This window comes from Bradyrhizobium sp. T-1, from assembly GCF_053592855.1.
The window spans coordinates 4,170,790-4,284,621 of record NZ_CM132115.1 but is presented as its reverse complement, the minus strand read 5'-3'; the positions used below and the strand labels follow the sequence as shown (position 1 = coordinate 4,284,621).

Below are 113,832 nucleotides of genomic sequence, written 5' to 3'. Positions count from 1 at the left end.
GCAGCAACGATCAGGACATTCATGGAGCCTGCTCCGATTGCCTGAGGAAGTGTGCGTAAAGCTCATCCAGCGACGGCGGGATCACGTCGACGTCCTCGACGGAGTTGCCCGAGGCCGTCGCGCGGTGCAAGAGCTCGATCTTCCGCTCCGGCGCGGCGTCGATCTCGACGATGTGGCCGTTCAAGCGGCGGCAGGTCGCGTCCTGTGGGGCCCAGCCCGGCAGCCCGCTCGGATCGAGGCCCGCAACCTTGAGGCGGATCCTGGTGGGCAGCTGGGCGAGCCGCCGCAGCTCCGCGATCGATCCGTCCGCGACCTTGATGCCCCGGTTCATGATGATGACCCGGCCGGCGCGCTCCTCGAGCTCGGTGAGCGCGTGAGATGACAACAGCACGGTTGCACCATCGGCCGCAAGCCGCTGGATGACGTCGTAGAAGGTCTGACGCAGCTCCGGATCAAGTCCGGTGGTCGGCTCGTCCAGCAGCAGCACCCGCGGACGTCCGATCAACGCCTGCGCAAGTCCCAGGCGCTGGCGCATGCCCTTCGAATAGGTGCCGACCCGGCGACGGCTGGCCGCTCCCAATCCCACGGCGTCGAGCAGATCGAGTGCCGTCGCCACCGGCTCGCGCTTCAGCCTCGCGTAGAAGGCCTGCGTCTCGCGGGCGGTCAGCGCGGCGTCGAAGGAGACGTTCTCGGGCAGGTACCCGAGCTGGCGGCGACCTGCGAATTCGCCGGCGGCAGGATTGTCTCCGAGGACCTCGATCGAGCCGCTGGTCGGCCGGATCAGCCCCAGCATCAGTTTCATGAGCGTTGTCTTGCCGGCGCCGTTGTGGCCGATCAGGGCCACCAGCTCGCCTTCGCCGAGCGCGAACGAAGCGCCGCGGACGGCTTTGACGCTGCCGTAGTCTTTCGTGACGTCCAAGATGCGCACTGTCTTCATCATCGCGCCTCATTGGCCGTGCGGCGCGGGGGCGGAGATATCAGAGGGTGGCTATCGACGACGCCGCCCGGCAGCAGCGCCGGGAATTGCGCCTGCGCCCAGCGGATCACCTGGACCGCGGGGCTGTTGATGAGGACCTTGGCGGCGGGCGCGGTCCACAACACGCGATCGATGAGATCGTTCGGCCGGTACGCGGTATCGGCGATTCCGTCCCCATTGAGGTCGAACGCCGGATTGTCGCTCCAGTAATTGCCGCGCCCGCCGGTCGACCAGTCCAGGTCCCGGGTGCCGACGTACTTCACCTGGTTGGCGTTGTCGACGAAGGCATTGCCCGTGATCTCGTTGCCTTCGGAACCGGCGGTGAAGTGCACGCCGATGGCGCAGCGCTCGAACCAGTTGTTGCGGAATTTGTTGTGATTGGCGTTGTAGATGAACACGCATTTTTCGGGGCCGCTCCGGAGAGGGCGCGTCCGCACCGGCTCCGGAAGCATCCCTCGCTCGTCGTCGGGACCGCTGTCCGTCCCATCCATCATCGAGCTCAATGGGCCGCCCGTGACGCGGTTGCCGTTGATCTCCGCGTAGTTCGCGTAGTTGAACAAGAATCCGTGGTCGCGATCGTGATCGGAGATGTTGCCACGGATCACCAGCCGGTTCGAATACATGATGGCATATCCGACGTGGTTACCGACCGATACGTTGCCGCTGACTTCGCTGTCATTGGTGTACATGTAATGGATCGCGAAACGGACTTGGTCGAAACGATTATTGATGAATCGGTCCTTGCTGCTGGAGATCGAGAAGATTCCGTCGCGGCCGTAGCGAAACGTATTGTCTGCGATCGTGACGTCGGGCGCATTCCAAAGCGAGACGCCGTTACCGGCCTCGCTGAGACGTCCGCCGCGCAGTCCCTCGACATCGTTGCGAACGACTCGGGATCCCCGGGCGCCGTGCACGTAGATGCCAAAGAGGTTTCCTGCCAGATGGTTGTCTTCGATCGTCGCCCGTTCGGCCGTCTTTTGCAGGAAGATTCCGGAATTCATGGCCTGCAGATCGCGGCCGGATCCCCGGATGGTCACGCCGCGGACCGTGACGTCTGGCGCGCTGACTGTAATGACGTTGTCGGTGGTGTCGCCGTCGAGTACCGCCCCTTGTTTGCCGATCAGCTGCAACGGGCGATCGATCCGGACCGAACCGTGATATTCGCCCGGCGCGAGCTCGATGATGTCGCCGGCGCGCGCGCCATCCAGCAGCGCCTGCAGCGGCCGGCCGGGCGAAGCCGTCAAGGTCTCTGCATCAGCGAAGCCAGACATTCCGGCGGCGATCAACGCCGCCGGAAACATGCGCAACAGAAGGTTCACGAGGTCGCTCCCGTCAGACCGACTTCGGCTCAACGAACATCCGGCCTTTCATCTCCATGTGCATGGCGTGGCAGAACCAGGAGCAGTAATACCAGTAAACTCCCGGCCTGTTGGCCGTAAACGTGACAGATGCGGTCGCCATCGGCGCGATTTCCATCTGGATGCCGTAATTCACGATGCAGAAACCGTGCGTCAGGTCCTCGACCGCATCGATGTTGGTGATGAAGACGGTCACCTCGTCACCCTGTTTGACGTCGAACGTCTCGAGGCCGAACGCAGGCGCGGTTGACGTCATGTAGACGCGTACCTTGTTGCCGTCGCGAATGACCTTTGAATCCGCCTCCAGATTGATGCCGTCCGCCTTGGCCTGCTTGACCGCATCCGCAAACATCGGATCTGCCCGGTCCCAGATCGAGATCGGATTGATCTTGGAACGGTGGACGATGGTGGCGTCATGCGGTTCGGCGAAGCTCGGGCCGTCATGGACCAGCTTCATCTGGTCGCCTGAGATGTCGATCAGCTGATCGTTCTCCGGCTTGAGCGGCCCGACGTTCAGGAAGCGGTCCTTCGAGAACTTGTTCAGGGAGATCAGCCATTTGCCATCCGCCTCCTTGGTCTGCCCCATGGAGCTGTGGTTGTGACCCGGCTGATAGTGCACATCGAGCTTCTGGATGATGGGGTTGACCTTTTCTCCCTTGAAGGCCCGCTTGGCCAGATCGATGTTCCATTTGACGACCTGGCTGTCGAGGAACAGGGTCGTATAGGCATTGCCTTTGCCGTCATACGCCGTGTGCAGCGGTCCGAGGCCGAGCTCGGGCTCGGCGACAACGACGTCGCGCGGCTTGATCTTATCGTCGAACAACTGATCGAACAGCCGCACGTCCATGACGGTGACCGTCGGGGAGAGCTTGCCGGCGGCAACGATGTGGATGCCATCTGGCGCCGTGTTCATGCCGTGCGGATTGTTCGAGACCGGAACGTAGCGCGTGTAGGCCGACCCCTTGCGGCCGTCGATCACGGGCACGCCGTTCATTTCCTTGAAGTCGCCTTTCTTGACGGCCTCCTCAATTCGCTTGATGTTGAAGATGACGACCCAGTCCTGCTCGTTGGCGGTCATCTCCGCCAGCGTAACGCCTTCCTCGCCGTTGTAGCAGGTCGAGAAGCAGTATTTGCCTTGATAGTCGGAATCGACGTTGTCGAGGTTGCCGCTGACGATCACCTGCCACGCAACCTTCATGGTGTCGCCATCGATGGCACTGAAAATCGATCGGTATTGCTTGGCGTCATCGAGAATCTTGCCGTCGTTCGGCAACGGCACGCCATCCTCGCCGTTGGCGAATACATAGCCGGTGCGCGGATATTTCTGCAATCGCAGGCCATGAACCGTGTGCTGATTAGGCAGCTCGATGATCTTGTCGCACTTCATGACATCAAGCCGCACCCGCGCAACGCGCGTGTTGGCCTTGTCGTTCATGAAAGCATAGCGGCCGTCATAAGTGCCGTCCGTGAAGGAGATATGCGGATGGTGAAGGTCGCCGTTCGTGAATGTGCCGCCGCGCGTCTTGAGGAATTCGCGGGTGGCGGGCTGCAGCCCCTCGGTCAGAACCTTGAGGCTTTCATTGGTCAGGCCCCAGCCGGTCGCGCTGCAGCGGTTGAACACCGGGACGCGCATCAGCTCGCGCATCGAGGGGAGGCCGACGATCCGCATCTCGCCGGACTGGCCGCTCGAGAAGAACACATAATATTCGTCGAGCTCGCCGGGCGCCACTTCCGTCTTCTGCACCGCCGGTCGTGCCGGCGGCGCCGCAGGTGCCTTCGTCTGAGCGTCGGCGGTCGAGACGAATCCGCGGCCGTCCTTCATCGCCGCTCCGCCCGCCAGGCCCACGCCCGCTGCAGCCGCTGTCGTACCCAGCACCGTTCGTCGACTGACGCCCTTTGTTTTGTCGTTCTCACTCATGATTGCCTCCTCGGCTTTCGGTTTCAGGTTTCGGGTGGAGAGGTGACGGGTGATACGCCGACAGGCTTGCCGCCGGCGGTGATGACGGTCGCGGGACCCTTGCCGCCCGTGCGCATCGAGGGCGAAGACAACGCCTGGCGTTTCTCGCGCTTCAGCCGCACCTGGATCATGTGCGGGCAGCGATGGTCGTCGTGGTAGAGCTCCTGGCAATGCATGCAGTAGATGCATTCGTTGACGTTGATATGTCCTTCCGGATGGATCGACTGCACCGGGCACTCCTTGGCGCAGCGCTGGCACGGCGAGCCGCATTCTTCCCAGCGGCGAAGCCATTCAAACGTTCTGATGCGTCCGGGAATCGCAAGCGCCGCACCGAGCGGACAAAGGTAACGACAAAAGAAGCGCTCGATGAACAGGCCGATCACGAGCAGCGCCACCGCGTAGAGTACGAACGGCCACTGCCGCGCGAACTTCAGGATGATTGCCGTCTTGAACGGTTCGATCTCGGCGAACCGTTCGGCCGTGTCGACAGAGTAGAGTGACAAGCCGAACAGCCCCAAGAAGATGATATATTTGATCGGCCAGAGCCGCTCGTGCAGCCCCCATGGCACGGTGATTTGCGGCACCTTCAACCATTTGGCGGCCTGGTTGGTCAGCTCCTGCAGCGCGCCGAAGGGACATAGCCAGCCGCAGAACGGGCCGCGCCCCCAGAACAGAAGCCCTCCGGCCGTCGCAGCCCACAGAATGAAGATCAGCGGAGCGGCGAGAAAAAACTCCCAGTGAAAGCCGGTCACCAGCGCGTTGGTGAAGGTGACGACGTTGACCACGGAGAGCTGGGCGTTTGCGTACCAGCCGAGCCAGACCAGAACGAAGGCGAGGTAGCCTCGCCGAACCCAGTTATAGAACACCGGGCGGCGCACCAGCAGATTCTGGAAGAAGAAAATGCCGGTGAGGGCGGCCAGCATCAACGCTGTAATGCCGACCGAGACCGTGTTCGACCGCCAGATCCGCATCCAGAGCGGCTCATCCGTCTCCGGCGGCGGGGTGGCCGCAGCCGTCGCCTGTGCTGCAGGGGGCGCGGCGTTCTCCGGCACGGTCACCGCGCGCTGCTCGCGACGCATATACTGGTCGGGTAGGGCGTAGTTGATGTCGAATGTCAGGAATGCCTTGTCGCGTCCACCGAGGCTTCGCTGCACCAGCAATTGCAGCTGCCAGGGCTGCGTCGGATCGAGCGTGAACTCGGGAGGCGTGACGAACAGCGCGATTTCCTTGAACTCGGGAGCGCCGGTCGCAGTCAGCGCACCAAGCCGGGTATGGTTGCGGTCGCGAAAACGAGTGCTGTTGCCGTCCTGCAAGATCTCGATACGATCGAAAATGCCGCCGCGAACATAGGCCGAACCCTTGAAAGAGTAAGAGCCATTGCCGGCAACGATGATGGCCTGCTGTCCCGGCTTCAGCCTGTCCTTCAGCCGTTGATAGCCGTCATCGCCCAGCAAGCTACGGCCGATCGTGGGCGCGGTCACGAGCGCCGCATAGAGGTCGACGAAGCTGTCGCTCGCGTCACCTGGCTCGGGATACTGGCTCGCCGCAGCATTGCCGGACTTCGCAAAGGCGTCATTGACGTCGCCGATCCCGAGATGAAGCCGGCGCACCGAGCCGTCGCCGACGAGACTCTCCCAATCGCGCACTTCGCTGCGTTCGAGATCGAGAGTCTTGATGACTGGGGGCAGGGCCGCCGCTGCCGCCGCGCCGTCTCCGCCACCGATGCGACCGCTCCGGATCAGCTTGGATGCCGCACGGACGATGCTGTCGCTCATCACCAGGACCGTGACGGTCGCGCCGCTGACGATGTCGACCTGCGGCGGGGTCTCGGCCCCACTCGCGACCGGCTTCATGTCCTTGCCGATCAGCGAGTTCATGGCTGCGACGATGCGCGCCTCGGGAATGCCGACCAGCACGATCGGCTCCTTGTGGTCGACGAGCTTTACACTGGTGATGACGCCTTTCGGATCAATCCCCGCCAGTATGTGAATCGGCTTGCCCGAGTAGCCAATGGCGTTCGCGAAATCGGAGTTGAGGAAGACGAATCCCTGCAGCTGGTCACCACGATAGACCGGCACAACGGGTGGATCGCCTTGCAGCGGACCGAAACGATCCGCGCCTTGGAAAAAGTCCGAGGGCACGGCCTTCGGTAGATATGCCTGCAGATCACCGGCGGCGTATGCGGGCAAGATGCATGTGAGACACAACAGCAACAGACTTGCCAGCGCTAGCGCTGCGCACCGTACGAAGGTGGTGACGTCGTTTGCCCGCTTCAACATGTCGCTGCAAATGCGTTAAGCTCGGCCGACCGGGCCGCGCGTGTCATTTGATCTTCGTCGATGATTTGTCGTCGCTGACGTGCAAAGCTCATCTCGCGCAATCGCGTCTGTCAAGTCGGCAAAATAATTCGCACTCGTGCGTAACTGGTTCAGAAATCTGCATATGGGAGTCATCGCCATGCCGTTGCTACGCACTTCGTTGCTACGCTCTGAGCCTGCCGGTGTATTGAAGTCGCTCGACGAGCTCTTTGCGCTTGCGCACGCAATGGAGCAGGAGGCCGCAAATCGGTATGATGATCTTGCCAAAGAAATGCATCGGCAGGGAAAGGACGCCCTTGCTGACGTATTCACGCGACTCGCGATCGCCGAGCGCGAGCACGTCGACAGCGTCACACGATGGTCGCAATCACGCAGCGGCAAGAATCCCGATCCCGCCCTGGTGCGCTGGGAGGCACCCGAAACGCTCGATGCAGACTCCGCGACCGAAGTGAAGAGTTCACGCTTGATGACGCCCTACCGCGCATTGGCGATGGCGGTCCGCAACGAAGAGCGCGCCTTCGCCTTCTGGTCCTATCTTGCGGCCTACTCCGACGATCCCGACATCAAGAAGGCCTCCGAGGCGATGGCGCGAGAAGAGCTCGGCCACGTCGCAACGCTGCGGAAGGAGAGGCGCCGCGCCTACCATCGCGAACACGGGCGGGACCCCGCCGATGGTCAGGGAGTGACCACATCGCAGATCGATGCGCGGCAACTCGAGCTTCGCCTGGCCGACCGCCTTGCCGATCTCGAGCAGCACCTGACCGGGCCAGCTGCCGTCCGGACACGAGAGATCCGCCACGAGACGGCTGGGATGGCCGAGGACGCCGCCGATGTAGGTCGCTTCCCTGCCTCCGTCGAAAAGAAGGATTCGCTGGAGATCGCCGAAGCCCTGGTCGACAGCTACCTCGACGGAGCCGAGCACTCGGATGACGCGGCGCGGACCGAAGCCTTGCAACGGATGGCGGAGAGGGCGATCACAAGACTGGCTTGGCTGCGGTCACTTTCGACGGACTAGCGCCGGTCCCGCCGCGCTCACCCAACGATGCCATCGCCGGGTTCCGGCGTACCAAACGCCTGAGCCGTCACCCGCTTTGGCATGTCCCAACCGGATGGCCAATCGGCTTCCTTTGCTTTGAGCTGACGCGACTCGATCGGCTTCGCTGCGATCACCCGAGCGGCCTCTGGTGGGGCAAGGGGCCGATCCGATCTCGAGCTGGTGGAGGACGCACACACACGCCATCCGAAGCACGCCCGCCCATATCCGTAATTCGCATAAGGTATATTATGGAATATCTTTATATGTAGTGCGATCAGCTGGTTAGGCTGAATTCCTGCCATCGCGGCTTCACTGGAGCGGCATTCCGGTCGCGGCATCCTGAGCATCGAGGCCAAGTTCGCACGCACCAGCGGCCTCGTCTGAAAGCCGATATTGCCGCGACCTTGTCCGGCTGCAATAAGCGAGCTTCGCGAGATCGCAGATGACCTTCAGGCCTGACCTCCGTATGGTTTGCGTCTCACAACAAAAACAATTCTTCCGAGGAAGCAGACCCATGAGTTTTTCCCGCCGCACGCTTCTCAAGGCCTCCGCCGCGACCGCCGTTTTTGGCAGCGTCAGCGCGCCCTATGTGGCCCGTGCCCAGGCTGCCGAGTTCACGTACAAATACGCCAACAACCTGCCTGACTCGCACCCGCTGAACGTCCGCGCCAAGGAGATGGCCGCTGCGATCAAGAGCGAGACCAACGGCAAGTTCGATCTCCAGATCTTCCCCAACAACCAGCTCGGCTCGGACACCGACATGCTGAGCCAGATCCGTTCCGGCGGCGTCGAGTTCTTCACGTTGTCGGGCCTGATTCTTTCGACCTTGGTGCCGGCGGCGTCCATTAACGGCATCGGCTTCGCGTTCCCGGACTACGATACGGTCTGGAAGGCCATGGACGGCGACCTCGGCGCCCACGTCCGCGGCGAGATCAAGAAGGCTGGTCTCGAGGTCATGGACAAGATCTGGGACAACGGCTTCCGCCAGACCACGTCGTCGACCAAGCCGATCACAAGCCCGGACGATTTCAAGGGCTTCAAGATCCGCGTGCCGGTGTCGCCGCTGTGGACTTCGATGTTCAAGGCGTTCGACGCCGCGCCCGCCTCGATCAATTTCGCCGAGGTCTATTCCGCGCTCCAGACCAAGATCGTCGAGGGCCAGGAGAACCCGCTGGCGATCATCTCGACGGCGAAGCTCTACGAGGTGCAGAAATTCTGCTCGCTGACCAACCACATGTGGGACGGCTTCTGGTTCCTGGCCAACCGCCGCGCCTGGGAAAAGCTCCCACAGGACGTGCGTACCGTCGTTGCCAAGAACATCAACGCCGCCGCCGTCAAGGAGCGCGAGGATACCGCCAAGCTGAACGCCAATCTCCAGCAGGAGCTTGCGGGCAAGGGCCTGACGTTCAACCAGCCCACGGTCGCGCCGTTCCGCGACAAGCTGAGGGCTGCCGGCTTCTATGCCGAATGGAAGGGCAAGTATGGCGACCAGGCCTGGGACCTCCTGGAAAAGGCCGTCGGCAAGCTGTCGTAACGCGTTGGGGCCGTCATGGCTCATGTCGAGGTTCAGGTGACCGAAGCGGCGGGCGAGGAGGCTGGTCAGTCCCCTCGCCGATCCTCACGGCTGGCCTCGTTGGAACGCATCCTCGGCCTCCTCGTCGAGATCCCGGCGGCCATTCTCGTGGTCGCCGAGATCGTGATCCTGTTCGCCGGCGTGATTGCGCGCTATGTCGTGCACCGGCCGCTGATCTGGTCGGACGAACTGGCCTCGATCCTGTTCCTGTGGCTGGCCATGCTCGGCGCCGCCGTGGCATTCCGCCGCTCCGAGCACATGCGCATGACCGCGATCGTCGCGAGCGCCCGACCCGCGATGCGGGCCTGGCTCGATCTCGTGGGTGTCTCTGCCGCGCTGGCGTTCCTCGCGATGATCGTCTGGCCGGCCTACGACTATGCCTACGAAGAGAGCTTCATCACCACGCCGGCGCTCCAGATCTCGAACATGTGGCGCGCCGTCGCGCTGCCGGTCGGCATCTGCCTGATGGCGGCCTTCGCGCTGCTGCGGCTGCTCCGCGCCGCTGATTATCGGGCGGTGCTGGCGGCCGTGGTGACCGTGGCCGTCGTCGTTGGTCTGTTTTGGCTGGCACAGCCCTATTTGCGGCCGCTCGGCAATCTCAACCTCGTCATCTTCTTCGTCGGCGTCGCCGGCTTCTGCGTCTTTGCCGGCGTCCCCATTGCGTTCGGCTTCGGCCTTGCCATCTTCGGCTATCTGGCGCTGACCACGCACACGCCGGTCATGGTGCTGGTCGGGCGGATGGATGAGGGCATGAGCCATCTCATCCTGCTCTCGGTGCCGCTGTTCGTGTTCCTGGGGCTGCTGATCGAAATGACCGGCATGGCGCAGGCCATGGTGGCGTTCCTGGCCAGCCTGCTCGGCCATGTCCGCGGCGGCCTGCATTACGTGCTGGTCGGCGCCATGTATCTGGTCTCCGGCATTTCCGGCGCCAAGGCCGCCGACATGGCCGCAGTCGCGCCCGTGCTGTTTCCGGAGATGAAGCAACGCGGTGCCAAGCCCGGCGATCTCGTCGCGCTGCTCGCCGCAACCGGCGCCCAGACCGAGACCATTCCGCCGAGCCTCGTGCTGATTACGATCGGCTCGGTGACCGGCGTCTCGATCGCGGCGCTGTTCACCGGCGGCCTGCTGCCTGGCGTCGTGCTCGCGATCACGCTCTGCATGCTGGTGTGGTGGCGTTACCGCCACGAGGACATGAGCCATGTCCGCCGCGCCACCGCGTCCGAGATCGGCAAGACCTTCGTCGTCGCCCTGCCCGCGCTCGCACTGCCCTTCGTGATCCGCTACGCCGTGGTCGAAGGCATTGCGACCGCCACCGAAGTCTCCACCATCGGTATCGTCTATGGCGCCCTCGTCGGTCTGATCATCTACCGCCGCTTCGACTGGCGGCGGCTGTTTCCGATGCTGGTCGAGACGGCGGCGCTGTCAGGCGCGATCCTGCTGATCATCGGTACGGCCACCGGCATGGCCTGGGGTCTGACCCAGTCCGGCTTCTCGCGTTCGCTGGCCTCCGCCATGACTGGATTGCCGGGCGGCGCGGCGACCTTCATCGCCGTGTCGATCCTGGCGTTCACCATTCTCGGCAGCGTGCTGGAAGGTATCCCCGCAATCGTGCTGTTCGGGCCGCTCTTGTTTCCAATCGCCCGTGCCGTCGGCGTGCACGAGGTGCACTACGCGATGGTGATCATTCTGGCGATGGGTATCGGGCTATTCGCCCCACCGTTCGGCGTCGGCTATTATACAGCCTGCGCCATCGGACGCGTCGACCCGGCCGCGGGCGTCAGGCCGATCTGGGGCTATCTGCTGGCGCTGATGATGGGGTTGATCGTCGTCGCGGTCTTCCCCTGGATCTCGATCGGATTCCTGTAACCCGCGCGGCGTCAAGGAGGGTGTCGATGAGCGACCGGCAGAACCAGTACAATATCGGCCTCGACAAGACCCCCGCCAATTACGTGCCGCTCAGTCCGCTGAGCTTTCTCGCGCGCAGCGCCGCGGTCTATCCCGATCACGTCAGCACGGTCTATGAGGGGCGGAGCTTCACCTGGGCCCAGACCTACGAGCGCTGCCGGCGCTTTGCATCGTATCTCGCCGGCAAGGGCATCGACGTCGGCGATACCGTCGCGGCGATGCTGCCGAACATCCCGGCCATGTACGAGGCGCACTTCGCGGTCCCCATGACCGGCGCCGTGCTCAACGCGCTCAACATCCGGCTCGATGCGCCCTCGATTGCGTTCCAGCTCGACCATGGCGGCGCCAAGATCATCCTGGTCGATCCCGAATTTTCCGGCGTGATCATTGATGCATTGGCGCAAATGACCGGGCCCAAGCCGTTCGTAATCGACGTCGATGATGTTGCGTTCAAGGGCGGCAAGCGCATCGGCGCGATCGAGTACGAAGCGGCCGTGGCGCAAGGCGATCCGAATTTTGCGGCGATCACGCCGAAGGACGAATGGGACGCGATCGCGCTGAGCTATACGTCTGGCACGACGGGCAATCCCAAGGGCGTCGTGACGCATCATCGCGGCGCCTATCTGAACGCCGTCAGCAACATCCTTGCCGGCAATCTCGGCCAGCATCCGGTCTATCTCTGGACGCTGCCGATGTTTCACTGCAACGGCTGGTGCTTCCCCTGGACGATCGCGGCAGCGGCCGGCATCAATGTCTGCCTGCGCAAGGTCGAGCCGACAAAGATCTTCGAGCTGATCAAGCAACACGGCGTCACCCATATGTGCGGCGCGCCGATCGTCTATAACGTGCTGATCAACGCACCTGATGCACCGAAGGGCGAGGCGGCGCGCCGCGTCGTCGGTCTGATCGCGGGCGCCGCACCGCCGGTCGCGGTGCTGGAAGGCGCGGAGAGCATCGGGATCAAGCTGACGCATGTCTACGGCCTGACCGAAGTCTATGGCCCTGCTTCCGTCTGCGCCGAACAGCCCGGCTGGGACGATCTCCCCGCCGCCGAGCGCGCGCGCATGAAACGCCGGCAGGGCGTACCCTACCCGCTCGAGGAATGCGTTACCGTCATCAATCCGCAGACGATGCAGGAGGTGCCGCGCGACGGCGAGACGATCGGCGAGGTCATGTTCCGCGGCAACATCGTGATGAAGGGCTACCTGAAGAACGAGAAAGCCACGAAGGAATCCTTCGAAGGCGGCTGGTTTCACACCGGCGATCTCGGCGTGCTCGACGCGCACGGCTACGTCACGATCAAGGATCGCTCCAAGGACATCATCATCTCCGGCGGTGAGAATGTTTCATCCGTGGAGGTCGAGGACATCCTCTACAAGCATCCTGCTGTGCTGTTCGCGGCCGTGGTCGCGAAACCCGATCCGAAATGGGGCGAAGTGCCCTGCGCCTTCGTCGAGTTGAAGGACGGCGCAAGCGCCACCGAGGCCGATATCATCGCCTTCTGCCGCGTGCATATGAGCGGCTTCAAGACGCCCAAGGCCGTCGTGTTCGGGCCGATCCCGAAGACGTCGACTGGCAAGATCCAGAAATTCCTGCTGCGCAACGAAGTCGGCTCGGCCAAGGCGATCTCGGCGTGAAGCGCGCAAGCGTCAGACACATTTAGAAACACGAGTTGTGCGCCGTTATCCTGAAACCGATCGTCCATGTTCGACGACATCAGGACATCACAGGAAAAGATTGGAAAACGTCAGAGACGCATTTACGTTTCCCTCCCGTCGGATTCGCTGTTGCCACCTGATTCGCCGCGCGGGCTGCGCGGCCGGCGACCGGCGCGGTTGGGGCGCTTCATGCGGTTCGTGTCGTGAGCACAGACGTGCGTGCGCGTCTGGCGCTGCTGCTGTTGACGGCCGGATTGCTGCTGCCGCGCGCGGCGGATGCCCAAGTCATGCGCGAGTTCGGCGCGTTCGCAGGTCCCGAAAATTTTGGCTATCCCGGTCCAAGCTGGCCCGGCGGCGGCACCGGCAATTTCAGCGCCGGCAATAACTTCGGCGGCATGGGAGGCCCGATGTTCGGTCCCCCGCCACAGGCATCGGCTTTTGGCGGTGCGCCGTCAGGCAACGGCAACAATGGCGGCCCGGGGATGCCGCCAAACGCTGGCTGGAACGGTGACCCACCGGGTCTCGCCGGCGCGGGCAGGTCCAGCATGCAACAGGCCTTTGGCGGCAGCTCCACAACTCCGTCGCAGACAGAAACGGCGCAGGCCACATTCCTGGCGATGAAGCAGTTCACCCAGACCCTGCTCGATCCCGCCATCGACGGGCGCGGGATCGGCCGGCCCGAATTCGACTCTGAACTCTCGGCCTATGCCGATCTCGGTAACGACCGCACCCATGGCGGCATCGGGCGCGACGCCTATGAGGCGATCTACGGCAAGCCGTCGCTTGCGGCCCCGCACTGGAGCATCTGGGCCACGGGCCTCGGCGGCTCCCAGACCACGACCGATGGCAGCGGCGCGGCGGCTCGCAGCTACGTCACCGCCGTTGGCGCCGACTATTCGCTTTCACCGCAGACGCGAATGGGCTTTGCGCTTGCCGGCGGCGGCACCGGTTTCGCCAATAATTTCTCCAGCGGCCGCTCCGACCTGTTTCAGGCCGGCAGCTTCGTCAGGCACGCGATCGGCGCGGCCTATGTTGCGACCGCCCTCGCCTATGGCTGGCAGGCCATCACCAGCGACCATCAGGTGACGCCGGCCGGTAGCGACCAGCTCAACACGGCCCTCAACGCCAACGCATATTCCGGCCGCATCGAAAGCGGCTACCGGATTGCGACGCCTTGGCTCGGCGTCACGCCCTACGCCGCCGGCCAGGTGACCATGTTCCGCCTCGCCGCCAGCACCGGCCAGCCGGCTTACGCAGCCGATCCATCCGCGGCGCCATCCAGCAGCAGTAACAGCTTTACCGACGGCCGCAGCGAGCTCGGCCTGCGCACGAGCACATCCTTCGTGCTGGCTGGTGGTCTCTTCGATTTGCGAGGACGTCTGGCCTGGGCGCATGATTTCAGCGCGACGCAGTCGATGCCTGCAGTGTTCCAGGCGGCATCGGGCCAGGGATTTGTAATCGGCAGCACAGCGCTTGCGCCGAACTCGGCCTTGACGGGCGTCGCCCTCGAGCTGCGCGGCGTGAACGGCTGGTCCGCGAGCGCGAACTTCGACAGCGAGCTGTCGAGCCTGGTGCGCGCCTACACCGGCAAGGCCGTGCTGCGCTACGCGTGGTGACGCTTCGTTCGAGAACGTTCTAGAGAGTCTCCATCCGCAGTCCGTCATAGGCCGGCACGACCCCCGCGGGCAACGTCTGGCGGATCACCTCGTAGTCGACGTCGGCCGTCATGTTGGTGATGACGGCGCGCTTCGGCCTGAAGCGTTCGATCCAGGACAGCGCGTCGTTGATGCTGAAATGGCTGGGATGGCCGGTGTAGCGCAGGCCGTCGACGATCCACAGATCGAGGTTTTCCAGGGCACCCCAGCTCTCCCGCGGGATGTCGTTGAGATCGGGCGTGTAGGCAGCGTTGCCGATGCGGTAGCCAAGCGCGGGAATGTTGCCGTGCTGAACCAGGAAAGCCGTCATCGTCACCGCGCCCCCCTTCCCCAGAACCGTCTGGCTTTCGCCCGCCTCGATCGAATGCCGCGTCAGGATCGGCGGATAGTCGCTTCCCTCCGGCGAGATGAAGCAATAGGAAAACCGCGCCATGATGTCCTTGGCGGTCGACTGGTTGAAATAGACCGGAATGCGCTTGCGCATGTGGATCACGACCGAGCGCAGATCGTCCATGCCGTGGGTCTGGTCGGCGTGCTCATGGGTCAAGAATACCGCGTCGATGTGGTCGACATCCGTCGAGATCAACTGCTCGCGCAGGTCCGGCGACGTGTCGATCACGATACGCGTGGTGCCGTGGTGTGACGTCTGTTCGACCAGCAGCGAGCAACGGCGGCGGCGGTTCTTGGGGTTCGTGGGATCGCAGGCGCCCCAGCCGAGCGCCGGACGCGGCACGCCGGCGGAGGAGCCGCAGCCCAGGATCGTCAGCGTCAGCGTCATGCGGTTCAGAACCTCAAGTTTTCACCTTCGAGAAAAGGCGGAAGAAGTTTTCGCTGGTCTGCCGTGAGATCTCCTCAAGCGACACGCCGCGCGTTTCGGCAAGCACTTTGGCGACCTCGACCACATAGGCCGGCTCGTTGCGCTTGCCCCGGAATTTGCCCGGCGCAAGGTAGGGCGAGTCTGTTTCGACCAGAATACGGTCGGACGGCAATTCGGCCGCCAGCGCGCGCAAGGTATCTGACTTCTTGAAGGTGAGGATTCCCGTGAAGCCGATGTACAGCCCGAGCGACACCGCCTTCAGCGCCAGCTCGCGCCCGCCGGTGTAACAATGCAGCACCGCGCGAAACGATCCCTTGGCAGCCTCCTCTTCCAGGATGCGGGCGCAGTCCTCATCGGCCTCGCGGGTGTGGATCACCAGCGGCAGGTCGGTCGCGCGCGCGGCGGCGATGTGGGCGCGAAAGCCCCTCGCCTGCGCCTCCGGCGAGCCGTTGTCGTAAAAATAGTCGAGCCCGGCCTCGCCGAGCGCGACCACCTTCGGATGCCGCGTCAGCGCGACCAACTCGTCCGCCGTGATGCCGTCTTCTTCATCCGCGTTGTGCGGGTGGGTGCCGACCGAGCAATAGACGTCGTCATAGCGCCCGGCGATGGCGAGAAGCTGATCGAGCTTTCGCACCCGCGTCGAGATCGTGACCATGCGGCCGATGCCGGCCGCACGGGCACGCGCTACGATCCCGTCGAGATCTTCCGCGAAGTCCGGAAAATCCAGATGGCAGTGACTGTCGACCAGCATCGCTAGGTACGCCTCAGGCTGCCGGCTCGATGTAGCGCGGGAACGCGGGCGTCGGCGCCGGCAGCATCGAGCCGGGCGCGATCCGCTTGGCGCCGCCGAGCATCGCGAAGTTGCGCTCTCCTTCGGGAATACCAAGGCTGTCGAGCAGCAGGCCCGAGGCGGTCGGCATCGCCGGCTGGGCCAGGATCGCGATCTGGCGCACGACTTCAGCGGTGACGTAGAGCACCGTCCTCTGTCGTGCGGGATCGGTCTTGGCCAGCGCCCACGGCGCCTCGCCCGCGAAATAGCGGTTGGCTTCCGCAACCACGGCCCACACGGCATTGAGCCAGTGATGGATCTGCTGGGTTGCCATCGCTTCGCGGCTGGCGGCGATCATACCGTCGGCCATAGCCAGGATCGCCTTGTCATTGTCACTGAACTCGCCGGGCTCCGGCAGCACGCCGCTGAGTTGCTTGGCGATCATCGACAGCGAGCGTTGCGCGAGGTTGCCGAGATCATTGGCGAGATCGGCATTGATGCGTGCGACGATAGCTTCATGGTTGTAGTTGCCGTCCTGGCCGAACGGCACCTCGCGCAGGAAGAAATAGCGCATCTGGTCGACGCCATACTGGTCGGCGAGATTGAAGGGATCGACGACGTTGCCGACCGATTTCGACATCTTCTCGCCCCTGTTGAACAGGAAGCCGTGGGCATAGACCCGCTTCTGCACGGGAATGCCGGCCGACATCAGGAATGCGGGCCAATACACCGCGTGGAAGCGGATGATGTCCTTGCCGATGATGTGCACGTCCGCTGGCCAGTAGCGCCAGTTCTCGTCGCTCTCGTCGGGGAAGCCGACGCCGGTGATGTAATTGGTCAGCGCGTCGACCCAGACGTACATCACGTGCTCTTCGTCGCCGGGCACCTTGACGCCCCAATCGAACGTGGTCCGCGAGATCGAGAGATCGCGCAGGCCGCCCTTGACGAAGCTCACCACCTCGTTCTTGCGGGAATCGGGCCCGATGAAATCAGGGCGATCCGAATAGAGCTTGAGCAGCTTGTCCTGATAGGCCGAGAGGCGGAAGAAATAGCTCTTCTCTTCGACCCACTCGACCGGCGTGCCCTGCGGTCCGAGCCGCACGCCGTCGTCGTTCAGGCGCGTCTCATCCTCGGCGTAGTACGCCTCATCGCGAACCGAGTACCAGCCGGCATAGGTGTCGGCATAGATGTCGCCGTTCGCTTCCATGCGACGCCAGATCTCCTGGGTCGAGCGATGGTGCTGCTCCTCGGTGGTACGGATGAACCGGTCGAACGACACGTTCAGCCGCTCGTCCATCTCCTTGAAGCGGCCGGCATTGCGGGTCGCGAGCGCGGCCGGCGTCAGGCCCTCGTTCTGCGCGGTCTGGACCATCTTCAGGCCGTGCTCGTCGGTACCGGTCAGGAAGAACACGTCCTTGCCGTCGAGCCGCGCAAAGCGCGCCAGCACGTCGGTCGCAATCGCCTCATAGGCGTGGCCGATATGCGGACTGCCGTTGGGATAGGCAATCGCGGTGGTGATGTAGAAGACGTTGTCGCGCGCGGACGCGGCAACAGGCGCTGACGCCTTCGGTGCAGCCGTCGGCTTCGGCGCAGGCGGCGCCTTGGGCTTCACGGCCTTCGGCGGCGTGACGATGGGGGCCGGCGCAGCGATCAGGGCGGGCGCGGTCACCCTCGCCTTCCTGGCTGCTTTCTTCGCCGGAGCCTTGGCGGGCTTCCTGGTGGCCGCCTTCTTCGAAGCCTTCTTGGCGACGATCTGCTTCTTCGCAGCGTTCTTGCCGGCCTTCTTTGCCGACTTCTTCACGCTCTTCTTGGTGGCGGCCTTCTTGGTCTTCTCGACCTTTTTGACCGCTTTGGACGCGCGCGCCTTCACGGCCTTTTTGGTAGCCTTCTTCGCGGCCTTCTTGCCGCTCTTGCCCTTGACCGTTTTCTTAGCTCGTGTCGCCACGATGAATTCCTTTGCCGGCTTCTCGAAATTTGGAAACGAATTTGCGTTAGGTTGTTGTCTTGCGCATGATCATTTCGGAAAACCGCTGCGCACTTTTCCGGATCATGCTCTAGCGCGTTGCGTCCGCCAGCCAGCCGAACACCGAGAAAACCAAGGGCTTTCGCTCCAGATTGTAGGTTTCGGTGTCGCGCGCGGCGCGGACGATCTTTTCCCATACCTCAGCTAGACGCGCAAGGCGCGGCAGGTTCTGGTTGGCATTGGCCTCATCGGCATGCAGGCGTTCCGCGATCCAGCGATCGATGCCGTCGACGAAGGCCGCGAGCGCGACGCGGTCGCTGGTGCCGAGGGATTCGCCGAGCGTGTGCAACTCGCGCGGATCGACCTCCGGGAGCCGTGCCAGCAGCGCCGCCGTGCGCTGCTGAAGCTTCAGCGCATCGCCCCCGAGCAGCGTCAGCGCACGCGCGACGCTGCCCTCGGAGGCCTCCGCGGCTTCGCGCAGCGCCAGATCGGTCGGAGCGAGATCGGCGGCCGCGGCGGCTGCACCGATGACCTCCTCGGTGGTGAGCGAGCGCAGGCGCAGCTTGCGGCAACGCGACTGAATCGTAGCGAGCACGCGCGCGGGCGCGTGGCTCACCAGCAGGAACAGCGATCGCTGCGGCGGTTCCTCCAAGATCTTCAGCAGGGCGTTCGCCGCATTGGGATTGAGCTCGTCGACGGTGTCGACGATGCAGACGCGCCAGCCTTCGGCCGCCGCGGTCGAGCCGAAGAACGCGATCGTCTCGCGCGTCTCGTCCACGGTAATGACGGTGCGCATCACGCCGCGGTCGTTGGCGGTGCGCTCCAGCGTCAGCAGACCACCATGCGAGCTCGCCGCAACCTGTCGCGCCACGGCGTCGTCGGGGTCGATCGCGAGGTCTTCCGCGCCCTGCACGGCAGGCGCCAGCGGCTGGCCGTGAGCGAGCACGAAGCGCGCCATGCGATAGGCCAGCGTCGCCTTGCCGATGCCCTGCGGCCCGCCGATCAGCCAGGCATGCGGAATACGCCCACTGCGATAGGCCGTGAGCAGCGCCGTCTCGGCCTCGCGATGGCCGAACAGCAGGTTCGTCTCGCGCGGATGCGGAATGGCGCTCTCGCGCTCGGCCTGACGCGGGCTCATGCTGAGACCACCGAGGCAGGCGTGCGAAGGAGGCGCTCGCGCAACGCCGTCCAGACCCGGTCCGCGACCGTATCAGGATCAGAATTGGCGTCGATCAGCACACATCGCTTGGGCTCGTCCTCGGCGATCTTCCGATAGGCCTCGCGGAGCCCCTGATGGAAGCTGAGCTTCTCGCTTTCGAAGCGGTCGGGCGTACCGCTGCCGCGACGCGCGGCGGCGCGCTGCAGGCCGATTTCGACCGGCAGGTCGAGAATGAGGGTGAGATCCGGCTTGAGATCGCCGATCGTGACCCGCTGCATGGCGTTGATCAGCCCCGCGGGCACCTGGCCGAGGCTGCCCTGATAGGCGCGTGTCGAATCGGCGAAACGGTCGCACAGCACCCAGGCTCCGTGGTTCAGCGCGGGTTGGATTACGGTGCGGACATGGTCATCGCGCGCGGCCGCGAACAGCAAGGTCTCGGCTTCGGGCCCGAGCAGCTTGCCCATGCCCGACAGCACCAGATGTCGCATGATCTCCGCGCCCGGCGACCCGCCCGGCTCACGTGTGACGAGCGTGCGCATCCGTGCCGCCTTGAGACGGTCGGCGAGCTTCTTGATCTGAGTCGACTTGCCCGTCCCCTCGCCGCCTTCAAAGGTGATGAAGCGTCCGCGTCCGGACGAGCGCTGTCCCGTGCTATCACTCATGGTCAGAGCTTCTCAGCACCTGCGCGGAACATGCCGATCACGAGCTCGCTGGCACCGTCGATCGCGCGGCGCACGGTCGAGCCGGTACTGATCGCCTCGGCGGCATAGACCGGCGTCTCCACCGCGATGGCGCCGCTTCGCCAGACCCTGACCACGCCGACCTGCTGGCCGGCCTGGACCGGTGCACGCACAGGGCCGCTATAAACGACACGTGCGATCAGCTTGTCGCCGCCGCTCTTGTGCACCATGACCTTCACCGGCTCTTTCGCAACGAGCTTCACCGAGCGGCTCTCGCCACCGAACACCTTGGCGTAGCCGACCTGCTGGTCGGCCGCTATCAACGTGCGGGTCTCGAAATTGCGAAAGCCCCATTCCAGCATTTTCTTGGCTTCCGTGGCGCGGTCCTCGATGTCCTCAAGTCCGTTGACGACGACGATCAGCCGTGTGCCGTTCTGCACGGCCGAACCGACCATGCCGTAGCCACCCTCCTTTGTGTAACCGGTCTTCAGGCCGTCAGCGCCTTCCATGGAATTGAGCAGCGGATTGCGGTTGGGCTGGCGGATCTTGTTCCAGGTGAACTCCTTCTCGCCGAACAGTTTATAGAATTCGGGGAAGTCCAGGATGATGTGCCGGGCAAGCATGCCGAGTTCGCGCACCGTCATCTTGTTGCCCGGGTCGGGCAAGCCGTTGGAATTGGCGAAGGTCGATTTGGTCATGCCGAGCTCGCGCGCGCGCTTGGTCATGAAATCGGCGGCAAAGATCTTCTCGTTGCCGGCAATGCCCTCGGCGAGAGCGATGCAGGCATCGTTACCGCTCTGGATGATCGCGCCATGCAGGAGGTCGTCGACCGAGACCTTGCTGTTGATGGCCGCGAACATGGTCGAGCCGCCGGACGGCGCGCCCCCCCTGCGCCAGGCGTTCTCGCTGATCCGGTATTCGTCGGTCAGCTTGATGTCGCCCTTCTTGATCGCGTTGAAAACGACTTCCGCAGTCACGAGCTTCATCATGCTGGAGGGGGCACGCAGCTCGTCGGCGTTCTTCTCGAACAGCACGCTGCCGCTGGAGGCCTCGATCAGGATCGCGGTGGGGGCGTCGCCGTCGAAGCCGATATCTTCGGTCTTCTTGGCGCCCTGGACGCTCTGGTTGGCAGCGTAGAGCACCCCGCCCCAGCCAAAGCTCACCGCGAGCGCCGCCCCGAGCAGCCCGCGCGCGAAGGCCCGGGCCGTGAACCCGTTATGGCGGAGCGAAATGAGACGAAATGCCATGGCGAAGCCCTGAGACCGGCGTTCTAACAGTTGGAACCGGGGCGAACAACACGCGGATCGGTGCCCGCCCCAGAGATTGCACGATTCTTGTCGCATCCCTATCGTGGCACCTGATGTTTTTGGACCAAACCCCTGAAACAAGGCGGAAAAGCGATGTCCACCACCCGCGTGATCAAGGCCAATGGGATCGACCTGTTTATCCGCGAGGCCGGCCAGGGGCCGCTGGTGGTGCTGTGCCATGGCTGGCCGGAATTATCCTATTCCTGGCGGCACCAGATCCCGGCGCTCGCGGCCGCCGGATTTCATGTCGTGGCCCCTGACATGCGCGGCTACGGCCAGAGCGCGGCGCCGCCTGACGCGGCCGCCTATTCCATCTTCGACCTGGTCGGCGACGTGGTCGGCCTGGTGCAGGCGCTCGGCGTGACCAAGGCGATGGTGGTCGGCCACGACTGGGGCGCGCCGGTCGCCTGGCATGCGGCGCTGTTCCGCCCCGATATGTTCACGGCCGTCGCAGGCCTCAGCGTGCCACCGCCGTTCCGCGGACGCGGCAGGCCGCTCGAACTGCTGCGTCAGGGCGGCATCACCAATTTCTACTGGCAGTACTTTCAGGCGCCCGGCGTTGCGGAGGCCGAGTTCGAGCATGACGTCGCCCGCACCATGCGCACGGTGCTCGGTGGCCGCGGCCTCGCTGATCCGAACGCCGCGATGTTCGTGCAGGAGGGCAAGGGGTTTCTTGGCCATGCCATCGACGCGGAGCCGCTGCCGGCGTGGCTGACTGAAACCGATCTCGCTCATTTCACGGAGAGCTTCAGCAAGTCTGGATTCCGCGGCGGGTTGAACTGGTATCGCAACCTCGACCGCAATTGGGAGCTGACCGCGCCCTGGCAGAATGCGCAGATTCACCAGCCCTCCCTCTTCATCGCCGGCGCGCAGGACGCCGTCATCACCGGCCTGATCGGCGCCAGGCGTGTCAACGAGCTGGAGCGCGTTCTGCCCAATCTCACGCGAAAGCTGATCATCGAAGGCGCCGGCCATTGGGTGCAGCAGGAGCGGCCCGAGGAGGTGAATGCTGCGCTGCTCAGATTCCTGCGCGAGGCGGCATCGGGCTAAAGCATGGTCCGGAAAGGTACTTTGTGGCTTTCCGAAAAGACCTTGCCCGAACAATCGCCTGAAGCGCGATGACGATTCATCCTGATCTCATCGCGCTCTCGGTGATATCCTTTCTCATTGCGATGTGGGCGGCGCCCGCCTGCCTGACCTCGGCAAATCCTTGCCGCTGGTAAAACCGGCGCGCGGCCGGATTGCTCGTGAGCACCACAAGCGTCAGCGCGCCGGCACCCTGCCGGCGCGCTGACGCTTCGAGTGCATCGAGGATATTGGTCCCGATACCGCGACCGCATTCGGACGGCAGCAGCGCGATATCGATGACGTGCCAGTACTCGTCTGTGCAATGAAGCAGCAGCCGGCCGATCGCCGCCCCGTCTCGTGCGACGATCAGCGAGATCGCATTCGGAAACTGCGCGGCGTAGCCGGCGGCCTGACTGCGGAATTGTTGTTCCAGAATTTGATCGAGGATTGGCCCGGACAAACCGGTCGCAGCGAATTGCCCGGTCCGCACCTGCTCGAAGAGATGCCGGATGAACGGCGCGTCGATCGGGCTTGCGGGCCGAAGCCGCAGGGTCGGATCAGCCGGGATGATGTCGAACGACGCAGGATCCATCATGCCGTCGCGTCGTGCCGCATTGCTCACCCGAAGGACGGAAAGATTCCCGCATAAGCGATACACCAGACGATCGCCAGGGTGGGCTGCGTGTTGTCGTGCGGCTGGTTCTGCCCCGTCATCGTGACGGCATTGGTCACCAAGGTCGAGTTGCCGGGCGGCGCGACGAAGCCGTTGAATTGGGGATCGATCGCCACCGTCGTCCCGGCCGTTCCGGGACCCGCGGTGCCGCCTTGTGTGGTCTTGGCGCCGAGCTGCAGGGTGTGCGTGTGGCGGGCCATGTTGTCGCCGATCAAGGTCACCGTCGGGCTGCCGACGGTCTCGCCGATGTCGTAGTTCTGCAAACCCGGACCTTGCCCCTGGCTGATCGCTATCGAGCCGTTCAGGTTCGGCAGGGCGAAATTGGTCGTGCCATTGCCGCCGTAATATGTGCCGATCAACGCAAATAGCGCAGTGAATTGCTGAATCGGCACCAGCTGGCCACCGCAGGGCAGCCAGGCATTGTTGAAGCCAGTGACAGCAAAGGGAAACGGAAACGCCTGGATTTCGCCGACGAACTGATCTGACATGATGTCTTTCCTCGAGAATACGGATGCACACGGCCTAACCGGACGAAGGGAAGATGCCGTCGTTGCAGATGCAGTAATTGGCGACGACGGTCGGCATCATGTTGTTATGCCCGAGGCTGTTACCTGCGGTGGTGACGCAGGGGGCCATTGTGTCGTACGTCCCGACGTTCGCGATCGGCGCGTAGAGTTCACCTGCTGACGCGGTGGCAAGATGGACGGTCTGTCCGGGTGTCGGCGTCGTGCCCGTCGCGGTGGAGGACATCAGCGCGTGACTGTGCGTCGGCATCTCGGCTTCGGTCAGCGTATGCGTCTCCTCACCGCCGAGCTGGCCCAGTGTATAGGGCGGAAGGCCTGGGCCCTGTCCCTGTCCGATCAGGGCACGGCCGCGCATATCGGGAAGATTGAACGTGGTGACGCCGTCGCCGCCATAGGTGGTGCCGATCACGGTGTAAAGCGTCGTATATTGAGAAATGGGCAGCGCTTGCCCATTGCAAGCGAACCAGCCGTTCGGCACCCGCGGAAAGCCAAACAGCCTGATCTCGCCGATAAAGGGATCTGCCATCGCGTATGATCCTTTGCCTGTGCGCCCCGTTCCCATCCGGCCGGTGAATGCGCAAATCCTCAGAATTGACTTGAACGAATTTCGTTCGCGACAACGCTCCTGCGCGACCGATCAGTTTCGCGACGGAAAAATCCCTTGCAGCGCGATCAGATAGCTGATGGTGAGATAGGGCTGCATGTTGTTGTGGGCCTGCCCCCTGCCCTCGTTCACCAGATTGGTGGCGGACGCCAATGGGACTTCACCGCTTCCGGCTGCCGCAAAAATTTTCGTCGGATTGGTCGCCGGCAGAGCGTTTGTCGCAAAGACATTGCCAGTCGGAGGCACGGCCCCGCGTCCGCCACCGACCGCCGAGGATACTTGAATGAGATGATTGTGAGCCGGCAGCTGAGGCCCGATCAGCGTGACCGTCGGGGCCCCGCCGGTTGTGCCTACGGGATACTGGCCGGCGTTGCCGGTCGAGCCAAGAATCGCGCGGCCGCGCAGATCCGGAAGTGCAAACACTGTCACGCCGTTGCCGCCATAGTAGGTGCCGAGCAACGAGAACAGCGCCTGATTTTGCTGGATCGACAACAGCTGGCCGTTGCAAGGCGCCCAGTTTTTCGGAACGACCGTGCCCGCAAAAGGCATGATCTGGCCAAGGACTGGCTGGTACGGCATGACCCCTCCCCGTTTTAAAAACCAAACGAACTGTCGTGTGATGATGCGAACCACGACAGCAGCACTTAAATTAAAGAATGAATATTGGACGATCTACTCGCCGAGATTGTTCAACAGCTGGCGTTGACAGTCAAGCGCATGCGCAACCTTAAATTGGCGCGCGGCAAGCGGCCCTGTCGACGGCCACCAAAGCACGCTTTTGTTGCCGCCATGCAACGGTTCGCTGGAAAGTAGCACTGTGGGACTGGGTGCGCTTGCGTTGTGCACCACGTCCCGGCCAAATGCACGCAAGAATATACGCGGACGATTTCACAATCAGGGATTTAAGTGCGGCCGCTCTTCCAAGAGCCGCCGCCGTCAAGGGGGGCCGGTGAGTCACGCAATTGCGGTGGCCGAGCCAGAGAAAACAGGGGAGTTGGCGATCCGGTCGCGCAATGGCGGAGCTATGCCTCGGCGAATCCTGCGCGCGCTATGGCTTGCGACTCAACGCATCTGCATCGCAGCGCTCTTGATGTTCGGCGCGATTGCCGCGGCGAACGCGGCTTGCGATCAAACGACAAATTCCACATCCGGCGTGACCGTTAACTTCACGTCGGTCGGCCAGGTCTACCGCCTGTGCTTCACTATCGGTTCGGGCTCGGCCCCTGCCGACGATTCCGTCGTGTGGGGCCTTTATTCGGTCCAGAACACGGATTCATTTTTCAACGCGCCGATCGCCAATTCGAGCGGCACCAATGCGGGCAACCAGCAGCTCACGGCTGCCGACTATAATCCGACGACGTCGAAGGCGACTTATACGTTTCATCCGACCAACCCGAACCAAAACGGTCAAAGCGCGAACGCCGGCCAGGCCGAGATCGATATCACGCTGAACAGCGCGACGAGCGGCGGGCAGGAGACGATCACCCTCTACTACGCGCCGGGCTGTAGCGATTTCACCGCCAGCTGCCCCGGAAGTTCCATCGCGAACACCTCCTTTGTGTTCACGATCAATCTGCCTAGCCCCACAGTCACGTCGGTCTCACCGACGTCGGGGCCGCTTGCCGGCGGCACATCGGTGGTCATCACAGGCACCAACTTCACCGGAACGACTGGCGCGGGTGGTGTCAAGTTCGGCGCCACGAATGCGACGGGCTATACTGTCAATTCCAACACCCAGATCACGGCGACTGCGCCGGCCGGATCGGCCGGCACCGTCGATATTACCGTCACGAACGGCTCAGCGACATCGCCGACATCGGCGGCTGACCAGTACACTTACGTCGCTGCGCCGACCGTGACCTCCATCTCGCCGACCGCCGGCCCTACGGGCGGGGGCACGACCGTGATCATCACCGGCACCAACTTCAGCGCGACGACCGGCGCCGGTGGCGTGAAGTTCGGCGCGACCAACGCGACCAGCTACACGGTCAATTCCAACACCCAGATCACGGCAACTGCGCCGGCTGGATCCGCTGGCACGGTCGATGTCACGGTCACAACGCCAGGCGGGACGTCAGCAGCGTCAGCGGCGGATCAATACACCTACACGGCCGCACCGACCGTCACCTCGATCTCGCCGACCTCGGGGCCAGGCGGAGGCGGCACCGTCGTGACGATCACCGGCACCAACTTCTCCGGCGCCTCCGCAGTGAGCTTCGGTGCATCGCCAGCGACCGGATTTACGGTCGTGTCGCCAACGACGATCACGGCGACCTCACCATCCGGAGCCGGCACGGTGGATATCCGGGTCACGACCGCAGGTGGCACGTCGGCAACGTCTGCCGCCGATCAATTCACCTATATCGCCGCCCCCACAGTCACGTCGATCTCGCCTACCAGCGGCCCGGCCGCCGGCAGCACGAGTGTGACAATCACCGGCACCAACTTCACAGGCGTCACGGCCGTAACATTCGGTGCGACGTCGGCCAGCTTCACCTTCAATTCGGCGACGTCGATTACCGCGACCGCGCCCGCCGGCACAGGCACCGTGGACGTCAGGGTGACCACCCCTGGCGGCACGTCTGCAACTTCGGCGGCTGACCAGTTCACCTATCTCGCAGTGCCTACGATCACTTCGGTCTCGCCCACAGCGGGCCCGGTGGGCGGCGGCACCTCGGTGACGGTCACTGGCACGGGCTTCGTCATTGGCGCAACGACGGTGAGCTTCGGCGGGACCGCCGGCACCGCTGTCAGCGTCAGTTCCTCGACGTCCCTGACTGTGACTTCGCCCGCGCATGCCGCGGGCACCATCGACGTCACCGTGACGACCGTGGGGGGCACCTCGGCGACTTCCGCGGCCGACCAATTCACCTACGTCGCTGCACCGACTGTCACCTCGATCTCGCCGACCTCGGGGCCGAGCCCAGGCGGCACCGTGGTGACGATCACCGGCACCAACTTCTCCGGCGCATCGGCTGTGGCCTTCGGCGCGGCGGCCGCGGCCGGATTTACGGTCGTTTCGCCCACCACGATCACGGCGACATCGCCATCCGGCGCAGGCACAGTCGATATCCGCGTGACGACCGCAGGCGGCACGTCGGCAACGTCGGCGGCGGATCAGTTCACCTACATTGCCGCACCCACCGTCACCTCGATCTCACCCACGCAGGGACCGGCGACCGGCGGCACGACGGTCACGATCACGGGCACCAATTTTACAGGCGCAACCGCCGTGACCTTCGGCGCAGTTTCGGCCGCCGGCTTCACCGTCAATTCCGCGACCTCGATCACGGCGACGTCCCCCGCCGGCACCGGCGTCGTCGACATCAAGGTAACGACAACTGGCGGCACCTCGGCCACCTCGGCGGCTGACCAATTCACCTATTTCGGCACGCCGACGGTGTCATCGATTTCGCCGACCGGCGGTCCGCTGGCCGGCGCAACGTCGGTGACCGTCACCGGCACCAATTTCACCGGCGCGACGGCCGTCAAATTCGGAGCGACCAACGCGACGGCCTTCACGGTCAACTCCGCGACCTCGATCACCGCGACTTCGCCCGCGGGCACCGGAACGGTGGACATCACGGTGACGACGCCGGGCGGCACCTCGCCGACCTCTGCTGCGGATCAGTTCACCTACGCGGCAGCGCCGGCGGTCACGTTGGTCTCGCCCAATGCGGGGGCGACAACTGGCGGGACATCGGTCACCATCACGGGCACCGCGTTCTCCAATGCGAGCGCCGTGAAATTCGGCGCAACCAATGCAACGAGCTTCACGGTCAATTCGGCGACGTCGATCACGGCGACATCGCCGGCCGGCGCTGGCATCGTCGATATCACCGTGACGACACCCGGCGGAACATCTGCCACGACGGCATCGGACCAATTCACCTACACACCTGCGCCGACCGTCACGTCGATCTCGCCGACATCAGGGACCGCGCTCGGCGGCACCTCGGTTGCCATCACCGGTAACGGCTTCACCGGTGCAACCGCCGTGAAATTCGGTGCCACCAATGCGGCGAGCTTTACGGTGAATTCGGCGACCTCGATCACGGCGACATCGCCGGCCGGGGCCGGCACCGTCGACGTCACCGTGACGACAGCCGGCGGTACGTCGCCGACGTCTGCAGCCGACCGGTTCAGCTATCTTTCGGCCTCGACCACCACGTCGCTCAATTCGTCGAAAAATCCGAGCAGCTCCGGCGATCCCGTGACGTTCTCGGCCACGGTGGGCAGCTCGGGCGGAACGCCAACGGGAACTGTGACCTTCAGCGATGGCGGCACCGCGATCGGCACGTCAACACTGTCGGGCGGAATCGCGACCATCACGACAGCGACGCTCGCCGTGGGCAACCACACGATCACTGCGACCTATAATGGCAGCCCCGCTTTCAGCGCCTCGACCTCGCCGGCCCTGACCCAGTCGGTCTCCATTCCAGCCGACAGCGCCAGGCTGCGTGCGCTCCAGGTCAACACGACCAAGATCGTGGCGCAAAACTCCGGACAGGCGATCTCCGGCGCGATCGACACCGCGATCTCCGAAGGTTTCAGCGACGGCGGACAATACATCACGCCGGGTGCGGGCGGATTTCGGGTGAACTTCGCGGCAACGCCCGAGGACGATGACGGAAAGCTCGCATCGGATCGCCAGTCCGCTCCACAAGGTGGCAACGCCTTTTCCGGCGACGGGTCCAACGGCCGTCCCATCCGCTCCGGCCGCGGCTCGCCGCGGATCGATGACGCCTTCGCCGCAATCGATCGCGCGCCACCAACCAAGGCGCTGCCGGCCCAATTCCGTCCGCAACAGGACTGGCTGTTCTGGGCGGATGTCCGCGGCACCGGCATCGACCGTTGGGGCTCGTCCGGCAATGTCGGCACAGGCGTGACCCAGGCGACACTCTACGGTCAGCAGATCAACCTGCTGTCGGGTCTGACTTACCGGGCGAGGTCCGACCTTCTGGTTGGCGTGGTCGGCGGCTATGAGAATTTCAGCTACACCGAGACCGACATCAACGGAAAGCTGAAGGGCGACGGCTGGACCGTCGGCGCCTATCTCGGCTGGAAGATCATTCCGACACTGCGCTACGACGTGGCCGTGACCTACTCAGGCATCGGCTATGACGGCACGGCCGGCACAGCGCAAGGCAACTTCAACGGCAATCGCTGGATGCTCGCGACCGGCTTCACCGGCAGCTACCGCTGGGCGAATTTCAACATCGAGCCGTCGGCGAAGGTCTATGCGCTGTGGGAGCGGGAAAACGCCTATGTCGATTCGCTCGGCACCCCGCAGGCCGTCCGTACCTTCTCGAGCGGCCGGGCTTCCGCCGGCAACAAGGTGTCCCTCCCCGTGCCGTGGCTCGATAGCCTGGTGTTGGCGCCCTATGCCGGCGTCTACGCCGACTACTATTTCACCCAGGACAATGCTGCCGCGATCATCGCAGCGGGCGCAGTGCCGCTGGCATCGACGCCGCTGCTCCAGGGCTGGTCGGCGCGAGTCACCGGCGGCATCGGTGCAAGACTTGCGGGTGGCGCCACGATCGGCTTCGGGGCCGAGCTCGGCGGCATTGGCGGCAACACGCAGATCTGGACGTTCACCGGGCGCGCTCGCGTCCCGTTCTGACCGTCGCGACAGTCAAACGGCGTCGGATCAGTACAGGCCGCGGCCGGTCAGGATGCTGCGGGCTTCGGCCGCGCCGTCATCCGAGGCGGCAGCTCCCCCGTCGGGGACGTAGCGGCCGCCCTCGTCATAGGACACCTGCCGGGCGTTCTGGAGCGCGCGGCCGCGGCCACGGCTCGAGGCCGACATCTCCGAGGTCGCGTTGATCGAGGCGACGTCGGCCGAGGAGTTGCCGAGGCTGTAGGGCCTGCCCTCCGGCATCGGGACTTCGCCGCGGATGGCCCCGCGGCCCGACGACGGCAGCTCCGGCACGAACGGCCTCGCCGAGGCAACCCGGACCATCGAGGGCGACGGCGCCGGAACGCCGGTGCGCAAGGTCGCTATCAGCTGGCGGTCGTCGGAGCCTTCGAGTGGCGCCCGGCCGACATATTCGACACGAACCCTGGCGACGCCATTGCCTTTGAATTCAAGCAGTTCGGCGGCTTTGTTCGAGACGTCGATGAGGCGGTTGCCGTGATAGGGCCCGCGGTCATTGACGCGGACGATCAGCGACTTGCCGTTGGATAGGTTGGTCACCCGCGCATAGGACGGCATCGGCAGGGTCGGATGCGCCGCCGTCAGCGAGCCCATGTCGAACACTTCGCCATTGGCAGTCTGGCGGCCGTGGAAATCGTCGCCGTACCAGGACGCCATGCCCTCGGCACGGTAGTTGACGTCCTCCTCCGGCACGTAGGTCCGGCCCGCCACCACATAGGGCTTGCCGACGCGATAGGTGCCGCCACCCTTGGGGACGGGATCGCCCCAGGCCACGACGCGCGGGCTCGAAGACACGCCGTATTTGGGATCGACCCGGCTGGCGAACTTGTTGGACGAAGCGCAATTGGCGAGCGCGAGGCAGCTGGCGACCACCGCAACACACCGCGCGGCCCGCACCACCGAATCTGACCGTCGGATCCCCATTCGCCCCAAATACCATTTCGCCGGAGACCGCCCCAACCCGCTTACCTACGGGGAGCGCCTTCCGGACCTCGAGCTCCGAGGCGGCCCACCACCGTCTCAGACGCGGTAAGGATAACGCAACCCGAACACGGCGGAAATGGGGAGCCTGCAGCGTTCACGCCGGGATGGTAAACAAGACGTTCGGCATTCTCCGTTGATCTACGGAGCACGGGGCCTCCAGCACCGCCTCGTCTGTGCCAGTCCCGCACAAGCTGTTGCGCCAAAAGCTCACTCCACCCCCGATATCGCTGGCTTCACCGGAATTCTTTTGACTGTGCAGGGCCGCCCGCGTCTTCTCGCGTGTAGGGGCGGGATTGGAATTTAACGATGATCGAGACGGTTTCGGCACTGATGGGTCTGGTAAGCGCGGGGATCTTCCTGGCCCATGCGTTTGAAGGCTACCGCACGAGGGCCTGAGGGCACTGGCGCGGGCGACATTGCATCACCTCTTCAGGACGGCACGTTCGGACAATTTTAATCGATCCGATCGAGCATCGAGGACGAGAGCAGCAGGTGTCACATGCGCAAACATGACCTCGTATCCGATGGCTTTCTGGCTTTGACCGCTGGCGGCCTGGTGCTGCTCTGCTCGAGCCTCGTGGCGTTGGCCTTCGGCTAATCCTCACTTGATATTTTCCTGGTTTCAGATCGCTGCGCCACTGCAACGCAGCATGTACGTTCGCAGCGGGATGACCCGCTCCCGTTTAGTTGATTGAATTTCCGCGTCCGGCGCCTCGACTCAGATTTCAAGAGGCCACACCAACGAAGGTGACGCATATGCTTGCCGAGAAATTCTTCCTCGTTCTGGAATCGCTGATCCGCGGCGGCCGGACCTATCCAGACGGAAGTCCCCGGGTCATCAGCACCTCCCCGCACGTTCCAGTGACGCTGCCGAAGCAGAAATAGCGACGCTCGGTGCTCGGGCCTGCAGCGTTCAGCGCAGGCCGAACGGCGAGCTGCGATAGAGGCTGTCGCGGGCTTCAGTCAGGCAGACGAAGCTGCCGTCGAACCCCTGGCCATAGAGCTTCTGCCCCTTGCGGTAGTAGACGCCCTTCCTGAAATCCAGCCACACCACCTTGTCGCCAGGGCAATGGCGCTGGGCCTGCGCCTCAAAGCGGAATGGCGTCAGCGGTGTCGCCGATGCCGGCGTGGCGCTGCCGGTGCCAAGAGCGATGACAAGGATCACCGCGCTCGCGTCGGCAAGCCTACTGTGCCTTTTGCCAGAGCCGATGCGCAGCACCGTCCGCCTCTCCTCGGCTTCCCGCCGTCCGATCTGCGGCACGATAGCACGAGACGATCGCGATCCACAGATGCTGAACGGACGCCCCGTCTTCCACCTGCCCACGTGACGGGGTACATGAGGACGAGATCTCTCGATGCGCGGGTGTTGAATGTCGGCAGAGCCTGAAACCACGACCGGTCCCCGCCCGCCCTCGCCGCGGCTCGGCCTGTTGCCGATGATCATCTTCGGTTCGCGCTGGCTGCAGCTGCCGCTCTATCTCGGGCTGATCGTGGCGCAGTGCGTTTATATCGTGCTGTTCCTCAAGGAGCTCTGGCACCTCGCTTCGCACGCGCTCGATCTGACCGAGCAGGAGATCATGATGAGCGTGCTGGCGCTGATCGACGTCGTGATGATCTCCAACCTGCTGGTGATGGTGATCGTCGGCGGCTACGAGACCTTCGTGTCCCGGCTCGATCTCCAGGGCCATCCCGACGAGCCGGAGTGGCTCGGCCACGTCAACGCCAGCGTGCTCAAGATCAAGCTCGCGATGGCGATCATCGGCATCTCCTCGATCGCGCTGCTGCGCACCTTCATCGAGGCCGGCAATCTCGGCTCGAACCGCGCCAGCCTCACCGAGAACGGCGTGATGTGGCAGGTGCTGATCCACATCACCTTCGTCGCGTCGGCGATCGGCATCGCTTTCGTCGACAGGTTCAGTGACGCGACCACGCGCAAGCATGCCGAGTGAAGCGCTTGCGCCAAGCTAACTGCCCTGGCGCGATGCGGCCTCGACCTGCGCCAGCGCCTCGTGCAGGCACTCCTGGAGCTTTTGCGCGACCTGCTCGCGCGAAATCCCCTTGGCGGCGAGGTCGCTCGACACCTTGCTCAGGGTCTCGTCCATCGTCTGGTTGCTCAGATTGTCCGTGACCAGCGCCGTCGCGTAGGCGGACGCGGCATCACCGCTGAGCCCGAGCTGGCTTGCGGCCCACATCCCGAGCAGCTTGTTCGACCGGGCCGCGGCCTTGAACATGAGCTCCTCGTCGTGGGCGAATTTGGCCTCAAAGCCCTGCTCGCGCTTGTCGAACGTGGTCATGGTCAGCTCCATTTGCCTTGCGCTGATGGGATCTGGATGGGAGGCGAACGTCTCCGTGGTTTCTCGTCAATTGAGGACTGTTTGAATCTTCCAACCGAAGGCGGACGCCGTCAAGCCACCGGTCGGGCCCGGAGCCGCCCAGACGCATAACAAGCGCGCCCCGGTCTTGGACCGGAGGCGCTTTGGTGAAGCAGGTTGGGGATGTCTGACCGATCCCGTCTTGTCAGCTCTTGTCTTGTCAGCTCTTGGCCGCTGCCGCCTCGCGGGCCAGCCGCTCGGCTCTCAGCCGTTCGCGGTTGGCATAAAAGGCCTTCTGCGCTTCCTCATGATCACGCATGGCCTTCTCGGCCTCGACCCGGCGTGCCGCATCGCGCGCCTGGCGCTGTTCAGGGGTCAGGGGTTTACGTCGGAAGGAAACATCTTCTGTCATGCGGTAATAACGCCGCGGTGAGGAAAAGGTTCCGCCGGAGGGCCCCCACGGAACCCAAAAACAACCCCATGCACAGTAGCCCGCGCGTGTCGGATCAAAGACTTACCCGCCCCATCCTGGACGTCCGCAACAAGCCATTTGACACGTCGAGGCTGGGCAAGAACGTTGTTTTCTGGGAGTTGATGTAGGATTCGTCTTATGGCGAATCGCACATTCAAGACCGGCGAGAGCCGGGAGCAACCCAGTCTTCTTCCTGCGCGGATTGAGGACTATGTCGGGCCGGACAATCCGGTCCGGGCGATCGAGAGCTTCGTTTGCGCGCTCGATCTTGCAAAGCTTGGCTTCGGGCACGCGGATCGTGGCTCCGAGGAAGTGGGGCAGCCGCCGTACGATCCTGCCGATCTGCTGAAGCTCTATCTTTACGGCTACATCAACCAGGTCAGGTCGTCGCGCCGGCTGGAGCGAGAAGTTGGCCGCAATCTGGAGCTGATCTGGCTGCTGAAGGGACTGAAGCCGGGTTATCGGACGATCGCCAACTTCCGCAAGGAGAACTGGAAGGCCCTGAAGGCAGCGAACCGGAGCTTCGTGCTGCTGGCTCGGAAGCTTGGGCTTGTCGGCGGCACGATCGTTGCGATCGATGGCTCCCTGTTCCATGGCGACGCTAGCAAGGCTTCCATCTTCACGCGCAAGCGGCTCGGCGACCAGATCGCAAGGCTGGACCAGGAGATCGAGGCTTACCGCAAGTCTCTCGAAGACAATGATGCAGCAGAAGCCAGGAAGCCTGGGAAGGATCGCGCGGGCGGGGATGGCCGAGGAGATGGCGGCGATATCGGCGCGAAGGTTGCGGCGCTGATGGCGAAGCGTTCGCGTGCCGAGGCCGATCTCGCTCGGCTGGAAGAGAATGGCGAGACACAAATGTCGCTGACAGATCCGGACGCCCGGCTTCTGGTCAAGAACGGTCAGGGCATTGCAGGCTACAATGTGCAGGCCGCGGTTGACGACAAGCACAAGCTCATTGTCGCGAGTGAGGTAGTCAACGACAGCAGTGATGTTCGACAGCTCTCTGCGATGGCCAAGGCGGCCAAAGAGGCTCTTGGAGCCGAGACGCTGCAGGCGCTGGCCGATGAGGGCTATTACAGCAGTGTCGAACTGAAGGCCTGCGAGGACGAGGGTATCATTGCCTATGTGCCGCTGCCCGAAGGTAACGCGCGGCTCGAGAAGCAAGGCCGCTTTGCGCTCAAGGAGTTCAATTATGACGGCGTAACCGACACCTATCGTTGTCCCGCGGGCCAATCGCTGCATCCGTTCAAGAGCAGGCAAAAGAACACCAGCGGCCGCATCGAGATCCGCTACGCAGCCCGTGCAGCAATCTGCAGGAGCTGCCCGCTCAAGGTCCGCTGTCTCTCACCGACCACCGCCTGTCGGACCATTGGTCGCTGGGAGCATGAAGATGTTCTCGAACGTCACCGCGCACGGATGCAGGGCGCGGGCGAGCTGATGCGCCGTCGTTCGGGGATTGTCGAGCATCCGTTTGGCACGCTCAAATGCCGTGCCGGCTATCGTCATTTCCTGGTCCGCGGCTTCGACAAGGTCCGCGGCGAATGGGGCCTGATGGCCCTCTGCTACAACTTCACTCGTGCGCTCAACATCCTTGGATTTGACGGATTTCTGGCTGCGCTCGCAAAGACGCTTGCCGCTTGCCGATGTATCCTCGCAGCCCTCCTGCAGCCCATCCAGCTTGCTCCAGAGATATTTTGGACAAATATCCCGCCGCGGCTCGCAATCGGCCGGTCCGTTCCGACCTGAGGCCGCCAATAACCAATTCTTGCCCAGCCTCGTCGGGCAAAACAGTGGCAAAATACGATTATTCCGAAATCAATCAGCCCCGTCCCGCCCGGCCTTCCCCTCGCCGACGGCGACCATGTCTGCCTCAGCCGTGCGGTTGATGCGCGCCTCGTCCGGACCAAGTTACACACGCCCCCTCAGATAGCGCCGAAGATGCGGCACCTATTTTCCTCATTGGGGGTCGAAAATGCGTTTTGCTCCTTTCGCCAATTTCACTGCTATCGCCTCAACACTCATCATCTGTTCGCAGGCCATGGCGGCGGACCCCGTCCGCTATGGCACCTCCTACGACCAACTTCAGCTCGGCACGACTTGTAGCGGAAACATCTCATGCCAGGTGAACTTCTCGCAACTGCCCTCAGATCGCCTGTTCATGCTTTCGAAAGTCAACTGCTCCGTGAACAGCACTCAACCTCTTGCAACGGCTCTGGTCAGCGCTTCAACGGCATCGGGTGGCTGGCCTATCGGACGAGGCGTCAATTTCAATCCGGGGCCAGCCCTTTTCGCCGCAAACCTTTACTTCTACTCGATTGAGGCGGATGCCCGCTTCCTGATCGGACAGGGACGCTTTCCGTACATTCAGGTGATGACCTCGAGCTTCGTCAACGCCAATATCCAGATGAACTGTGGCATCGTCGGGGATCTGGTCACCCCGATTCAATAAGGCACGGATTCCGGCTTCTGAAGCGACGTCCGCCAGTGAACCGGCGGGCATCGCTATCGTGTCGCCTCAGCTGTCGGGGGTGCATTATGAGCCGCTGGCGGTCGCTTGCTGTAGGACCTCATTGAGACAGGTCAATACAGCCAAACCCAGGCTCTGTGATCATGGCTCCGGCAAGTTAATGGAGACGGCCATGTCACAGCAGAGCAGCATGCATTTTTACCTCAATTGGGCCAAAGAGCGGATCGACGAAATGGACGCTGCATTGGCCTCGTTCGAGGTCAAAACCGGCCAGGCCAAGGCTGAGTCCAAGGTCAAGACGGATCAGCTCCTGTCCGATCTGACGAAGCACCGCGACGCGTTTCAAGCGCGGCTCAAGACGCAGGCGGAAGCAGGTGAAGCCGCGTGGGCGAGCGCCAGGACGGACCTTGAAAGGCAATGGGCTGCATTCGAGGCGCAAGTGAAGACCTACTTCGAAGGCGCCGGCAAACAGCTCGAGCTGCAGCAGTCCACGTTCAGGGATCTTGCTGCTGCACAGGGCAAGGCCTGGCGCGAAGCGGCTGACAAATTCCGTGAGGCCGCAGGCAAGGTGGCGGCGGCCCGCACCGTCGATCTCGATGCCGCGCTCGCGCAAATGAAATCTGACGCGTCCGAGGCCGAGGCGCGCTTGCAGAAGGTGAAACAGGCTGGCAGCGAATCCTGGTCGGTCCTGAGCGCCGCGCTCGCCGAATCCCGGAAATCGTTCGATCAGGCAAACAAAGCCGCGTGGGACGCACTGAAGGGCGCAGATCCAAAGAGCTGACGCTCACGCAGGCGCGCGGCTCGGTTGGAGCCAAGAGCACCCCAAACGGGTGGACATGAAAAGGCCGCCCGAAGGCGGCCTTTCTTACATTCGCAAAACTGGATTCAGGCCAAGGCCGGCCGCTTCCGACGCCGGGAGGCAAGTAGGCCAATTCCGAAAAAGCCCGCAATCATCATCGCCCAGGTCGATGCCTCCGGAACGGCGGCGATCTGCTCCGGCGTGAAGCTGGCGCCGTATTTGGCCAGATCGGCGTCGGTGAAGCCAAACACGTAGAACATGTTCGGGCCCGACGTCGCCGGAACGAAGTCGTTATCGTTGGCGACCCACAGCGTGTGCTCGACCTGGCCGTTGACCGTGACGTCCTGGCCGAAGGTGAGGCCTTCGATCTTCGACGGCACCTGGGTGTTCGGAATGCCGTGGGCTCCGAGCGCGGACACGATGTCCAGGAACGGACCCGACTTCGTCACGGCAGCGGCCGCCAGAGCCGAGCCGCTCAGGCTCGAGACTTCAGTGGCTCCCTTGATGTCGATGATGAAAAGCTGCTTCACCTTGGCCGCACTGCCATCGCCGAGGCCCTTGCCGTCCCGCTCGTCGACCAGGAATTGGTGGTCATTCAGCGCGACGATCTCGCTCACTCCGCTGCCGGTCGTCAGGTTGTAGGCGTATTCATGCGTTGCGTGGGTCGCGACGTCGATCGTGACGATGCGTACGGTGTTTTTTGAGGCACCCGTCGCGTCCTGAATCAGCGGCGCCTGCATGATGCCCACCAGCGTCTTTCCATCCGGCGTGAGCGCAAGCCCCTCCATGCCCTTGTTCGCCGTCCGGCCGGACGTGTTGCCGCTGATCTCGGTACTTCCCACTGGAGAGAGTTTCGATACGTCGAGGTTGCTCGGCAAGGTGAAGGTCTGGACCAGCTTGCCGGTGCTGTTGTCAAACTGACGAACGTAGGGGCCGTACTCGTCGGAGACATAGACACTCTTGCCGTCCGGCGACACGCGAATGGACTCCGGATCGAGCCGGGCATTGCTGGGATTTCCGGAATTCCCGGGGCCGAAATTGTCGGAACGACCCGTGAAATAATAGGTGCTGCTCGTATTCTGCGCCGGCGCACCGGACCCGAGCGGGGTGCCGTCTATCTTGTTGCCGAGACCCGCCCCCGTTCCGTAAGTTAGCGGCGCCGAGCTGGAGAGCAGCGTCGTCTTGGTCAGGGTCGGCGTCAGCGAATACGGCAAGCTTCCGCCCGGCGTTGCCGTCAGGCTCATGTTCACCGTCTGATATCGGCTGATATAGGAGACGGTGTCATCCACTTTCGAATTGTAGGGCGTTGCGTTCGGACCGCGGTCCGGCAGAGCGTAGAACGTATTGCCGCCCGCATAGGTGATGCCGGACCCGATTCCGCCAAGCACATTGGCGGGAAGCCCGTTTTCCAGCGTGCCGGTTAACCCCGAAAGGTCCGCATTTGCGCCGGCGCTGCTTCCGCTCAGCGACCCCATCGCCAGCAGCATGACATCGGCTTTCGCCGCCGGCGCGGCCAACATCGAAGCAAGCAAAACACTCGAAGAAACAATACGACGCATATCCCCCACCCCAATTTACAATTTGGTCAGGACGATATGCAGCGCTCTTGTTACAGATAGATGTCACAGAGCGCCCGGATGTTGCTGTTCGGTGGCGCAATGTGTCGGCCGACTGTGCGCGCTTGTGCGACCCGAGACGAGCCGCGGCAACTCGCGGCTTGATCGGCGGCTCCGCTCGCAATCGCCGGTTCAGATTTGCGCGGCCCGGCAACGTAGGCTGGTAGTTGTGCGTTTGGCTCCTCCGCGATCGGGCGAGCGGATATGTCGGAGCCGACAGATCCTGCCGTGCAGGAATTGCGTCTTGGCCTAAGCAAATGGCGCGGAGCAGCGCGGAGGCGCTGCCCCCGTTGGAGGGCAATCGCATATGGCGCTCGCACTGCCGGCAGCGCTCCTCCCAATATCGCCTTGCGCCCACCAATTCCCGTCATTCCGGGGCGATGCAAAGCATCGAACTATGGTGCGCAATTGCGCACCTGAGAATCTCGAGATTCCGGGTCCGCCCTTCGGGCGTCCCGGAATGACAGGTCTGCCGATGCGCGATAACCCTGCCCCCGTTTGGCGTACGGCCCGGATCGAGCCACGACCTACCCCTTTTTTGCCGTGGCCTTTTCGACCGTTTGAGATCAGGATTCGGTCCTGAAGGGAACTCTAGCCAAGCGCGTTCTCATGGCTGACTCTCCATCCATCGTCCCGCAGAGTGCGGCCAACCGCGATGTCTACATTGTGCTTGAGGACTTCGGCGGCCGTTTGGGGCGGGCCTGGTCCGAAACGGCAGAAGAGGACAGCAATCGAGCGACTCTGCTGCGGCACCTGATCGAAGGCCATTACATTCGTCCAGCTCGCATCATCGCCTTCAACACGACCGAGGGATGGTCGCGCGATGTGACTGCGGATATCGCGGATGAGCTGCGCCGTCGCTTCGTCGAATTCGAGGACGTGGCGCCCTCCATGCTGGAATTCCTAGAGAGAGCGGCGAAGCACTGAGCAACGGCTGAAACAGAACGGCCCCGGCATACCCCTATGCCGGGACCGCTCAAGGTGTCCCTGGCGCGAGCACCAGGGACCAACAAGCTTAGTCAGTCCTGGCGCGTCGCTCTGTCCACTTTTGAACATGCGATCACGGTTGAGCGGGTGGAGAGACGGCGGCGCGCAATGCGATGCACGGGCGCGCCACGGGGAAAGGCCGCAGGGTGGTTCCAGCCCCCACTGCGGCCATCCCGGGCAAATTACAAATCGGTACTCAAATCTCGCCGGTGTTCTTCTTGTAGAACACCCCGTTCCGAAAATGGATTCCGTAAGACTACCGGAATCCGATGTTCTACCCATTGCCACCCCAGGGCGAACATGGCACGGCTCGGCTTCCAGCCCCCCAATGCTCCCGGCAGCCGATCCAATTGCGGATTTGAGCGCCGGGAGTGCCAGGCCCCGCCACGTCAATGGTGCGCGGCGGCACCGCAATTCCGACCGCTCAAGATCACGTTCGGCCCCCTGCTCCGCAGGACACGGCTCGATGGCCCCGCCCGCCGTGAGCCGTCACGCAGTGGTTCTTGTGGTTTCGGCGCGTTGCCCACGAAACCCACTTACCGGTTGCACGAAGCATTCCCGAAACAAAGCCGGTCTAGCCTCCGTCAGATAGAGCCAATGGGGATTGGGTCATGTGGGCATTCATTGAAGATCTTTACCGGAATTATTGCCTGACGCGGCTGCAGGAAATTCGGGACTACGAGCGGGCACACTGAGCCGGCGCTGCTTTGGGTTCGGTATGCCGGCAGCCTGCCTTGTGGCCGTTCTCATGCTCTCGCAGCGATCGCGACTTTAAGGTCTCCGCGCCCACCTAGGCTGCCGTGTGTGGTGGCCGCCAGGGCTTGCGGATCGATGATTTGCGAGGGTCCTTGCCAACGTCGCCTTGATGGCGGTCGTGGAAACGGAAGGTTGCCATGCTCGTTCGGTCGGCACTGCGCGAATACAGGACGTGGGTCATCGACAGCCGCTACTGGAACGGCTACGTGCCCCGCCAAGATGACATCATCATTGCGACCGCCCCCAAGTGCGGCACGACATGGATGCAGCAGATCGTCAGTTCGCTGGTGTTCGGCGATGCGAATGTCCGATCTCTCCCTGCAGTCTCGCCGTGGGTAGAAGCTCGTTTCCGTCATACCCCCGAGGAAGTGCATCGAAAGCTTGCCACCCAGCAGCATCGTCGCTTCCTGAAGACGCATCTGCCGATCGACGGTCTCCCGCTCTATGACGACGTCAAATACATTCACGTCGGCCGGAACGGCCGCGACGTCGGCCTTTCCATGCACAATCACTACTCAGGCTTCAACGAAACGCAGATTGCGCTGTTCGACGGGATCGGCCGCGACGATCCCGTCGTTGGCCGGCCTTATCAAAGACCTCCGGCCGATCCGCTACAGTTCTTTCGGCAGTGGATCGCCACGAAGGTGACGCCCGGTCCTGTCAACGGACCGCCCAACCCGTTCTATTTCGACGTCGAGGCCAGCTATTGGGCCGAACGAAAGCGGCCGAACGTGCTGCTGGTTCACTACTCAGACCTCTCGGCTGATCTCGAAGGGGAAATGCGCCGGATTGCAGAATTTCTCGGCATTGTGCGCGAAGAAAATCTGTGGCGGGCGCTTGTCGAGGCCGCACGATTTGAAACCATGCAAAGCGCCGGCGATGAGTTGATGCCGCATACCAAAGCGATGTTCACCGGTGGCTCGCGCCGCTTCTTCAACAAGGGGATCGACAGCCGTTGGCGGGAGGTGCTGACGGACGACGACGTCGCGCTTTACGACGCACGCGTCAGAGAACTGCTCACGCCAGGCCTCGCGTCATGGCTCGAGGGCGGGCGCCGGCGAGCTGGCGATCCGCCATCGGTGCCGGACTAGACCGATCGCCGTCCCCGATGACCGATTGCGATTTGCGGTGACGGCGCCGAACCAAAATCATCACGATGTCGTCCGATTGCGGCATCGGGCAGAAATTAAATGTGCAACGTCACCGCACTTTGCGCGGACGCCCCTGCAACGCGGCACCTATTCACCCATGGAGGCGAAAATGCAGTCCGTTAGTGTTGTTAGAACTACCCTTGCCGCCGTTACGCTTGCTGTCACGACTCAAGTCGGTGCCGCGCCTATATCCTATGGTACTTATTACGAGGATCTCTTCATCAACGGCGCCTCTTGCATCAACGGATTTTGCAGGGTCAATTTCAGCCAACTGCCATCGAACAACTTATTCATGCTTTCCAAGATCAACTGCAATGCTGAGAGTGTGTCTCCACTCACGGAGGCCTACGTCAGTATTTCTCAAGCGTCTAATGGGCCTACGATCGGAAGGATCGTCTGGTTCAATGCCGGACCGGGAACGTTCGTTGGCAGCGCTTACAATTACTCATTCGAGGCCGATGTGCGTATGCTCATGGGTCAAGGACGATTTCCCTACGTCGTGTTGTTTGCCGGCGGAGGCGGCAGTATTACTGCGCGCTGCGGCATTGTGGGTGACCTCGTGCCCCCGACCCCATAGTGCGTTTATCGACGAGGCCGCTCAACTGAGACGGTCCCACCCCGGCCCGAGCGAATCCGCAACGGCTTTCCAAACGACATGCTTCTCCGTTCGATCAGCCACTTCCCCTTACGGTGATCTTCAGTGCATTAGATTTCTTACAATGACGTCCCACTGCGCATCGGTCACTGTTCGACCGGGGCGGCAGGAAACGTTCGCTCTTTTCAAGCAACATCAGACATTTTCGGGGACGGTGCACTAAATCATCGATAGCTTCCAACTGCGGCATCGATCATTGTTCGGCGGGCAGAAATTGAGTGCACTGTCACCACGACCGATTCCTGTGCGATCTGAGATGAGCCACGACAGCTTGCCACTCCGGATCGGCAACCCTGCTCGCGCGATCGCCAGTCCAAATTTGTGGCGACCGGTAACGTGGGCTGGTTTTCGTTTCTCTGCTACCTGGTCGAGCGGATCTTTCGGAGCCGACAGATCCTGGCTGCCGGATAGGCAAATGGCGCGGGTGTGATTTGACGTGCTCCGGCCGCTCGGGTGAGCTGCGGGCCACAGGAACCAAGGTTAGACCTGCTGTTTGGCTTCGGCCCCGCTAGGCTCTCTTTGAGAGTCATATCCGGAGAATTGAGATGCGCACCACAGTCCTGGCCCTGTTGATCCTCTTGGGATCCCTGCCTGCTGCGCACGCAGATCGCGATTATCCCTGGTGTGTCGTTGGCGACGATCTCGGCTGGCCCGGCGAGTGCATGTACGAGACCCGGGAGCAATGCATGGCTTCGGCATACGGCCGGTGGAACACGACGTGCAACATCAACCCGCGCGTGGGATTGCAGCAGCAGCCCCAGCCCGGGACCAAGAAGTTGCAGGAACGACGCCGCTAGGCGCGGCCGTTCCGGCGAAGTCAAATGCGGGCAGCGCGGCCTCAAGCCGCGCGCGAGCTTGAGCTCCTGAATGAGAGTGGCTAAGCTCGTTGGCGGAGAACGGCGAACGTATTTCAGTCGTCCTCCGTTGGTATAACTTAAGTCCTTTGCGGCCCCGCCTTCGGGTGCCTTCATAGTGCGTTGGGTGCGACGACGCTCCCTCCGTTCTTCCCAAAGACTCCGGGGGCGGGTCCTTTTCCCGCTGGCTTGTGCCGCCAGCTCCGATGACGAGAACGCGCCGGCCTGCGAGCCGGCGGGTTTCTCGATGCCATGCGTATCACGTTACGCGTTGCCGATCCGCGATGAAAGATCGCATCGCGCTGGTCGACGTCCGGTTACGTCAGGGCCGGCGGTGCTCCAAGCTGCCACTGAGTGCCGCAGCCGCATTTCGCGGCGGGATCGCCAAGGAACCCGCGACTCCATTATCCTCGCATACCGGCGGGTGTTCGTCGTATTCACGCTGCGCGGACGCCCACGCCGCTCTAAGGCCGATGCGAACGCAGCGTTGGCGCCGCACGAACGTCAATGGCAACTGGGGTCTTGTGACGGGAGTCGCTTGGCGTTGAAGCACTCCGCGCAAATTTCCCAGGTGACGTGCCGTTCGATCCTTCCGGCGGGCTCTTGAGCTTTGATCCATCAGCACGCAAGGCAGTGGCCTTTAAGGCAGCATCGATCGTCGTGACGTTCGTTCTAGGAAGAGGGTTTGCCTTTGGCGCGACTAATCTTGACGCTCTGGTAACGAGCCACATGCTGCTAGCGCAGCCGGCACATTCATATAGCTTTAGCTCGAATCCTTCAGCCATCGGAAAAAGTGCCTTAAGCACTCTAGGTTGGCAGCAAACTATGCATCCGGCTTCGCCGTGCACGCTAGTCCCCATAGAAGCAATTCCGGCTCCAATGAAGAAATCTGAGTCCAGAGCAGGAGGCAATGGCGCCGCGTAGAGTATTGGGATGCGTACTCAAACGGACACATCGAGGCCTGCCGAATTCCGATAATCGCCAGTATTAGAACGGAGGTGCACCCGCCATCCTCGAAACCTACTGTGCCGGCGATGAAGCGGGACAATCCACCCACGCTAATTTGCAAGGAATGCAGGCGGCCCATGGAGTACCTTGCGGCACTCCCAGAAATTGCAAATCTACCCGCCGTATATGCCTACAGATGCTCACCCTGCTTGAGGGTCGACACAATCGTGTTAGGTCAGCGACATCGTGATTGAACTGAGTCCGCACATGGAATCTACGGTTGCTTGTCATCTGAAATTAAAAGCGTAGCCTTCAAGTGATTTGCAAAGACGGAGGCACAGCATGACTGCAGTCCTCATTTTTAAAGTCGCTATCGTTGGATTGAGCGTTCTTTCGACGGCTCTCGCTTATTCGCTCATTCAGAGCTTCTAAAAAGGTCGCCTTGGTTGGGCGGCCTCTTTCATTTGCAAGCGGCGTAATCGCAGCTAGGTCCGAGCTCGGCTAGCTCCCAAGAGGCTTGCTCTCTTGGCCGCTACAGAGAAGGATCGCGGTCTTTCCGCACCAACACTCTCTCGCCCACGCTGCATGCTTCCTCGCCGTCCAATCAGGCTGATCCCGCCACGCATGGACGTCTTTCTTGCGATGAGCAGCAAATGAAAAGGCCGCCAACTGGGGCGGCCTCTCCTTAGTTTCCTATCCACTGCCGTCTCTGCATCTACGATAAGGTTCGGCTTTTGATGCGGGAACCGTGTATGCGTGCCACTCGGCCAAGGTGAAGCCGTACTTCTTCATGCAGGCCAAAGCATGTGGAGAGCTATCGCTACGTTGAGTGTCACGCCGCTTGGCCTCCCCAACCGAAATGCCGTCACGCTTCGCTTGGCAGACCGGGTCATGGTGGCAGGCATACGGTGGCGCTGCCAAGGCCGGGGACGCGACTAAACATATAGCCAAAGTAATAACGTGCTTCATGATTCCCCCAGAGACTGAACGGGAAGATCATTATCGAGCTACCGCAGGTTGGTAAAGGCGGGTCAAAATGTCTCCTCGCCTGTTCTGCGAAATAGGATACCTGTCAGAACAAACTAGGACACCAAAGGCCGCCTCTAGATGGGGATTTGGCGGAAGGGGTGTCCTGTCCAATTTGAAATTGCTGTCATTTTTCGTCTGCCTCAGCCGTTATCTACGGTCCTAGCCACGGTGGTTTTTGGCGAGTCCCCGTGATTCATTTTGAGGGTCACAAAGCACCGAGACCCGTCGCCTATGACGACCGCACTACTCGTTTCAGGGGCAGTCACTCTTGCCGCCCTCGCCCTCCTGGTGCTGGCCGGACTGACGCGGGGCACAGACGAAATTCACTGAGCCGGAGCTCGGCGACGTCGTGTTGATACCAGCCCGCAGCGGTGCATTGCTGGAGCCGGACATCGCAGGCAGGATCGGTCCGCCTGGATCACAGAGCCCCGCAAGGACACGCTCCCCAGGCTTGGAATGCCAGGCCTCCGGCAACGGGCACGGCCGACAGATGCCCCTGCCCCGCAGGACACGGCCCGACCTGACCGCCACCCGTGAGGCTTCACGCGGTGGATCTTGTGTTTTCAACTCCCACGACGCGCAGTAGCTCGCGCGCGATCTAAACCACCACTAATCGATAATTTGACTTTGGCCCGGCATCACATCGCCTTCGACGCCGATCGCTGGCCGGACGAGATGCGGCCTCCACCATGCCGGCGCCCTAGTCGTCCGTCAGGTTTCCGACGATCGTGCATTCTGAGGTTAACCCAACCGGTGTCTGCGCCGTATCTGTCGAGATTCGTATCGATGGATATCGTCCCGGACCCACTTTAAAGAAAACTGCATCGGTTATGATGGTGTAATAGGCAACTGCTTTGACGAATGCCTGATTGGTCGTGTTGAGCAAGTGCTGTTTGCGGCCTAAATCGTTCGCGCCAGATGTCGATCCAACGGTAAGAAAAACGTCTATCACGGGCTGAATCGTGGGACCGTTTGGGACGGAGATCAGGCAGGCGACATGAGTGATGTTCAGAAACTTATCCGTCGGCGATTGCGCGAGGGTAAGAGTTTGCGAACTGCCGCCGACCAAGCTAGCTTGATCCTCATACCAGGTTCCTGATCGGATCGGCTTATTGTTCTGCGCATAAGCTGGCGCAGCGAGACCGAGCATCAGCATGAACAGGGCAATGAATTTGGCGAAGCGAAAAAAATGCATTTAATAGCCTCCATATCTGAAATACAGGCGGCATAGTGCTGCGAAAAACCCCGCGCCCAATTGGTCAGCGTAGCCCGTGCTAAGGTTCATTGTGCCAGGATGTGATACTCGCGCAGCGGGAAAGAAAACCCGCCGACCTTGTGAGCCGACGGGAAGTTTTTTTGAATTGTAGATTGTGACCAGGGATTAGCTGGCCGCGGATTGGGAATCCGATTCGAGATCAAGCGGTCGCACAGGCCCATCTAAGTGGCAGACCCTGCTTCAGCCTCCGGCGGTGGCGACATCAGCCGCTGCCGGTCGCGCTGACTGTGCGATCGGCGCCGGCGCTTCATTGATCGCGCTCCTGCGCAATGATGCGCCCGATCTCGGCGGTCACGATCGCCTGCTCCTCGGGTGAGAGCTGCGCATATTTCGCCCCAAGCCTTTCGGCCTGGGTCAGCACACCCGAATTACAGCGACGCTGCATTTTATGAGCGCCGGCAGCATAGACGACTGATACCGCCATGCTCGCAGCTCCGGCTGGAGCCGCGCCCCTCCCCGAGGCATTCAGCTTCCCTTGGGAGTGGTCCGTGACTGTGCCTCGCCAAGGCCGGGATTGATGGCCAGCGACGCTCCGGCGGCGCCGCCCGCTTCATAGGCCGCCATCGACACCATGCGGCCACCGCTGCGCTGGGTCCGGAGCTTGAGGTCGAGCTTGTCGAATTCTGCATCGACCACCGAGGTCTTGAGGACGACCAGCCCGCGCCCCGTGCCTTCGTTGACCTGATCGCGACTGGCCTTGATCGCCACCAGCCTGTCCGCGATCGATGCCACCATCCCGAGCGCGAAGGAGGCATTGGCCAGATGCCGCTCCTGGTGACGGAACCGGGCGTAGTCGACCGAGGTCTTGAAGCGGCCAAGCTCGGCGCGCACGGCGCCGTCGATCAATTCGGCCAGATAGTGCGCGACCTCGACATCCGCGCCGAGACCGAAGAACACATAGCTGCTCTCGCCGGCCGCGTTCTTCTCGCGCCAGACCCGACAATCGCAGAAATGAGCGATCGCGCCGATGCAGTCGTCCAGGGGAATTCGCTTCTTGCGATGGGTCTCGTAGCCCCTCCGTTCGCACGGCGACGCGCGCAGCTCGACGTCCGAGAGCGACAAATCGTGGCGATCCAGCAGTTCGGCGACCTTGGCGGCGGCCGACAGCGCCTCGTCCTCGGTGCAGCCGTTGGCGATGGTTTTGGCGCGTAACGCCTGAATGCGGAGCTTCAGCTTGTCGAGCACGGCCGGATTGAACGTCTGATTCACCGATCACCTGCCGGGAAAGCCCGACAGACATACCCCGGTCGGATAGATTGGCGGAAGGGGTGGGATTCGAACCCACGGTACCCTTGCGGGCACGCCGGTTTTCAAGACCGGTGCCTTAAACCACTCGGCCACCCTTCCAAACCCGGATCGGCTGTCGCTTAACGCAGTCGGCGGCGCAAGGCAACGCGAAGTTGGCCAGCGCGCGCCGCCTGCGCTCCATTTTCGAAGGAACAGGACCTGTCAGGCGCGCGTCAGTTTGATCCTCTAGCCTTGGTCAGGACCGGCGACACCGCCCAGGGCATTGCCGGTCGCGAGGCCCGGTGGGAGACGCCTCCCTGTCCGGGCCTCGTTTGGCTTCGCCCGCAAAAGAAAACGCGGCGCCCTTTTGGGGCACCGCGCGAAGCCTGTTTGTTGCGCTGGTCTTTTGTTGCGTCGGCTCAGTAGCCGCAGGACGCGCAGCCCATCTGCACCGGCGCGTAATAGGAATAGCCCGGCGAGACCATCTCGACGCGCTGGCGCGTGGCGTATTGCGGCGGGATGCGCTCGTACTGGACGCTCGGGGGCGCCACCATCACGGTCTGCGGCACCATCACGGTGCGATACTGCGCGGGCGTGCGATGCGCGACGGTTGCGCCCGGCGAAACCATCACGGTCTCATCGACGGTGCGGTATTGCGGCGCGACGTATTGCTGCTGATAGCAGGTCGTGCACGGCTGCGGCGGTGCGTAGCAATTGTAGCAGCCGGCAGAAGCCGCGCCAGTCATCGAAATCGCGGCGACGACTGTTGAGAAAACGACAGCAAGAGTACGAGACATTATTGTGGTGCCCCAGTTGCCCGAAATGGATTTGCGAAGGTCGCGCGCAGTATACGCCGCAAAATTCATGTCTGCCGAAGTTCGTCGGGGCATCCTTAATGCGAACGGCCGGCTTTCGCCGGCCGTTCAGAACTTGTTGACCATGCGCGCTGGGCGCGAACGCCGCAGCGCTCAGTTCGAGCGACGCTTCACCTCGCGCACTGCGCCGCGCGCGGCGCTGGTGGTGAGCGCGGCATAGGCCTGCAGTGCGGTCGAGACGTTGCGCTTGCGCGCGGCGGGCTGCCAGGCGGCATCGCCTTTCGCCTCCTCCGCGGCGCGACGGCTCGCAAGCTCCTCGTCGGAGATCTCGAGGTTAATGCTGCGGTTGGGAATGTCGATGGCGATGCGGTCGCCGGTGCGCACGAGACCGATGTTGCCGCCTTCTGCCGCTTCCGGCGACAGATGGCCGATCGAGAGACCCGAGGAACCGCCGGAGAAGCGTCCGTCAGTGACGAGCGCGCAGGCTTTGCCGAGGCCCATCGATTTCAGATAGCTGGTCGGATACAGCATCTCCTGCATGCCGGGGCCGCCGCGCGGACCTTCATAGATGATGACCACGATCTCGCCGGCGACGACCTTGCCGCCGAGAATGCCGTCGACGGCGGCGTCCTGGCTTTCGAACACGCGCGCGGGGCCGGAGAATTTCAGGATCGAGGCGTCGACGCCGGCGGTCTTCACGATGCAACCGTCCTGCGCGAGGTTGCCGTAGAGCACGGCAAGTCCGCCGTCCTTGCTGAAGGCGTGCGCGAGATCGCGCACGACGCCCTTCTCGCGATCGGCATCGAGCTCGTCGTAGCGGCGCTCCTGGCTGAAGGCGACCTGGGTCGGAATGCCGCCGGGCGAGGCGCGATAGAATGTGCGCACCGCCTCGCTCTTGGAGCGTTTGATGTCCCAGCGCTCCAGCGCCTCGCTCATGGTCGGCGCGTGCACGGTCGAGACGGAGGTATCGATCAGGCCGGCACGATCGAGCTCGCCCAGAATGCCCAAAATGCCGCCGGCGCGATGCACGTCCTCGACATGTACGTCGGCGACTGACGGCGCGACCTTGCAGAGCACGGGCACACGGCGCGACAGGCGGTCGATGTCCTGCATCGTGAACTTGACCTCGCCCTCATGGGCCGCGGCAAGCAGATGCAGCACGGTGTTGGTCGAGCCACCCATGGCGATGTCGAGCGTCATCGCATTCTCGAACGCCTTGAAGTTCGCGACGTTGCGCGGCAGCACGGAGGCATCGTCCTGCTCGTAATAGCGGCGGACGAGATCGACGATGGTGTGGCCGGCCTCGACGAACAGGCGCTTGCGGTCGGCATGGGTGGCGACCACGGTACCGTTGCCGGGCAGCGCGAGGCCGAGCGCCTCGGTCAGGCAGTTCATGGAGTTGGCGGTGAACATGCCCGAGCAGGAGCCGCAAGTCGGGCACGCCGAGCGCTCGATCACCTTGACGTCGTCGTCGCTGACCTTGGAGTCGGCCGCGGCCACCATGGCGTCGATCAGGTCGACGGCCTTGGTCTTGCCCTGCAGCTTGACCTTGCCGGCTTCCATCGGGCCGCCCGAGACGAACACCGCGGGGATGTTGAGCCGCAGCGCGGCCATCAGCATGCCGGGCGTGATCTTGTCGCAATTGGAGATGCAGACGAGACCGTCGGCGCAGTGCGCATTGGCCATGTACTCGACGCTGTCGGCGATCAGCTCGCGCGACGGCAGGCTGTAGAGCATGCCGTCATGGCCCATGGCAATGCCGTCATCGACCGCGATGGTGTTGAACTCCTTGGCGACGCCGCCGGCCTGCTCGATCTCGCGGGCGACGAGTTGGCCGAGGTCCTTCAGATGGACGTGGCCGGGCACGAACTGGGTGAAGGAGTTGACGACCGCGATGATCGGCTTGCCGAAATCGCCGTCCTTCATACCCGTCGCGCGCCAGAGGCCGCGGGCGCCCGCCATGTTGCGGCCGTGGGTGGTGGTGCGGGAGCGATAGGCTGGCATGGCGATTTCCGTCCTCGGGTTGGCCGGCCCGGCGGGCGGGAAAATAGGAGCCGCCTCAGGCCTTTCCGGCCGGATAGCGCACGAGATGGGCGCGCGCAACGGGAACTTGCCCTGAAACCGCCCGGATTGGCCTCGTGCAGGCCTCCCCTGCTGCCGGCGCGGCCTATTGCAGGGTCGGATCCAATCGGTCGCGCAGCCAGTCGCCGATCACGGACACTGCCAGCGTGGTGACGACGATGGTGGTCGCCGGCGCCAGCATGATCCAGGGTGCCCGGGTCAGGTACTCCCGGCCATAGCCGACCATGTTGCCGAGGCTGGTCATCGGCGGCTGCACGCCGAGGCCGAGGAAGGACAGGCCTGACTCCATCAGGATCACCTCGGGGAAAACCAGCGTGGTCGAGACGATCAGGGTGGAAGCGATATTGGGCAGGATGTGCCGCAGGTAAATCCGCGAAGGCCGTGCCCCTAACTGGCGGACCGCGGCCGCGTAGCCTTGCGCATTGGCGGAGATGGCAAGGCCTCGGGCGATACGGGCATAGCGCTCCCAGCCGAACAGCCCCATCAGGCCGATCAGCAGCGGCAGCGAATTGCCGAAAAAGGCGAGCACCGCGAGCGCCATGATCAGGAACGGCATGCTGGCCTGGAAATCGGTCAGCATCAGCACGAGCTGCTCGATGCTCCCTCGGAAATGCGCGGCGAGGAAGCCGAGCGTGGTGCCGACCACCGCTGAGATCGCCGTCGCGCCGAACGCGATCAGCAGCGAGATGCGGATCGAAACGAGCAGCCGCGACAGCACGTCGCGGCCGAGTTCGTCGGTGCCGAGCCAGTGCGCGACGTTGCCGGGTGCCGCGAGGCGGTTGCGCAGGTCGAGCTGGGTGAAGCCGTACGGCGCGATCTTCTCGGCGAAGGCTGCGATCACCAGCATCGCGACGATCCAGCTGACCGCGAGCGCAACCGAGACCGGAATTGCCGGCAGGCTGATACGGCGGCGGACAGCCGATTCCTTCAACGTCGCGTCGGTCATGCATGCGCTCCCTTGGCCCGGAGACGCGGATCGAGGAAGCCGTAGAGGAAGTCGACGATCAGGTTCGAACTGACCATGGTCAGCGCCACCAGCAACAGGATGCATTGCACGACGGCGAGGTCGCGGTTGGCAACCGCGACGACGAGCAGGCGCCCGACCCCTGGCCACGAGAACACGCTCTCGACCACGACCGCGCCCGCTATCAGCGTGCCCACCATGAAGCCCAGAATCGTGACGGTCGGGATCGCCGCGTTCGGCAGTGCATGCGACGTCACCACCTTACGCCACGGCACGCCCTTGGAGGAGGCGGTGCGGATATAGGGCTGGCCGAGCACCTCCAGCATGGCGCTGCGCGTAAAGCGCGCCAGCACCGCGGCGCCGCCGAGGCTGAGCGTCGCGATCGGCAGGATCGCATGACGCCAGCTGTCCTGCCCGCCCGATGGCAGCCAGCCGAGTTGCACGGCGAAGACCAGCACCAGCAGCAGCGCGAGCACAAAGCTCGGCACGGTGAAGCCGGCGACCGCCGTCATCATCACGGCGCGATCGATCGCCGAGCCGCGATGAAGGGCCGCGTAGATGCCGGCGGGAATGCCGAGCGCGACCTTGAACACAAAGGCCGGCAAAGTCAGCGCCAGCGTCGCCGGAATCCGCTCCAGCACGAGGTCAATCGCGGGCCGACCATCGCGCATGGAGCGGCCCAGCTCGCCCTTGACGATGGCGCCGAAGTAATCGAGATATTGGAACCAGATGGGATCATCGAGGCCCCAGGCCTTGCGGAAGGCGGCGAGGACTTCCGGCGGCGCCTCCGGTCCCAAAATCATCAGCGCGGGATCGCCCGACAAACGCAGCACGACGAAAGCGAAGGTGACGACGAGCACGATCGTCAGTGCCGCGCGTCCAATGCGAATGGCGAAATAGCGTCCCATCATGCCGCGTCCCGGGTCTCGGCCCGCGGCCCCGTCACGAGATGGCAGGCGACCTGCCGGCCACCGCCCACGCTGGACAAGACCGGCACCTCGCTCGCGCAGCGCGCGATGGCGCGCGGGCAACGCGGATGGAAGGCGCAGCCTTGCGGCCGCGCCGCCGGGTTCGGCGGATCGCCCGCGAGCACGATTCGGCCCGCACTACGGCGGCCGGGCGCCGGCGAGGCCGACACCAGCGCCTGCGTGTAGGGATGCTCGGGGCGCGCAAAGAGATCGTCGGCACTGCCGACCTCGACGATGCGGCCGAGATACATCACGGCGACGACGTTGCTGATCTGCCTGACGACGCGAAGATCGTGGCTGATGAACAGCAGCGTGAGCCCAAGCTGCGCCTGGAGATCGCACAGCAAATTCACCACCTGCGCCTGGATCGAGACGTCAAGCGCGCTGACCGGCTCGTCGCAGACGAGGAAATCGGGTTTTGTCGCGAGCGCGCGCGCCAGCACGATGCGCTGACGCTGGCCTCCGGAGAGCGCGCCCGGATAACGCCCGCCATGCGCCGGCGTCAGTTCGACGGCGCGCAGCAACTCGCGCACCCGGTCCTCGCGCTCGGCCGACGCACCGAGACCGTGAATGTCGAGCGGCTCGCGGATCTGGGTCGCCACCGGCAAACGTCGGTCCAATGCGCCCAGCGGGTCTTGGAAGATCATCTGCATGCGCGCGCGCTGCGCACGCCACGCCGGCGTCCCCAGCATGGCCATCGGCTTGCCATCGAACCGCACCTCGCCGCGATCGGGCGGCTCGAGGCCGAGCACGATGCGCCCCGTCGTCGACTTGCCCGAGCCGGATTCGCCAACGAGGCCCAGCGTCTCCCCCTTGGGGATCGTCAGCGACACGCCGTCGACCGCATGTACAGCCGTGCTGCGGCCGAACATTCCGGAGCGCATGGAATAGCTGCGCGAGATCGAGGACACCTCGACGAGCAGCGCACTCATTCGGCGGCGATCCCGAGCAGCGCGCGGCGCGAGGCTTCGGCGCGGATGCAGGCAACGGCGCGATCGTCCGCAATGGGCGCCAGGCTTGGCGCCGCAAGACCACACGGTTCAGCCGCGAACACACAGCGCGGCGCGAATGCGCAGCCGCGAGGCATGTGCGCGGGATCGGGCACGGTGCCGGGAATGGCGGTGAGACGGCGGCGCGGTCCGTCGAGCGGCGGCAGCGCGCCGATCAGGCCTTGCGCATAGGGGTGCACGGGATCGGCGAACAGCTGGTTGGCGGGGGCCTGCTCGACGATACGGCCGGCATACATCACCGCGACGCGGTCGCAATTCTCGGCGACGACGCCGAGATCGTGGCTGATCAGGACCATTGCCATGCCCATCTCGCGGCGAACGGTGGAGAGCAGCTCCAAAATCTGCGCCTGGATGGTGGCGTCCAGCGCAGTCGTCGGCTCGTCCGCGATCAGCAGATCGGGATTTCCGGCGAGCGCCATCGCGATCATGATGCGCTGGACCTGACCGCCGGAGAATTCATGCGGATAGGCGGCGAGCCGCCGCGCCGCATCGGGAATGCCGACGAGATTGAGCAGGCGCAGTGCCTCTGCCTTCATCGTCTCGCCCGAGAGATCGCGATGCAGGGCGAGCGCCTCGCAGAGCTGCTTGCGGATGGTCAGCACCGGATTAAGCGCGCTCGCCGGATCCTGGAAGATCATGGCGACCCGCCCGCCCCTGATCTGGTCGAGCACGGAGGCCGGCGCGCCGAGGATCTCGCGCCCGTCAAGGCTGACCGAGCCCGAAACCTTCGCATGCCGCGGAAGCAGGCCGAGCGCGGCGAGCCAGGTCACCGACTTGCCCGAGCCCGACTCGCCGACGAGGCCCAAGGCCTCGCCCTTGCCAAGAGTGAGATCAACGCCGCGCAGGACCGGCACGCCGCCAAAGGCGACGCGGAGGCCCTCAATGTTGACCAGCGGCGCCACGCCTCAAGCCTCGAAATTGCCGGCGCGGAAATCCATCGCGAACGCCGGCGATGCCTTCCACTTGATCGACTTCGGCTTGGCTGTGAAGGTCGCGTTCTGGTGCAGCACCGTGTAAGCAGGGTCCTCGCGCTCAGCGATCTCCAGCATGCGGTGGAACGCCTTCTTGCGGGCGGCGCGGTCGGTCGAGGTCTCCAAAAATTCCGAGAGCTTGTTCAGCTCGGCATTGGTCCATTCGCCGATCTGCTGCTGCTGGCCGTTCGGGCCGTGCTGGGCGACCAGCGAGGACACGGGATCGTTGAAGGCGGCCGAATTCGACCAATCGCGCACGGCGCGGGACGGCGCGCGCTCCATGATCTGCGACCAGTTTTCCTTGGTCTCGATCTCAACGTTGAGGCCGACCGACTTCCACATCTCGACCAGCACCTGCGCGGTCGCGACCTGGTTGGTGTAGTAGTTGTTGAGCAGGCGATACGGGATCGGATCGCCCTTGTAGTTGGCCTGCTTCAACAGCTCCTGCGCGAGCTTCGGATCGTAGGCCGGCACGCCCCAGTCGGCGTTGAACATGTCGCCGTAAAATTCCCACTGCAGGCCCTTCGGCACGCGGGTACGGCCGGCCCACAAACTGTCGACGATGGCCTGGCGGTCAATAGCATGGGTGAAGGCGCGCCGCACCAGCGGATTGGCGAGCTGTGCATGGTTCTTGTCGAACACCGTCAGGCGGTGATTGAGGATGGTGCCGCCCTGCACTTCGAACGCGGCATTCTTCTCGATGCCCGCGATCTGGTCCGGCGGGATGTCGCAGGCGAACTGGTATTCGCCCGAGAGCAGTCCGTTGATGCGGCTTGCGACCTCGGGGACTTCGAGGAAGCGGATGCGCTTGAGCGGCGGACGGCCTCCCCAATATTCGTCGTGAGCTTCCAGCGTCAGCGACACGTCGGGCTTGAGCTCGACGACCTTGTACGGGCCGGTGGTGATCGGCTTGCGCGCCCAGTCGAGATAGCTCGCGGCTTCGTCCCAAGCGCGGCGGTTGGCGATGTCGGAGCCATAGCGCGACAGCCGGCCCTCAATGGTGACGTCGGGCGTCGCGTTGTAGAAGCGCACCGTATATTTGTCGACGGCGTCGACACGTACCAAATCCGGCCAGATGCGGCGGGCGACGGCGGGCACATCCGGCGGCAGCTCCTTGCCAGGACGCGGCGTCGGGATCTTCTCGAAAGCCTGGATGGTCGAGCGGCTCTTGGCCTCGGTCTCGCCGAACATGCGCTCGCGGCTGAAGGTGAAGACGACGTCTTCGGCCGTGAGCTCGTCGCCATTGTGGAATTTGACGCCCTGGCGCAGCTTCACTTCCACGGTCTGGTCGTCGATGCGCCGCCACTCGGTGGCAAGGCCCGGCACGGCCTCGAGGCTGCCGCGCCAGTTCTTGGAGATCAGGCCTTCCCAGATCGAGGAGAAGAACACACGCTCGCCGACATTGGACTGCTCGCGCAGCACGTCGAGCACGTTGGCGTTCGTCACCTTCTGCACGGCGATCGTCACCGACGGACGGTTGTCGGTCTGTCCGATGGCGAAACGCGGCAGCAGCAGCGTGCCGGCGGCAGCGCCGCCTGATTTCAAGATGGCGCGACGTGTGAGCTTGCTCATGGCGATGACCCCTGCCCTCTGTGATGTCGTTTATTCGGCGAGACCGAGCGCGGTGAGATGGGCGGCGCCCGCGCGGACGTCGTCGTGATTGCGCAGCTCGAGGATCAGCCGCGGATTGGAATTCAGCCGGCCAAGGGCGCGGAACACGGCAACCCAGGGGATGTTGCCCTCGCCCGGCGCCCAGTGCCGATCGGCGAAACCATCGGTGTCCTGGAGGTGCACATGCGTCAGCATGTCGCCGGCGGTTTCGACGTAATAGTCAACCGGCGGCGCACCGGTGGAGATATGGGCGTAATTGGCGTGGCCGGTGTCGAGCGAGACGCGGACCTTGCTGCTCTCGAGCGCCTTGGCGAGACGCACGCGATCGCGCGGATCCTTGTCTTCGATGTTCTCGATGACGATCTCGCAGCCGATGGTTTCGGCGCGCGCGATCACCTCGGCGAGCGTCGCCTTGACGCGCTCGACGATATTGGCGCGGTTGTCCGGATAGAGATCGAGATTGTTGTGGTCCCAGGTCGTGAACGGCGAATGCACCACCATCTGAGTCGCGCCGAGGAATTCCGCGGCATCGAGGCCCTGAAGCAGCCGCTTGATCACCGCCTGGCGGATCATCGGATCATGGCTGTCGATCTTGAAGCCCCAGAACGGGCCGTGAATGCCGAGGCGCCCGGTATGGCCAGCCAGCATCTGCTTGATGTCGGTGGCCGCACTTCGCCAGTCGCCATCGAGCAGATCGGCGCGGAAGAAGTCCTGAATTTCGAGATCGCGCTGCCGTTCGAGAAGCCAATCGCGGTGAGCGGGGATCGATTTGATGGACAGTGCGGCGCCCAACACCGGCTTCGACATGGCTTGCTCCCTTGATCGTCAGCGATGACGGGGAGCAGCGCTAGACCAGTTCAATGACAGGGCCGTGAAATGCAGGTTGCGTAGCACTGGTGAGATGTGGACATCCTGTCGCGCGCCTGCATCGATCTCGGGGCAGAAGCGAAGCACGGGCAGACGCACGCATCCGCGCGCGGATCAAGTGTGTTTGGGTCCGTAGTGACCCGGAATGGAATCCTAGCCACATCTCGCGTACATCGCGGGACATCGATCGGCGGCCACTTCCACGGGCATCACCCTCTGATCGCGCACCACGGGGTTGGGGGACCACATGGGGCGGGGGATTGAAGGCTGGGGCAAGGTGACGAGGTCCGGACTCCTAGGCACTCCGGACCTCGGAACTTTCTAAATCGAATGCAACTTCGCGCCGCCGGCTGTATGAGCCGCGCGGCGCGAAGTCGTTTTGGTGCTGTCTTGCCAACCCAGGCCCTCAGCGCGTTTGCGGCTCGATCGTCACCGTGCAGTCGCCCTGCCCTTGCGTCGCGACCACGATATCGCCAGTGGCCGCCCCAAGCGCGATCGGCGCGGACGCGCTGCCGTCCGGCATCTGAACCGTCACGCTCAAGGAGTCCGTACGTGCGGTTGACCCGACGGTCGACGGCTCGGCTTCGGCGACGTTGCCGGAGGCGTCGCGCCGCATGATCCGGCAATTCACATTGCTGCTGCCGCCGGCGGCCGCCATGCTCGATGAAGAACCGCCGCCCATTTGCGCGCGCGCCCGAGACGGGTCGCGGGGCACCTGGCTGACGATGCGATGCGTTCGCGGCTCGACGATGACGACGTCATCATCCGTCGCGAAATACTCGTAGTCCCGATATTCGGGCTCGATCGAAACGATCTCGGGCGGCAGCCGGTAGAGATGCACGCGCGAGGGGATCGTCTCGCCGACCCGGATCGAAATGTTCAAGTTATGCTCCGGTTGCGCCAGGCGCTCGCGGCTGAATCTTTCCGAGATTTGTACCTGCTTCTCGGAGTTCACGCGGGTCTGCTGGCTGACTTGCGTGTTGGTCTGCGTTGTTTGATTGGCTTGATTGGTCTGGGTTCCGGTTTGAGACGGCGCGCCCTGTGCGCTGTTGGTCGGCGGCGTCCGGCTGGTGTCGGTTGCAGTGGCAGGCCGGTTGCTCTGTTGCGCAGGCTGCTGCTCTGCCGCGTTGCGCGGAGGCTGGCTCTGATTATGCTCGCCCTGGTTGGCTGCCGCTCCCGCGCGCTCGTTCTGCTGGCCGGTGGGACCGCTCTTTGACTTCTCGGACTCTGCCGTTGATTTCTGCGGCGCAGACTTGTCCTGCTTCGTCTCAGCGCGGCCCTTATCGGCGTCGCGTCCCGGTTTCGCGCTGTCGGCTTCCCGGTCGCGGTCTTTCGATGGTCCGCGGGACTCTTGTGCCTGCTCCTTCGCATTCGGTGAGTTGCGCTCGGCAGCCGTGGCGGGCTGGCGTTTGTCCTCGTTGGCCTCGTGCTTGACCGCGCCGCCTTTCTCCTCGCGGCCTGCACCCTGCAGCCGCTCCTGGGCGCCCTGCGCGCGCTCTTGAACGCGTTCCGGGGCGCGCTCTTGGGCTGCTCCACCGTGTTGGGACGCTGCGCCCTTCGCTGGTTCCTCAGTCCGCCTCGGCTCGTCTTTGCGTTCACCGGGTGCCTGGGCATAGGCGACGCCGGATGCGAGCATAAGTCCAAAGGCGGCGGTCGATAACATCAAGTGCTTACGCATGGTCCCTCTCCTCGACAATTCGCAACAACAGACGCGAACGTCCTGTCGGTCCGAATGTTCCTGAGCAGGAACGTCGCTATTCCACCAAGGAGAGCAGATCAGGTCGCGCTTACATCGCGTCCATGAGCGTCAGCCGCGCCGTGAAGGTCACGCTGGTCTTGCCAACCAGCGCCATGCCTTCGACCACGGCACCGCCGGCGGAATAGTCACCCGAGAAGCCGCAAGTAACTTCCCTGCCTCCGAACGCAAGCGTCCGGCCGACGGCTTCGGTATGCTGATTGACGATCATGTCGCCGCGCCACTTGCCGTTCCGGAACGTGTAGCGGCCGGTGTAATAGAAATAGCTGTCTCCGCCCATGATGCGTCCGTCGCAGAGCACGACCACGCCCCTCGCCTGCCCGCGCTTTCCATCGCGCATTTCGATGTCGAAGATGTAGAGGCCGTTGACGACCCTGGTTTCGTCACCCGCTTCTGATCCGCCCCCGCCGGACATCAGATCATCTCCCCACCATCGGAAACGCGCACATCGATCACTTCGGCACGTGACGCTCGAGATCTTCCAGCCACGCCGCCGCGCTGGAATCCGAGGGCGCACGCCAATCGCCACGCGGCGACAGCGAACCGCCGGCCGAGACCTTTGGTCCGTTCGGCATCGCCGAGCGCTTGAACTGGCTGAACGCGAAGAAGCGACGCAGGAAGACCTCTAACCAGCGGCGGATCTCGGCAAGATCGTAGGCCCTGCGCTTGTCGCTCGGGAACGCCGGCGGCCACTCGCCCTTGGCGACGTCCTTCCAGGCGTGCAACGCCATGAAGGCGATCTTGGACGGCCGCAGGCCGAAGCGCAGCGTGTAGAACAGGTTGAAATCCTGCAGCTCATAGGGCCCGACGGAGGCTTCGGTGCTCTGCGGCTTCTCGCCCGGCTTGACCGGAACCAGCTCCGGCGAGATCTCGGCCGACAGGATCGAGGCCAACGTCCCGTTCACGTCGCCGCTGAACTGCTTCGAGGCGATCACCCAGCGGATCAGATGCTGGATCAGCGTCTTCGGCACGCCGGCGTTGACATTGTAGTGCGCCATCTGGTCGCCGACGCCATAGGTGCACCAGCCGAGTGCGAGCTCGGAGAGATCACCGGTGCCGATGACGATGCCGCCATGATGATTGGCGAGCCGGAACAGATAGTCGGTGCGCAGGCCTGCCTGAACGTTCTCGAAAGTGACGTCGTAGACCTTCTCGCCCGTACCGAAGGGATGACCGATGTCTTTCAGCATCTGCGTCGCCGTGGGGCGGATGTCGAGCTCCTGCCAAGTCGTCTTGAGCGCTTTCATCAGTGCCAGTGCATTGGTCTTGCTCTCGCTGCCGGTGGCAAAGCCGGGCATGGTATAGGCAAGAATGTTTTCGCGCGGCAGACCGAGCAGGTCGACGGCCTTGGCGGCGACGATCAGCGCATGGGTGGAGTCGAGGCCGCCCGAGACGCCGATGACGACGCGCCTGGTGCCCGTGGCGCGCATGCGCTGCACGAGGCCGGCGACCTGGATGTTATAGGCCTCGTAGCAATCCTGCTCGAGCAGGCTTTCGTCGCTCGGCACGAATGGAAAGCGCTCGATCTTGCGAAGGAAACCGATGTCGGCGGCCGGCGGCTTCAGGGCGAAGCTGACCTTGCGGAAGCTGCCCTCGCGCTGCCGGCGATTGTCGTCGAACGTGCCCATCAGGGCGCGCTCCTGCCTGAGCAGGTCGAGATCGACGTCCGCGGTGGTGATCTGGCCGCCCTGGCGGAACCGCTCGCCCTCGGCGAGCAGCGCGCCATTCTCGTAGATCGACGTCTGGCCGTCCCAGGCAAGATCGGTGGTGGATTCCCCTGCTCCGGCGGCGGAATACACATAGGCCGCAAGGCAGCGCGCCGAGGTCGACTGGCACAGCAAGGCGCGCGAGCGCGCCCGGCCGATCGTGATCGGGCTGCCCGAGAGATTGATCAGCACCGTGGCACCAGCAAGCGCGAGTTCTGACGCCGGCGTCACCGGGATCCACATGTCCTCGCAAATCTCGACGCCGATGGTCAGGCCCGGAACGTCGTCGGCCGCAAACAGCAGGTCGGTCCCGAACGGGACGCGAAACGTGCCGACCGCGATGGCCTCACCGGCGATGCCGGTGCCGGAGGCGAAATGCCGCCCCTCGTAGAATTCGCGATAGGTCGGCAAATAGCTCTTGGGCACGACGCCAAGCACGTTGCCGCGATGAATGACGACGGCACAATTGTAGATGCGATGACCGAAGCGCAGCGGCGCACCGACGATCAGGACGGTCATGAGCGCGGAGGAGGCTTCGGCGATCGCGACGAGGCCGCGGTCGACCGCGTCAAGCAGCGGGTCCTGCTTCACCAGATCTTCGATCGCATAGCCGGACAGGCACAGCTCAGGAAACACGGCAACCGCCACCGACTGGTCATGGCAGGCCCCCGCAGCTGTCAGGATCGCCTTCGCATTGGCCGTGGGATCGGCCACATGAGAGGTGGTGACGCAGGCCGCCACGCGCGCAAATCCGTGGGCGTAGATCGAGTGGAAGCTCATCGCGCAAAGAACCCTTAAATCTTTAATCTTGTCGCAAGCCGACTGGAGCCGGCTCCGGACTCTTATCTAGCCCATCGACCGGGGCCCGTGCAGGCCATCCGCCATCATGCATAACGGATTTGCAGCTTCGCCGGCCTGTTCGGCAGCGTCAGGCGCTTCGTGCCAGCACGCTGGAAAGGTCGTCCCGCAGCCATTCAGCGATCCGGGGCCAGGCATGGGCGTGAGTCCGCGCGCCCATGAACAGGCCGAGATGGGTGCTGGGCTCGGACGCCGCAGCGACGAAAGCCGGCTGCGTGCCGATGAGGCTGGCCGTCGCAAGCGCCTGCACGGCCGGAACGACATCGTCGTCGAGCCCGGCCAGCAGAAACAGCGGCGCCTTGATGTCCTTCAGCTCAATGGCGCGGCCGAGCGCTGTGAAATTGCCTGCGGCGATGCGGTTCTCCCGAAAGATCCAGTTGACGATCTGGAGATAGTAGGCGCCCGGCAGGTTGAGCGTCTCGGTGTTCCAGCGATCGAAGCGTTCGAGCAGGGCCGTCCCCTCCTCGTCCGAGAGATCTCTCTGCAACGCCGCCGCGATGTCGTTGTGGTCAGGCGCTTTCGACCAGACATGCAGCATCTCTTCGCCACTGACGTTGCCGCCGCCGCGCGCAACGAGCTGGTCGTAGACCATCTCGGGCGCGTTGCGGGCGAGTTGCGCGAGCCTCGACTCGACCGAGAGATCGACCGGCGCGCCGACCAGGACGAGCCGCCGCACCTTGGCCGGATAGCGCGCCGCATAGAGCAACGACAGCCAGCCGCCCTGGCACAGGCCGACCAGATCGACCGGTGCGCCGATTTCGTCGACGGCGACATTGAGATCGGACAGATAGCTGTCGATCGAGAGATAGCGCATGTCCGGCGAGGCCGAGCGCCAGTCGGTGAGATAGATCCGATCGATGCCGCCATCTTGCAGCGACTGCACCACGCTGTGGCCGGGCGCAAAATCGGCGATCAGCGCCCGATGCAGCGCATAGGGCGCGCAGACCAGCGCCGGCTGGCCGGATCGCGTCCGCGAGCAATCGCGCAGGCGCATGGTGGCAAGCTCCAGCGCCACGGTGGCTGGCGTGGTCCAGGGGAGCTCGTCCTCGGCCTGCTCCACCGGCCTGCGCTCCAGCCACCAGAGGCAGGCGTCCATCGCGAGCCGTGCCGCCGCAAACGGCCACAACATCGGATCGTCGGGATCGCGGCCCGTTCCGCCGGGCTGCTGGCTGCTCTTCTCCACCGCCATTATCGGGTCTTCCTCACAGGAACGCCTCCAGGCCGACGACCGAAATGCCGAGTTGCCGAAAGCTGTGATGGGTCGCAGCGACCGAGCCGTCGAGATCGATGCCGCGGCAGGCGTCCTCGATCACGGCAACCTCGAAGCCCGCCTTGCGCGCATCCTCCGCGGAAAAGCGGACGCAAAAATCGAGCGCGAGGCCAACGACGAAGATGGTCTTCAGCTCGCGTTCGCGCAAATAGCCGAGCAGGCCGGTCGGCGTCCTCTTGTCGTTTTCAAACAGCGCTGAGTAAGAATCGATCCCGCGGCGAAAGCCCTTGCGCACCACCAGGCTTGCGCGCCTGACGTCGAGATCGCGGTGGAATTCGGCGCCGGCCGTGCCCTGGACGCAATGCGTCGGCCAGAGCACCTGGGTGCCGTAGTCGAGCTCGATGGTCTGGAACGGCTGGCGGCCGGCATGATTCGGCGCGAAGGAGACGTGGTCGCCGGGATGCCAGTCCTGCGTCAGCACCACATTGGCGAATTTTTGGGCGATCCGGTTGATGGCGGGGACCACCTTCTCGCCACCGGGAACGGCAAGCGCCCCGCCCGTGCAAAAATCGTTCTGCACGTCGATCACCAGCAGCACGTCGCGGTCGGATATCTTCATTGCGGGTCCCATGTCATCCGCCCCGGCGCAACGGACGCCGGCCGTTCTCGCCAGTGTCGATCTTCCCGGCTTGCTTCGCAACCACCGGCACCTTGCGCCGATGTCGCGCGAATGGCGGGCCGATCTTCCCTGGATGCAACGCTTTGGGGCCGTACGTGTTGACTAGCCGCACCCAAGGACGGATTCTCCGGTGCCCGCGACATGGGGATCGGGGCGAAGGAGTGGAGGAGAAGGGTTCCCGCGGCCCGCAAGGCCCGGCAGCCAAATGGTCATGAGTATCGGCAAGACAGGAAACATTCTTCTCGCCGATATCGGCGGTACCAATGCGCGCTTCGCCCTGAGCAATGGCGAGCAGATCGGTGCGATCGACTATGTGAAGGTCGCCGATCATCCCACCGTGCGCGAGGCCATCGCCGACGTGCTTCGGCGCGCCGACAGCGAGAAGCCGGTCAGGGCCGTCCTGGCCGTCGCCGGTCCCGTCACCAATAACCGCTGTGTCATGACCAACAGCCCCTGGGTCATCGACGGTAACGAGCTCCAGCCGGCGCTCGGCTTCGACAGTGTCCACGTGCTCAATGATTTCGAGGTGATGGCCTGGTCGCTGCCGGCCTTGCAGCCGGCCGACCTGATTCCGCTCGGCGGACAGGACGGCATGTCCGGGGAGCCGCTGCTGGTGGTCGGGCCCGGGACCGGTTTTGGCGTCTCCTGCCTGGTCGAGCGCCACGGCTCCCGGCTCGCCGTCGTCACAGAGGCCGGTCACGCCACCCTGCCGGCGGAGAATGAGCGCGAGGAGCGGGTGATCGCCGCGATGCGCCGGCGCTTCGGCCATGTCTCCATCGAGCGCGGCGCCCTCTCCGGCTCCGGACTGCAATCCCTCTATGAGGCGATGGCCGAGGTCGATGAAGCCCAGGTGCCGCAACGCGACGCCGCCGGTATCACCAAGGCGGCGCTGGAAGGAACTTGCGAGCTCAGCCGCGCGACCCTGGAGATGTTTTGCGCCATCCTCGGCTCCGTGGCCGGCAATCTCGCGGTGACCTTCGGTGCCAGGGGCGGCGTCTACATTGCCGGCGGAATCGTGCCGCGCTTTCCGGAATTCCTCGCGGCCTCCGCGTTTCGCGCCCGCTTCGAGGCCAAGGGGCGCTTCCAGGACTATCTGCGCAACATCCCGACGCGCCTCGTCACCAAGCCCGACGCGAGCTTCGTCGGCCTGAAGATGTTCGCCGACCACACTGCAGGGTGAGGCGCACCCGCCTTCGCATCGGCGGGTCCGCGAATTCACAGCTGATTGCGGCGCAGGCGTGGCCCCATGCAGAATTGCACTTGCCCGTTTGTTTCCGATGGGAAACAATTCGCGCGTGTGTAGCGTAGGTACGGGGGCGTGACATGCGTAAGCAGGATGTTGGCTTCGACTATCACCGCTATCATCGGCTGTTGACCGAAGCGGACGATGACGACAAGCGCATGGCGCTGATCGAGCTGTTGATCGAGGAAAAGGCCCGGGACCGGCTGGCCGCCCAGCGCGCCTCCGACCGCGCCGCGATGACGGCCCACACCATTGCGACGGTACTGAGGGCCGGCCGCAACTAAGGCTTGCAGGACCTGCTGTCACGCCGCGAGGAGTCCGCGATCGATTGCGATTCCGTTAAGGATCCCTGGCAATCCCGCATCAAACTTTTTGCTCTAAGAGTTCCCTCACCTGATCCAATTCAGGATCAATACACAGGGGGGAATGAACATGAGCATGATTTCGCTCGCCGAAATGCCGGCTGCCGTCCAGACCCGGTCGAACGATTTTTCTCTCAAAGCCATTATCATCTTCTGCTGCATGGGCCTTGTCGCCTCGTTCAGCCTGATGGCGCATGGCATCGATCTCAGCATCGGCCTGATGTGAAATATCGACGGATCTTCCGTCACCGAATGGCCGCCCTCTCGGGCGGCCATCTTCGTTCACGGCGGCTTATCGCTGACACCGTCAGCGTGGCGCCCTTCAGTGCGGCGCCTTGGCGACCGCGTCCGGAAACAGCGAGTCGATCATGGTCTTGAGCTGGTCGAGCGCAATCGGCTTGCGCAGGATCGGCCGGCGCCGGAGCAAGGACGGCAGCAACTCCGGCCCGTAGCCGGTCGCGAACAGGAATGGCTTGCCGCGCCGCTCGATCAGGTCGGCGACGGGGTCGACGTAGACGCCCATCAGATTGATGTCGAGGATGGCGAAGTCGTACTGCGCCGTCATCGCAAAGGCGCTCGCATCGCGCACATTGTCCGCTTCCGCGACGACATGGTGGCCAAGCTCCTCCACCATGTCGGCGATCATCATTCGGATCAACGCCTCGTCTTCGACCAGGAAAACGGAGAGTCCGTCCGCCATATCAACCCCGCAAGCCTCTTTGCGAAGCTAACCATACCCGATTTGCGAAAAGGATTCACGAATTCGTGGCCTGCCAAATTGCCCTACGCACGCAAATCCGATTCAAGTTCGATCAATCCAGGCCGCGCTCGTGGCTGAGGCGGACCATCTCCTGGATGAACACCTCCTTCTGCTTGTCGTCGAGGCTCGAGAACAACGGTTCGGCGGCATCGGCGACATTGCGCTGATCGGCGGCGCGATCGATCAGGAACTGCGACTCGTTGCGCATCTGCTCGATGATGTCATCGGGCGGATCGCGCTTGGCCCGCGCAATGCGCAGATTCAGGCGCTCCGCGCCATTGTGCCCGAGGTAGTGCATGGCGCTGGAGAAGCCGAACCAGTGCTTCTCCTGATCGGGCGTGAGGTTCAGCTCGGTCTTGATGCGCTCGATATAGGAATCGCTGTTGGCGACGATCTGGTCGGCGGTCAGTTGTGGCGTGCCGGGCTGGGTCAGGACCGTGACGTCCTTGTCCTTGGCGTCCGGCGGAGTGTTCCTGGCCTCCTTGCTGGCCTTGGCACCCTTGGCGCCTTTCGCCGTCTTGCCGTCCTTGTCCTTGGCGCCCGGCTGCTTCGAGTCTTTGCTGGCATCCTTGGATGCATCCTTGCTCGAATCCTTGGCGGCGGGCGCCTGATTGCCATTATTGTTGTTGACGCCGAGCACACCGGTGAAGACACCGACCACGCCGCCAATGGCCCCGCCCAGGACGCCACCGACGGGACCTGCCGCCTTGTTGCCGGCTGCGGCACCGTCCTGGACGCCCTTGACCAAACCTTGAGCGTTCGCAACTGCGGCCGCGCCAACCAGCACAGTCAGCACGGACCCGAGCGCGAGCCATCGTCGCAGGCCAAGCCGCGCAGGCGGCGCCGGGGTGATCATCTTGGTCTCCATCTCGATCTGCTTGCCCTCTTGGGAAACGGCAGGCCTCCTGCCGGTTGCAACATTACCGTTCTCGCCACGCGGAGGTCTAGGCGCGGACCATCGCTGTCCCCGCTTGAAAATTGAGTGGCGCAAAGCGGTTATGCAGGCTCAATCGGAACTGCGGCGTAATTGCGCATGGATCGTCTTGCACCGGCGCAGCTCGGCGTGTGCGTCGCAAAAGAAACAGCGTCGGCGGACGGCCGACGCACGCCTCGGCCTTCCCGTACACAACGTTAGTTCTAGAGCGCGGGGCATTCGGCTTTCTCGACAGATGCAATCAATCATGATCTGATCGCGCTATCAATTTTGCCGCGTTACAGCGTGATTTGCGGCTGGCAACGACGGCGCCAATAAGAAACGTCCCACGACAATATCATAAACAAACTCGGAAAATTCAGAGGAAACGACAGAACAACAAAACACACCAAGGCGAGGAAACGAGATGTCACGCAAGACACTGACGCGACGTCAATTTGTAGCTGCCACTGCAATGTCCTCCACGGCACTGATCGCAGCGCCCTATATCCGAGGCGCTTATGCCGCCGGCAAACTCTCGATCGGATTCTGGGACCACTGGGTGCCCGACGCCAACAAGGCGTCCACCGCTCTCGTCAATGAATGGGCCGAGAAGGAGAAGGTCGAGGTTTCCATCGACTACATCACCAGCCAGGGCAACAAGCTCCTCCTGACGATGGCGTCCGAAGCCCAGGCAAAGTCCGGTCACGATATCCTGTCGTCCCAAATCGGCTGGCAACCGCACGCCTATGACGATTTGCTTGAACCGGTCAATGACGTCATGGAGCCGGTCATCAAGCAGAACGGCGAGGTCAACGGCACGGTCAAGTATCTCGGTCAGTCCGGTGGCAAATGGCTCGCCGTGCCCGGGACCGCTGGCAGTCAGATCAAAGGTCCCTGCTCGCGTATCGATCTGATGAAGAAATACGCGAACATCGATGTACAGGAAATGTATCCGGCCGGTTCACCGCCCAAAGCGGACAACTGGACGATGGATACGTTCCTCAAGGCGGCTGAAGCCTGTCAGAAGGGCGGCTTCCCCTTCGGCATCGGCCTCGGCCAGACTCCGGACAGTATCGATACCGCAGGTGCGATCTTCCAGTCCTTCGGCGCCGAACTCGTCAACGCCAAGGGCGACATAACCGTGAAGACGGACGCAGTCCGCCAGGCGCTCGAATACTACAAGAAGCTGATCGCCTTCCTGCCGCCGGACGCTCCCTCGTGGGACGACGCCTCGAACAATAAATGGCTGATTTCCGGCCGGGGCGCGCTGATCATGAACCCCCCGAGCGCCTGGGCGGTTGCCAAGCGCGATGCGCCGCAAGTTGCCGAGCAATGCTGGACCCACGGTTTTCCGTCCGGACCGAAGGGCCGATTTGCGCCTTTCCAGCCGTTCTTCTGGAGCATCTGGAAGTTTTCCAAGAACAAGGAAGCAGCCAAGAGCCTGCTGAGCCACCTGTCGCAGCCATCCGCGATCGAAAGATTTGTTCAGGCGAGCGGCGGCTACGATCTGCCTGCGTACGCAAATATGACAACACTGAAGACCTGGGCCGAAGAAGCGCCTCCCAAGGGCACGCTCTATCACTATCCGAACCCCTACAATCATCAGACGTTGTCGATTGCGGCCGCACCAGCGCCGCCAAAGATTGCGGAGCAGATCTATAATCAGGGAACGCTGACCAAGATGGTGCTGCGCTACGCTCAAGGCGAGAAGATGGAAGATACGCTCGCCTGGGCCGAGAGCGAGTGCGAAGGATTCATGCGAAGCTGATGCCGGGGTGTGCCAGGGCGGTTCACGCTAACCGCGCGTGAGCCGCCCAGGGCTCCGATCCGCCCGCATGAGAAGCCGACCAATGCGGCCGGCTTGCCATTGTACACCCAGCAAGGACGCTGCCCCATGGCCGATGTCGTCGTAGAACAAGGTCGCGTCGGCCGCACGAGCCGGCGCAAGGGCGCAAGCCTGCACAACGTGTTGGGGCGAAAATCAACGGTGGCGTTTTTCCTGACGCTGCCCCTAATCCTGGTGATCGCCCTCCTCGTGCTCTATCCTGCCATCTATTCGGTGCACCTGGCGACCCTGAACAAGTCGATGCAGAAGTTCGTCGGGCTCGGCAACTTCACCTTCCTGTTCAAGCGCGAGACGTTCTGGATGGTGGTGAAGCAGTCCTGCATCTTTGCGGTCACCGCCGTGATCTTCAAGGCGCTGATCGGCTTCATCGTCGCGCATTTCGTCCACAACATTCCCGGCAAGAAGCAGCGCAAATGGCGCGGCATGCTGCTGGTGCCCTGGGTGATTCCGCCCGCGATGAGCACGTTGGCCTGGCTCTGGCTGTTCGATCCCTCCTACAGCGCCTTCAACTACACGCTCTCCTTCTTCGGTATCGGTCCGATCCCCTGGCTCGGCGAAACCTTCTGGGCGCGCTTCTCCGTCATCCTCGTCAACGTCTGGTACGGAGCGCCGTTCTTTCTGATCATGTATCTGGCCGCGCTCAAGTCGGTTCCCGACCAGCTCTATGAGGCAGCCGCGATCGACGGAGCCAATTGGTGGCAGAAGATCTGGTACGTCACGTTGCCGATGATGCGCAACATCATCGCCATCACGACACTGTTCTCCCTGATCGTGACCTTCGCCAATTTCGACATCGTGCGCATCCTGACCGCGGGCGGCCCGCTGGATACGACGCAACTGTTCGCGACCTGGGCGTTCCAGGTCGGCATCCAGAGCAGCGACATCCCGCTCGGCGCCTGCGTCTCGCTGTTCATGGTGCCGATCCTTGCCGTCGCAGCGATCTTCATCCTGCGCGATGTCACCAAACGCGGGAATGAATCCTGATGAGCACGATGGCAATCGACAAAGCCGGACCGAGCCGCAAGGTCAAATACGGAAGTATGAGTCGGGATCGCACCTGGGCGCTGCGCTGGTCCTATTTCTTCCTGGTGCTATTTGCGATCTTCTTCCTGACGCCACCGGTCTACATGCTGATCACCTCGCTCAAGAGCAGCGCGGAGATTTCGGCGGCGACCAACCCGTGGTGGGTGTTTCACCCGACGCTCTCGAACTATGTCGAGCTTCTGACGTCGAACCAGTTTCTGCGCTTCTTCTGGAATTCGTCGATTGTGTCGATCGTGGTGGTGATCATCACCATGCTGATCAGCATCCCGGCGGCGTTCGCGCTGGCGCGGATGAAGTTCTGGGGCTCGGCTACGCTCGCGACCGGCGTGTTTCTGACTTATTTGGTCCCCGACAGCCTGCTGTTCATCCCTCTGTTCAAGATGCTGGCGCTTGTTCAGGACCTGACCGGCATCACGCTGCTCAACCGGTGGTACGTGCTGCTGTTCGTCTATCCGACCCTGACCGTGCCGTTCTGCACCTGGATCATGATCGGCTATTTTGCCTCGATCCCGAAGGAGCTCGACGAGGCAGCGATCATCGATGGCGCCTCCTGGCTGCAGACCCTGCTGCGGATCTTCATTCCGGTGGCTCTGCCCGGACTGATCGCGGCCACAATCTTCGCCTTCACGGTGTCCTGGGCCCAGTTCCTCTATCCCCTCGTGTTCACGACATCCGTGGACCAGCTCGTGCTGCCGGTCGGCATCATCACCACGCTGATCAAGGGCGACGTCTTCAACTGGGGTCAGATCATGACCGGCGCGCTTCTCGGCGCGGCGCCGCCGTTGATCATCTACGCCTTCCTGATGGACTACTACATTGCCGGCCTGACCGCCGGCGCGACGAAGGGTTGAAATCGAGAGGTTCAAGTTCAATGGCCGACGTTTCCCTGCGTAAGGTGATCAAGCGTTATGACGATGTCGAAGCGGTACGCGGCATCGATCTTGATATCTCCGATCATGAGTTCATCGTGCTGGTTGGCCCCTCCGGCTGCGGCAAGTCGACCACGCTGCGCATGATCGCCGGCCTCGAGGACATCAGCGACGGCGACATCATGATCGGCGGCGACGTCGTCAACGACGTGCCCCCGAAGGACCGCGACATCGCCATGGTGTTCCAGAACTACGCGCTCTACCCGCATATGACGGTCGCCGAGAACATGTCGTTCGGGCTGCGCTTGAAGCACTATCCCAAGGCCGAGATCAAGGCGCGGGTGACGGAGGCAGCCCGCCTGCTCGATATCACCGATCTGATCGACCGCAAGCCGAAGCAGCTCTCCGGCGGCCAGCGCCAGCGCGTCGCCATGGGGCGCGCCATCGTGCGCAATCCGAAAGTCTTCCTGTTCGACGAGCCGCTGTCCAATCTCGACGCCAAGCTGCGCGTGCAGATGCGGATCGAGATCAAGAAGGTCCACCAGAAGGTTCGCACCACCACCGTCTACGTCACTCACGACCAGGTCGAAGCGATGACGCTGGCCGACCGCGTGGTGGTCATGAACAAGGGACGGATCGAGCAGATCGGCACGCCGAACGAGCTCTACCACAAGCCGGCGACGCGTTTCGTCGCCGGCTTCATCGGCTCACCGGCGATGAATTTCATTCCGTGCCGGCTCGAAGATGCCGGCGGCACGCTCCAGATCCGCCTGACCGACCGCATCGCCTTTGCTCTGCCGCCGGCCCGCGCCGCGCGCTACAATGCGCTGCCTCGCACTGACAGACTGCTGCTCGGCATCCGCCCTGAGCATCTCACCGAGGCGCACGCACATCTGGATCCCGGCGTCGAGACCTTCGACACCGTGCTCGACGTCACCGAGCCAATGGGAATGGAGACGTTGGTCTATTTCGGCCTCGACGGCACGCCGGTGTGCGGCCGCGTCAATCCCAATGCCGGCGCCAAGGACGGAGCCCCCATGCGTTTGGCGATGGACCTCAACAATATGCACCTGCTAAACGAGGAGAGCGGCGTCGTGCTGTGATGCCGACCGAAGAAACGCGAGCAGGCAGGGAACGATGGCGACCAACAAGAAGAAGATTTTCGTTACACAAACTTTGTCGCAGGGGGCACGAGCCCTCCTCACCCAGCGGGACGATATCGAGCTCGTCGAGTTTCCAAACCTTATCTCCGCCAAGGACTTTGAAGCGCTGCTGAAGAGCCATGCGCCGGTTCACGGCGTCGCGCTCGGCGCCACCGCCTTTGGCGAGACCGAGCTCAAAGCCTCCAGGGACATGAAAGTGGTGACACGCATCGGCGTCGGCTACGACGCCGTCGACGTGCCCGCCCTCTCCCGCCGCAAGGTGCCGCTGATGGTCGCGGGCAGCGCGAACTCGCCCTCAGTCGCCGAGCAAGCGCTGTTCATGATGCTGACGCTGGCCAAGCGCGCCAATGAGATGCACGCCTGCGTCAAGGACGGCCAATGGGCCAACCGACTCGGCATGCTGCCGTTCGACCTCTACGGCAAGACCGTGCTGATCATCGGCTTCGGCCGCATCGGAAGCCGCACCGCCAAACGGTGCCTCGCGATGGAAATGAACGTGCAGGTCTACGATCCCTACAAGGGAGCGGCCGACATCAAGGCCGCCGGCTGCGAGCCGGTCACTGACCTCGACGCCGCGCTGCCCAACGCCGATTTCGTCACCATCCATTGCCCGAAGACGCCGGAAACCATCGGCCTATTCGACGCGGCGCGGATCGGCCGGATGAAGCCGAGATCTTATCTCATCAACACCGCGCGCGGCGGCATCGTGAAGGAAGCGGCGCTGTACGACGCGCTCGTCTCCGGCAAGCTCGCCGGTGCCGGCATCGACGTGTTCGAGGTCGAGCCGCCGCCGGTCAGCAATGCGCTGTTCGCGCTGCCCAACGTCATCATGGCCCCGCATGTCGCCGGCGTCACCGTCGAGGCGGTGAGCCGCATGAGCGAGCAGACCGCGCGCAACATCCTGAGCGTGCTGGACGGCGATCCGATCCGGCAGAACATCATCAATCAGGACGTGCTTGGTTGAGGTAAATCCGAAGGCGGGCGGCTAAAGCGCGATGAATCCTCATCGCGCTTTAGCTTATTGTTTGTGCGCGATCTTTCCGGAAAACGCTGCGCACTTTTCCGGATCATGGTTGGTCTGGTGGCCTTCGGAAGGCCAGAATGCGTCCCATTTTGGTGCAGATCAGGCCCCAACTCAGCCTTAATCAAACCCGCGTAATGTATCCGGCCGCGGCGGCAGTGGGACAGACTTTGCCGGCCGCGTCGAGCTGGAGGATGGACCCTTGTCAGAGATCGACCCGACCGACCACGCGCTGGCGACCATCGCCAGCATTTTGGAGCACCCCGAGCCGGCCCTGGTTGTCCGCGAAACCGAGATCATCCGCGAGACCGAGATCGTCGTCGTTGGTGAGCAGCCGGTCGTCGAAGAACATCATGCGGTTGACGAGCAACCGGTCGCTGACGAGCATCCGATGATCGAGGAGCAGCCGCTGGTGCCGGACCACACCGACGCTGACGGCTACAGCAAGGTCGGCCCCGGACCGATGGTCGCGATCCGCCTGAAATGGACGGTGCATCGGGGCGACGACCGCCAGTACTACGTTCACGAGACCATCGGCGAGCAGTCGGCCCCCGTGGTCAGCGGCCCGATGACGAGCGAGGCCGCCGTACGCTTCGTCGACGAGCACGAGGATGAGGCCCGTCGGCGCTTCGAGCTGCTCCGCAGCGAGATCGCCGGCCGCAGCTCGCTCGCCGATTACGAGCGCAAGGGCGAAGCGTAACACTGGCAGGAGGTCTCCGTGCACCTCTCCCGACGGGAGAGGTGTACATCGGGCCCGCCAATTACTTGCGGCCCAAAAAATCCTTCTTCACGAGCTCGACGCCGGCGTGCCGTAGCAAGTCGTACGCGGTCGTGACGTGAAAGAAGAATTGCGGGACGCTGTTGGTGAGCAGCAGCGTCCGCCCGGTAAAGGGCAGCTCGGTCCCGTTCTTGAGCCTGAAGAACACCTTCAGCTCGGCAGCCGCATCGATCTCGGCGCGCGGCAGGCTTTCAATGAATTCGATCGAGGTGGCGATCCGCGCCTGAAGCCCGGCCATGTCGTGCTCCAGCGGCGGCAGCGCGACCGGTTCGCACTGGGCCAGCAAGGCCGGAGCGACAGTGGCATGGCGGCAGGCTTCGCCGACCTGCTGGGCTAGATCGTACATGTTCGGCGCCATGCGCATGCCGAGCAGGACCGCAGGATTGAACTTGCGGGTCTCGGCATAGGCAACGCCCTTGTCGAGCAGGACGGACAGATTGCGCAGGTAAGGCACGAAGAGGCCCACCGAGGCCTCGTACATCGAGATCGTCACGCCAAGATTCCTTTCAATTCCGCCTCGCCAGAAACTGGCATCTGGTCTAAATCCACGTCTTACGGCTGCACAATGACAGCTTGGGCATGAGTGGAAAAGACTTGGGTGGAAAAGAGATGATCGTTCGAGTGACTGTTCGGATCTTGGCGGCTTTGGCCGTGATGTTGCTGGCAAACCTCTCGGCTTACGCACAGCAGGCGGCCCCTTCGCGCCTCGACGAGATCATCAAGCGCGGCACATTGCGCGTCGGCATGACCGGCGACTACAAGCCCTTCACCTATCTGGACAAGGCCACGCAGCAGTTCTCCGGTTTCGACGTCGACATGGCCGAGGCGTTGGGCAAGGCGCTCGGCGTCAAGGTCGAGTTCGTGCCGACGGCCTGGCCGAAGCTGATGAAGGATTTTGAGGCTGACCAGTTCGACATCGCCATGGGCGGCGTCTCGGTCACGCTCGACCGCCAGAAGAAGGGATTCTTCTCGATCCCGATCATGCGCGAGGGCAAGACGCCGATCGCGCGCTGCGCCGACGTCGGCAAGTATCAGACGCTTCCCGACATCGACAAGAAGGGCACCCGGGTCATCGTCAATCCCGGCGGGACCAACGAGCGTTTCGCGCGCGCCAACGTCAAGGATGCCGACATCACCGTCTTCCCCGACAACACCGCGATCTTTGACGAGATCGCCAAGGGCAATGCCGATCTGATGATGACGGACGCCTCCGAGACCCGCTACCAGCAAAAGCAGCACTCAGGCGTGCTCTGCGCGGTGCACCCGGACAAACCGTTCGACTTCTCGGAGAAGGCCTACTGGCTCCAGCGCGACACGGCGCTGAAAGCCTTCGTCGATCAATGGCTGCACCTCTCCATGGAGGACGGCAGCTACAAGAAGATCTACGCCGCCTGGTTCGACTAGCATGCGGCTGATGATCGCGTTGGCGATCGCGCTCGCGGTGGCCGGGGCTGGTAACGCATCCGGACAGGCGCCCTTCACGCCGGCGACCGGCCCCGCCTGCAGGGATCAATCCAAGGAAGGGTTCGGGCTGTGGACCTGCCCCGGCCCGGCCGGCTACGTGGTGCGCTTCGCCGACGAGGGCAATATCGTGTCACTCACGATCGCCCCCAGGCGATCGATCGAAAAGCTGCAGGGACCGACGGCGCAATGGCGCGGCGCCGGCAAGGCCTTTGGCGACAAGGTGCAGTGGATCATGCGCGCCGGTGCGCCCAGGGCCGCGATCATACGCGCCTGGAGCCGGGTCGGTGACGACGAGCGCGAGGTCCAGGAGCTCAAGGTGTTCGCGATCAATGGCGAGAAGGCCTGTCTTGTTGGCGCGGTCGAGATCCACACCGACAAGGCCAACGCGGCGGCCCTCTCCCGCGCCGAGCAGGCCGCGGATTCAGGCTGCGCGGAGAAGTAGCTGGACGAAGCGCGGCGGCTGGTCGCAACCGCGCGTCCAACTCTGGACCGAGTTTCGCGTTATTGAACCCTGAACCGCCGGCAGACGACTCATACCGTGACAGTGATCTAGATCACTTTTCGCGATCGGACCGGAGCGTAAGCGTCGGTGCGGGGACCACCTGTTCGGGAGATGGAAATGAGGAAGCTGTTGGCCACGGCCGCATTCCTTTTGGCGAGCACCGCAGCACAAGCGCAGTACACTTTCGAATATGGCGGGCGCACCATCCGCATCGATCCGGACCGCGGCACGGTGCAGATTCCCGGCGTTTACGACAACACCGGTCAGGGCAAGGCCAAGAAGGCCAAGAAGAACGATACCAAGCCGGACCAGCAGGCCCCACAACAGGCCAAGTCCGATCCGCAAGCACCGGCCGCGCCAGCGCCGGCCCCCGCGCCTGTGGCAGCCCCGTCCGCGGCAGAACAAGCGCCTGCTGCTCCCGCCCCCGCAGCCGCGGCACCGCCTCCTGCTCCGCTGCCCCCGCCAGCGCCGCCTCCGGCCACAACCGCCAACAACGCGCCGGCCGAAGACGCGATGGTGCCGCCGCCTCAACCGGCGCCGAGCGCTGCCCCGACGGTGGCCGCGGTGCCGCCCGCACCGCCTCCCCCGCCAGCTCCGACCGTTGCAGCCGCGCCGCCGGCTCCGCTTCCGCCACCTGCGCCGGCGGCCGCTCCCGCTCCCGTTCAGTCCGCCGCCGTCGCACCGCCGCCGCCTGCCGCCGGGCCTGCGCGCGATCTCACCTCGCCGCTCGGCGTCTGGCTCACCGAGGAGAAGGAAGGCAAGGTTCGCATCGAGCAGTGCGGCAATAACCTCTGCGGCTATTCGGTCGACAGCAAATCGAACCAGAACGGCGAACAGGTCTTGATCAACATGAAGCCCGGCAAGGACCAGAAATGGTCCGGGCGCATCCTCGATCCCAACTCCGGCTCGACCTACGATTCGACCATTACCCTGAAGGGCACGGACCGCCTGCGCGTGCAGGGCTGCGCCTTCGGCGGCATGTTCTGCGGCGGCCAGACCTGGACGCGCGTGAACTAGGATCGAACGCAACGTAGCGAGACGGACAAGGGGCCCGTGATCCGGGCCCTTTGCGTTTGCTCCGCGCTATCCCTGCGACGTGCGTCACCTCACAGAGCATCTCGCACGCGTGATAGTCCTCACATCGCTCCTTCCGCGCCCATGACACGATCCCCGCATGGTCAACCCCAAGGGGCGTGTCATGAACGGATTTTGCAAAGGACTCTTCGCCGCCATTGTCGCGATCGCCTTCCCGCTCACGCAGGCGGATGCCGCGGGCTCGACTTTCGACGGCACATGGAACGTCCGCATCTCGTCATCGAGCGAGACCTGCGGCAACGGCGCGACCGTCGCGATCGGCATCAGCAACGGTCAGATCGCCTCGAGCAGCGCCGCGGTAACCGCGTCGGGCCGCGTCGCGGACGCCGGCGCGATCAATGTCAGCCTGAGCACGGGCATCAAGCACGCCGTCGGCTTCGGGCGCCTCAGCGGCACCTCGGGCTCCGGCACCTGGCGCGGCGCCCTGTGCTCGGGCACGTGGACGGCGGAGCGGTTGTAGCTCCAAGCCGAGAATGAGAGACGCACCGCCCAAGGGCGATGCGTCTTGTCAGAGAGGCCGCTGGCTAGCCGAGCGGCGCGTTATATTCGGCGTCCGTCACCGGCTCCAGCCAGGTCGAGAACACGCCGTCCAACGCTTCCTGCATCGCGATATGGCACATGCTGTTGCCCGGCGAGGCGCCATGCCAGTGCAGTTCGCCCGGCGGGATCCAGACGGTGTCGCCGGGACGGATCTCCTGGACCGGACCGCCCTTGGTCTGGACGCGGCCGACGCCCGAAATCACGTAGAGCGTCTGCCCGAGCGGATGATGGTGCCAGTTGGTGCGGGCGCCCGGCTCGAACGAGACGCGCGAGACATTCAACCGCGCCGGCGCGGGCGCCATGTTGATGGGATCCTGCAGCACCGTGCCGGTGAAGTGTTCCTTGGGCGCGCGGCGGGTCGGCCGCGCACCGGCGAGCGTGATATCCATGGAGTACCTCGTTTCCTGTTACTTCTTGCTGGCGGCGTAGCGCGCCTTGGTTTCGGCGTTCATGGGATAGAGGCCCGGCAGCACGGCACCGTTGTTCACCTCGTTGACGATCCAGGCTTCCATGCGCTCCTGCTCGACGCCTTCATTGAGGACGTGCTCGAGCATCGCCTGCGGGATCAGCACGCAGCCGTCCTGATCGGCGACGACGATGTCGTTCGGGAACACGGCGACGCCGCCGCAACCGATCGGCTCGCCCCAGCCGACGAAAGTCAGGCCGGCCACGGAAGGCGGCGCGGCATAGCCGTCGCACCACACCGGCAGATTGGTGCCGAGCACGCCCTCGACGTCACGCACCACACCGTCGGTGACGAGCGCGGTGACACCGCGCTTCACCATGCGGGCGCAGAGAATGTCGCCGAAGATGCCGGCGTCGGTGATGCCCATGGCGTCGACTACCGCGATGCAACCATCAGGCATCGCCTCGATCGCGGTGCGCGTCGAGATCGGCGACGACCAGGATTCCGGCGTCGCCAGGTCCTCGCGCGCGGGCACGAAGCGCAGCGTGAAGGCGGGTCCGACCAGCCGCGGCAGGCCCGGGCGCAGCGGACGCGCGCCGCGCATCCACACATTGCGCAGGCCCTTCTTCAGCAGGACCGTGGTGATGGTGGCAGTGGTGATGCCGGCGAGGGTCTTGCGGGCTTCGGGGGACAGCGACATGGACGAGAACGAGCTCCGAGGTGCGGGAAAGAACGCGCGCATCTTGCGAGCCGGACGCTTGCCGTCAAGGCCCAAAGCCCTGACGAGAACGCGGCCCTGCCGGGCTGTTATGCACCACGATAACAAGGCTTTATCGCCACCCCCGGGATTAATTTATTGGACTTGCGGGCGCATTTACGCGAAGCAGGGACAAGGCGGAACTCAAGGTCGAGCCCGCGCATTTCCAAAGGCCCGAATTCGACATCTCATGGCCGCGACGCTCCCCCCGCCCCGCCTTCTGCCCAGTGGCGACAGCGCCGTCACGGTCGAGTTCAGCCGCACCATCGACGACGCCGCCAATGAGCGCGTGCTCGCGCTCGACAAGGCGCTCGCCGCCGCGCCCATCGACGGCATCTCCGAGACCATCCCGACCTATCGTTCGTTGCTGGTGCATTACGATCCCGGCAAGATCGGCTTCGACGCACTCGGCGAAAAATTGCTCGCGATCGCCGGCCAGCCGCTGCCTGCGAGCACCAAAGCGCGGCGGTGGCGCATTCCCGTCGCCTATGGCGGCGAGCACGGCATCGACCTCGAGGATGTCGCGAAAGCGCTGAACACCACGCCCGACGACATCGTCGCCCGCCACGCCGGCGGCGACTATCGCGTCGCCATGATCGGCTTCACGCCCGGCTGGTCCTATCTCAGCGGCCTCGACAAATCCCTGCACATGTCGCGACGGCAGAGCCCGCGGCTGTTCACGCCCGCTGGCACGATCTCGATCGGCGGCATCCAGGCCGGCATCCAGTGCCTTGCCGCGCCCAGCGGCTGGCACCTGCTCGGCCGCACGCCGGTGCGCACCTATCAGCTCCACCGTAACCCGACCTTCCTCACCGACCCCGGTGATCGCGTGACGTTTTTCCCCATCGACCACAAGACGTTCGAGGAGCAGGACCGCGCCGCCGAAGCCGGCGAGATCATTGCCGAGCGGGTCGACGCATGAGCCGGCTCATCGTCGCCAGCATCGGGCCTGCGAGCTCCGTCCAGGACGGCGGACGGCACGGTGCGCAGCGCTATGGCCTGACGGTGAGCGGCGCCATGGACCGGCTGGCGCTGGCCGCAGCGAACACGCTGGTCGGTAACGAGCCGTTCGCAGCCGCTGTCGAGGTCGGCCCGTTCGGCGCCACGTTCACGGCCAAGGACGGCGCGGTGCGCGTCGCAATCGCCGGCGCGCCGCGCAATGCCGACATCGCCGGGAAACCCGTGGCGATGGACACATCCATCACGCTGAAGGACGGCGAGACGCTCACGCTCGGTTTCGCGCGAGGCGGTGCGTTCACGTATCTCGCGATCGAAGGCGCCATCAAGGGCGAGCTGGTGTTCGGCAGCCTCGCGGTGAATGCGCGCGCCGGTCTCGGCAGCCCCTACCCGCGCCCGCTTCAGGCCGGCGATGAATTCACCGTCGATGCCGCGAGCGGCGCGCCCGAGCTGCGCATCGAGCTGCCGAAGCCGGTGAGCGGGCCGATCCGCGTCGTGCTGGGCCCGCAAGACGACGAGTTCGACGACGCCAACAAGGCATTGTTCCTCGACAGCGACTGGAAGATCTCGGCGACCTCCGACCGCATGGGCTACCGGCTCGAAGGCCCCGCGATCAAGCACCTGCACGGCCACAACATCGTCTCCGACGGCACCGTCAACGGCAGCATCCAGGTGCCCGGCAATGGTGCGCCGATCGCACTAATGATGGACCGCGGCACCAGCGGCGGCTATCCCAAGATCGCAACCGTGATCACGGCCGATGTCGGTCGCCTCGCCCAGACCTCGGCCGGAACGTCATTCCGCTTCAAGGCCGTCACCATGGCCGAGGCGCAGGACGAGGCGCGCAAATTCCAGCAAATGATCCGTACGTTGCCCGATCGTCTGCGCTCCTCCGACACCGTCGAGCTCAACATCGACGCACTGAGCGATGCCAATGTCGCGGGCTATGCGGTGAGCGCCATGGATGCCGGGACGTGGCAGGTCACGGCCGAGCCGTAGACAACAAGACCAAAGGCGGAGAGCAACCATGAAGACGATCGATCTCAATTGCGACCTCGGCGAAGGTTTTGGCGCGTGGGAGATGGGCAACGATGCCGCGATGATCGAACTCGCAAGCTCGGTCAACGTCGCCTGCGGCTTCCATGCCGGCGATCCCGACATCATGCGGCGGACGGTTGAGCTCGCAAAGGCGCGTGGCGTCTCGGTCGGCGCGCATCCGGGCTACCGGGACCTGCACGGCTTCGGCCGGCACCCGATCGCCGGCCTGAAATCCTCCGAGATCGAGAACCTCGTCGCCTATCAGATCGGCGCGCTGCAGGCGATCGCAACGGCAGCCGGCCACAAGGTCACGCATGTGAAGGCGCATGGCGCACTCTCCAACGTGGCCTGCGAGGACGACATGACGGCGAAGGCGATCGCCGCCGGCATCAGGGCGGTGGACCCCAGCCTGATCTTCGTCGTGCTCGCCAATTCGAAGCTGGTGAAGGCCGGCGAAGAGGCGAACCTGCCGATGGTGCACGAGGTATTCGCCGACCGCGCCTACGAGGACAACGGCAATCTGGTCTCGCGCAAGAAGCCCGGTGCCGTGCTGCACGATGCCAAGGCGATCGCCGATCGCGTGGTGCGGATGGTGCAGGATGGCGCGGTGGTGTCGGTGACCGGCAAGGTCATCAAGATGCGCACGGACACGGTGTGCATCCATGGCGACACGCACGGCGCGGTCGAGATCGCGCGGACCTTGCGTCAGGCGTTGAAGGATGCAGGCATCGAGGTCGCGCCGTTCAAGCGCGGGTGAGGTCTATCGTCATTCCGGGGTGATGCGAAAGCATCGGACTATGGTGCGAAATTGCGCACCCGAGAATCTCGAGGTTCCGGGTTCGGCTCCGCCGCCCCGGAACGACAACCTAGAACGGGTGCACCGACAGCGTGCCGAACACGATCGCGGCGATGACGGCGAAAGCGCTGTAGAGCCCGATGTGATGGGCGTTCGCGACCGTCCGCCGCGAGAGCGAGCGCGCGTAGAAGTGCAGCCTGGCTTCCGCCGATAGTTCGCGCATGGTCGATCTCCAACGCCCCATGTGCGGGATTATGAGGGATCGACCGGGGTGGCGGACAAGACGGCCGCGGAAATAGCGATGCGCTTCTCTCAAGACCGCGCCTCGCAGGCACAAATTCTTCCGAGGCCCGGGTTCAGAGAATCTTATTCGTTAAATTCCGAGCCAGATGGAACCGGCTCGGATGACACTGGAATGACAGCCCGAGCAAGGGTCAGTACACGTCCGCCTGGAATCGTCCCTTCTTCTTGAGATCGGCGACAAAGCTGACGGCCTCGTCGGTCGAGCGCGCACCGAACTGGGCGACGATGTCGACCAGCGCGCGCTCGACGTCCTTGGCCATGCGCTTGGCATCGCCGCAGATGTAGAGATGCGCGCCCTCGGCGAGCCACGTCCAGACCTCGCGGCCGAGCTCGCGCATGCGGTCCTGCACGTAGAACTTCTTCTCGCCGTCACGCGACCAGGCGAGCGACAGACGCGTCAGAAGCCCCGAGGTCTTCATCGCGTTGAGCTCGTCGCGATAGAAGAAGTCGCAATCGCTGCGCTGGTGGCCGAAGAACAGCCAGTTCTTGCCTTGCGCGCCGGTCGCCTTGCGGTCGAGCAGGAAGGCGCGGAACGGCGCGACGCCGGTGCCGGGGCCGATCATGATCACGGGCGTCTTCGGATCCTGCGGCAGGCCGAAGCCGTGTGCCTTCTGCACGTAAACCTTGAGCTTGTCGCCCTCGTTGATGCGCTCGCCGAGGAAGGTCGAGGCGACCCCGAGCCGCTTGCGCTTGCCGATGACGTAGCGCACGGAGTCGACCGTCAGCGACAGCTTGCCGGGCGTCGCATTGTGCGACGAGGAGATCGAGTAAAGCCGCGGCTGCAGCGGCTCCAGCGCTTCGACGAAGGCCTCGGGATGCGGCCGCGTGCCCGAAAACTTCTGTAGCGCGGCCATCACATCGAGCGTTGCGGCATCGCCATCGGGATCCTCGCCCTGCGCCAGCGCCCTCGCCTTTTCGCGCTGGGCGCCGCCGGTGATGAAGGAGAGCAGCTCGAACAGCTTGTCGGGCGCCGGCGACAGCGAGACGTCCTCGACCAGCGCCTCGCGCAGCGTCTTGCTGTTGATCTTGGTGGTATGGGAGGCGCCGAGCAGCGCGATGATCTGGTCGACGAGGCCGAGGTCGTTGCGTGCGAACACGCCAAAGCTGTCGCCGACGACGTAGTCGAGCTTGCTGTCGGAGAGATCGAACTCGACGTGATAGGTCTCTTTCTCCGACCCGCCCTTGTTGAGCAGGCGTCGCGACAGGAAGGTCGCCTCAGCCGGATTTTCGCGGGCACGGCCGAGCTCGGCCTTCACTTCCGGCACAGCCGGCGCACTTGCAGCGGGCGTGGCGGCGGCGCCGGCCGGCTTCGCAGCCGGCGCCTTGTCGATCTCCTCGAAGAGCTGCTTGAGCATCCGCGCCGTCTCCTTGCCGCCGGGGGCGCAGAGGTTGAGGCGCGCTTCGCTCTTGTTCGCGATCGAGTCGGAATAGTCGGCGCAATTGTAGCCGCACTGGCCGCAATCCTGCTGCGCCATCGCCGCCATCATGCGGCGGCGGAGCGGACGCCCTTCCGCTAGCTTCATGCGATCGGCGATCGGCATCGCCGGATCGTGCCAAGGGGCCTCTCCGTCGTCGCTGTCCCCCTGCGGCGCCAGCACCGCACCGTTCTCAGCCGGCGACAGCGCCGTCGAGCCGTCGAGACCGAACATGCCGACGAGAAACCCGTTCAGCCAGAGACGCTGGCCTTCGGTGAACGGAGCATTGGCCGGAATGATCTCGATCTTGGGAGGCACGGTCATCTGGGTCATGCTGCTACTTCCGCTTCGGCGAGTTTGCGCAGGGCTTCACCGTCATGGCGACGAGAGAAGGTCAGGAACGTCTCTTCGGGCGAGGTGCGGTTGGCGAGATAGGCCTTGAGCAGGCCCTCGACCGTCTTCGGCACATCCTCTGCCTTCACGTCGTGGAACACCTCCTGCCCGATATCGGCATCGGGACCGAAGCCGCCGCCGGTGAAGAGATGATAGCCCTCCACCTGGTCGTCCTCGCTCGCACCCGGCACCTTGGCCGCGATCAGCCCGATGTCGGAGATGTAGTGCTGGGCGCAGGAGTGATGGCAGCCGGTCAGATGGATGTTGAGCGGCGTATCGAGATTGACGCGCTCGTCGCACCAGCCGCCGATCGCGGCAGCGTGGCGCTTGGTGTCGGAGGCCGCGAACTTGCACCCGGCGTTGCCGGTGCAGGCGATCAGGCCGGCGCGGACGTTCGAAACCTGCGTTGCCAGGCCAAGCTTCTCGACCGCAGCGGTGGCGAGCGCGACGTTCTCGTCACGCACACCAGAGATCAGCAGGTTCTGCCAGACCGTCAGGCGGATATCGCCGTCGCCCAGATCCTGCGCGATCTTGGCGACACCGCGCATCTGCTCGCAAGTGAGCTTGCCGACCGGCAGCGCCACGCCGACCCAGTTGAGGCCGGCCTGTTTCTGCTTGTGCACGCCGACATGAGCCATGCGATCGGACAAGGGACGCGGCAGCAGCGCTTCGGCCGGCACGCGCGAGAACGGCTTCTTGAGGCGCTCCTCGACCAGCTTGAGGAAGCCGTCGTGCCCCATGTTGTCGAGCACGTATTTCAGCCGCGCCTTGGTGCGGTTGGTACGGTCGCCGTGCTCGATGAAGACGCGCACGATGGCATCGGCGACGGCGGTCGCGTCCTCCGGGCGAACGACGATGCCGGAGTATTTCGCAAAATCCTTGTGACCGGTGATGCCGCCGAGGCCGAGCTTGAACCAGACCCCGGGCTCGACGCCATGGCCGTCCTTCACCTCGACCGCGGTGAAGGCGATGTCGTTGGTCTCCTCCAGCGCCGCGATCTTGCCGGCGCCGTCGAAGGCGACGTTGAACTTGCGCGGCAGGCCGAACAACGAGCGGTCGTTGAGGATGTGGTAGTGCCATTCACGCGCATAGGGGCGCGTGTCGAGCAGCTCCTGCGGATCGATGCCCGCGGTCGGCGTGCCCGTGACGTTGCGGATGTTGTCGGCGCCGGCGCCGCGCGAGCACAGGCCGATGTCCTGGACGCCCTCGATCAGCGCCACGGCGTTCTTCGGCTCGATCTCGCGGATCTGGAAGTTGGCGCGTGTGGTCACATGGGTGTAGCCGCCGCCACAGCTTTCGGCGATGTCCGCGAGGCCCGACATCTGCCAATGCTTCAGGATGCCGTTGGGAATGCGCAAACGCGCCATGTAGGAGGTCTGCGCCGGCGCCACCCAGAAGATGCCGTAATAGCGCCAGCGGAAATTGTCCGCCGGCGTCGGATTGGCGTTGTTGCGCGCCTGGTCCTTCAACCGTTCATAGGAATCGAACGGATGCATCTCACGCTTGAACTTCTCCTGGTCGGTGAGCTTCTTGCCCGCCGCCGTAAGCTTGTCCTGCGCCTTGATCGCCGCAGCGTCGGGACCGGTCGGCTCGGACGGCGCGCCGCCTCCGCCGGCAGGCGTGCCACCTGCTGCGAAAGCGCGCCCGACACGTCCGACCTGCATGCCGGACATGAAACCTTCGAGATAGCGCTTCTGCTCGTCGGAGAAGTCGGCCGTGGGTGCTGTATCGAGTTTCATGGACTGAATGGACCTACTCTGCTGGCTGGACCGCAACCTGCGCCATGTCGGCCGAGGGCTTGGCGGGCTTGTACGTCGTGTAGAGTGCGAGGCCGGTGAAGACGAAGCCACCGACGAGATTGCCGAGCGTCACGGGGATCTGATTCCACAGCCACCAATCGGAGACGCTGACCTTGGCGCCGAGCATCATGCCGGTCGGGATCACGAACATATTGACGACGGCATGCTCGTAACCGAGCGCGAAGAACAGGAAGATCGGCAGCCAGGTCGCCGTGATCTTGCCGACCGTGGAGGTCGAGGTCATCGCCATGACGACGCCGAGGCAGACCAGCCAGTTGCAGAGCATCGCCTTGACGAAGACGGAGACCATGCCGGCCGTACCGATCGCGGCGTTGCCAATCGTCTTGGCCTCGGCAACCGCGACGATGCGCGCGGCGACGCCGGCGACTTCGAGCTTGCCCATGTTGGTGAGCGAGATCGCGATCAGTGCACCGACAGCGATGCTGCCGACCAGGTTGGCGACGAAGACCCAGGACCAGTTGGCGATGACCGCATTCCAGCTCGCCTTGCCCTCGAGGCGGGCCAGCGGCACGATGGCGAAGCTTCCGGTGACGAGCTCGAGACCGAGGAGCACGATCATCACGAGGCTGACCGGAAAGATCAGCGCGCCGACGATGGGCTGCCCCGTCGTCACCGCGCCGGTCAGGGCGAGCGTCGTGGCCGCACCCAGAAGCGCGCCGGAAATTGCGCCGCGGATCATGATGTCGCGCGGGGCGAGCGCCAGCTTCTTCAGGCTGGCATCGACCATCGAGGCCACAACATCAGAGGGTTTCGCGTAATCCATATCGAAGCTCCAGCTTGCCGCGCGAGAGGCGGCGTCAACGGGTTGAACGGACGTTGATCGCTGGGAGCCGGCGGCAGGCATGCGCCTTGGCCGGAACCCTGGGCGATCCGATCAGCCTCGTTGCTGCGGAAATCCACCATGGACTTGGAGCCGCCAGCGCCCACGCCGGGCGGCCTGGGTTCTCCCTATTCAAGGAGTGTGCCAACGCAGCAAAAACTGCAAAATCACCTGAAATCAGCGACTTAGATTTAGGTGCGGCGCATGAAGTGGATTCAGGTTCATGCTGCTTCGGGCAGCAACGGCCCAAAACTTGAGCTTCGAATCAGAATGGCTATTTTTTAGGCAGACACTAAAGAGCGCCCCGTCCCACCTCGAACGAGGCGAGATAGCCACCGAGATCCCGGGGATCAAAAGCCGGTCCCGCAAAGGCGCCGAATGGGGCGCTGGTCTGGTCGTCTCCACTGCGCCCGAGGGCGGCATCGTAAAGGTCCGCCCGGAATACGGCCATGGCGGTCTTGAGTGCTTCAGCGCTCAGTGCGGTCTGCCCCCAGCGCACCATCTGCGCATAGAGCCAGGCAGCCTGGACCGGGTCCGGACGCCCTGCCCCTTCGCGTCCGACCAGGAGATAACGGCCGCTCTCGCGCACCGCGCCCTCGGGCGAGATCTTCAGGTGCCCGGTCAGCGAGCGCTGGATCACCTCGGCATCGACACCAATCCGCTCGGGCCGTGCCAGGATCTGCGCCGCCTCGGTCAGGTTCTCCGGGCTCTCGATGAACTGGGCGCCCTTCACGGCCGCACGCACCAGCGCCGCGACAACGTCGGGGTGCTTGTCGGCCCAGACCTGCCGAACCGCCAGCACCTTCTCCGCCGCGCGCACCAGGATGTCGGAGACGAAGTGCAGGATGTGGCCGATGCCGAGATCGACCGCGACCGAATTCCAGGGCGCTCCGACGCAGAAGGCGTCGACATGGCCATTGGCGAGGCTGTCCACCATGTAGGGCGGCGGCAGCACCACCAGACGCACGTCCTCATCGGGATCGACACCGGCCGCCGCCATCCAGAATCGCAATTGGTAATTGTGGGTCGAGAATGGGAACGTCATGCCGAAGGTCAGCGGATCGGCGCCCGCCTTGCGCCGCTTGGCCACGACCTTCGCGAGTGCCCTTGCCGTGACCAGCGGATCGAAGCGGTCTCCGTCGATCTCCTCCATCAGCGCGGCATGCAGCGCCGGCGAGACCGTGATTGCGTTGCCGTTGATGCCGAGATTGAAGGGGGCTGCGATCGGCACCTTGACGTGGCCGAGCCCGAGCGAGGATGCGATCGCAACCGGCGCGAGCAGATGCGCGGCATCGAACAGCCCGATGTTCAGCTTGTCGCGGACGTTGGACCACGAGACTTCGCGCACCAGCTCGACCTCGAGCCCTTCGGCCGCGGCAAATCCCTTGTCGACGGCGACGATCAGGGCGGCGGCATCGACCAGCGGGATGAACCCGATGCGGAGGGTCGCGTTCATTTCAGCATCTCCGACGCGGTGATGATCGATTGAGCGATCTCGCCGATTTTCTTCTTCTCGCGCATGGCTGTGGAGCGCAGCAGCACATAGGCCTCGTCCTCTGTAAGGCCCTTGACCTTCATCAGGATACCCTTGGCCTTCTCGATGATCTTGCGATCCTCGAGCTGCGACTTGGTTCGCTCCAGCTCCTCCTGGAGCTTGGCGAAGGCGTTGAAGCGGGACACGCAGAGGTCGAGGATCGGCTTGATGCGCTCCTTTTTCAGCCCGTCAACGATGTACGCGGACACCCCCGCTTCGACCGAGGCCTGGATCGAGGCTGAATCGCTCTGATCGACGAACATGGCAATCGGTCGCTTCACGGCGCGGCTGACCTGGAACATCGCCTCCAGCACGTCGCGGCTGGGGTTTTCCAGATCGATCAGGATGATGTCGGGGTCCACCGCATAAATACGGGCCAGCAGGCTTTGCATCTCGCGGATATGGACGACCTGCGTAAATCCGGCCTCCCGCAACCCCTCCTCGAGGATCGCGGCCCGGATCGGGCTTTCGTCAACGATCACGATTTTGGGCGACTGTTCGGCGCTCATAGCTCACTCATGGCAGGTGATTCATCCATAGCACGCCGGAACGTCCTGCAAAGGGTTGTAATTGTGGGCAATTGGGACTAGCCGAGGCCAGTCAATCAGGCAGATCAGATATGGATCAAACGGCTGCGCCTACGGTCAGCTTCGTGTCGGTCGGCTGCGCCTGAGCCAACAAATCTTTGAGCCATCCATCCCCAGCAAACATGCCGCCCGAGGCGGCCGTCGTCAGGGCGCGTCGCATCAAGACAAGATGTCGGCTTTCGGATGCGAAGAGATACCGAACAGCAGCACGGAGCGGATCATGTAGCTCTGCCGGGCACAGGTTGAGGTCCATTCGCCGTGAAGCAAAATGATGCGGCGAAGCCTCACTCGGGCTGATGGCTAATGGCCCAGACATAGGCTGCTACTGCATCAACATCCTCGGGCTTCAGGTCGCCATCCATTCCCGGGGCCACGGCCATGTTATGCAATATCGTACGCTTCAGCTCTCTGACACTGCCGTCGCTCCAAACGAACATCCCGGCAGTCAGGTCGTTGCCATTTGGCGTTCCCTTGCCATCCACGCCGTGACAGACGCTGCACTGCCCGTTCGCGGCCTCTCCGTGAAACACACGGTCGCCGTGCAGAATGTCATCCCTCGTATATCCCGCCGGCACCGGCAGGTTGGCCGCAGGAGGCCGTATACTCTCCCTGAATATGCTGAGCGGCGGGGTCACAAGCTTGAACTCGTCCGATTGCGCCGCGACGACGTCAGGCTCCACGAGGAAGATCACGTACGCCGCCAAAATAACCATGGAACGCGCTGCCACAGACCGCCTCCCAAAATTGTTCACGTCCGATCCCGGCGCGCTGGGCTCAAGAACAGCGCGGACGGTCGGAAACGACGGGTTCGCATTCAGAGCAGGAATTGGAACCCGGTAAATGGGACCAAGGTAGGAGCTGCGACGAGCCCCACTTTATCGTCGCCGGAACATGGGTAGTGGTTGAATTTTTCTATCGGATCAATTAGTTGGATCGCCATCCAGACAATTCAGATGCAGGCTCCAGGCGATTACATGGAAAGAGCGCCGCGTATTTCATTCACATCACTCGGGTGCCCCAAGGCATTGGTGGATTCCGAGCGCATTATCACGCGCCTGCGGGCGGAGGGCTATGAGCTCGCCCGCAAGCATGACGGGGCCGACATCGTCATCGTCAACACCTGCGGCTTCCTCGACAGCGCCAAGCAGGAATCGCTGTCGGCGATCGGCGAGGCCATGGCCGAGAACGGCAAGGTGATCGTGACCGGCTGCATGGGCGCGGAGCCGGAAGCGATCGAACAGGCCTATCCCAGCGTGCTCTCGATCACCGGCCCGCAGCAATACGAGAGCGTGCTCGATGCCGTGCATCGCGCGCTGCCGCCGGCGCATAATCCGCATCTCGACCTGGTGCCGCCGCAGGGCATCAAGCTGACGCCGCGGCACTACGCGTACTTGAAGATCTCCGAAGGCTGCAACAACCGCTGCACCTTCTGCATCATCCCGAAGCTGCGCGGCGATCTTGTCTCGCGTCCGGCCGACGACGTGCTGCGCGAGGCCGAGCGACTGGTCGGCGCCGGCGTCAAGGAATTGCTGGTGATCTCGCAGGACACCTCGGCCTATGGCGTCGATCTCAAATATGCCGAGAGCCCGTGGAAGGATCGCCAGGTCCGCGCCAAATTCCTCGATCTCGCGCGCGAGCTCGGCGAACTCGGCGCCTGGGTCCGGTTGCAGTATGTCTACCCCTACCCGCACGTCGACGAAGTCATCGCGCTGATGAACGAGGGCAAGGTGCTGCCCTATCTCGACATCCCGTTCCAGCATGCAAGTCCCGAGGTGCTGAAGGCGATGAAGCGCCCGGCGGCGCAGGACAAGACGCTGGCGCGGATCAAGCGCTGGCGTGAGGAATGCCCCGACCTCGCGTTGCGCTCGACCTTCATCGTCGGCTTCCCCGGCGAGACCGATTCCGACTTCGCCTATCTGCTCGACTGGCTCGATGAGGCCGAGATCGATCGGCTCGGCTGCTTCAAATACGAGCCGGTTGCGGGCGCAACGTCCAACGCGATCGCAAATCCGGTCCCGGAAGAGGTCAAGCAGGAGCGCTACAACGCGCTGATGGCCCGCCAGCAGAAGATCTCGGCGCGCCGGTTGAAGCGCAAGGTCGGCACGCGCCAGCAGATCATCATCGACGAGGTCGGCCCCACGGTCGCAAAGGGCCGCTCCAAGGCCGATGCGCCGGAGATCGACGGCGCGGTGTACCTGTCGAGCCGCCGTCCGCTCCGCGTCGGCGAGATCGTCACCGCGAAGATCGAGCGCGCGGACCAGTACGATCTGCACGGCAGCGTCGCGGGATTCTGACAATGTCAGCTGGAGCCACTCGGTTCACCTCTCCCGTAGGGAGAGGTGGGCACCGAAACGCACGACCAAACCTCGACTTGCCTTCAGTTTAAACCAGCCATTTCGGCACCCAGCGCTCCGGGCGCGGTGCGCGGGCGAGATCGGCCTGAGCCTCGGACAATTTTGCCGGCGCGCCCTCGATGGTCGGGCGCATATCGTATTCGAAATTCGGCATGACGCGGCCATCCGCATAGAGGCCGAATTTCATCGCGTACCACAGTCCGAGCTCGGGCTGCGCGCGGCGCATCTCCTCGCGCAAGTCGCGCAGCAGGGATTCGATCGAGGCGGCTTCCTCGAACGGCTGCGGCCCGCGCGACAGGACACGCGCCTCGTAGAGCTTGCCGACGATCGCGACCTCGAAATGCGTCTTGTCCCAGGCGTTCCTGCCCTTTGGCAGATGCGCGGCCAGCCGCCAGCCGAGCTCAGCCATCAGGCGATGATTGGCCCAGTATTCCTCGCGATCCCGGCTCCATTTCTCGACGATGCCGCGGAAGTCGGGCAGCTCGGAGGCGCCGTCCTCGCACGCAACAGGCTCGCCAGCGGGCCGTCGCGCAAGCCATTGGGCAAGCTCGACCGTCTGAGGCTCGACCTCGTCGTGCGGCCGCAGATCATGCCAAGCTTTGTCGAATTGTTGGGATGTCAGTTTCGTCAGCAGCGCATCCAGGGACGGCGCGAGCAGCTCATAATCGCCCTCCGAGCCCAGCCCCACGATCGGCGGATCGTCGCGGTCGAGACCGGCGCCGTACCAGCCGCCGACGGCCGAGCCGTCCGGCAGGCGCATGAACAGCGCGAAACGGTCGCGCAAGGGACTGCCGTCGAAGATGGGAGCCTGGTCGGAGAATTGGCCCTGCAGCGAGAAGCAGCCGACGCTGCCCCAGGGGCGTCCGTTCAGCCAGCCGGCAAAATCCACCAACAAAGGCGGCGCTTCGATGCCCGGCGGAAACGCGCCGCGAATGCTGTCGAGATCGATCGGGTATGGTGTATCGGACAAGGCTGAAAACTATCTGGTTGGTCCCGCCCTTTTGGTCTGAACCGACAAGCATCCGGTTCGAACCAATTCGCGTCCTGCGATCACAAACGCGCTAGGGGCCTGTTGGTTTCTGCGCAGCAATCAAATGACGTGCCATCACAAGATCAAAATCCCATTAGGACGGTGCGCCCTGGCTGTCGCATTGACCCTGCTCGCGTTTCCGGCCGCCGCGCAATCGCCGTCGGCGGCACAGGCACGGCAGTGGTGCTTCGGTTCCGAACGGGTCAGTGACGACCGACGGCTCATCGGTTGCTCGGCCGTGCTCCAGGCCAATCCGTCGAACGAGCTTGCGCTCGCCAACCGCGGCGAGATCTTTCGGCGCAAGGGCGAGACCGAGCGGGCCTTGGCCGACCTCAACCGCGCGATCGATCTCGACGAGAGCGATGCCATCGCGTGGTATAATCGTGGCATCGTCCATGACGATCTCGGCGACCTCGACCACGCCATCATGGACTACACGCGCGCGATCCGGCTCAAGCCCGACGAGGCGCAGTACTACAACAACCGCGGAAATTCCTACATCGGCAAGAACGACCATGAGCGCGCGCTCGCCGACTATGATCGCGCGATCAAGCTCGATCCGAAATTCGCGCTCGCCTTTTTCAACCGGGGCACGGCCTATCGCAATCATGGCGAGGCCAACCGTGCGCTTTCCGATTTCGACATGTCGATCAAGCTCGATCCAAACTATGGTCCAGCCTACGGCAATCGCGCACGCATCTTTCGCGACAAGGGCGAGCGGGATCGCGCGCTGGCCGATTTTGCCAAATCGCTTCAGCTCAGCCCGAACAACGACCGCGACTATTATGCGCGCGCGAACATGTATTTCGACGCGCATGACTACGCGCAGGCGCTCGCGGACTATGACCGCGCGATCAAGGCCAATGCGAGCTATGCCGGCGTATTCAACTCGCGCTGCATGACGCATGCGATCCTCGGGCAATTGCAGGAGGCACTGACCGACTGCGAGCAATCGCTGCGGATGCGTCCGAACGATCCCTACACGCTGGACAGCCGCGGCCTCGTCCAACTCAAGCTCGGCAATCTCGACGCGGCGATCGCCGACTACGATGCGGCATTAAGCGCAAAGCCGGGGCTCGACAGCGCGCTCTACGGGCGCGGGCTTGCGAAGCGGAAGAAAGGCGACGACGAGGGCGCCGCGCGCGACATCGCTGCGGCGAAAGCGATCAACGGCGGTATCGCGGAGGTGTTCGGGCATTACGGCGTCGAGTAACCGTCGCCCGCAGCGTCACGCGCACAATGTGACACTATAATGCATTCACGCAGAGGTCACGAACTCATCCTAACTCTCGCGCGCTTTCAACGCGAGCGAGGAATGAGGAATGAGCCGCCTCTCGGACATGCTGCGCACGCAGCGCTTCGACGATTACCGCTTCTACCACCAGAGCACTGTCAATCAGACGCTGCACCTCGTCAGCGCCGTGATCTTCCTCGGCTGCTACGCACTGCTGTTCAGGGATCCGGCACTTGCCGGACTTGTCGGCTGGCTCGCGATGCTGGCGCGGCAGACCGGCCATTTCTTCTTCGAACCGAATGGCTACGACGCGGTCAACGACGTCAGCAACGAATACAAGGAAGCGGTCAAGGTCGGCTACAACCAGACCCGCAAGATCATCTTGCTGCTGGTCTGGGGCAGCGCGCCAATTGCACTGTACGTTGATCCGACGCTATTCGGCCTGTTTGCTCCGCCAGCCGATCGTGCCGACTTCATCCGCCACATCGGCGCACTCTGGCTCGCAATCGGCATTAGTGGCGGACTGGCACGCATGCTCCAGCTCTTCGCCACGCGCGGCGTCGTGACCGGATTGGTGTGGGTGTTCAAGGTGCTGACCGATCCCTTCCACAATATCGCGCTGTACTGGAATTCGCCGCTTAAGCTGATGCGCGGCGAACTGATCGACAGCGCGATTGCGAGTGCCGACTGGGGCGGTGACGAGGCCGAGGAAGCCGCGCATCCGACCTGAGCGATGCGTGCTCAGCGCGCCATCTCGCAAGACACCCACTTGACAACCACTGCCCTTCGGCTGTAGGGACGCGCCCCATGATCAACTCTCGGACCAACCGCCGCGCAGCTTTCCGTCGTCGCACCAGCGACGATGATGGGTTGCGCCATGTCCGACGACGCCGCTGATCTCCTGACATCAGCACAGTTTTCGAGAAGGCCGCACCCGCAAAGTGCGGCCTTCTTGCTTTTCGCGTCCCTTTTCCACCCGCCCCCAAAGATCTTCGCTACCTCAAGAGGAGTTCGACATGACCACCGCCACCCATCCGTATGATGCACTGATGGACATCACAGCACGGCCCAAGGCCGTGTTCGTCCGCGGCGCCGGCTCCTACCTCTGGGACGACACCCGCAAGCGCTATCTTGATTTCGTGCAGGGCTGGGCCGTGAACTGCCTTGGCCACTCCCCGCCGGCGGTTGCCGATGCGCTCGCTTCGCAAGCCAAGCGGCTGCTGACGCCCAGCCCGGCCTTCTACAACGAGCCGAGTCTCAAGCTCGCCCAGGCGCTGGTCGAGACCAGCGCGTTCGACCAGGTATTCTTTGCCAATTCCGGCGCGGAAGCCAACGAGGGCGCGATCAAGCTCGCGCGCAAATATGGCACCCTGCACAGGAACGGCGCGTTCGAGATCATCAGCTTCGAGGGCGGCTTTCACGGAAGAACCCTGGCGACGATGTCCGCTTCGGGCAAGAAGGCATTCGAGCCGCTGTTCGAGCCGAAAGTCGCCGGCTTCAAGAAGGCGAAGCTCAACGACATCGCCTCGGTTGAGAAGCGGATCAACGACAACACCGTCGCCGTGATGCTCGAGCCGATCCAGGGTGAATCGGGCGTGCGGCCCGCGACCGATCAGTTCCTGCAAGACCTGCGCACACTCACCGAGGCGCATGGCTTGCTGCTCATTTTCGACGAGATCCAGACCGGTATGGGCCGGACCGGAAAGCTCTTCCACTATGAACACACCGGCATCGCGCCCGACATCATGACGCTCGGCAAGGGCATCGGCGGCGGCGTGCCGCTCGCAGCCCTGCTTGCGACCGACCGCGCCTCCTGCTTCGAGCACGGCGACCAGGGTGGCACGTTCAACGGCAATCCGCTCATGTGCGCGGCCGGTCTTGCGGTGCTCGACGAGGTCGGCAAGCCGGAGTTCCTGAAGTCGGCCACCGAGACCGGCCTGCTGCTCGAAAGCGAGTTGCAGAAGGTCTCGGCCCGGCACGGCCTCGGCGGCGTGCGCGGACGCGGGCTGCTGCTCGCCCTCGACCTCAAGCTGCCGATCGCGCCGGGAATCGTCGCGCAAGCCTTCGAGGCCGGCGTGCTGCTGAACGCGCCGCAGGTGGACACGCTGCGCTTCATGCCGGCGCTGAACGTCACCAAGGGAGAGATCGCCGAGATGATCGACTGTCTCGACGGGATATTGACCAAGGCCGGTGCGGCGAGACGGGTGGCGTAGGACCCGTCATTGCGAGGAGCCCGCGACAAAATTGCGAAGCAATTTTGCGCTGGCGACGAAGCAATCCAGACTGCTTCCGTGGAGGGATTTCTGGATTGCTTCGCTTCGCTGGCAATGACGAGGAGTTACGGCTTCAAGATCGACGCCCCCGTCGTCTTGCGGCTTTCCAGGTCGATATGCGCCTTCGCTGCATCCTTCAGCGCATAGGCGTGGTTGATCGGCACGTGCAGCTTGCCGTTGATGACGGCAGAGAACAGCGTGTCGGCGCCTTCCAGGAGCTCCTTGCGGGTGCCGACATAGTCGTTGAGCTTCGGCCGCGTCGCAAACAGCGAGCCGTGGTTGTTCAGCTCGGCGATCGAGAACGGCGGCACGGGACCTGAGGCGTTGCCGAAGGACACGAACATGCCGCGCGGCTTCAGGCATGACAGCGAGCCCGGGAAGGTCGCCTTGCCGACGCCGTCATAGACGACGTCGCAGCCCTCGTTGCGGCTGATCTGCTTCACGCGGGCGACGAAGTCTTCTTCGTTGTAGAGGATGACGTGGTCACAGCCGTTGGCCTCGGCGAGCTCGGCCTTCTCGCGCGAGCCGACCGTGCCGATGACATGCGCGCCGAGCGCCCTCGCCCATTGGCAGGCCAACAGTCCGATACCGCCGGCCGCGGCATGGATCAGCACGCGATGATGCGGCTCGACCTTGAAGGTCTTGTGCAGGAGATACCAGACCGTCAGCCCCTTGAGCATCAGCACGGCGCCCTGCTCGTGAGTGATGTGGTCGGGCAGCTTGACCAGCTTCTCCCAGGGAATGTTGCGCTCGCTCGTGTAGGCGCCGAGATTGTGATAGTAGGCGACGCGATCGCCGGGGTGGAAATTCGTCACGCCCGGCCCGACGGCCACAACCTCGCCCGAGGCTTCGTTGCCGGCAATGAAGGGAAGCCCCGGCGCCTTGTAGAGGCCGGTGCGATAGTAGACGTCGATGAAGTTCAGGCCGACCGCATGCTGCCGGATGCGCACCTCGCCCGGGCCAGGCGCCGGGACCTCGACGCTCTCATAGACCAGGGCGTCGGGGCCTCCGACCTTGTGCACACGAACGGCTTTGGTCATCACCTGACCTCCTCTTCTCCAAGGCCAGCGAAAGCCATCGCGACTGCCTTGTCAACTTGACGCCAGCCGAAGCGGCTAGGCGGACGGCTTGCTCGCTCTCTTGCGATTGCGCTTCGCCAGCACGTTGAAGAACTCGACCGCCGCCGAGAACGCAATTGCAAAATAGATGTAGCCGCGCGGGATGTGGAATTTGAATCCGTCCGCGACCAGCGCCACGCCGATCAACACCAGAAAGGCCAGAGCCAGCATCTTGGTGGTCGGATGCTCGGCGACGAATCGCGCCACCGGCCCCGACGAAATGTACATGATCAGGCAGGCAATCACGACGGCTGCAATCATGATCTCGATGTCCTGCGCCATGCCGATCGCGGTGATGATCGAATCCAGCGAGAACACGATGTCGATGATCACGATCTGGACGATCACCCAGAAGAAGGCGCGGCCGCCGGAGTCCTGCGTCCCCTCGCCGTCGTCGGCCTCGACCTCGGCGTGGATCTCGTGCGTCGCCTTGGCGATCAGGAACAGGCCGCCGCCAATCAGGATGAGATCGCGCCAGGAGAAATCGTAGCCGGAGAACGAGAACACCGGCGCAGTCAGGCCGATCAGCCAGACCAGCACGCTGAGCAGGATGATGCGGAAGACCAGCGCCAGCGCCAGCCCGATCTGGCGTGCGCGATGGGCCTGCTTCTCGGGGATGCGCGAGACGATCACCGACAGGAAGATGACGTTGTCGATGCCGAGCACGATCTCGAGCGAGGTCAAAGTGAGCAGCGCGGCCCAGGCCTCGGGGCTGGTCAGAAGATGCGTCATGCGAACGATCTCACCAGCCGGATCAATGCATCGCTAAAGGCGATCCAGAGCGCGATCGCGCAGAGCACGACGGTCACGCCGGTGCCGACACGAAAATCCATCTCCAGCGCGTAGAACCCGAGCAGCCCCCACAGCACGATCAACGACATGGTCAGCCAGCGCAGCCGCACGACGCGAACCGGATGCAGCACGTGAAACGGCACGAAGGTCAATACCACCAGCGCCGCAACCAGCAGCGTCGAGGACAGCGGCGGCCAGTGCAGCAGGAACAGATAGAACGCCGCCGCATTCCACAACGCCGGGAAACCGCGGAAATGATTGTCATCCGCCTTCATGCGCAGATCGGCGAAGTATAATGCGCTGGTGACGATGATGGCGATGCCGAGCAAGGGTGCGGCGACTGGCAGCAGCAGGCCGCTCGCCACGATCGCATAGGCCGGCACGAAGACATAGGTGAGGAAATCGACCACGAGATCGAGCACGTCGCCCGACCAGTTCGGCTGCACGTTCTTGACGTCGAGCAGGCGCGCGATCGGTCCGTCGATGGCATCGATGATGAGCGCGACGCCCAGCCATCCGAACATTGCCGCCCAGTGCTCGCGCACGGCCTCCAGCATCGCCAATAGCGCGATCGCCGCGCCGAAGGCGGTGAAGATGTGCACCGAGAACGCCGCGGCACGGATCGCGGGTTTCGGCTTCAGGGAGTCCTCTTGGCTGTCCATCTGAGCTTCCATGGCTCCTGCTACCAGAACGGGACCGGTTTGCACATCCGCCCTCGCGGCATTGCGCCGCGCATTTCGTCACAAAAATCGGGCAAAATAGGTGGCTTGAATTTGCCGCGGGCCGTGTCAAATGTCGTTCCATGACAGACGCATCGACACTCTTTGACGTAAGCGTTATCGGCGGCGGACCGGCGGGTCTTGCGGCCGGAATTGCCTTGGCGCAGGCCGGCGCGCGAACCGCGCTGGTAGCGCGGCGCCTGCCCTACGCCGACAATCGGACCACTGCGCTGCTGGGCGCCTCCGTCGATCTCCTGGAAGACCTCGACGTCTGGCCGCGCTGCAAGGACAAGGCGGCCGGCCTCGAGGTGATGCGCCTCGTCGACGACACCGGCCGGCTGTTCCGCGCGCCCGAGGTCAGGTTCTCCTGCCACGAGATCGGGCTCGACGCATTCGGCTACAACATCGACAACCGGTCGCTGATGCTGGCGCTCGAGGCGCGCGCCGCCGAGTTGCAAAACCTCGTCCGTTTCGATGACGAGGCCGAGAGCATCGTCATCGAAGCCGGTGATGTCGCAATCCGCACGGCCTCCGGCCAATTCCTCTCGGCCCGGCTCGTCGTCGGCGCCGACGGCCGCCACTCGCTGTGCCGGGAGGCCGCCGGCATCGCGGTCACGCGGCGCGACCTGACGCAGACGGCACTGACCTTCAACGTCAGCCATACCAGGCCGCACCGAAACGTCTCGACCGAGTTCCACACGCCGCATGGCCCTTGCGTGTTCGTGCCCCTGCCCGGCAATCGTTCCAGCATCGTCTGGGTTTCGGCCCCAGCCGACGCCGAACGGCTCCGTGGCTTGAGCGACGAGGAGCTCTCCGCTGCGATCGAAAAGCAGTCGCATTCGATCCTCGGCCGCATGGCGGTCGAGCCCGGCCGCAACCTGTTTCCGCTCGCGATCGAGCGCCCAAAATCCTTCGCCCGCGATCGCATCGCGCTGGTCGGCGAAGCCGCCCATGTGGTTCCCCCGATCGGTGCCCAGGGCCTCAATCTCGGTCTGCGGGATGCTGCGGATATCGCGCGGCTCGCGGCCGAGGCCGTCGCAGCGGGCCAGGATCCAGGCGCGGATGAGGTGCTCAAGCGCTACGACCGGGCACGGCGGCCCGACATTTTGAGCCGGACGTTTGCGATCGATATCGCCAATCGCTCACTGCTCAACGACTTCCTGCCGCTCCAGCCTGTCCGCGCCGTCGGCATGCACCTGCTCGGCGCCATCGGCCCGCTCAGGCGCTTTGCCATGCGCGAGGGGCTGACGCCGACCTGGCGGAAGTAGCCGCGAATTAACGATCAACCGGAGCGCCGCTCGGACACCTCTCCCGTAGGGAGAGGTGAACATCCCGTCGCGCAAGCTGTCTCTTACGGAAACGCCAGCCGCCCGGTTTGAAGCAACCACATCACGCTGGTCAGCGTGACCACGGATGCAAACGTGCCGAGCAGCACGGCGACGGAGGCGGACTCGATCCAGGCATCGTTCTGGCGGGCGATCACGAACACGTTCAGCGCCGGCGGCAGCGAGGCCATCAGGATGGCGGTCGCGGCCCAGGGCTGCGCAAATGGCCCGAACGCCAGCATCAGGCCGAATGCCGCGAGTGGATGAATCAGGAGTTTGACCGCGATCACACCCGGCACCTCCCACGGTACGCGGTCGAACGGGCGCAGCGCCACGGTCACGCCGAGCACGAACAGCGCGGTCGGCGCTGCGGCGTTCTGGAGGAAGGTGATGGTGCGGTCGAGCGCCACTGGCAGCTCGACATGAAGCGCCGCCACCGCCGCGCCAAAACAGGCCGACATGATCAGCGGGTTGAGCACGATCTGCTTCAGCACGACGCCGAAGGCATGCACGATCGAAGGATGATCGCGGTCAGACAGCTCGATCAGCAACGGCACGATCGTGAACAGGAAGATGCTGTCGCAGCAGAAGATCAGCGCGGTCGGCGCCGCCGCCTTCGGCCCGAGCACGGCGAGCGCGAGCCCCGGCCCCATATAGCCGATATTGCCGTAACCGCCGGAGAGACCCGCAAGCGTCGCCTCACGCAGCGTCAACCCGCCCAGCACCTTGCCGACCACCAGCGCGATGCTGAACGCCGCCACCGTCGACAGCGTGGTCGCGACCAGGAACGGCGGATTGTTCAATTCCGAAAACGGCGTCTTCGACATGATTGCGAACAGCAGCGCCGGCAGCGACACATAGAGCAGGAAGAAGTTCATCCAGGCGAGGCCTGATTCCGGCAGCGACTTGGCCTTGCCGCACGCGAAACCAACGAAGATCAAGCCGAAATAAGGTAGCGCCAGATTGAGGATATCAACCATTGATGAAGTGTTTTCTGAGGATCTGGTGGCTATCTGCCCCGCAACCGCGGGGCAATTCCAGATCAGGGCACTAGCATCGGCCACAATCCTGGTCTATCGACGGAGGATGATTAAAGCGCGGACCGCCAAATTTCAGATCGGTCAGGTCGTTCGCCACCGGATCTTCTCGTTCCGGGGGGTGATTTTCGACATCGATCCGGAATTCAACAACACCGAGGAGTGGTGGCTGTCGATCCCCGAGGAGGTGCGGCCCCATAAGGACCAGCCGTTCTACCACCTGCTCGCGGAGAACGCGGAATCCGAATACGTCGCCTACGTGTCCGAGCAGAACCTTCTGCCCGATGAGTCCGGCGAACCGATCCGCCATTCCCAGGTGGCCGAGATCTTCATCAAGAACAAGGATGGCGGCTACCGCCCGCGTAATCCCTCTCTGAACTGAACTTCTCCGCTAGCAAGCGGCCAGTAAAAAAGGCGCCCGTTCGGGCGCCTTTTTCGTGTCCGGGATTTGAGCCCGACTACTTCTGACCGGCCGGAGCTGCGGCGGGGGCACCAGGCGCACCGCCGTTCTGCTCGAGCTTCTTGCGTTGCTCCTCAGCCTTCTTCTGAAGCTCTTCCTGCAGCTTCTTCTGGGTTTCCTCGAACACCTTCGGATCGGTCGGCGGACCGTCATAGGCCTTCTGGAATTCACCGGCGAGCGGCAGCGGCAGGGTCAGCGGCGCACCGTTGGCGTTGATCGCCTGCACCACGAGGTTCTGGCCCTTCTTCATGTTGGCGAGCAGCTCGGGGGTCGCCTCGTAGTCCGACATGCAGCCGTTCTGGAAGCAGATCACATACGGGCTCTGCAGCGGCGGATTGTTGTCGACGATGATGCGGGTGCCGTGCACGAGTTGCATGCCGAGCGGCAGCGTCACGCGCAGGATCTTCTTCGGCTCGCCTTCCGGCTCGATGATCACGGCCGCGATGACCGGCTGGCCCGATTCGATGCGGCCGTCCTTGCCGGTGAAGCAGACCTGCTTGGCATTGGCGTCCTGGCCCTTGAGGCAGAACTTGGTCCAGGGGGCGTAGATCAGCTGGATCTGCTGATCTGCGGGCTGGCCGCCCTGCGCCGCAGGCGCGCCCTGCTGAGCCGGGGCCTGCTGGGCCTGCGGAGCCGGCGCGGGGGCCGGAGCCGGCGCCTTGGGGGCAGCCTTCGGAGCGGCCTTCGGGGCAGCCTTCGGCGCGGGTGCGCCCGGGGCCGGCGCCTGGGCCTCAGCGGCAAACGGGACGACCAATGCCGTCGCCGTCAACAGGGCGAGAAGGCGCCCGCGCGGCCGGACGGACGCGGCCAAATAACGGAAATTCATTGCAGAAAACCCTTTCTGAACGGGAAGTGCCCGAACCGCTGCGAAGCACCGAACAAACCGCCTTGGGTGCGGCTCTCTCCCCGTCAATTGAGGCAGATACGTGACGGGCTCGGCGCTCTTGCGCGATTGCGTGCCTTCTTAACGTGGTCGACGAAAAGATCAATGCCGACAAGCGTCTTTGGGCTCATCCGGTTGGGCGCCCAGTGAAATCCCTGTGATAGGATTCAGGCCCGCCGGTCCTCGAATCAACGTGTCCGAATGTTCATGTTCCAGCGCCTGCTCGAGGGCCCCGCCGTCCGCCTTTGCTGTCTCGCTTTGGCCGTTGCCGTCAGCCTATCGGCCAACGCGGCGCGGGCCGGAGAGGCCCACGCCATCGCCATGCACGGCAAGCCGGCGCTGCCGGCCGATTTCACCCACATGCCCTATGCCAATCCTGATGCCCCCAAGGGCGGTCGGCTGACCTGGGGCATTCTTGGCACCTTCGACAGTCTCAATCCGTTCATCGTGAAGGGTTTGGCGGTCCAGCCGATCCGCGCCTACGTGGTCGAGAGCCTGCTGGCGCGCGGCCAGGACGAGCCGTTCACGCTCTACGGCCTGCTCGCCAGAACCGTCGAGACCGACGACGAGCGGAGCTACGTCACGTTCCGTCTCGATCCCCGCGCCCGCTTCTCCGACGGCAGGCAGGTCGCCGCCGAGGACGTGCTGTTTTCCTGGCAGCTGCTGCGCGATCATGGCCGTCCCAACCTCCGGCAATATTACGGCAAGGTCGCAAAGGCCGAAGCGCCCGATCCCCTCACCGTTCGCTTCGACCTCACCGGCGCCAACGACCGCGAATTGCCGCTGATCCTCGGCCTGATGCCGATCCTGCCGAAGCACGCGGTGGACGTTGCGACCTTCGAGGAGACGACGCTGACCGGGCCGATCGCCTCCGGTCCGTATCGGGTAACGGCGGTCAAGCCCGGCGCCAGCGTGACACTCTCGCGCAATCCCGATTATTGGGGCCGCGACTTACCCATCAATCGCGGGTTGTTCAATTTCGACGAGATCCGGCTCGACTATTACCGCGAGGCCAACGGCCAGTTTGAAGCCTTCAAGCGCGGCCTCTATGATTTCCGCGTCGAGAACGAGCCGCTGCGCTGGCACGACGGCTACGATTTTCCGGCTGCCAAGAACGGCGACGTGATCCGCGACACCGTCAAGCCCGGCACGCCGCAGCCCTCGGAATTCCTGGTGTTCAACACGCGGCGTCCGATTTTCGCCGACATCCGCGTGCGCCAGGCGCTGACGCTGCTGTTCGATTTCGAACTGGTCAATCGCAACTATTTCTTCTCGCTCTATTCGCGTGTCGCCGGCTATTTCGCGGGCTCCGACCTGTCGTCCTATGCGCGACCTGCGGACGCGCGCGAGCGCGAGCTATTGAAGCCTTTCGCCGCGCAGATCCCGCCCGATATCATGGACGGCAGCTACCGCCTGCCTGTGACCGACGGCTCGGGACGCGACCGCACCACGCTACGCGCTGCGCTCAAATTGCTGTCCGACGCCGGCTACGATCTCGACGGCACCGTGCTGCGCAACCGCGCGACCAAGGCGCCCTTCACCTTCGAGATGCTGGTAACGACCCGCGACCAGGAACGCATCGCGCTCGCCTTCCAGCGCGACCTCAAGCGCGCCGGCATTGAGGGAAGCGTGCGCGCGGTCGATCCTGTGCAGTTCGATCAACGCCGGCTGGCCTACGAGTTCGACATGATCCAGAACCGCTGGGACCAGTCGCTGTCGCCCGGCAACGAGCAGTATTTCTATTGGGGCAGCGCGGCCGCGGACAATCCGGGCACCCGCAACTACATGGGCGCGAAGGACCCCGCCGTCGACGCCATGATCAAGGCCCTGCTGGAGGCCCGTGATCATACGGATTTTGTCGACGCGGTACGGGCGCTCGACCGCGCCTTGATCGCGGGCTTCTACACAATCCCCCTGTTTAACGTATCCGAGCAATGGATCGCGCGTTGGAATCGGATAGAACGACCATCGACCACCGCGCTCTCAGGCTACCTGCCGGAGACCTGGTGGGCGAAGGGTTTGCCTCAAGCCAGTCCAGCGAAGTGACGCCGTGAACCAGCCAGCCGTATCGCCGACGCTCGACACGCTGTTCCAGCGGACGCTGATGCGACAGCCGCACGCGCCCGCTCTGCTGGACCCCCTCAACAAATCCCGCATCACCGGGCATCAGCCCCGCCGGCTCACCTACGCCGAAGCCGACACCGCCATCGAGGCGCTGTCGGCGCATTTCGTCGAATCGGGCCTGCCGGCCAATTCGGTGATCGCGATCCAGTTGCCCGCGACGGTCGAGTTCGTGCTGACCGTGCTCGCTGCCCATCGCGCCGGCCTCGTGGTTGCGGTGCTTCCGCTGCTGTGGCGGCAGGCGGAACTCGCGGCTGCGCTCAACCGCACAGCGGCACGCGCCATCGTCACCATGAGCAAGATCGATGGCGTCAGCTATTCCGACCTCGCGATGCACGCCGCGGCGGAAGCCTTCTCGATCCGCCACGTCTTCGGCTTCGGTTCTGACCTGCCCGAAGGCATGGCCCCACTCGACGAGGTGCTGGCACGTCCGCCCGGCGCCACGCGCGCCGTGATCCAGGACGGCCGCAAGGCGGCGATGATCTCCTTCGACGTCACGGCGGAAGGTTTCCGCCCGGTGCCGCGGCCGCATTTCAGCCTGATCGCCGGCGGGCTTGCGATGTCGCTGGAGGCCGACATCCAGCAAGGCGCGACCGTGATGTCGGCGTTCACGCCGATGTCGTTCGCGGGCCTCGCCTCCTCGCTCGCGGTGTGGCTGCTCTGCGGCGGCACGCTGGCGCTGCATCATCCGTTCGAGAGCGAGGTGCTGGAGCAGCAGATCAACGAGCACGGATGCAACGTGCTGATCGCGCCTGCCCAGCTCGCATTGCGCCTCGGCGATTCAGGTCTTGCCGCGCGAATGCCGACCTTGCGTAACGTCGTCGGGCTCTGGCGCGCGCCGGAACAGGTGGCGGCCAGCGAAGCCTGGACCGCGCCCCATGCACCGCTCACGGACGTCTATCTGTTCGGCGAGGCCGGGCTATTCGGCGCCCGGCGCGGCGAGGATGGCATGCCAGTCGCGGTACTGCCGGGCCCGCATGGCGCCCCGCGCGAGCAGTCGGGGTCCTCGATCGCGGGTGATATCCTGCTGACGCCGAAGGGCACGCTCGGCTTGCGCGGCCCGATGGTGCCGATCGCGGCCTATGCACCGCCGCAGCCGGTCGGTGAGACGCTGACGGCGCAGCCGCCGCGCGACTATGTCGACACCGGCTATGCCGCGCGGATCGACCGGGCGAGCGGCGCGATCTGCATCACCGCGCCGCCCTCCGGCATCATGGCCGTCGGCGGCTATCGATTCCTTTCCAACGACCTGCAGGAATGGGCGCGCCGGCTCGGCCAGGGCGCGCTGCTGACGGCCCTGCCCGACCGGCTTTCGGGGCACCGGCTGGCGGGCCGGGCCCAGGACAATTCCCGCGCACGCGAGGCGCTCAGCGAACTCGGCCTTAACCCCTTGATGGTCGAGGCTTTTCGTGACCGCTCCGGACCGGTCTAGGCTCAGTTTCATCGGGAACATTGACGGCGCATTAAGGCAACCGGACTAGATTGCGCAGCATCGATTGCGTGATCAGAGTTTTGCAAATGTCCCAGGCGGGCCCGATCCTGTTTGTTTCCAATGCCGAGCGCCCCGCCTTCATTGCGGCGCTGGACGAGGCCCGTCTCTTTCCCGTCGTCGACAGCGATTGGGCGAGCGCTGCACGCGCCGTCGAGCAGGTGCAGCCGGCTGCCGTGCTTGCTGCGATGTCCGGCGGTCACGAACCGCATATGCCGCTGCTCGCAAAGAAGATCGCCGGTCAACCGCTGTATCTGCCACTGGTCGCGCTGGATGCGCAGAGCTCACTGCCCCACAACGCCCTGCCTTTCGCCACGCGCGGCAACGCCGCCGAACGCCTGATCGCACGCCTGCGCGCCGCCATCCGTGTTCGCACGCTGCACGCCACGGTGCTGCGCCGGCTGCCGGAGACGAAGGTCGTCCTGCCGGAGACCGATCCGGTGCGCGATGCGATCGTGCTGTTGATCGGCCGCGGCGCGGCTTATCCCGCCCTCTCCGTCGCGCTCGGCGAGCGCACCGGCGTGGTCGGTGCGCTCTCGATCGAGGCCGCGGCCAAACATCTCAACACCCGCGAGATCGACGGTGTCGTGCTCTCCGACGGTTTCACCCCGCGCGTCACCGATGCCTTTCTCACGGTGCTCGCGGAGGATACGCGCTTCCGCAACCTGCCGGTGGTCGTCACGGCGCATCAGCTCACCCAGAGCTACGATCTGCCCAATCTCGAGCTGATCGCGGGCGAGCCCGCCAAGGTCGCCGCCAACGCGCTGCCGCTCGTTCGCCAGCACGCGATGGAAGCGCAATTGAGCCGGACGCTGCGCTCGATCGATGCCGGCGGCTGGCTCGATCCGCGCAGCGGCCTCTTGACGGTCGAAGCCTTCGCCCGTGATTTCGCCAAGGCCGTCGAGCAGACGCTCGCGCGCGGCGGCGGCCTCTCGGTGGCGCGCTTCGCCTTCGATCCCGGCAATCCCCGGGCGCAGCTCGATGCCGCGCGCATCCTCAGCCGGCTGATGCGGCAAATGGATTTTGGCGCCGCACAGAAGGATGGCTCGGTCATCGTGGTGTTCGCCGAGACCGATTTCCGCACGGCACATATGATTGCCCGCCGCCTCTCGGCGGTGATGAAGCACACATCAAACGGCAAGCACGAGATGCGCAGCGATCCCGTGGTCAGTGTGGATTCGCTGTCGCCGTCGGACACGGCGAGATCTCTGCTGGGGCGGCTGTCGGCGGACGCGTCAAGGGCGGCGTCGTAGATTCGGACGTCCAAGCTTTCCCATATCCGCAGTCGTGCCCGAACTCGACGAATTGCGCGAACAACTCCTATTTCCGTTCTGCCTTGTATTTGTCCTGCTGACCGGAATAGGCGCCGATACGTTCGATGAACGCGGCCGACCTGCTATCTCCCTTGAATTGCGCATAGTCTCCACGCGCAAACTTTCTCAGTCCCAGTACGATGCTTTCCGGCGAATCGTGCAGCGTCTTGTCTACATTCTTGGGCGTCCCGTCGATCACCTGGTAGGTGCGATGGAAGTCCACAGAACATCCCCAGGACAGGTTACCGCCGCTCAATCCACAGCCGATGAGCGGCAGAGGAAGTGCCGACAGTCGCCAGAGCGAAGCCGTCCGATACGTCGCGAAGACTCGTCCGTCGATGCTGAAGTCGACGAATTGCTCCATGATCGCGCGCTCGTGCTTCCACACGGCATTGTCACCACGATCAGTGACGACGATTTGTTGCAACTGCGGCTTCTCGGGAAATCTCAGGAGGCAGGCTTCGCTGAGGAAAGTATTGTCAAACTTGACCGGGCCGACGAGGATCGCTGCAGGCGAGACCTTCTGTCCGCGAAGGTTGTTCCGCAAGCTGCGGGCGCGCACACATTGCTCGCGATCAAGCAAGCGATACGAAAGATATCCCTCAGGCAGGAAGTTCGCGTTGACCGAATAGGCAACCGAAACATTGTAGTATTGGGCAAGGTTCTCTGCGCGCGACGCTGGCAGCACCAGCGAATATCGATCAGGATCGAATTGCAGGACTGCCGACGGATTGCTCAGTTGCATCTCCCGAGCCTTGTCGTCGATGTCCTTCCCCTGTTGCACGTATAGATAAAGGTACCCGCCATAGGCGACGAGGGGAATGATGATCAGCACGCGGGGAACTTGTCCGACCACAGCTTCAAACAAGAGGCATAGCAGGAAGCCATGCACGAGCAGGCCGCACCACGCGGCGGCCCCGACCACCAGCAGGATGAGGTTTAGATACGGAACCTGCTGAAGGGCGAGGAGCAGGGCCAGCGGGCCCAAGATCCAAAAAGAAAAAAACCTCGGCAAGCGAATATCCGCAAGATTGCTACCAGATCGCGAAAACCTGCCAGACCTTTGCTAACAACTCTGAACCCTAAAGCTCAGGATTTGTCGGCCGATGATGACCGTCTCCTTAACGTTTGCTGCGCCAAGACGGCTCAGCGCCGCGCCGCTCTACACTGCGCCGCGTCCGGAACGCTAGGGTCCTCTGCTCACGCCGCCTTCTTGCTCTTCGCGAGCTGCGCCAGCTGGCGCATGATCTCGGTCGTGCCGGCGAGACGCTCTTCCGGAGTCTCCCAATCCTGCAGGAACACCACCTTCATGTCGGGGCGCACCTTGGCGGCCTGACCGTAGCTGCGGATGAAGCTCACCAGACGATCGGGATAGGCGAATGAGTTGTCGCGGAATGTGATGACGGCGCCCTTCGGGCCCGCATCGATCTTCTCGACATTGGCCTGGCGGCAGAACGCCTTGATCGCGGCGACCTTGAAGAGGTAGCGCACCTCGTCCGGCAGCACGCCGAAGCGGTCGCGCATCTCGGCGCCAAAGTTCTCGATTTCCTCCTCGCTGTCGAGATCGGCCAGGCGCCGGTACAGCGACAGCCGCACCGAGAGGTCGCCGACGTAATCCTCCGGAATCAGCACGGGCATGCCGATGGTGATCGTCGGCGACCAGCGGTCGGCAGCCGGCTCGGAGACGCCGGCCTTGAGGTTCACGATCGCCTCCTCCAGCATCGACTGGTAGAGTTCGAAACCGACCTCCTTGATGTGGCCGGACTGCTCCTCGCCGAGGAGATTGCCGGCGCCGCGGATGTCGAGGTCGTGCGAGGCGAGCTGGAAGCCCGCGCCCAGCGTTTCCAGCGATTGGAGCACGGTGAGCCGGCGCTCGGCCTGCGCCGTGATCTTCTGCTGCGCCGGCAGCGTGAACAGCGCATAGGCCCGCAGCTTGGAACGGCCGACGCGACCGCGGAGCTGATAGAGCTGCGCAAGGCCGAACATGTCGGCGCGGTGCACGATCAGCGTGTTGGCGTTGGGGATGTCGAGACCGGATTCGACGATGGTCGTGGATAGCAGGATGTCGAACTTGCCGTCGTAGAACGCGGTCATGATGTCCTCGATCACCGCGGGCGGCATCTGGCCGTGCGCGACCGCGACCTTCATCTCCGGCACGTTCTTGTCGAGGAAATCCTTGACCTCGGCGAGGTCGTCGATGCGCGGCACGACGTAGAACGCCTGGCCGCCGCGGTAACGCTCGCGCAGCAGCGCCTCGCGGATCATCAGCGGATCGTGCGGGGCGACGAAGGTGCGAACCGCGAGGCGATCGACCGGGGGCGAGGCGATGATCGAGAGCTCGCGCACGCCGGTCAGCGCCAGCTGCAAGGTGCGCGGGATCGGCGTCGCCGACAGCGTCAGAACGTGCACCTCAGAGCGCAGCGCCTTCAGCCGCTCCTTGTGGGTGACGCCGAAGTGCTGCTCCTCGTCGACGATGACAAGGCCGAGATCGCGAAACTTGATGGCCTTGCCGAGCAGCGCGTGGGTGCCAACGACGATGTCGACCGAACCGTCGGCAATCCCCTTCTTGACCTGGTTCAGCTCCTTGGTCGCGATCAGGCGCGAGGCCTGCGCCACGTTGACCGGAAAGCCCTTGAATCGCTCGGTAAAGGTCTTGGCGTGCTGGCGCGCAAGCAGCGTAGTCGGCACCACGACCGCGACCTGCTTGCCTTCGAGCGCGACGGCAAAGGCGGCGCGCAAGGCAACCTCGGTCTTGCCGAAGCCGACGTCGCCGCAGATCAGCCGGTCCATCGGACGGCCGAGCTCGAGGTCCTTCAGCGTGGATTCGATGGCCCCTAGCTGGTCCTCGGTCTCGTCATAGGGGAAGCGTGCACAGAACTCGTCATAGAGGCCCTGCTGCACCGGCAGCTTGGGCGCCTCATGCAGATGGCGCGCAGCGGCGATCTTGATCAGCTCGCCCGCGATCTCGCGGATGCGGTTCTTGAGCTTGGCCTTGCGCGTCTGCCAGCCGCTTCCACCGAGACGATCCAGCTCGACCGTGGTCTGGTCGGAGCCGTAGCGCGACAGCAGCTCGATGTTTTCGACGGGCAGAAACAGCTTTGTCTCGGCGGCATAATGCAGCTCGAGGCAGTCATGCGGCGCGCCGGCGACGTCCAGCGTCTGCAGGCCGATGAAGCGACCGATGCCGTGATCGACGTGGACGACGATGTCGCCGGCGGTGAGGCTCGTCACCTCCGAGATGAAATTGTCGAGCTTGCGGCTCGCCTTGCGCGGCCGCACCAGGCGGTCACCCAGGATGTCCTGCTCGCTAATGAGCGCGATCTCGTCGGTCTCGAAACCGCTCTCCAGGCCGAGCACGGCGAGCATGGTCTCGTTACGCGGGGTCGCCTGCACCGTGCGCCAGGAATTGACGCTGGTGGTGTGAGCCAGCTTGTGGTCGCGCAGCATCGAAGTCATGCGGTCGCGCGAGCCTTCGCTCCAGAGCGCGATCACGACCTTCTTGCGCTGGGCCTGCAGACCCATCACATGGCTCACGACCGTCTCAAACACGTTGACCGTGCTGTCGTTGCGCTCCGGCGCAAAATCGCGGCCCTTGCGGGCGCCGGCATCGACGACGCTGCTGCCGTCGGTCGGCACCGAAAATGCCGTCAGCCGCGCCAGCGGAATGTCACCAAGACGCTTGGTCCACTCCCCGTCGGTCAGATAGAGCCGATCGGGCGGCAGCGGCTTGTAGATGGCGCCGCCGCCGGGATGCTCCATCGCATCGCGGCGCGCCTCGTAATAGTCCTGGATCTGCTTGAAGCGCTCGCGGATGGCGTCCTCGGCCTGCGGTTCGATCGCCACGGCTGCCCCTTGCAGATAGTCGAACAGCGTGTCCATCCGGTCCTGGAACAGCGGCAGCCAGTGCTCCATGCCGGGATGGCGGCGGCCTTCGCTGACGGCCTCGTACAGCGCATCGTCGCGCTCGGGCGCGCCGAACTCGGCGACGTAGCCCATGCGGAAGCGGCGGATGGTATCGGTGACAAGCTGGAATTCCGAGACCGGCACCAGATCGAGCGAGCGCATGTCGAGCAGCGTGCGCTGGGTCTCGGCGTCGAACGAGCGGATCGATTCCAGGCTGTCGCCGAAGAAATCGAAACGGACGGGCTGCTCGAGGCCCGCGGGAAACAGGTCGAGAATGCCGCCGCGCACGGCATATTCGCCGGGCTCGCGCACGGTCGAGGAACGGTTGTAGCCGTTGTGCTCGAGCCAGGCGACGATGGTGTCCATCGGCACGACATTGCCGGGCGCGACCGACAGCGCCTGCGCCGCGACCAGCTCGCGCGCGGGCACGCGCTGCACGACGGCGTTCACCGTGGTCAGCACGATCAGCGGCTTGTCGCTGCCGGTGAGCGCGGCCAGTCGCGCCAGCGTCGTCAGGCGCTGGGCCAGAATGCCGCCATGCGGCGAGACGCGGTCATAGGGCTGGCAGTCCCAGGCCGGAAAGGTCAGGACCGGCAGATCGGGCGCGAAGAACTGCAGCGCTCGTTCGAGCTGCTGCATCCGCGCACCGTCGCGGCAGACCACGGCAAGGCTGACCGCCGGCTTCTTCGGCCGCGCCGCGATGGCACGGGCGAGATCCGAGACGATCAGGCCCTCGGCGCCCTCGGCGACATTGGCAAGCGTCAGCGCGCGGCCGGGCGTGAGCAGCTCGGCCGGAGATTTCATCCCCTGCTTCATACGTCGCTGTCCGCGATCGGATAGGCCTTGATGCGGGCAAACAGCGCGCCGGTGACGTCGGCTGGCAGCAGCTTGTCACCGGTGATGGCGGCATAGAGATCGGGATCGTTGACCTCGAGCAGGGTCTCGAGCTCGGTCAGCTCCGTATCGGACAGGTTACCGATCTCGGCATCCGCGAAGCGGCCGAGGATCAGGTCCATCTCGCGCGTGCCGCGGTGCCAGCAGCGGAACAGAAGCCGCTTGCGACGATCTTCCAGGCCGCTGCTCGATCGTGTCGTTCCCGTCATGTCTCAAATCCAGTCAAACGCCGAAAGCCCGGACGTGCCGGGCCGGGGTGATATAGCCACTCGGACTGGCCGTGTCAGCCCTCGATTTGTCAGGTCCCGCTGCCCGCCAGGAGCACGAAAAAGGGCGTGGATGCCCGGCATAAAGCCGGGCAAGACGAGCCCAAACGATCCTAGATTCGTGTCCATGCGCCCCAGCCTGCTCAATCCGCTGTTTGCTCCCGTGACCAGCCTGCCCGGCGTCGGTCCGAAGCAGGACAAGCTGCTGCAGTATCTGCTCAGCCGCAGCGAGACACCGCGTCTGGTGGACCTGCTGTTGCATCTGCCGAGCCAGGTGATCGACCGGCGGGCTCGGCCAAAGATCCGCGACGCAGTCCAGGGAACCATGGTGACGCTGGAGGTCACCGTCGACCGTCACCGCCCGCCTCCGCCGCGCAATTCCCGCGCGCCGTACCTGGTCTATGCCAGCGACGACACCGGCGACGTCGTGCTGACCTTCTTCCGCGCCAAACCCGGCTATGTCGAAAAGCTGCTGCCGATGGGCGAGAAGCGATTCGTGTCCGGCACGCTGCAGATGTACGACGGCATCCCGCAGATCGTGCACCCCGACCGCGTGCTCGACGAGGAGGCGATCTCGAAGCTCTCGGGGATCGATCCGGTTTATCCACTCACCGAGGGGCTGGCGCTCGGCTCGCTGCGCCGCGCGATCGCGCAGGCGCTGCTCAAGCTGCCCGCGCTGCGCGAATGGATCAGCCCGGACGTGCTGCGCCGCTGCAATTTTCCGCCGATTGCGGAGGCGCTCAACCGCGTGCACCAGCCGGTCGAGCTGACGGACATCCTACCCGACCAGCGTTACTGGTCGCGTCTCGCCTTCGACGAACTGCTCGCCGGCCAGCTTGCGCTCGCCCTGATCCGCGCGCAGCTGCGCCGGCCGGCCGGCGTGCGCAATGCCGGTGACGGCCATTTGCGCAACAAGATCATCGACGCCCTGCCCTACGCGCTCACCCCCTCCCAGCGCAGCGCAGCGGCTGCCATCGCCGAGGACCTGCAACAACCCGTGCGTATGCTCCGCCTGCTCCAGGGCGATGTCGGCTCCGGCAAGACCGTGGTGGCACTGCTGGCGGCCGCCGCCGTGGCCGAAGCCGGCAAGCAGGCCGCTCTGATGGCCCCCACCGAGATTTTGGCGCGGCAGCACATCAAGACCATTGCGCCGCTCGCCGAGCGCGCCGGCCTGCGGGTCGCGATCCTCACCGGCCGCGAGAAGGGCAAGGAGCGGCGCGAGTTGCTGGCGCAACTCGAAGCCGGCGGGATCGATCTCCTCGTCGGCACCCATGCGCTGATCCAGGACGACGTCATTTTCAAAGACCTCGCGCTTGCCGTCGTCGACGAGCAGCACCGTTTTGGCGTGCGCGAGCGGCTGGCGCTGACCTCGAAGGGCGATGCGGTCGATGTGCTGGTGCTGAGCGCCACGCCGATTCCGCGCACGCTGGTGCTGACCTATTTCGGCGACATGGACATCTCCGAGCTGCGCGAAAAGCCCGCCGGGCGCCAGCCGATCGACACCCGCGCCGTCGCCATGAGCCGGCTCGGCGAGGTCATGGACGGGGTCGGCCGCGCGCTCGAGTCGGGCAAGCTGGTCTACTGGATCTGCCCTCTGGTCGAGGAGTCCGAGGCCGAGGGCACCGAGCATCTCACCAACGCGACGAAACGCTTCGAAAGCCTGCAGAAGCGCTTTGGAGATCGCGTCGGCCTGGTCCACGGGCAGATGAAGGGCACCGAAAAGGACCGCGTCATGGGTCAGTTCGCCGCCCACGAGATCGGTCTTCTGGTCGCGACCACCGTGGTCGAGGTCGGCGTCGACGTGCCCGCCGCCACCATCATGGTGATCGAGAACGCCGAGCGTTTTGGGCTTGCCCAACTCCACCAGCTCCGCGGCCGCATCGGGCGCGGCTCGGAGGCTTCGACCTGCATTCTGCTCTACAGTGAACCACTCGGGGAAATGTCGAAGGCACGCCTGAAGGTGATCCGCGAGACCACCGACGGCTTTCGCATCGCCGAGGAAGATCTGAAGCTGCGCGGCGAAGGCGACGTGCTGGGCGTGCGCCAGAGCGGCCTGCCCGGCTACCGCATCGCCCGTTCGGAAGTGCACGGCCAGCTCATCACGCAGGCTAGAGACGAGGCGCTGCGGATCCTGAAGGAGGATCCGAAGCTGAAGGGCGAGCGCGGCGAGGCGCTGCGCTGCCTGCTGTATCTCTACGAGCGCGACGAGGCGATCCCGCTGATCGGCGCGGGGTAGCCCGCAGCCCGCCGGCGCCCGACCTCGTAGGCCGCCACATGCGCGCGGGCCAGATCCAGGAGCGGCGTGTCGACGCCGAGCGCGCGGGCCCGGTTGGCCATGTCGCCGAGGATGTGCTCCGCCTCGGTGACCGAGCTGCGCTCGATGTCGCGCAGCATCGAGGCCTTGAGCGGCGAGTCCAGCGTCGTGAAAAGTTTTCGGTCGAACTCGATGAACGGGGCGCGCGGCTCGAAACCCGAGGCCGTCGCCACCGCGCAACATTCGCCAAACAGGCGGAAGATCGACTGTTCGCCGTTCGGCACAGCCAGGATGTCGCCAATGCTCGCGCGCATCAAACAGGTGATGCCGGCGAGCGTGCTGAGCTGCACGAACTTTTCCCACATGTCCTGCATGATCGCTTCGCTGGCGCGCACGTCGATGCCGGGAACATGGAGCAGCGTCTCCAGCGCCAGCGCACGCTCGCTCAGCGAACCATCGATCTCGCCGAAGACGATCGTTTGATTGGCCATGAACTGAACGACGCGACCATCCGCATCGAGCCCGGCACTGACGTTCGCCAAACCACCGAGGACGCGCTCCGCGCCGAACCGCGCAGTCAGGGCGTCGAGATGCTTCAACCCGTTGAGGATGGGAAGAATCATCGTGTTGGCGCCGACCGCCGGGGCGAACTGCGCCATCGCATCGTCGAGCGAGTAAGATTTCACCCCGACGAGCACGACGTCGAACGGCTCCTTCAGATCATTTGCCAGAATGGTCTTCGGCTGCACGGCAAAGTCACCATGCGGGCTCACGACCTGCAATCCGTCTCGCCGCAATTGCTCCGCGCGCCCGGCCCGCACCAGAAAGGTCACGTCGCCGCCGGCTCTGACCAGGCGAGCTCCGTAATAGCCGCCAAGCGCGCCCGCGCCGATCACGAGCAGTCTCATTCGAACTCCCGTCTCACGTCTGCGAACGTCAACCATTGTCACATTGCAGGGCGAAGCAGACTGATCGCACCTGCCTGATCGTCAGGCTCTTTTCTTCCCGATGCTCGCTGCGAAGGCTTTCAGCAGCGCCGCATCGACCTCCTCCCCTTTCGCATCGCTGGCCAGATGCTCGAACCATTTGGCGAAACCTTCGTAGACCTGGCTTGCCGGATGATCCGGCCCGAGGAAGCCTGATATCTCCCGCATCTCAGCGACCCAGCGATAGGCCTTCGGGATCATGTCCGGCAGAGCCACCTCGAGCCGCGTCAGGATGGCGGGCTGGCTCAGCGCGAGCTCGTCGCGCA

Annotated in this window: 101 protein-coding genes, 1 tRNA gene and 2 pseudogenes (2 of these 104 cut by a window edge); 43 read left to right on the top strand and 61 right to left on the bottom strand. The window is 63.9% G+C overall.

What is annotated here, in order from left to right; translation table 11 throughout:
- The 5 genes in view from ACWAT4_RS20605 to ACWAT4_RS20585 are tightly spaced (at most 23 nt apart) and all read right to left on the bottom strand, a layout consistent with a single transcriptional unit that may run on beyond the window.
- Positions 1-23: the beginning of an ABC transporter permease gene (locus tag ACWAT4_RS20605; RefSeq protein WP_449727902.1), read on the bottom strand. It extends 805 nt beyond the left edge of the window; the window shows 23 of its 828 coding nt (coding positions 1-23); its start codon is at positions 21-23; its stop codon lies off the left edge, out of view.
- The gene (locus tag ACWAT4_RS20600) at positions 20-940 is read right to left on the bottom strand and encodes an ABC transporter ATP-binding protein (RefSeq protein ID WP_449727901.1); all 921 of its coding nucleotides are present in this window, start codon (positions 938-940) and stop codon (positions 20-22) included. Before ACWAT4_RS20600 ends, ACWAT4_RS20605 begins: the two co-directional genes overlap by 4 nt.
- Complete coding sequence (locus ACWAT4_RS20595) at positions 937-2,295, bottom strand: nitrous oxide reductase family maturation protein NosD (RefSeq protein WP_212427455.1); 1,359 nt, start codon at positions 2,293-2,295, stop codon at positions 937-939. The genes ACWAT4_RS20600 and ACWAT4_RS20595 overlap by 4 nt, the downstream gene beginning before the upstream one ends.
- A 13-nt stretch (positions 2,296-2,308) precedes the next feature.
- Positions 2,309-4,252 carry a TAT-dependent nitrous-oxide reductase gene (nosZ, locus tag ACWAT4_RS20590; RefSeq protein WP_449727900.1) on the bottom strand — a complete coding sequence of 648 codons (1,944 nt, stop codon included), beginning with the start codon at positions 4,250-4,252 and terminating at the stop codon, positions 2,309-2,311.
- Positions 4,253-4,275: 23 nt separating this feature from the next.
- Positions 4,276-6,570 (bottom strand): NosR/NirI family protein, encoded by a 2,295-nt coding sequence (locus tag ACWAT4_RS20585; RefSeq protein WP_212302208.1) that lies wholly within the window; start codon positions 6,568-6,570, stop codon positions 4,276-4,278.
- Positions 6,571-6,748: 178 nt separating this feature from the next.
- On the opposite strand from ACWAT4_RS20585, the gene ACWAT4_RS20580 reads away from it, so the two are divergent.
- The 5 genes from ACWAT4_RS20580 (at position 6,749) to ACWAT4_RS20560 (ending at position 14,397) form a co-directional block, all read left to right on the top strand.
- Positions 6,749-7,624: a ferritin-like domain-containing protein gene (locus ACWAT4_RS20580; RefSeq protein ID WP_449731238.1), complete on the top strand. Its 876-nt coding sequence runs from the start codon at positions 6,749-6,751 to the stop codon at positions 7,622-7,624.
- 535 nt (positions 7,625-8,159) lie between these two features.
- Positions 8,160-9,179 carry a TRAP transporter substrate-binding protein gene (locus ACWAT4_RS20575; RefSeq protein ID WP_212427457.1) on the top strand — a complete coding sequence of 340 codons (1,020 nt, stop codon included), beginning with the start codon at positions 8,160-8,162 and terminating at the stop codon, positions 9,177-9,179.
- Positions 9,180-9,194: 15 nt separating this feature from the next.
- Positions 9,195-11,084, top strand: coding sequence for a TRAP transporter large permease (locus ACWAT4_RS20570; RefSeq protein WP_449727899.1), 1,890 nt, complete (start codon positions 9,195-9,197; stop codon positions 11,082-11,084).
- 26 nt (positions 11,085-11,110) lie between these two features.
- Entirely contained in the window at positions 11,111-12,760 is a 1,650-nt protein-coding gene (locus ACWAT4_RS20565; protein WP_212427459.1) for an acyl-CoA synthetase, read from the top strand.
- 236 nt (positions 12,761-12,996) lie between these two features.
- The gene (locus ACWAT4_RS20560; RefSeq protein WP_212427460.1) at positions 12,997-14,397 is read left to right on the top strand and encodes an autotransporter outer membrane beta-barrel domain-containing protein; all 1,401 of its coding nucleotides are present in this window, start codon (positions 12,997-12,999) and stop codon (positions 14,395-14,397) included.
- Positions 14,398-14,416: 19 nt separating this feature from the next.
- Here the strand turns inward: ACWAT4_RS20560 and ACWAT4_RS20555 are convergent, their stop codons facing one another.
- From ACWAT4_RS20555 to ACWAT4_RS20530, 6 genes are all read right to left on the bottom strand, one after another.
- On the bottom strand, positions 14,417-15,214 hold the full coding sequence (locus ACWAT4_RS20555) for an MBL fold metallo-hydrolase (protein ID WP_212427461.1): 798 nt from the start codon (positions 15,212-15,214) through the stop codon (positions 14,417-14,419).
- A gap of 13 nt (positions 15,215-15,227) precedes the next feature.
- Positions 15,228-16,004: a TatD family hydrolase gene (locus ACWAT4_RS20550; protein ID WP_212427462.1), complete on the bottom strand. Its 777-nt coding sequence runs from the start codon at positions 16,002-16,004 to the stop codon at positions 15,228-15,230.
- Between the two features lie 13 nt (positions 16,005-16,017).
- Complete coding sequence (gene metG, locus ACWAT4_RS20545; RefSeq protein WP_212302270.1) at positions 16,018-17,967, bottom strand: methionine--tRNA ligase; 1,950 nt, start codon at positions 17,965-17,967, stop codon at positions 16,018-16,020.
- Positions 17,968-18,076: 109 nt separating this feature from the next.
- Complete coding sequence (locus ACWAT4_RS20540; RefSeq protein ID WP_212302271.1) at positions 18,077-19,123, bottom strand: DNA polymerase III subunit delta'; 1,047 nt, start codon at positions 19,121-19,123, stop codon at positions 18,077-18,079.
- Entirely contained in the window at positions 19,120-19,806 is a 687-nt protein-coding gene (tmk, locus tag ACWAT4_RS20535; protein WP_212302272.1) for a dTMP kinase, read from the bottom strand. Before tmk ends, ACWAT4_RS20540 begins: the two co-directional genes overlap by 4 nt.
- A 2-nt stretch (positions 19,807-19,808) precedes the next feature.
- Positions 19,809-21,071 carry a D-alanyl-D-alanine carboxypeptidase family protein gene (locus ACWAT4_RS20530; protein ID WP_212302273.1) on the bottom strand — a complete coding sequence of 421 codons (1,263 nt, stop codon included), beginning with the start codon at positions 21,069-21,071 and terminating at the stop codon, positions 19,809-19,811.
- A 153-nt stretch (positions 21,072-21,224) separates the two neighbouring features.
- Here ACWAT4_RS20530 and ACWAT4_RS20525 point away from each other — a divergent pair, with 153 nt between their 5' ends.
- Positions 21,225-22,181: an alpha/beta fold hydrolase gene (locus ACWAT4_RS20525; RefSeq protein WP_212302274.1), complete on the top strand. Its 957-nt coding sequence runs from the start codon at positions 21,225-21,227 to the stop codon at positions 22,179-22,181.
- A 76-nt stretch (positions 22,182-22,257) separates the two neighbouring features.
- Here ACWAT4_RS20525 and ACWAT4_RS20520 read toward each other — a convergent pair whose 3' ends face one another.
- The 4 genes from ACWAT4_RS20520 to ACWAT4_RS20505 form a co-directional block, all read right to left on the bottom strand.
- Entirely contained in the window at positions 22,258-22,794 is a 537-nt protein-coding gene (locus ACWAT4_RS20520; RefSeq protein WP_212302275.1) for a GNAT family N-acetyltransferase, read from the bottom strand.
- A 23-nt stretch (positions 22,795-22,817) separates the two neighbouring features.
- Complete coding sequence (locus ACWAT4_RS20515) at positions 22,818-23,360, bottom strand: phage tail protein (RefSeq protein ID WP_212302276.1); 543 nt, start codon at positions 23,358-23,360, stop codon at positions 22,818-22,820.
- Positions 23,361-23,394: 34 nt separating this feature from the next.
- The gene (locus ACWAT4_RS20510; RefSeq protein WP_212302277.1) at positions 23,395-23,922 is read right to left on the bottom strand and encodes a phage tail protein; all 528 of its coding nucleotides are present in this window, start codon (positions 23,920-23,922) and stop codon (positions 23,395-23,397) included.
- Between the two features lie 111 nt (positions 23,923-24,033).
- Positions 24,034-24,579, bottom strand: a complete 546-nt coding sequence (locus ACWAT4_RS20505; RefSeq protein WP_212302383.1) for a phage tail protein — start codon at positions 24,577-24,579, stop codon at positions 24,034-24,036.
- A 445-nt stretch (positions 24,580-25,024) separates the two neighbouring features.
- Between ACWAT4_RS20505 and ACWAT4_RS20500 the strand changes: the two genes are divergently transcribed.
- Positions 25,025-29,623 carry an IPT/TIG domain-containing protein gene (locus ACWAT4_RS20500; protein WP_249149159.1) on the top strand — a complete coding sequence of 1,533 codons (4,599 nt, stop codon included), beginning with the start codon at positions 25,025-25,027 and terminating at the stop codon, positions 29,621-29,623.
- Positions 29,624-29,650: 27 nt separating this feature from the next.
- Here the strand turns inward: ACWAT4_RS20500 and ACWAT4_RS20495 are convergent, their stop codons facing one another.
- A complete protein-coding gene (locus tag ACWAT4_RS20495; RefSeq protein WP_212302278.1) occupies positions 29,651-30,580 on the bottom strand; it encodes a septal ring lytic transglycosylase RlpA family protein in 930 nt (309 codons plus the stop codon).
- Between the two features lie 816 nt (positions 30,581-31,396).
- Here ACWAT4_RS20495 and ACWAT4_RS20490 point away from each other — a divergent pair.
- Positions 31,397-31,525 (top strand): hypothetical protein, encoded by a 129-nt coding sequence (locus ACWAT4_RS20490; RefSeq protein WP_283841428.1) that lies wholly within the window; start codon positions 31,397-31,399, stop codon positions 31,523-31,525.
- Between the two features lie 28 nt (positions 31,526-31,553).
- Here the strand turns inward: ACWAT4_RS20490 and ACWAT4_RS20485 are convergent, their stop codons facing one another.
- On the bottom strand, positions 31,554-31,805 hold the full coding sequence (locus ACWAT4_RS20485) for a hypothetical protein (RefSeq protein ID WP_349630176.1): 252 nt from the start codon (positions 31,803-31,805) through the stop codon (positions 31,554-31,556).
- 205 nt (positions 31,806-32,010) lie between these two features.
- Here ACWAT4_RS20485 and ACWAT4_RS20480 point away from each other — a divergent pair, with 205 nt between their 5' ends.
- Positions 32,011-32,589: a TIGR00645 family protein gene (locus ACWAT4_RS20480; RefSeq protein ID WP_212302280.1), complete on the top strand. Its 579-nt coding sequence runs from the start codon at positions 32,011-32,013 to the stop codon at positions 32,587-32,589.
- A gap of 15 nt (positions 32,590-32,604) precedes the next feature.
- On the opposite strand, the gene ACWAT4_RS20475 is transcribed toward ACWAT4_RS20480, so the two are convergent.
- Together ACWAT4_RS20475 and ACWAT4_RS20470 are read right to left on the bottom strand one after the other, a co-directional pair.
- Entirely contained in the window at positions 32,605-32,934 is a 330-nt protein-coding gene (locus ACWAT4_RS20475) for a DUF1476 domain-containing protein (protein WP_212302281.1), read from the bottom strand.
- 238 nt (positions 32,935-33,172) lie between these two features.
- Positions 33,173-33,364 (bottom strand): hypothetical protein, encoded by a 192-nt coding sequence (locus tag ACWAT4_RS20470; protein WP_212302282.1) that lies wholly within the window; start codon positions 33,362-33,364, stop codon positions 33,173-33,175.
- Positions 33,365-33,562: 198 nt separating this feature from the next.
- Here ACWAT4_RS20470 and ACWAT4_RS20465 point away from each other — a divergent pair, with 198 nt between their 5' ends.
- From ACWAT4_RS20465 to ACWAT4_RS20455, 3 genes are all read left to right on the top strand, one after another.
- Entirely contained in the window at positions 33,563-35,170 is a 1,608-nt protein-coding gene (locus ACWAT4_RS20465; RefSeq protein WP_449727898.1) for an IS1182 family transposase, read from the top strand.
- A 226-nt stretch (positions 35,171-35,396) separates the two neighbouring features.
- A complete protein-coding gene (locus ACWAT4_RS20460) occupies positions 35,397-35,873 on the top strand; it encodes a hypothetical protein (RefSeq protein WP_449727897.1) in 477 nt (158 codons plus the stop codon).
- Positions 35,874-36,063: 190 nt separating this feature from the next.
- A complete protein-coding gene (locus ACWAT4_RS20455; protein WP_449731237.1) occupies positions 36,064-36,672 on the top strand; it encodes a sll1863 family stress response protein in 609 nt (202 codons plus the stop codon).
- A gap of 104 nt (positions 36,673-36,776) precedes the next feature.
- Here the strand turns inward: ACWAT4_RS20455 and ACWAT4_RS20450 are convergent.
- Positions 36,777-36,878, bottom strand: a pseudogene (locus ACWAT4_RS20450) (PEP-CTERM sorting domain-containing protein); the annotation flags it as partial.
- A 156-nt stretch (positions 36,879-37,034) separates the two neighbouring features.
- A pseudogene (locus ACWAT4_RS20445) lies at positions 37,035-38,165 on the bottom strand (esterase-like activity of phytase family protein); the annotation flags it as partial.
- A 750-nt stretch (positions 38,166-38,915) separates the two neighbouring features.
- On the opposite strand from ACWAT4_RS20445, the gene ACWAT4_RS20440 reads away from it, so the two are divergent.
- The 4 genes from ACWAT4_RS20440 (at position 38,916) to ACWAT4_RS20425 (ending at position 42,652) form a co-directional block, all read left to right on the top strand.
- Entirely contained in the window at positions 38,916-39,233 is a 318-nt protein-coding gene (locus ACWAT4_RS20440) for a hypothetical protein (protein WP_212302285.1), read from the top strand.
- A gap of 953 nt (positions 39,234-40,186) precedes the next feature.
- Positions 40,187-41,140 (top strand): sulfotransferase domain-containing protein, encoded by a 954-nt coding sequence (locus ACWAT4_RS20435; RefSeq protein ID WP_212427471.1) that lies wholly within the window; start codon positions 40,187-40,189, stop codon positions 41,138-41,140.
- A gap of 169 nt (positions 41,141-41,309) precedes the next feature.
- Positions 41,310-41,777, top strand: coding sequence for a hypothetical protein (locus ACWAT4_RS20430; RefSeq protein WP_212427472.1), 468 nt, complete (start codon positions 41,310-41,312; stop codon positions 41,775-41,777).
- 623 nt (positions 41,778-42,400) lie between these two features.
- Positions 42,401-42,652: a DUF3551 domain-containing protein gene (locus ACWAT4_RS20425; protein WP_212302288.1), complete on the top strand. Its 252-nt coding sequence runs from the start codon at positions 42,401-42,403 to the stop codon at positions 42,650-42,652.
- Positions 42,653-45,386: 2,734 nt separating this feature from the next.
- Here ACWAT4_RS20425 and ACWAT4_RS20420 read toward each other — a convergent pair.
- From ACWAT4_RS20420 to pncA, 17 genes are all read right to left on the bottom strand, one after another.
- Positions 45,387-45,881: a hypothetical protein gene (locus ACWAT4_RS20420; RefSeq protein ID WP_449727896.1), complete on the bottom strand. Its 495-nt coding sequence runs from the start codon at positions 45,879-45,881 to the stop codon at positions 45,387-45,389.
- A 328-nt stretch (positions 45,882-46,209) separates the two neighbouring features.
- Positions 46,210-46,386: a hypothetical protein gene (locus ACWAT4_RS20415; RefSeq protein WP_449727895.1), complete on the bottom strand. Its 177-nt coding sequence runs from the start codon at positions 46,384-46,386 to the stop codon at positions 46,210-46,212.
- A 41-nt stretch (positions 46,387-46,427) separates the two neighbouring features.
- A complete protein-coding gene (locus tag ACWAT4_RS20410) occupies positions 46,428-47,171 on the bottom strand; it encodes a DUF7168 domain-containing protein (RefSeq protein WP_449727894.1) in 744 nt (247 codons plus the stop codon).
- A gap of 48 nt (positions 47,172-47,219) precedes the next feature.
- Positions 47,220-47,309, bottom strand: a tRNA-Ser gene (locus ACWAT4_RS20405).
- Positions 47,310-47,608: 299 nt separating this feature from the next.
- Complete coding sequence (locus ACWAT4_RS20400; protein WP_212302292.1) at positions 47,609-47,935, bottom strand: hypothetical protein; 327 nt, start codon at positions 47,933-47,935, stop codon at positions 47,609-47,611.
- A 222-nt stretch (positions 47,936-48,157) separates the two neighbouring features.
- Entirely contained in the window at positions 48,158-50,008 is a 1,851-nt protein-coding gene (gene ilvD / locus ACWAT4_RS20395; RefSeq protein WP_212302293.1) for a dihydroxy-acid dehydratase, read from the bottom strand.
- Positions 50,009-50,171: 163 nt separating this feature from the next.
- Entirely contained in the window at positions 50,172-51,032 is an 861-nt protein-coding gene (locus tag ACWAT4_RS20390) for an ABC transporter permease (RefSeq protein WP_212445689.1), read from the bottom strand.
- Positions 51,029-51,958, bottom strand: a complete 930-nt coding sequence (locus tag ACWAT4_RS20385) for an ABC transporter permease (RefSeq protein ID WP_449731236.1) — start codon at positions 51,956-51,958, stop codon at positions 51,029-51,031. Before ACWAT4_RS20385 ends, ACWAT4_RS20390 begins: the two co-directional genes overlap by 4 nt.
- Positions 51,958-52,950, bottom strand: a complete 993-nt coding sequence (locus ACWAT4_RS20380) for an ABC transporter ATP-binding protein (RefSeq protein WP_449727893.1) — start codon at positions 52,948-52,950, stop codon at positions 51,958-51,960. The genes ACWAT4_RS20385 and ACWAT4_RS20380 overlap by 1 nt, the downstream gene beginning before the upstream one ends.
- Entirely contained in the window at positions 52,947-53,930 is a 984-nt protein-coding gene (locus tag ACWAT4_RS20375) for an ABC transporter ATP-binding protein (protein ID WP_449727892.1), read from the bottom strand. The genes ACWAT4_RS20380 and ACWAT4_RS20375 overlap by 4 nt, the downstream gene beginning before the upstream one ends.
- A 3-nt stretch (positions 53,931-53,933) precedes the next feature.
- Positions 53,934-55,571, bottom strand: coding sequence for an ABC transporter substrate-binding protein (locus ACWAT4_RS20370; protein ID WP_212302297.1), 1,638 nt, complete (start codon positions 55,569-55,571; stop codon positions 53,934-53,936).
- Positions 55,572-55,601: 30 nt separating this feature from the next.
- Positions 55,602-56,417, bottom strand: a complete 816-nt coding sequence (locus tag ACWAT4_RS20365) for a sugar phosphate isomerase/epimerase family protein (protein ID WP_449727891.1) — start codon at positions 56,415-56,417, stop codon at positions 55,602-55,604.
- Positions 56,418-56,883: 466 nt separating this feature from the next.
- Positions 56,884-58,155 (bottom strand): DUF1236 domain-containing protein, encoded by a 1,272-nt coding sequence (locus ACWAT4_RS20360; RefSeq protein ID WP_212302299.1) that lies wholly within the window; start codon positions 58,153-58,155, stop codon positions 56,884-56,886.
- A 109-nt stretch (positions 58,156-58,264) separates the two neighbouring features.
- Complete coding sequence (locus tag ACWAT4_RS20355) at positions 58,265-58,648, bottom strand: GrlR family regulatory protein (protein WP_449727890.1); 384 nt, start codon at positions 58,646-58,648, stop codon at positions 58,265-58,267.
- A 37-nt stretch (positions 58,649-58,685) separates the two neighbouring features.
- Entirely contained in the window at positions 58,686-60,719 is a 2,034-nt protein-coding gene (locus ACWAT4_RS20350; RefSeq protein WP_449727889.1) for an NAD(+) synthase, read from the bottom strand.
- A 148-nt stretch (positions 60,720-60,867) separates the two neighbouring features.
- Positions 60,868-61,986 carry an alpha/beta fold hydrolase gene (locus tag ACWAT4_RS20345; protein ID WP_449727888.1) on the bottom strand — a complete coding sequence of 373 codons (1,119 nt, stop codon included), beginning with the start codon at positions 61,984-61,986 and terminating at the stop codon, positions 60,868-60,870.
- Positions 61,987-61,999: 13 nt separating this feature from the next.
- On the bottom strand, positions 62,000-62,638 hold the full coding sequence (gene pncA, locus ACWAT4_RS20340; RefSeq protein WP_449727887.1) for a bifunctional nicotinamidase/pyrazinamidase: 639 nt from the start codon (positions 62,636-62,638) through the stop codon (positions 62,000-62,002).
- A 259-nt stretch (positions 62,639-62,897) separates the two neighbouring features.
- Here pncA and glk point away from each other — a divergent pair, with 259 nt between their 5' ends.
- The 3 genes from glk to ACWAT4_RS20325 all read left to right on the top strand — a co-directional run bounded on the left by glk (position 62,898) and on the right by ACWAT4_RS20325 (position 64,517).
- Positions 62,898-63,866, top strand: a complete 969-nt coding sequence (gene glk / locus ACWAT4_RS20335; RefSeq protein ID WP_212302387.1) for a glucokinase — start codon at positions 62,898-62,900, stop codon at positions 63,864-63,866.
- A 143-nt stretch (positions 63,867-64,009) separates the two neighbouring features.
- Positions 64,010-64,213 carry a hypothetical protein gene (locus tag ACWAT4_RS20330; RefSeq protein WP_128966278.1) on the top strand — a complete coding sequence of 68 codons (204 nt, stop codon included), beginning with the start codon at positions 64,010-64,012 and terminating at the stop codon, positions 64,211-64,213.
- Positions 64,214-64,361: 148 nt separating this feature from the next.
- Entirely contained in the window at positions 64,362-64,517 is a 156-nt protein-coding gene (locus ACWAT4_RS20325) for a hypothetical protein (protein ID WP_212302303.1), read from the top strand.
- A gap of 96 nt (positions 64,518-64,613) precedes the next feature.
- Here ACWAT4_RS20325 and ACWAT4_RS20320 read toward each other — a convergent pair whose 3' ends face one another.
- Positions 64,614-64,991: a response regulator gene (locus tag ACWAT4_RS20320; protein ID WP_212302304.1), complete on the bottom strand. Its 378-nt coding sequence runs from the start codon at positions 64,989-64,991 to the stop codon at positions 64,614-64,616.
- A gap of 112 nt (positions 64,992-65,103) precedes the next feature.
- The gene (locus ACWAT4_RS20315) at positions 65,104-65,907 is read right to left on the bottom strand and encodes a Spy/CpxP family protein refolding chaperone (RefSeq protein ID WP_212302388.1); all 804 of its coding nucleotides are present in this window, start codon (positions 65,905-65,907) and stop codon (positions 65,104-65,106) included.
- A gap of 484 nt (positions 65,908-66,391) precedes the next feature.
- On the opposite strand from ACWAT4_RS20315, the gene ACWAT4_RS20310 reads away from it, so the two are divergent.
- From ACWAT4_RS20310 to ACWAT4_RS20285, 6 genes are all read left to right on the top strand, one after another.
- Complete coding sequence (locus ACWAT4_RS20310) at positions 66,392-67,735, top strand: ABC transporter substrate-binding protein (RefSeq protein WP_212302305.1); 1,344 nt, start codon at positions 66,392-66,394, stop codon at positions 67,733-67,735.
- 126 nt (positions 67,736-67,861) lie between these two features.
- Positions 67,862-68,797 (top strand): carbohydrate ABC transporter permease, encoded by a 936-nt coding sequence (locus ACWAT4_RS20305; RefSeq protein ID WP_449727886.1) that lies wholly within the window; start codon positions 67,862-67,864, stop codon positions 68,795-68,797.
- On the top strand, positions 68,797-69,708 hold the full coding sequence (locus tag ACWAT4_RS20300) for a carbohydrate ABC transporter permease (protein WP_212302307.1): 912 nt from the start codon (positions 68,797-68,799) through the stop codon (positions 69,706-69,708). Before ACWAT4_RS20305 ends, ACWAT4_RS20300 begins: the two co-directional genes overlap by 1 nt.
- A gap of 20 nt (positions 69,709-69,728) precedes the next feature.
- Positions 69,729-70,829 (top strand): ABC transporter ATP-binding protein, encoded by a 1,101-nt coding sequence (locus ACWAT4_RS20295; protein WP_212302308.1) that lies wholly within the window; start codon positions 69,729-69,731, stop codon positions 70,827-70,829.
- Positions 70,830-70,863: 34 nt separating this feature from the next.
- Positions 70,864-71,853, top strand: a complete 990-nt coding sequence (locus ACWAT4_RS20290; RefSeq protein ID WP_212424716.1) for a hydroxyacid dehydrogenase — start codon at positions 70,864-70,866, stop codon at positions 71,851-71,853.
- A 259-nt stretch (positions 71,854-72,112) separates the two neighbouring features.
- Positions 72,113-72,610: a hypothetical protein gene (locus ACWAT4_RS20285; protein WP_212424715.1), complete on the top strand. Its 498-nt coding sequence runs from the start codon at positions 72,113-72,115 to the stop codon at positions 72,608-72,610.
- A gap of 61 nt (positions 72,611-72,671) precedes the next feature.
- On the opposite strand, the gene ACWAT4_RS20280 is transcribed toward ACWAT4_RS20285, so the two are convergent.
- Complete coding sequence (locus tag ACWAT4_RS20280; RefSeq protein WP_212302389.1) at positions 72,672-73,169, bottom strand: DUF1993 domain-containing protein; 498 nt, start codon at positions 73,167-73,169, stop codon at positions 72,672-72,674.
- A 128-nt stretch (positions 73,170-73,297) separates the two neighbouring features.
- Here ACWAT4_RS20280 and ACWAT4_RS20275 point away from each other — a divergent pair, with 128 nt between their 5' ends.
- The 4 genes from ACWAT4_RS20275 (at position 73,298) to ACWAT4_RS20260 (ending at position 76,209) form a co-directional block, all read left to right on the top strand.
- Entirely contained in the window at positions 73,298-74,092 is a 795-nt protein-coding gene (locus tag ACWAT4_RS20275; protein WP_212302311.1) for a transporter substrate-binding domain-containing protein, read from the top strand.
- Position 74,093: 1 nt separating this feature from the next.
- Positions 74,094-74,594: a hypothetical protein gene (locus ACWAT4_RS20270; RefSeq protein WP_449727885.1), complete on the top strand. Its 501-nt coding sequence runs from the start codon at positions 74,094-74,096 to the stop codon at positions 74,592-74,594.
- 177 nt (positions 74,595-74,771) lie between these two features.
- Positions 74,772-75,671, top strand: coding sequence for a DUF2147 domain-containing protein (locus tag ACWAT4_RS20265; protein WP_449727884.1), 900 nt, complete (start codon positions 74,772-74,774; stop codon positions 75,669-75,671).
- Between the two features lie 181 nt (positions 75,672-75,852).
- The gene (locus ACWAT4_RS20260) at positions 75,853-76,209 is read left to right on the top strand and encodes a hypothetical protein (protein WP_212302313.1); all 357 of its coding nucleotides are present in this window, start codon (positions 75,853-75,855) and stop codon (positions 76,207-76,209) included.
- 64 nt (positions 76,210-76,273) lie between these two features.
- Here ACWAT4_RS20260 and ACWAT4_RS20255 read toward each other — a convergent pair whose 3' ends face one another.
- Entirely contained in the window at positions 76,274-76,678 is a 405-nt protein-coding gene (locus ACWAT4_RS20255; RefSeq protein WP_212424711.1) for a (R)-mandelonitrile lyase, read from the bottom strand.
- A gap of 18 nt (positions 76,679-76,696) precedes the next feature.
- Positions 76,697-77,395 carry a ribonuclease activity regulator RraA gene (locus tag ACWAT4_RS20250; RefSeq protein WP_212302315.1) on the bottom strand — a complete coding sequence of 233 codons (699 nt, stop codon included), beginning with the start codon at positions 77,393-77,395 and terminating at the stop codon, positions 76,697-76,699.
- A 247-nt stretch (positions 77,396-77,642) separates the two neighbouring features.
- Between ACWAT4_RS20250 and pxpB the strand changes: the two genes are divergently transcribed.
- The 3 genes from pxpB to ACWAT4_RS20235 are packed head-to-tail and all read left to right on the top strand — an operon-like array spanning position 77,643 to position 80,204.
- Positions 77,643-78,374: a 5-oxoprolinase subunit PxpB gene (gene pxpB, locus ACWAT4_RS20245; RefSeq protein ID WP_449727883.1), complete on the top strand. Its 732-nt coding sequence runs from the start codon at positions 77,643-77,645 to the stop codon at positions 78,372-78,374.
- Entirely contained in the window at positions 78,371-79,408 is a 1,038-nt protein-coding gene (locus tag ACWAT4_RS20240) for a 5-oxoprolinase subunit C family protein (RefSeq protein WP_212302317.1), read from the top strand. The genes pxpB and ACWAT4_RS20240 overlap by 4 nt, the downstream gene beginning before the upstream one ends.
- A 28-nt stretch (positions 79,409-79,436) precedes the next feature.
- Positions 79,437-80,204 (top strand): LamB/YcsF family protein, encoded by a 768-nt coding sequence (locus ACWAT4_RS20235; RefSeq protein WP_212302318.1) that lies wholly within the window; start codon positions 79,437-79,439, stop codon positions 80,202-80,204.
- A gap of 109 nt (positions 80,205-80,313) precedes the next feature.
- Here the strand turns inward: ACWAT4_RS20235 and ACWAT4_RS20230 are convergent, their stop codons facing one another.
- The 4 genes from ACWAT4_RS20230 to ACWAT4_RS20215 all read right to left on the bottom strand — a co-directional run bounded on the left by ACWAT4_RS20230 (position 80,314) and on the right by ACWAT4_RS20215 (position 84,937).
- Positions 80,314-80,466: a hypothetical protein gene (locus tag ACWAT4_RS20230; RefSeq protein WP_212302319.1), complete on the bottom strand. Its 153-nt coding sequence runs from the start codon at positions 80,464-80,466 to the stop codon at positions 80,314-80,316.
- Positions 80,467-80,677: 211 nt separating this feature from the next.
- Positions 80,678-82,294, bottom strand: coding sequence for a sulfite reductase subunit alpha (locus tag ACWAT4_RS20225; RefSeq protein WP_212302320.1), 1,617 nt, complete (start codon positions 82,292-82,294; stop codon positions 80,678-80,680).
- A complete protein-coding gene (locus ACWAT4_RS20220) occupies positions 82,291-84,093 on the bottom strand; it encodes a NirA family protein (protein ID WP_449727882.1) in 1,803 nt (600 codons plus the stop codon). Before ACWAT4_RS20220 ends, ACWAT4_RS20225 begins: the two co-directional genes overlap by 4 nt.
- Positions 84,094-84,106: 13 nt before the next feature.
- On the bottom strand, positions 84,107-84,937 hold the full coding sequence (locus ACWAT4_RS20215) for a formate/nitrite transporter family protein (RefSeq protein ID WP_212302322.1): 831 nt from the start codon (positions 84,935-84,937) through the stop codon (positions 84,107-84,109).
- An 86-nt stretch (positions 84,938-85,023) separates the two neighbouring features.
- Between ACWAT4_RS20215 and ACWAT4_RS20210 the strand changes: the two genes are divergently transcribed.
- Positions 85,024-85,251, top strand: coding sequence for a hypothetical protein (locus ACWAT4_RS20210; RefSeq protein ID WP_449727881.1), 228 nt, complete (start codon positions 85,024-85,026; stop codon positions 85,249-85,251).
- Positions 85,252-85,286: 35 nt separating this feature from the next.
- Here the strand turns inward: ACWAT4_RS20210 and ACWAT4_RS20205 are convergent, their stop codons facing one another.
- The 3 genes from ACWAT4_RS20205 to ACWAT4_RS20195 form a co-directional block, all read right to left on the bottom strand.
- On the bottom strand, positions 85,287-86,450 hold the full coding sequence (locus ACWAT4_RS20205) for a CmpA/NrtA family ABC transporter substrate-binding protein (protein WP_449727880.1): 1,164 nt from the start codon (positions 86,448-86,450) through the stop codon (positions 85,287-85,289).
- Positions 86,447-87,037 carry an ANTAR domain-containing response regulator gene (locus ACWAT4_RS20200; RefSeq protein WP_027559205.1) on the bottom strand — a complete coding sequence of 197 codons (591 nt, stop codon included), beginning with the start codon at positions 87,035-87,037 and terminating at the stop codon, positions 86,447-86,449. The genes ACWAT4_RS20205 and ACWAT4_RS20200 overlap by 4 nt, the downstream gene beginning before the upstream one ends.
- Before the next feature lie 362 nt (positions 87,038-87,399).
- Positions 87,400-87,843, bottom strand: coding sequence for a c-type cytochrome (locus tag ACWAT4_RS20195; RefSeq protein ID WP_449727879.1), 444 nt, complete (start codon positions 87,841-87,843; stop codon positions 87,400-87,402).
- Positions 87,844-88,089: 246 nt separating this feature from the next.
- On the opposite strand from ACWAT4_RS20195, the gene rimO reads away from it, so the two are divergent.
- Positions 88,090-89,409, top strand: coding sequence for a 30S ribosomal protein S12 methylthiotransferase RimO (gene rimO, locus ACWAT4_RS20190; protein ID WP_212302326.1), 1,320 nt, complete (start codon positions 88,090-88,092; stop codon positions 89,407-89,409).
- Positions 89,410-89,497: 88 nt separating this feature from the next.
- On the opposite strand, the gene ACWAT4_RS20185 is transcribed toward rimO, so the two are convergent.
- Positions 89,498-90,439 carry a hypothetical protein gene (locus tag ACWAT4_RS20185; RefSeq protein WP_449727878.1) on the bottom strand — a complete coding sequence of 314 codons (942 nt, stop codon included), beginning with the start codon at positions 90,437-90,439 and terminating at the stop codon, positions 89,498-89,500.
- A 181-nt stretch (positions 90,440-90,620) separates the two neighbouring features.
- Between ACWAT4_RS20185 and ACWAT4_RS20180 the strand changes: the two genes are divergently transcribed.
- From ACWAT4_RS20180 to ACWAT4_RS20170, 3 genes are all read left to right on the top strand, one after another.
- Entirely contained in the window at positions 90,621-91,712 is a 1,092-nt protein-coding gene (locus tag ACWAT4_RS20180; RefSeq protein ID WP_449727877.1) for a tetratricopeptide repeat protein, read from the top strand.
- Positions 91,713-91,821: 109 nt separating this feature from the next.
- Complete coding sequence (locus ACWAT4_RS20175; protein WP_212424704.1) at positions 91,822-92,463, top strand: hypothetical protein; 642 nt, start codon at positions 91,822-91,824, stop codon at positions 92,461-92,463.
- 286 nt (positions 92,464-92,749) lie between these two features.
- Positions 92,750-93,946: an acetylornithine transaminase gene (locus ACWAT4_RS20170; RefSeq protein WP_449727876.1), complete on the top strand. Its 1,197-nt coding sequence runs from the start codon at positions 92,750-92,752 to the stop codon at positions 93,944-93,946.
- Positions 93,947-94,071: 125 nt separating this feature from the next.
- Here the strand turns inward: ACWAT4_RS20170 and ACWAT4_RS20165 are convergent, their stop codons facing one another.
- From ACWAT4_RS20165 to pcsA, 3 genes are all read right to left on the bottom strand, one after another.
- On the bottom strand, positions 94,072-95,046 hold the full coding sequence (locus ACWAT4_RS20165; protein WP_212424702.1) for a quinone oxidoreductase family protein: 975 nt from the start codon (positions 95,044-95,046) through the stop codon (positions 94,072-94,074).
- 75 nt (positions 95,047-95,121) lie between these two features.
- Positions 95,122-95,856 (bottom strand): TerC family protein, encoded by a 735-nt coding sequence (locus ACWAT4_RS20160; RefSeq protein WP_212302331.1) that lies wholly within the window; start codon positions 95,854-95,856, stop codon positions 95,122-95,124.
- A complete protein-coding gene (gene pcsA, locus ACWAT4_RS20155; RefSeq protein ID WP_249149163.1) occupies positions 95,853-96,578 on the bottom strand; it encodes a phosphatidylcholine synthase in 726 nt (241 codons plus the stop codon). Before pcsA ends, ACWAT4_RS20160 begins: the two co-directional genes overlap by 4 nt.
- Before the next feature lie 140 nt (positions 96,579-96,718).
- Here pcsA and ACWAT4_RS20150 point away from each other — a divergent pair, with 140 nt between their 5' ends.
- Entirely contained in the window at positions 96,719-97,903 is a 1,185-nt protein-coding gene (locus ACWAT4_RS20150; protein ID WP_212302333.1) for a UbiH/UbiF family hydroxylase, read from the top strand.
- An 83-nt stretch (positions 97,904-97,986) separates the two neighbouring features.
- Here the strand turns inward: ACWAT4_RS20150 and ACWAT4_RS20145 are convergent, their stop codons facing one another.
- Positions 97,987-98,940 (bottom strand): AEC family transporter, encoded by a 954-nt coding sequence (locus ACWAT4_RS20145; protein WP_212302334.1) that lies wholly within the window; start codon positions 98,938-98,940, stop codon positions 97,987-97,989.
- 106 nt (positions 98,941-99,046) lie between these two features.
- Between ACWAT4_RS20145 and hspQ the strand changes: the two genes are divergently transcribed.
- Positions 99,047-99,379, top strand: coding sequence for a heat shock protein HspQ (gene hspQ, locus ACWAT4_RS20140; RefSeq protein ID WP_018317973.1), 333 nt, complete (start codon positions 99,047-99,049; stop codon positions 99,377-99,379).
- Between the two features lie 76 nt (positions 99,380-99,455).
- Here hspQ and ACWAT4_RS20135 read toward each other — a convergent pair whose 3' ends face one another.
- Positions 99,456-100,283, bottom strand: a complete 828-nt coding sequence (locus tag ACWAT4_RS20135; protein ID WP_212302335.1) for an invasion associated locus B family protein — start codon at positions 100,281-100,283, stop codon at positions 99,456-99,458.
- 258 nt (positions 100,284-100,541) lie between these two features.
- Between ACWAT4_RS20135 and ACWAT4_RS20130 the strand changes: the two genes are divergently transcribed.
- The 3 genes from ACWAT4_RS20130 (at position 100,542) to ACWAT4_RS20120 (ending at position 105,203) form a co-directional block, all read left to right on the top strand.
- The gene (locus ACWAT4_RS20130; protein ID WP_449727875.1) at positions 100,542-102,386 is read left to right on the top strand and encodes an extracellular solute-binding protein; all 1,845 of its coding nucleotides are present in this window, start codon (positions 100,542-100,544) and stop codon (positions 102,384-102,386) included.
- 4 nt (positions 102,387-102,390) lie between these two features.
- Positions 102,391-103,893 carry an AMP-binding protein gene (locus ACWAT4_RS20125; protein ID WP_212302337.1) on the top strand — a complete coding sequence of 501 codons (1,503 nt, stop codon included), beginning with the start codon at positions 102,391-102,393 and terminating at the stop codon, positions 103,891-103,893.
- Positions 103,894-103,979: 86 nt separating this feature from the next.
- Entirely contained in the window at positions 103,980-105,203 is a 1,224-nt protein-coding gene (locus tag ACWAT4_RS20120; protein ID WP_212445718.1) for a GGDEF domain-containing protein, read from the top strand.
- 67 nt (positions 105,204-105,270) lie between these two features.
- Here ACWAT4_RS20120 and ACWAT4_RS20115 read toward each other — a convergent pair whose 3' ends face one another.
- The 3 genes from ACWAT4_RS20115 to ACWAT4_RS20105 all read right to left on the bottom strand — a co-directional run bounded on the left by ACWAT4_RS20115 (position 105,271) and on the right by ACWAT4_RS20105 (position 110,269).
- Entirely contained in the window at positions 105,271-106,278 is a 1,008-nt protein-coding gene (locus ACWAT4_RS20115) for a hypothetical protein (RefSeq protein WP_449727874.1), read from the bottom strand.
- 185 nt (positions 106,279-106,463) lie between these two features.
- Positions 106,464-109,982, bottom strand: coding sequence for a transcription-repair coupling factor (mfd, locus tag ACWAT4_RS20110; protein WP_212302340.1), 3,519 nt, complete (start codon positions 109,980-109,982; stop codon positions 106,464-106,466).
- Positions 109,979-110,269, bottom strand: a complete 291-nt coding sequence (locus tag ACWAT4_RS20105) for an FAD assembly factor SdhE (protein WP_449727873.1) — start codon at positions 110,267-110,269, stop codon at positions 109,979-109,981. The genes mfd and ACWAT4_RS20105 overlap by 4 nt, the downstream gene beginning before the upstream one ends.
- A gap of 184 nt (positions 110,270-110,453) precedes the next feature.
- Here ACWAT4_RS20105 and recG point away from each other — a divergent pair, with 184 nt between their 5' ends.
- Entirely contained in the window at positions 110,454-112,562 is a 2,109-nt protein-coding gene (gene recG, locus ACWAT4_RS20100) for an ATP-dependent DNA helicase RecG (protein ID WP_449731235.1), read from the top strand.
- On the opposite strand, the gene panE is transcribed toward recG, so the two are convergent.
- Positions 112,520-113,488: a 2-dehydropantoate 2-reductase gene (panE, locus tag ACWAT4_RS20095; RefSeq protein WP_212302342.1), complete on the bottom strand. Its 969-nt coding sequence runs from the start codon at positions 113,486-113,488 to the stop codon at positions 112,520-112,522. The genes recG and panE overlap by 43 nt on opposite strands.
- An 81-nt stretch (positions 113,489-113,569) precedes the next feature.
- Positions 113,570-113,832, bottom strand: partial view of an NAD(P)-dependent oxidoreductase gene (locus ACWAT4_RS20090; protein WP_449727872.1) — the final stretch only. Its footprint extends 595 nt past the window's final position; 263 of the gene's 858 nt are visible here — the last part of the coding sequence; the start codon falls outside the window, past its right edge; it ends in the stop codon at positions 113,570-113,572.

What these genes read in the sequence shown, in the direction of transcription:
- ACWAT4_RS20600 (WP_449727901.1), bottom strand. Translation starts at nt 940, where the DNA reads ATGATGAAGACAGTGCGCATCTTGGACGTCACGAAAGACTACGGCAGC.
- nosZ (WP_449727900.1), bottom strand. Translation starts at nt 4,252, where the DNA reads ATGAGTGAGAACGACAAAACAAAGGGCGTCAGTCGACGAACGGTGCTG.
- ACWAT4_RS20585 (WP_212302208.1), bottom strand. Translation starts at nt 6,570, where the DNA reads ATGTTGAAGCGGGCAAACGACGTCACCACCTTCGTACGGTGCGCAGCG.
- ACWAT4_RS20580 (WP_449731238.1), top strand. Translation starts at nt 6,749, where the DNA reads ATGCCGTTGCTACGCACTTCGTTGCTACGCTCTGAGCCTGCCGGTGTA.
- ACWAT4_RS20575 (WP_212427457.1), top strand. Translation starts at nt 8,160, where the DNA reads ATGAGTTTTTCCCGCCGCACGCTTCTCAAGGCCTCCGCCGCGACCGCC.
- ACWAT4_RS20570 (WP_449727899.1), top strand. Translation starts at nt 9,195, where the DNA reads ATGGCTCATGTCGAGGTTCAGGTGACCGAAGCGGCGGGCGAGGAGGCT.
- ACWAT4_RS20565 (WP_212427459.1), top strand. Translation starts at nt 11,111, where the DNA reads ATGAGCGACCGGCAGAACCAGTACAATATCGGCCTCGACAAGACCCCC.
- ACWAT4_RS20555 (WP_212427461.1), bottom strand. Translation starts at nt 15,214, where the DNA reads ATGACGCTGACGCTGACGATCCTGGGCTGCGGCTCCTCCGCCGGCGTG.
- ACWAT4_RS20550 (WP_212427462.1), bottom strand. Translation starts at nt 16,004, where the DNA reads ATGCTGGTCGACAGTCACTGCCATCTGGATTTTCCGGACTTCGCGGAA.
- ACWAT4_RS20540 (WP_212302271.1), bottom strand. Translation starts at nt 19,123, where the DNA reads ATGAGCCCGCGTCAGGCCGAGCGCGAGAGCGCCATTCCGCATCCGCGC.
- tmk (WP_212302272.1), bottom strand. Translation starts at nt 19,806, where the DNA reads ATGAGTGATAGCACGGGACAGCGCTCGTCCGGACGCGGACGCTTCATC.
- ACWAT4_RS20530 (WP_212302273.1), bottom strand. Translation starts at nt 21,071, where the DNA reads ATGGCATTTCGTCTCATTTCGCTCCGCCATAACGGGTTCACGGCCCGG.
- ACWAT4_RS20525 (WP_212302274.1), top strand. Translation starts at nt 21,225, where the DNA reads ATGTCCACCACCCGCGTGATCAAGGCCAATGGGATCGACCTGTTTATC.
- ACWAT4_RS20520 (WP_212302275.1), bottom strand. Translation starts at nt 22,794, where the DNA reads ATGATGGATCCTGCGTCGTTCGACATCATCCCGGCTGATCCGACCCTG.
- ACWAT4_RS20515 (WP_212302276.1), bottom strand. Translation starts at nt 23,360, where the DNA reads ATGTCAGATCAGTTCGTCGGCGAAATCCAGGCGTTTCCGTTTCCCTTT.
- ACWAT4_RS20510 (WP_212302277.1), bottom strand. Translation starts at nt 23,922, where the DNA reads ATGGCAGATCCCTTTATCGGCGAGATCAGGCTGTTTGGCTTTCCGCGG.
- ACWAT4_RS20505 (WP_212302383.1), bottom strand. Translation starts at nt 24,579, where the DNA reads ATGCCGTACCAGCCAGTCCTTGGCCAGATCATGCCTTTTGCGGGCACG.
- ACWAT4_RS20500 (WP_249149159.1), top strand. Translation starts at nt 25,025, where the DNA reads ATGCCTCGGCGAATCCTGCGCGCGCTATGGCTTGCGACTCAACGCATC.
- ACWAT4_RS20495 (WP_212302278.1), bottom strand. Translation starts at nt 30,580, where the DNA reads ATGGGGATCCGACGGTCAGATTCGGTGGTGCGGGCCGCGCGGTGTGTT.
- ACWAT4_RS20490 (WP_283841428.1), top strand. Translation starts at nt 31,397, where the DNA reads ATGCTTGCCGAGAAATTCTTCCTCGTTCTGGAATCGCTGATCCGCGGC.
- ACWAT4_RS20480 (WP_212302280.1), top strand. Translation starts at nt 32,011, where the DNA reads ATGTCGGCAGAGCCTGAAACCACGACCGGTCCCCGCCCGCCCTCGCCG.
- ACWAT4_RS20475 (WP_212302281.1), bottom strand. Translation starts at nt 32,934, where the DNA reads ATGACCACGTTCGACAAGCGCGAGCAGGGCTTTGAGGCCAAATTCGCC.
- ACWAT4_RS20470 (WP_212302282.1), bottom strand. Translation starts at nt 33,364, where the DNA reads ATGACAGAAGATGTTTCCTTCCGACGTAAACCCCTGACCCCTGAACAG.
- ACWAT4_RS20465 (WP_449727898.1), top strand. Translation starts at nt 33,563, where the DNA reads ATGGCGAATCGCACATTCAAGACCGGCGAGAGCCGGGAGCAACCCAGT.
- ACWAT4_RS20460 (WP_449727897.1), top strand. Translation starts at nt 35,397, where the DNA reads ATGCGTTTTGCTCCTTTCGCCAATTTCACTGCTATCGCCTCAACACTC.
- ACWAT4_RS20455 (WP_449731237.1), top strand. Translation starts at nt 36,064, where the DNA reads ATGTCACAGCAGAGCAGCATGCATTTTTACCTCAATTGGGCCAAAGAG.
- ACWAT4_RS20440 (WP_212302285.1), top strand. Translation starts at nt 38,916, where the DNA reads ATGGCTGACTCTCCATCCATCGTCCCGCAGAGTGCGGCCAACCGCGAT.
- ACWAT4_RS20435 (WP_212427471.1), top strand. Translation starts at nt 40,187, where the DNA reads ATGCTCGTTCGGTCGGCACTGCGCGAATACAGGACGTGGGTCATCGAC.
- ACWAT4_RS20430 (WP_212427472.1), top strand. Translation starts at nt 41,310, where the DNA reads ATGCAGTCCGTTAGTGTTGTTAGAACTACCCTTGCCGCCGTTACGCTT.
- ACWAT4_RS20425 (WP_212302288.1), top strand. Translation starts at nt 42,401, where the DNA reads ATGCGCACCACAGTCCTGGCCCTGTTGATCCTCTTGGGATCCCTGCCT.
- ACWAT4_RS20420 (WP_449727896.1), bottom strand. Translation starts at nt 45,881, where the DNA reads ATGCATTTTTTTCGCTTCGCCAAATTCATTGCCCTGTTCATGCTGATG.
- ACWAT4_RS20415 (WP_449727895.1), bottom strand. Translation starts at nt 46,386, where the DNA reads ATGGCGGTATCAGTCGTCTATGCTGCCGGCGCTCATAAAATGCAGCGT.
- ACWAT4_RS20400 (WP_212302292.1), bottom strand. Translation starts at nt 47,935, where the DNA reads ATGACTGGCGCGGCTTCTGCCGGCTGCTACAATTGCTACGCACCGCCG.
- ilvD (WP_212302293.1), bottom strand. Translation starts at nt 50,008, where the DNA reads ATGCCAGCCTATCGCTCCCGCACCACCACCCACGGCCGCAACATGGCG.
- ACWAT4_RS20390 (WP_212445689.1), bottom strand. Translation starts at nt 51,032, where the DNA reads ATGACCGACGCGACGTTGAAGGAATCGGCTGTCCGCCGCCGTATCAGC.
- ACWAT4_RS20385 (WP_449731236.1), bottom strand. Translation starts at nt 51,958, where the DNA reads ATGGGACGCTATTTCGCCATTCGCATTGGACGCGCGGCACTGACGATC.
- ACWAT4_RS20380 (WP_449727893.1), bottom strand. Translation starts at nt 52,950, where the DNA reads ATGAGTGCGCTGCTCGTCGAGGTGTCCTCGATCTCGCGCAGCTATTCC.
- ACWAT4_RS20370 (WP_212302297.1), bottom strand. Translation starts at nt 55,571, where the DNA reads ATGAGCAAGCTCACACGTCGCGCCATCTTGAAATCAGGCGGCGCTGCC.
- ACWAT4_RS20365 (WP_449727891.1), bottom strand. Translation starts at nt 56,417, where the DNA reads ATGTCGAAGCCGGTGTTGGGCGCCGCACTGTCCATCAAATCGATCCCC.
- ACWAT4_RS20360 (WP_212302299.1), bottom strand. Translation starts at nt 58,155, where the DNA reads ATGCGTAAGCACTTGATGTTATCGACCGCCGCCTTTGGACTTATGCTC.
- ACWAT4_RS20355 (WP_449727890.1), bottom strand. Translation starts at nt 58,648, where the DNA reads ATGTCCGGCGGGGGCGGATCAGAAGCGGGTGACGAAACCAGGGTCGTC.
- ACWAT4_RS20350 (WP_449727889.1), bottom strand. Translation starts at nt 60,719, where the DNA reads ATGAGCTTCCACTCGATCTACGCCCACGGATTTGCGCGCGTGGCGGCC.
- ACWAT4_RS20345 (WP_449727888.1), bottom strand. Translation starts at nt 61,986, where the DNA reads ATGGCGGTGGAGAAGAGCAGCCAGCAGCCCGGCGGAACGGGCCGCGAT.
- pncA (WP_449727887.1), bottom strand. Translation starts at nt 62,638, where the DNA reads ATGGGACCCGCAATGAAGATATCCGACCGCGACGTGCTGCTGGTGATC.
- glk (WP_212302387.1), top strand. Translation starts at nt 62,898, where the DNA reads ATGAGTATCGGCAAGACAGGAAACATTCTTCTCGCCGATATCGGCGGT.
- ACWAT4_RS20330 (WP_128966278.1), top strand. Translation starts at nt 64,010, where the DNA reads ATGCGTAAGCAGGATGTTGGCTTCGACTATCACCGCTATCATCGGCTG.
- ACWAT4_RS20325 (WP_212302303.1), top strand. Translation starts at nt 64,362, where the DNA reads ATGAGCATGATTTCGCTCGCCGAAATGCCGGCTGCCGTCCAGACCCGG.
- ACWAT4_RS20320 (WP_212302304.1), bottom strand. Translation starts at nt 64,991, where the DNA reads ATGGCGGACGGACTCTCCGTTTTCCTGGTCGAAGACGAGGCGTTGATC.
- ACWAT4_RS20315 (WP_212302388.1), bottom strand. Translation starts at nt 65,907, where the DNA reads ATGATCACCCCGGCGCCGCCTGCGCGGCTTGGCCTGCGACGATGGCTC.
- ACWAT4_RS20310 (WP_212302305.1), top strand. Translation starts at nt 66,392, where the DNA reads ATGTCACGCAAGACACTGACGCGACGTCAATTTGTAGCTGCCACTGCA.
- ACWAT4_RS20305 (WP_449727886.1), top strand. Translation starts at nt 67,862, where the DNA reads ATGGCCGATGTCGTCGTAGAACAAGGTCGCGTCGGCCGCACGAGCCGG.
- ACWAT4_RS20300 (WP_212302307.1), top strand. Translation starts at nt 68,797, where the DNA reads ATGAGCACGATGGCAATCGACAAAGCCGGACCGAGCCGCAAGGTCAAA.
- ACWAT4_RS20295 (WP_212302308.1), top strand. Translation starts at nt 69,729, where the DNA reads ATGGCCGACGTTTCCCTGCGTAAGGTGATCAAGCGTTATGACGATGTC.
- ACWAT4_RS20290 (WP_212424716.1), top strand. Translation starts at nt 70,864, where the DNA reads ATGGCGACCAACAAGAAGAAGATTTTCGTTACACAAACTTTGTCGCAG.
- ACWAT4_RS20280 (WP_212302389.1), bottom strand. Translation starts at nt 73,169, where the DNA reads ATGTACGAGGCCTCGGTGGGCCTCTTCGTGCCTTACCTGCGCAATCTG.
- ACWAT4_RS20275 (WP_212302311.1), top strand. Translation starts at nt 73,298, where the DNA reads ATGATCGTTCGAGTGACTGTTCGGATCTTGGCGGCTTTGGCCGTGATG.
- ACWAT4_RS20270 (WP_449727885.1), top strand. Translation starts at nt 74,094, where the DNA reads ATGCGGCTGATGATCGCGTTGGCGATCGCGCTCGCGGTGGCCGGGGCT.
- ACWAT4_RS20265 (WP_449727884.1), top strand. Translation starts at nt 74,772, where the DNA reads ATGAGGAAGCTGTTGGCCACGGCCGCATTCCTTTTGGCGAGCACCGCA.
- ACWAT4_RS20260 (WP_212302313.1), top strand. Translation starts at nt 75,853, where the DNA reads ATGAACGGATTTTGCAAAGGACTCTTCGCCGCCATTGTCGCGATCGCC.
- ACWAT4_RS20255 (WP_212424711.1), bottom strand. Translation starts at nt 76,678, where the DNA reads ATGGATATCACGCTCGCCGGTGCGCGGCCGACCCGCCGCGCGCCCAAG.
- ACWAT4_RS20250 (WP_212302315.1), bottom strand. Translation starts at nt 77,395, where the DNA reads ATGTCGCTGTCCCCCGAAGCCCGCAAGACCCTCGCCGGCATCACCACT.
- pxpB (WP_449727883.1), top strand. Translation starts at nt 77,643, where the DNA reads ATGGCCGCGACGCTCCCCCCGCCCCGCCTTCTGCCCAGTGGCGACAGC.
- ACWAT4_RS20240 (WP_212302317.1), top strand. Translation starts at nt 78,371, where the DNA reads ATGAGCCGGCTCATCGTCGCCAGCATCGGGCCTGCGAGCTCCGTCCAG.
- ACWAT4_RS20235 (WP_212302318.1), top strand. Translation starts at nt 79,437, where the DNA reads ATGAAGACGATCGATCTCAATTGCGACCTCGGCGAAGGTTTTGGCGCG.
- ACWAT4_RS20230 (WP_212302319.1), bottom strand. Translation starts at nt 80,466, where the DNA reads ATGCGCGAACTATCGGCGGAAGCCAGGCTGCACTTCTACGCGCGCTCG.
- ACWAT4_RS20225 (WP_212302320.1), bottom strand. Translation starts at nt 82,294, where the DNA reads ATGACCCAGATGACCGTGCCTCCCAAGATCGAGATCATTCCGGCCAAT.
- ACWAT4_RS20220 (WP_449727882.1), bottom strand. Translation starts at nt 84,093, where the DNA reads ATGAAACTCGATACAGCACCCACGGCCGACTTCTCCGACGAGCAGAAG.
- ACWAT4_RS20215 (WP_212302322.1), bottom strand. Translation starts at nt 84,937, where the DNA reads ATGGATTACGCGAAACCCTCTGATGTTGTGGCCTCGATGGTCGATGCC.
- ACWAT4_RS20205 (WP_449727880.1), bottom strand. Translation starts at nt 86,450, where the DNA reads ATGAACGCGACCCTCCGCATCGGGTTCATCCCGCTGGTCGATGCCGCC.
- ACWAT4_RS20200 (WP_027559205.1), bottom strand. Translation starts at nt 87,037, where the DNA reads ATGAGCGCCGAACAGTCGCCCAAAATCGTGATCGTTGACGAAAGCCCG.
- rimO (WP_212302326.1), top strand. Translation starts at nt 88,090, where the DNA reads ATGGAAAGAGCGCCGCGTATTTCATTCACATCACTCGGGTGCCCCAAG.
- ACWAT4_RS20175 (WP_212424704.1), top strand. Translation starts at nt 91,822, where the DNA reads ATGAGCCGCCTCTCGGACATGCTGCGCACGCAGCGCTTCGACGATTAC.
- ACWAT4_RS20170 (WP_449727876.1), top strand. Translation starts at nt 92,750, where the DNA reads ATGACCACCGCCACCCATCCGTATGATGCACTGATGGACATCACAGCA.
- ACWAT4_RS20165 (WP_212424702.1), bottom strand. Translation starts at nt 95,046, where the DNA reads ATGACCAAAGCCGTTCGTGTGCACAAGGTCGGAGGCCCCGACGCCCTG.
- ACWAT4_RS20160 (WP_212302331.1), bottom strand. Translation starts at nt 95,856, where the DNA reads ATGACGCATCTTCTGACCAGCCCCGAGGCCTGGGCCGCGCTGCTCACT.
- pcsA (WP_249149163.1), bottom strand. Translation starts at nt 96,578, where the DNA reads ATGGACAGCCAAGAGGACTCCCTGAAGCCGAAACCCGCGATCCGTGCC.
- ACWAT4_RS20150 (WP_212302333.1), top strand. Translation starts at nt 96,719, where the DNA reads ATGACAGACGCATCGACACTCTTTGACGTAAGCGTTATCGGCGGCGGA.
- ACWAT4_RS20145 (WP_212302334.1), bottom strand. Translation starts at nt 98,940, where the DNA reads ATGGTTGATATCCTCAATCTGGCGCTACCTTATTTCGGCTTGATCTTC.
- hspQ (WP_018317973.1), top strand. Translation starts at nt 99,047, where the DNA reads ATGATTAAAGCGCGGACCGCCAAATTTCAGATCGGTCAGGTCGTTCGC.
- ACWAT4_RS20135 (WP_212302335.1), bottom strand. Translation starts at nt 100,283, where the DNA reads ATGAATTTCCGTTATTTGGCCGCGTCCGTCCGGCCGCGCGGGCGCCTT.
- ACWAT4_RS20130 (WP_449727875.1), top strand. Translation starts at nt 100,542, where the DNA reads ATGTTCATGTTCCAGCGCCTGCTCGAGGGCCCCGCCGTCCGCCTTTGC.
- ACWAT4_RS20120 (WP_212445718.1), top strand. Translation starts at nt 103,980, where the DNA reads ATGTCCCAGGCGGGCCCGATCCTGTTTGTTTCCAATGCCGAGCGCCCC.
- mfd (WP_212302340.1), bottom strand. Translation starts at nt 109,982, where the DNA reads ATGAAGCAGGGGATGAAATCTCCGGCCGAGCTGCTCACGCCCGGCCGC.
- ACWAT4_RS20105 (WP_449727873.1), bottom strand. Translation starts at nt 110,269, where the DNA reads ATGACGGGAACGACACGATCGAGCAGCGGCCTGGAAGATCGTCGCAAG.
- recG (WP_449731235.1), top strand. Translation starts at nt 110,454, where the DNA reads ATGCGCCCCAGCCTGCTCAATCCGCTGTTTGCTCCCGTGACCAGCCTG.
- panE (WP_212302342.1), bottom strand. Translation starts at nt 113,488, where the DNA reads ATGAGACTGCTCGTGATCGGCGCGGGCGCGCTTGGCGGCTATTACGGA.